Genomic DNA, 113,596 nt, shown 5'->3' with positions numbered 1-113,596 from the left:
ATCTTTGGCCAGAGGAAGAACGGCGACGCCATCGTGGGTGCGCTCGTCTTCGTGCTGGTGTGCATCGCCTCGTGGCTGGCCTGCCACTGGTTTGCTGGCCGCGCAGCCTTCTTGCTGGTGGGCGCGATGATCGCCACGGCCATGAGTGCCAACGTGTTCTTTTGGATCATCCCCGGCCAGCGCACCGTGATCGCACAGATCAAGGCGGGCGAACCGGTGGACCCGATCCACGGCAAGCGCGGCAAACAGCGCAGCGTGCACAACACCTACTTCACGCTGCCGGTGCTGTTTGCCATGCTGAGCAACCACTACAGCTTTACCTGGAGCCACCCGCAAAACTGGCTGGTGCTGATCCTGATGATGTTTGCGGGCGCCGCCATCCGCCAGTTCTTTGTGATGCGCCACGGCTACAAGCTGGGCCGCAACGGCAACCCGCTGCCCTATGCGCTGGTGGGCGTGGCCGTCATCGTCGGCGCCATCGTGTGGATGCGCCCCGCGCCCATGGCTGCTGTCAGTGGTGCTCCTGTTTCAGGAGCTGCTAGCGCAATTGCAGCAAGCGCTAGCGGCCAAAATGACTACAAGTCGGTGCAAGCCGTGCTGGAGCAACGCTGCTACCTGTGCCACGGCGAGGCGGTGCAGATGAAGAACCTGCGGCTCGATTCACCCGACAGCGTCAAGCAACACGCCCAGGCCATCTACCAGCAGGTGGTGGTGCAAAAACTCATGCCCATGAACAACGCCACGCAGATCACCGACGCGGAGCGGGCGCTGATTGGGCGCTGGTTCGAGGCGGGGGCGCCGACGGGGCCTTGAGGGTTGTGGAGGAGGCGTCACTCTGCACTCAAGCGAAGCCGTGCAGACTTCTACCCCTTGACGACGGTGGCGTCGATCTCCACCACCTGCCCCGGGTATCCCAGGCGGGCGACGCCCAGGAGCGTTGCCGGAGGCACTTGCCCGCCAAAGTGCTCGGTCACGGCACCCCAAGCCGCTGAAAGGTCGGCCTGTTCGCCAACGACGTAGACAACAAGGCGGCGAATGTCTGGCGCGGCAAACCCGTGAACTGCCAGAACCTTGCTCAGGTTTGCCAGGCACTGCGACGCCTGGGCGCACGGATCTCCGGGCGCCATGATCGAGCCATCGGGGGCTTGTGGCACCTGGCCTGCAAGGAAGAGCTGACTACCCACCTGCTGCGCGTACTGATAATGCGGTGTGCCTGGCAGGCCTGCGGCGATTTCGGCTTCGTTCATGGGTGGTGCAGAGGGAGATGTGACGAGAGTTCTTTTGTGACGCCTAGCGTTTGGCATGAGGTTTAGGCCTCGTCATTGCAGGTAATCAGTCATGGGCCTGATGCTCAAGTTGGTACCACTGCTCACTCTCTGGCACCCGGTTGGACACCAGACTGACAGAGAACTTTGCAGCTGACCGCAGTATCGGTTGGGGTCGCGGACTGGTCCGCGAGCTGAAGTCGCCATTCCACCGCCGATGATGCTCCACATGCACGACTTTGGAGTTTGATCGGAAGACCAGGACGAATTCGCCCTCATTCACTTCGGCAGGCAGCGTTATGCGGCACTTGAGCCAGCCAAGTTGCAACGCCTGGCAGTTGCTCTCGCGGGTTGAGTACGGGCCAAAGGTGAACAGCACTCCAGTCCAGTGGGAGTACGTTTGCCAGATCTACCTCGTGGACCTTCTCGGATCGAACCAACTTTCCGAGGGCTTTGCTGAACTCACCTGCTGGCTCTGCAGTGGAATAGGCGACAGGTATTGCGAGGACGCTCGCAATCGCGATGGCTCTTGCGAAATTGAGGATGGGTCGCATGGAGGTCTAACGTGATGCACCCTGCAAACCTAGCGAAATAAGCTGGGCAGTGCGGGGTCTTCTGGACACGGAATGCTTATGGAAATGGCTTGCAGCCTCGGACTGCCGAAGATACCCAGATAAAGAAATTCCGCGAAATACGGCATTCCTCAGCCGGGCAAACTATAGCCTGCGAGATCGAACGGCAGAGTGACTGAGACTCCGGTTTGAGCTACGCACGGAAACCATGAACCGATGGGGCGGTGCTCATAGGCACGCTTGGAACCGAAGCGGACTGGCTTGCGGCGTGAATCGCCCAGCCCCAATACGCGACGGAAACTACGCTGCTCCCTCCACCCCCTATGCCGCCAGCACATCCTGCAACGCACGCGTTGCCGCCAGCGCGCCCAGAGCGGATTCTGTAAACCCACCATGCAGCACCACCCCGGTCGCAGCCTGCTTGGCCTCATGTTTGGCCACCGCCGCCAGGTTGGCCACTTCCTCGGCATGCCGAAAACGCCCGGGGGTGATGCGCACCGCACCAATGGCCAGCGTGGTGCACGGAAAGAACCGTGGCACCCCATGCCGGTCTTCGGCCTGGATGCCACCGGCGCGCCGGGCCTCGTCGTCAAACAGCGTGAGCGCTTCGCGGGCAAAGGCGTCCACGATGTTCTTGCAGCGCTGCAGCCAGTTACTGCTCTGAAAGATCAGCATGAAATCGTCCCCACCCACATGGCCCACAAAGTCGCGCCGCGCGTCGCAGTGGGCTGTGGCCAGGCGGGCGACGAGGCGGATCATCTGGTCGCCGCGCCAGTAGCCGTAGTGGTCATTGAAGGGCTTGAAGTTGTTCAGGTCGGCATAACACGCCACGAACTCGGTGTGGTGGTCCAGCAGGCGCTGCATGTGCAGGCTGATGGGGATGTTGCCGGGCAGAAAGGTCAGCGGGTTGGCATGGCGCGCGGCTTCGATGCGGGTTTCTGTCACGGCGCGCACCAGTTGGTCGCCCGTGCCCAGGCCCAGGTAGCGGCCGTTGTCGGTGACGATGTAGCCGTCGTTCAGGTAGCGCTGGTCCTGCGAGGTGAGGATGCCCACGAGCTGGTCCACGTCACAGTCCAGCTCGACCACGCGCGGTGCCTGGTTGGCAAACGCCAGGCACGATTTGCGGCCATGCACCTCGCGAAAGTACAGCGTGGCGTAGTGGTTCATGAACTGCTGGCGGTTGATGAGCGCCACGGGGCGCGTACCGTCCACCACGGCCAGCGCGTGCAGGTCGGTGCGCTCATGGAACATGGCGGCCACTGCATCGTTGCTGGTGGCGGGCGCGGCGGTGGGCGCCTGCACCACCAGCAGGCTGCGCAGGATGCCCGGGCGTGCGGTCTGGCCCAGGTGCGGCAGCACAGCCACGCGGCGGTCCTGCATCACTTCCTGTGCCGGGCTCTCCACGGCCTCACGCGGGGCCTTGGCAGGGCGGCCCAGCAGCCAGCCCTGGCCGTAAGGAACGTCCAGGTCGCGCAGTGCGCGCAGGTCGTCGCGTGTCTCGATGCCTTCGGCAATCAGCTTGGTGCCAAACATATGGGCTATGCCCTTGATGGCCTGCAGCATCTGCAGGTTCTCGGGCTGGTTGCTGATGTCGCGGATGAAGTACTTGTCGATCTTCACGAAGTCGGGCTTCACCTCGGACCACAGCCGCAGGCTGGAGCGGCCGTCGCCAAAGTCGTCCAGCGCCAGCCGCGCGCCGCAGGCGTGCACCGCCTTGATGGCCTGGCGCAGCTGGGGCATGTCGGTCACGCGCTCGTGCTCGGTGATTTCCAGCACCAGAAGGCGGGCGCTCACGCCAAAGCTGCGCACGGCCTCGCCCAGCATCGGCGCGCCCACCAGGGCCACGCCGTGCACCAGCGCGTCGGCGCTGATGTTCACAAACAGGCGGCCCGGCGCCTTCTGAACGCCCCACTGCTGCAAGGCGGTGAACACGCACAGCAGCTCGAAGTCCTGAAGGATGTGCTCGCGCCGCGCCAGCTCCAGCAAGGCATCGGGCGTGTGCAAAGGGGTGCCCTCGGGGCCACGGATCAGGGCTTCGTGGGCATACACGCTGCCCTCGCGCAGGTCGGCCAGGGGCTGAAACACGCAGTGCAGGCCCCCTTCGCGCATGAGTTGTGCCAGAGGGCCCTTGCCATGGCGCGCAGCCGGGGACAGCAAGGCCATCATCGCCTCCAGTCGGCTCCAAAGGGGGTTGTGCGTCACGGTAGATGGGGGGCTCTGAGCAAGGTGCCCACGATATCGGCCGGGTGTGACAACCTTGTTACACACTGTTTCCGTGAGGTGACAGGCCATTCCCTGGGGTGGACGTTCGGGGGGCATGCAGGTTGTTCATGCGTTGGCTCAACCCTGGCGCAGCGGCAGGGCTGCCGCGAGGGTTCGGTTTGATCTTGCTCAATGCCCAGCGGTCCGGGGCGCGGCACAGTCCGTCCCATGCTGCCCTCTACCTATTTCTCACTGCCCGCCGAAACCGAGGTGATTGCCGCCGGTGAAGTGCTGCGCAGGCGCAACGAGGTGCTGACGTCGGTGCTGCACCTCGAAAGTGGCCGCGTGCTGCGCGGTGTGCTCGACGATGGCTACCTGCGCCACCAGCTGGGGGCCGTGGAAGGGCCGTTCTGGCTGGACGCCGCGTCGGCCCTGATGGGCATGCCGCTGCCGGTGGACATGGTGGCCGATACCCGTGTGCAGGTGCGCCGCCTTCCCATCGAGGAGTTTCGCCGCAGCCTTGCAGAAATGCCGGCGGGTGCACGGGGCCTGTTGCTCGACATGGCTCAGGGCTACCGCCAGCAGTCCGAGCTGGCCGTGAGCCGCCTCGCGCAGGATGCCGAATCGCGCTGCGCGCAGTGGTTGCTCAACCACGCCCAGCCCGACCACAGCGGCACCATGCAGGTCACGCTGCACCAGCGCAAGCGCCTGATTGCGGCGCAGTTGGGTATCGCCCCCGAAACCTTCTCGCGCGTGCTGCGCCATCTGCGGGAACTGGGACTGATCCATGGCACGGGCAATGTGCTGAACCTGCCTCAGCCCCGGGCGCTGCAGTCGATGGCGGGTTGCTGAACTGAACCCAGCGTGGGTGGTTTTGGCGCCGCGCGAAAAATAGCGCGCACCGCTTCTGCTACTGGCGCGCCGCCAGCGAGCGCACCCGTGGAACTGGCTTTGCCAGGCCCCTGGGTGCGTCCCCCTCCGGGGGAAGCCGCGCAGCGGCTCAGGGGGGCTTCCTCGTCAGGGTTTGTCCTTGGGTTTCACTGAGGGTTCTACCCAAGCCCTGGGCTGCAGGGGCTGCGTATATTTGTTGGGACCTGTCCGGTTTGACCTGTCCCCATGCCCAACGCCACCCCTTTGCGCCTATCGGGCGCCCCCTGCGCGGAGTGTCCATGACGCCCCCGACCCACCCTGCGCCGCCACAGGACGCGCCGGGCTGGTCAATGCCCGGTCCGCTGGTGTTGCGGCTGGTGCTGGTGGCGGTGCTGGCCGTGGGGCTGTCGGGGGCGGTGTCGGCGTGGCTGGTTACGCGGGCCTCCGGGCAAGAGGCCATGCGGCGGGTGGTGAGCCAGCAGACCGATGAGGTCGAGGTGGTGGCCCGCCTGCTGGCCAGCAAGATCGAGCAAAGCCAGAAGGTGTTGCGCACGGTGGCTGCTGGTATTACGCCCGCCATGCTCGAATCACCCTCGGCCCTCGAATGGCTGCTCCAGCAGGGCCTGCCCGCCGTTCAGTTCTTTGATGCGATGCAGGTCGCCCGTGACAACGGCGAACTGCGGCTGAACCTGCGCGGGGGGCGGCTGGACAAGGCCTCCAACCTGGACCCCGCCGAGCGCGATGCGCTGCGCCGCACGCTCATCGACGGCAAGCCGCTGGTGTCCGAGCTGATTGCCGGGCGCACCAGCGACGCGCGTGTGATGTTCACCATGCCGCTGCACCGCGAAGACGGCACTGTGCTGGGTGTGGTGGCGGGTGCGTTGCGCCTGCAATCGCAGGGCCTGCTGCCGCCGTCCATGACGCTGCCCGCGCGCGATGATTCTCGGCTGCTGGTGTTTACGCGCGACGGCACCATCCTCTCGCACTCGGACCCGACCCGCATCATGGGCAAGGTGAGCGACGAGACGGGCCTGGCGCCCGTCTACAGCCGCTGGCTGGAGCAGGCCCAGCCAGTGGTAGGGCGGGGCACGACCCATCTTGAAGACCAGCATATCGTCAGCATGGCGGGCATGCCGCTGCCGCAATGGATCGTGGCGCGGGTCAGCCCCTCGCAGGCGCTGCTGGCGCCCCTGCAGGGCGCGCAGCGCGAGGCCTGGTGGCTGGCCGCCGCCAGCATGGCGCTGTGCATGTTGCTCGTGGCCGGGCTGATGGCCTGGATGGCGCAGCCGCTGGCGCAGCTCACGCACAGTGCCCGCCAGCTGCTGCGGCGCAGCACGCGTGCTGGCCCGCCGCAAGGCACCGTCGCCTGGCCACGTGCGGGGGGGGAAGTGGGCGAACTGGTGCAAATGTTCCAGGGCATGGTGCAGCAGGGCAGCCTGCAGCAGCAGCACAAGGCCACGCTGGACGGGCAGTTCCAGGCCGTGCTCGACAGTGCCTCGGTGGGCATCGTCATCTCGCGCCACGGCATCCTGGAGGTGGTGAGCCGGCAGGCCTGCCTGATGCTGGGCTACACCGAGGGCGAACTGCAGGGCCATCCGGCGCGCACCCTGTATGCCAACGATGCCGAATACGGCCGCATTGGCGAGCGTGTGCAGGCCGAGTTCGCCGCACATGGCGCCTTCGATGGCGACGTCTGCTTCATGCGCAAGGATGGCACCCCCGTGTGGGCCCGCGTGCAGGGCCGTGGTGTGCGGCCCGACGAGATGGCGGGAGGCACCGTCTGGATTCTGGAGGACATCACCGCCGCACGCGAGGCACAGATGCAGCAGGCGTGGGAGCGCACGCACGATGCCCTGACCCAGCTTTACAACCGCAATGCGTTTGACGAGCGCCTGGGCCTGCTGCTGGCCGAACGCTCGATGCGCCCGCGCGCACCGGATGCAGACAGCAGCGAAGCAGCCGGGGACGGCGTGGTGCTGTTTCTGGATCTGGACCACTTCACCGTGGTCAATGACATTGCCGGGCATGACGCGGGCGACGACGTGCTGCGCCATGTGGCCCGCTTGCTCGAATCCCAGGTGCGCCAGATTGGCTGGGCCGCGCGGCTGGGCGGCGACGAGTTTGCGGTGGTGCTGCCCGGGTGCGCGCTGGCACGGGGCCAGGCGGTGGCGGAGCAGCTGCGCGCCTCGGTACAGGCGTGGGAGCCTTCGTACCAGGGGCGCAGCTTCACGCTGGGGGTGAGCATCGGGTTGGTGGTGCTGGATGCGAGTCTGCAGGATGTGCCGTCGGTGCTGTATGCGGCCGACATGGCGTGCTACGACGCCAAGCGCGCGGGGCGCAACCGGGTAGAGACGCGCCATGCGAGCCAGGCGACGGCGTCGGGGCGGATGGCGCTGGGAGCGGCGTGAGCAGATTCCAAAAGATTTTGGGGTGTAGCGCTGGCTGGTAATGCGCTGACAGCTATCTTTTTTGAAGTCTATGGTTTGGAGAATGCTGAGGAGTGCACGGTGGCGCTTGCTCGCATCCCAAGCACGCCCGAGACAAGCACTACAGGCTGTATGCTATAAAAATGGTAGCTATTTACGCTTGTCTGGTAAGCGGTAGAGCCAAAAAATCTCACAAAATCCGCCCGTGCCACCACACCGACAGCCCGGCTGCCAGCAGCGCCAACGTCGCCCCCAGCAACGCCAGCAATGACGAGATTTCGGTTTCCCGCTTCTCCACCGTCAGCCGTGAGCTGAGCGTCTCGTACACCTTCTTCAAATCCGCGGCGGTGGCCGCGTGGAAGTACTCGGCGTTGGTGCGCGTGGCCACGGCCTTCAGGGTTTCTTCGTCCAGCCGCACCCGCATGGACCAGCCTTCAAAGCCGATGGTCTCCCCCGCCACCGTACCCACGCCCACGGTGTAGACCCGCACCCCCCGGTCGGCCGCCCATTTGGCGGCCTCCAGCGGGTCCACGCCAGTGGTGCGCTGGCCGTCGGTCAGCATGATGATGGCGGCCGAGGTGTAGGAACCGGGCGCCACAGGTGTGAACGCCTTGGCCGGGTCTTGTTTGCCAATTTCGTCAATGGGCTTGGGGCGCATGGCCTGGCGGCCGCCCAGGGCGGAGATGTCGATGCCCGCGTCGGGGAAGATGGTGGCCAGCGACAGCATGATGCCGTTGCCCGTGGCCGTGCCGCGCTGGAGCTGAAAACTGTCGATGGCTTTGACGAGGTCTTCGCGGCTTTGCGTGGGCAGCTGGGCCAGCTGGGCGCTGCCGGCAAACGCCACGATGCCCACACGCACATGGCGGGGCAGCTCGGCGATGAAGGCCTTGGCGGCGTTCTGCGCAGCAGTGAGGCGGTCGGGCTCCACATCGGCGGCGCGCATGCTGCCCGAGACATCCATGGCCAGCATGATGGTCTGGTCCTGCGAGGGCAGGGTGATGACGGCCAGCGGGCGTGCGGTGGCCAGCAGCAGCGCCACCAGCGCCAGCAGAAAGAGTGCGGGCGGGATGTGGCGGCGCAGGTTCTGGCCGGGGCCCATGGCCTCGCGCACCAGCGACAGGCTCGAATAGCTCAGCGCCGTTTTCTTGCGCCGGTGCAGCAGCCACCAGTACATCAGTACCAGCAGGGGCACGACCAGCAACAGCCAGAGCAGGGTGGGCCAGAGAAAAACCATGGTGTGTTCCTTCGGGCGGGGCGCGTTTTGGTTCGTTCAGGCGGCGTGCTGCGCCGGGTCTGCAGCGCGGGAGGGCGCGGCTCGGGAGGTGCGTACCCGGCGCTGGCGCAGGTCCATGAAACGCAGCAGGGCATCGACCAGATCGTCGTCGGTGCACAGCTCCAGCGTGTCGGCGCCCGCGCGGGTCAGGCCTTCGCGCAGCACGGCCTCGCGTTCGGCCGCCAAGCGGGCGAAGCGGCGGCGAAAGCCCGCGTCGTGGGTGTCCACCTGCAGCTGCTCGCCGCTTTCGGCATCGCGCAGCGTGATGAGGCCCACATCGGGCAGTTCCAACTCCAGCGGGTCGAGCAGGCGCACGGCCACCACGTCGTGCCGCTGGGCGAGTTGGGCCAGGGGCTTTTCCCAGCCGGGTGCGCTGATGAAGTCGGACACCACAAACACCGTGGAGCGGCGGCGCAGGTTGGCCAGGCCCGTTTGCAGCAAACGGTGCAGTTCTGTGGCGCCTCCGCCGGGTTTGGATGTGCCGGTGGCAGGGGCGGGCGGTGTCAACAGCCTGTGCACCAGATGCAGCACATGGGCGCGGCTGTTGCGGGGCGGTAACACCGCATCCACAGCGCGGGCGGGTGCATTGCCTGCGCCGTAGAGCATGGCGCCCACGCGGTTGCCGTGGCGCGTCAGCAGGCGCGACAGCACGGCCACAAAGCCGGTCAGGATGTCGCGCTTGGCGTTGCCCTGCGGGCCGAAGTTGATGGACGGGCTCAGGTCCAGCAAAAACCAGGCGGACATCTCGCGGTCTTCGGTGAACACGCGCACGTGGGGGATGTTCAGCCGCGCGGTCACGTTCCAGTCGATGTGGCGCACGTCGTCATGCGGCTGGTACTCGCGCAGGTCGGCCAGGTCCAGGCCGCTGCCGCGCATCAGCGTGCGGTAGTCGCCCTGCAGCAGGCCGTCCAGGCGGCGGATCACCTTCCACTCCAGCTCGCGCAGCAACCGGTCCGCCTGCCCCGGCAGGGTGGGCAGCGTGTGGACCGTGGCTGAAGTGGTGTCAGGCAACTTTTTGCTCATGATGCAGAGGCCGAGCAGGCGCCGGTATCTTGGCCATGATGCGCTTGACGAGGGCATCGGCATCCAGCCCTTCGGACAGCGCTTCGTACGACAGCGCAATGCGGTGGCGCAGCACGTCGGCCGCCAGGTCGGTCATGTCTTCGGGCAGCACGTAGTTGCGCCCGCGCAGCATGGCCAGGGCCTGGGCGCCCTCTGCGAGGGCAATGGTGGCGCGGGGGCTGGCGCCGCAGCTGATGTAGCCGGTCAGGTCCTTGAGGCCATGCCGCGCGGGCTCGCGGGTGGCGGCCACCAGCTTCACGGCGTATTGCAGCATCGACGGGTCTACATACACCGTGCGGCATTCGGCCTGCAGCGCCGCCAGCTGCGCGGTGGTGGCCACGGGCAGCACCTGCACGGGCACATCGAGCGCGCGCTGGGCGATCACGAACTCTTCCTCCTCGGTGGGGTAGCCCAGCAGCACTTTCATCATGAAGCGGTCCACCTGGGCTTCGGGCAGCGCGTAAGTGCCTTCGGTCTCGATGGGGTTCTGGGTGGCCATCACCAGGAAGGGCTCGGGCACCTTGTGGGTCTCGCCTGCAATCGTCACCTGGCGTTCCTGCATCACCTCCAGCAGGGCGCTTTGCACCTTGGCGGGTGCGCGGTTGATTTCGTCGGCCAGCAGCAGGTGGGTGAAGACCGGGCCCAGCGTGGTGCTGAACTCGCCGGTCTTCTGGTTGTACATGCGCGTGCCCACCAGATCGGCGGGCACCAGATCGGGCGTGAACTGGATGCGCTTGAAGCTGCCCTGGATGGTGCTGGCCAGCGTCTTCACCGTCAGCGTCTTGGCCAGGCCCGGCACACCTTCGACCAGCAGATGGCCCTGGGCGAGCATGGCCACCATGACCCGCTCGAGAAAGCGGTCCTGGCCCACCACCACGCGCTTGACTTCGTAGAGCACCTGCTCCATCAGGGTGGCGGTGGCGGCGTTGTTCATGGCAGAGGGCGATGGGGTGGTTTCCATGGTGCTCCTTGTGAAGGGTCGGGATCAGAAGGGGGGCATGCCAACGGCAGAAGCCGCGTTCTCGATGGGCACCGCAAACCCGATGCCGATGAAGGTGCGTGCCGACGTGGGGTTCAGGATGGCGGTGACGATGCCCACCACCTCGCCATCGAGCGTGACCAGTGGGCCACCGGAGTTGCCGGGGTTGGCCGCAGCATCGAACTGGATCAGGTTGCTGAGCTGGCGCTTGCCTTCGGGCGAGGTAAATTCGCGCTGGAGGCCCGAGACCACGCCCGCTGAGGCCGAAGGCCCGATGCCGAACGGGAAGCCCACGGCCACCACGTGGTCGCCGGGGCGCAGGTCCTGGGTGGAGCGCAGCGGGGCTGCGAAGAGGTCATCGGGTACTTTGTGGGCTTGCAGCACGGCCAGGTCGTTTTCGGGCTGGGCGCCCGTGATGCTGGCGGTGGTTTCCAGGCCATCGTGGAAGGTGATTGCAATGCGGTCCGCGCCCGCCACCACGTGCAGGTTGGTCAGGATGATGCCTTTGTCCACAATCACCACGCCCGTGCCAATGCCGCGTTCCACCTCTTCCTTGCCGTTTTTGCTGCGGCCGTAGCCCACCACGCGCACGATCGAGGGAGAGATCGCTTCCACAGCGCGGGCGGCGGCGGAGGGCGGGGTGGTCGTCTCCAGCGTGCGCAGCACGGCGGCGTCAATGTCTTCCTGGGTGATCCGCTGGGCGGCGGGGCGCTGGTGCAGCCACAGGCTGTAGAGCAGCAGTGTGGCCAGCAACGCGACCAATGCCCACAGGGCGTACAGATGGCGCCGCGACAGAGCCGTGCCCGCCACTGGCTTGGTGGCAGGGTTTGGAGAGGGCTCCATCACACTGGCCGCAGGTTGTTCGGTGGGCGCAGGCGCTTTTTCAACCGGCTCGGGTGGGGCGCGGCGGGTGTGGCGGGAGCTGCTGTAGAGGGCGGGCCGGGGCATCCTGTCACCTTTTCTACGGAAGACGCCGCGAGACGGCGCACGGTTTTCACGTTAGCACGGATCGCTGCAGAGTGCACTTGCAAGGTTTCACGCCGAGGGAGCGGTCGGGGCTGATGGGGCATCATCACTCCATGACTGTCTGGATCGATACCCATTGCCACCTGGATGCGCCCGAATTTGACCCCGACCGCGATTCCGTGCGTGCCCAGGCGCGGGCCCAGGGCGTAGCCCATTGTGTGATTCCGGCGGTGGAGCGCAGCAACTGGGCCACGGTGCGCGCCCTGGCCCATCGGCATGGCGATAGCTATGCGCTGGGCATTCACCCCCTTTACACAGGGCGCGCGCACGACGCAGATCTGGAGTTGCTGGCGCAGGAACTGGAGCAACACCGGGCTGACCAGCGTCTGGTGGCCATCGGAGAGATTGGCCTGGATTATTTTGTGCCCGGCCTGGACCCTGAGCGGCAGGAGTGGTTCTATCGCGCGCAGCTGCAACTGGCACGGCGGTTTGACCTGCCCGTAATCCTGCATGTGCGCCGCTCGTCCGACCGGCTGCTCAAAGGCCTGCGGGAGCTGCCGGTACAAGGCGGTATCGCCCATGCCTTCAATGGCAGCGTGCAGCAGGCGCAGGCGTTCATCGCCCTGGGCTTCAAGCTGGGGTTTGGCGGCGCGATGACCTACGACCGGGCGCTGCAGCTGCGTCGTCTGGCGGCAGAACTGCCCTCAGAGACCCTGGTGGTGGAGACCGATGCGCCGGACATCCCGCCCCATTGGTTGTATGCCACCGCCGCCCAGCGGCTCGAAGGCCAGCCCCAAGGGCGCAATGCACCCGGCGAACTCCCGCGCATTGCAAATGCACTGGCTGAGCTGCGCAGTCAGCCGCTGGAGGATTTGGCGGGTATCACCTGTGCCAATGCGCTGGTGGCGCTGCCCCGGTTGCAGGCTTTGGTCTCCGTCTGATCCACCAATTGGTAGGTTTTTAGGAGGCCAGCGCTTTGTGGTAAAGGGTTTACAGCTATCGTTTTTTTTGAGGATGTCGCGGGGTTGCTGACGGGTTTCGGTTCAGAATCGGCGGATGCCCGACGCCGCTCTGACGCAGCCCCCTCCGCTCCCTGATGCTCCGGCGCCAGCTCCGCCGGTGCGCCTCCAGGGGCTGCCGCCGGTGGTGTCTGCAGGCACGGTGGTGCTGGTCCTCGGAAGTTTTCCGGGGGCTGCCTCCTTGCGGCTGCGCCAGTACTACGCACACCCGCAAAACCATTTCTGGAAGATCTTGCAAGCGCTGTGGCCGCAGCATCCCTTGCCGCCCGCAGGGGCCGAAGGGTATGCCGCACGTTGCGACTGGTTGCTGGCAAGGGGGCTTGGCCTGTGGGATGTGTATGAGAGCTGCGAGCGGGAGGGCAGCCTGGACACCAGCATCCGCAATGCGCAGGTCAACGACTTTGCGCGCCTGCAGGCGGTGTGTCCGCAGCTCGCCGCCGTCGCCCACAATGGGGGTGAGAGCTTCAAGCATGCCCCGGCGGTGCTCGGCAGCTTCCGGCCCCCCCGCGCTGCGGCGCATGATGATGTGCTTTCCGATCAGCGCGTGGGCACGGGTTCCGGGCCTGGTTCCGCCCGCTCTATCGCATCGCACCGTCTGCCCTCGACCAGCCCGGCCAATGCCTCCTGGAGTTTTGAACGTAAATTGGCTGCCTGGGCGGACCTGATGGCGGCCCACCGCCTGCTTTGATTGTTGTGAATGACCCGCAAAAAAGAAAAATCACAAGAACTGCCCGAAGTCAGCGTCTCTGATGACGGCGAAGTGCGCCACCTGCACCTGGGCACCCCGTGGATTCAGGGGTCCATGCGCGTTGCTGAGCCTTTTGAACTGGAACTGGAGTACGTGCAGCGCATGATGGCGTGGCTGTTGTTTGCCGACCTGCCCCAGGTGTCCAAGGGGCATGCCATGCAGCTCGGGCTGGGGGCCGGTGCCATCACCAAGTTCTGCCACAAGAAGCTGCGCATCTGCACCACGGCCATCGAGCTCAACCCACAGGTCTTGGCGGTGTGTCGGCAATGGTTCAAGCTGCCGCCCGATGGCCCCAAGCTGCGGGTGGTGCTGGCCGATGCGGCGCAAGAGATCAAGAACCCCATGTGGCAGGGCACGGTGGATGCGCTGGCGGTGGACCTGTACGACCATGAGGCCGCAGCGCCGGTGCTCGACAGCGCAGACTTCTACGCCGACTGCCGCGCCTTGCTGACCGACACGGGGTGCATGACGGTCAACCTGTTCGGGCGGGCGTCCAGCTTTGAGCGCAGCCTGCAGAGCATGGCGGCGGCCTTTGGTGACAAGGCACTCTGGGCCTTCAAGCCCACGCGAGAAGGCAACACCGTGGTGCTGGCCCAGAAGACGCCAACGCGCCCCAAGCGGGCGGAACTCGACGTGCAGGCGCAGGCCATCCAGGCGCGCTGGGACCTGCCGACCACCAAATGGCTGCGGGCATTCAAGCCCGTCGCGGCCTGAGCCCCCGGGCCGCCCACAGCCCCGTTTCGGAAAGGTATCTGATGAAAACAATCTCCGCTTCCCTGGCCAGCACTGCGGCGCGACCCTACGTCGGTCCCGTGGACTGGCGACGCATGGTGCAGTGGCTCAGCGATGACGAAGTCATCTCCCAGGAAGAAGCTCAACGCACCATCGCCCGCTGCTCGCAGGCGGAAAGCTCTCAGCATGCGCTGGTGCGCCTGGCCAACGTGGCCATGGAACGTGCCAGCGATGGCAAGCCGCTGGACATCGAGGCGTTGTCTGAGTACCTGGCCAAGCGGGCAGGCCTGCCATATTTGCGGATTGACCCGCTCAAGGTGGACGTGGGGCGCGTGGCCGAAACCATGAGCGCCACCTATGCAGAGCGCCACAGGGTGCTGCCCGTGCAGGTCACCCCCAAGGAAGTGGTGGTGGCTACGGCCGAGCCCTTCATCGAGGACTGGGTGGCGGAGGTGGAGCGCCAGTCCCGGCGCACGGTGCGCCGCGTGGTGGCCAGCCCGCTGGACATTCACCGGTTTACTGCAGAGTTTTTTGCCCTGGCCAAGTCCGTGCGCGCCGCGCAGAAGGCAGGGGGCAACTCCGGGGGCAGCAGCTTCGAGCAGCTGGTGGAACTGGGCAAGAGCAACAAGCAGCTCGACGCCAACGACCAGGGCGTGGTCAAGGTGGTGGACTGGCTCTGGCAATATGCCTTTGACCAGCGCGCGAGCGACATCCATCTGGAACCACGGCGCGACCAGGGCGTGATCCGTTTTCGCATCGACGGCGTGCTGCACCCGGTCTACCAGATGCCGATGGGCGTGCACAACGCCATGGTCTCGCGCATCAAGCTCCTGGGCCGCATCGACGTGGTGGAAAAGCGCCGTCCGCAGGACGGCCGCATCAAGACGCGCAATCAGCGCGGGGACGAGGTGGAAATGCGCCTGTCCACTCTGCCCACGGCGTTTGGCGAGAAGATGGTCATGCGGATCTTTGACCCGGACAATGCCGTCAAGGATCTGGACGCCCTGGGCTTTGCCCAGCACGATGCCGAGCGCTGGGAGGCGCTGGTCAAGCGCCCGCACGGCATCATTCTCGTGACGGGGCCGACGGGCTCGGGCAAGACCACCACGCTGTATTCCACCTTGAAGCGGGTGGCGACCGAAGAGGTGAACGTGAGCACGGTGGAAGACCCGATCGAAATGATCGAGCCCAGCTTCAACCAGACCCAGGTGCAGCCCCAGCTCGACTTCAACTTTGCCGAGGGCCTGCGTGCCCTCATGCGCCAGGACCCGGACATCATCATGGTGGGCGAAATCCGCGACCTGGAGACGGCCGAGATGGCTATCCAGGCCGCGCTGACCGGGCATCTGGTGTTCTCCACACTGCACACCAACGACGCCCCGTCGGCCATCACCCGCATGATGGAACTGGGGGTGCCCCCCTATTTGCTCAATGCCACGCTGCTGGGGGTGCTGGCCCAGCGGCTGGTGCGCACGCTGTGCAAGCAGTGCAAACAAAAGGATGAAACGGCGCAGCGCGAAACGCTGGTGGAGGTGGTCAAGCCCTGGAAGCTCAGTGGCGGCTACCACCCCTACAAGCCCGTGGGCTGCGTGGACTGCCGCATGGGTGGATTTCGGGGGCGCATGGGCCTGTATGAATTGCTCACCGTGACCGAGGCACTCAAGGAGAAGATCAACCAGGCGCCCTCGATCGACCAGCTGCGCCGCCAGGCCGTGCAGGATGGCATGCGGCCTTTGCGTCTGGCAGGCGCTCTGCGGGTGGCAGAGGGCCTGACCACGCTGGACGAGGTGATTGCTGCGACACCGCCGCTGGAGTAAGACCTTGAACCAGCTCCGCAGGAGCAAGGGATGTCCTGCATAACTCCCTGCGGTCTGTGATAGCGCGGCCTCGGGCAGTCCGCTGCGTTGCTTTTCTTGCCAATAGCCATGCTATTGGCCGCAAAAAGACGCCTTGCGGCCTTTCCCGATCCGCACTACCACCGACGCGCGAGGGTTATGCAGGACATCCCAAGCGTTACCGGATGTAGGTGGAATCCACATCCGCGCGGGCCTTGGTTGCACGCACAATCGCGCAGTCGAGATTTCCCGCCAAGGAGACAATTCGTGAAAATCAAAAGTCAAAAAGACTTCTTTGCCGGCCTCATGTTCATGGGGGTTGGTGTTGCGTTTGCGTGGGGAGCCACCACGTACAACGTCGGAAACGGGGCCCGCATGGGCCCGGGTTACTTCCCGCTGCTGCTGGGTATCTTGCTGGCCATCATCGGCGGCGCGATCACCTTCAAGGCCACTACGGTCGAAACCCAAGACGGTGACAAGATTGGAAAGTGGGCCTGGAAGCCGCTGTTCTTCATCTTGGCTGCCAACTTTGCGTTCGGTATCCTGCTGGGCGGCTTGCCCAGCATAGGTGTCCCGGCGATGGGCCTCATCGTGGGCATCTATGCACTGACCTTCATCGCAAGCCTGGCGGGCCAGGAGTTCCACGCGAAGTCCGTGTTCATCCTGGCCACCGTGTTGGCCATTGGCAGTTACGTGGCATTCGTCTGGGCGCTCAAGCTGCAGTTCCCTGTGTGGCCGAGTTTCATCACGGGTTGAGCAGGAGCACCGACCATGGAATTATTTGACAACCTCGCGATGGGTTTTGGCGTCGCGTTCACGTTCCAAAACCTCATTTACTGCTTTGTGGGCTGCTTGCTGGGCACGCTCATTGGTGTGTTGCCCGGCATCGGCCCGGTGGCAACCATCGCCATGCTGCTTCCAGCCACCTACGCGCTGCCACCCGTGGCTGCGCTGATCATGCTGGCCGGTATCTATTACGGTGCGCAGTACGGTGGCTCGACCACTGCCATTCTGGTGAACCTGCCGGGCGAGTCCTCGTCGGTGGTGACCGTGATCGACGGCTACCAGATGGCGCGCAAGGGCCGTGCGGGCCCTGCGTTGGCGGCGGCGGGCCTGGGCTCGTTCTTTGCCGGCTGCGTGGGTACGCTGATCCTGGCGGCCTTCGCACCTCCGTTGACCGAAGTGGCATTCAAGTTCGGCCCTGCCGAGTACTTCTCGCTGATGGTGCTGGGCCTCATTGGCGCCGTGGTGCTGGCTTCGGGCTCGCTGCTCAAGGCCGTGGCCATGATCGTGCTGGGCCTGCTGATGGGCCTGGTGGGTACCGACGTGAACTCGGGTGTGGCCCGTTTCAGCTTCGACATTCCTGAACTGACCGACGGCATCGGCTTTGTGACCATCGCCATGGGTGTTTTCGGCTACGGCGAGATCATTGCCAACCTCTCGCGCCCTGACGATGAGCGCGAAGTGTTCACTGCCAAGGTGGAAGGCCTGTTCCCCACCAAGGACGACTTCAAGCGCATGATTCCTGCCGTGCTGCGGGGCACGGCGCTGGGTGCCGCCCTCGGTATCCTGCCCGGTGGTGGGGCATTGCTGGCTGCGTTTGCGGCCTACACCGTGGAGAAGAAGACCAAGCTCCAGCCCGGTGAAGTGCCTTTTGGCCAAGGCAATATCCGTGGTGTGGCAGCGCCCGAGTCGGCCAACAATGCCGGTTCGCAGACTTCCTTCATCCCGCTGCTGACGCTGGGTATCCCCCCCAACGCCGTGATGGCGCTGATGGTGGGTGCCATGACGATCCACAACATCCAGCCTGGTCCTCAGGTAATGACGAGCAATCCCGAGCTGTTCTGGGGCCTGATCGCCTCGATGTGGCTGGGCAATGCCATGCTGATCATCTTGAACCTGCCGCTGATCGGCATTTGGATCAAGCTGCTCACGGTGCCCTACCGCTGGCTGTTCCCGTCCATCGTGCTGTTCTGCGCGGTGGGTGTGTATTCGACCAACAACAACACCTGGGACATCTGGATGGTGGGTGCGTTTGGGCTGGTGGGCTACATCTTCCACAAGCTGGGCACCGAACCCGCACCTCTGCTGCTGGGCTTCATCCTCGGCCCGATGATGGAAGAGAACCTGCGCCGCGCGTTGCTGCTGTCGCGTGGCGACTGGAGCGTGTTCGTCACGCGTCCGCTGTCGGCAGGCCTGCTGGCTGCTGCGGCACTGCTGCTCATCATCGTGCTGCTGCCTTCGGTGAAGAGCAAGCGCGAGGAAGCCTTCGTCGAAGACTGACGGCACGGCCTTTTCCATCCGACTCCAGAACAACGGCACCTTCGGGTGCCGTTGTTTTTTGGCGATCTGCAGCCGCAGCACGCCCTCAGCGCCAGTACACAATGGCGGGCAAGAGGCCCGCATGTCCACTCCATTCCATCTGCCACAGCATCCCCACCGGGCGATGCTGCACAACGAAATCCACGCCCGTCCGCCCGAGGCCATGACGGCCCCGCTGGCCATTGCACACATCGTGATGCTGGCCGATGCCGCAGGGCGTGAAGCGAGCCGGGCCCATGTGGCGGCTCTGTTGCGCGACCACCACCTGGCTTGCCCGATGCGGACACCACGCACCTGCGCATGGACCTGGGGGCTTACCGCATGCGCTGGGAGCTGCACACCGAATTTGTGTCCTGGACCTTCATGGTGCCCATGGCGGCCGACGCCTTTGGCGAGCGGGAGCCGGCCAGCGCCGCAGACGCGGTGCCCCGCGGGTGGCTGGCGGCTTTGCCCGGGCATTGTCTGTGCAGCCTGAACCTGTGGGTACTGCCCACCCACACCTTTGGTTCGGGGTCGCTGGTCAAGCATGTGCTGCATGAGGACACGCTGGTGGCCTCCACGGTGGCCGACGGGCATGGCGAGGTCTACACCGATTTTGCGATCCACGCCGATGGGTTCTCGCGCATGGTGCTGCTCGCGGGCGGCATGACGCAGCGCCGCCTGGGCCGCCTGGTGCAGCGCCTGCTCGAAATCGAGACCTACCGCATGGCTGCCTTGCTGGGCCTGCCCGCTGCGCGCGAGGCCGCCAGTGTGCTGGCTTTTGCCGAACGCGAACTGGCCGAACTGGCCGACGCCATCCGCACCGCCAACCGTGACGCAGAGCCTGCGCTGCTGGACCGCCTGACCCGTCTGGCCGGGCAGGTGGAGAGCCAGTATGCGGCCACCCACTCGCGTTTTTCGGCCAGCAGCGCGTACTTCGAACTGCTGGACAAGCGCATTCAGGACATTGCCGAATCGCGCCTGGCCGGGATGCAGACGATTCGGGAATTCATGGACCGGCGCCTCACGCCTGCACGCAGCACCTGCGAATGGGCGGCGCGGCGCCAGGATGCGCTGTCGCAACGTGTCTCGCGCATGAGCAACCTGCTGCGCACCCGCGTGGAGATCGAGCAGCAGCAAAGCAGCCAGGCGCTGCTGACCACCATGAACCACCGGCAGGATTTGCAGCTGCAGATGCAGTCCACGGTGGAGGGCCTGTCGGTGGCGGCCATCACGTACTACATCGTGGGCCTGGTGAGCTACCTGGCCAAGGGGGCGCAGAAGCTTGGTTGGCCCCTGTCGCCGGAAACCACGGCGGCCATCGCCATTCCGGTGGTGGCGGGCGGCGTGTGGTGGTCGCTGAGGCGGCTGCACCACCGGGTGTTCCGCAAGCACGGCTAGCAGGGATCCACAAGAAGACAGCTCAGCGCACCGCGGCGTGCTGAGTGCTGAGCAGGGATGCTGGGGGTGGGGCCAAGCCCGACGGGCAGGCAGGCCTTTGTCGCACGCCCGGTGTGCGGACATGGCACGCGACCCATAATGGCTCGATGCACTTCAGCTACACCCACCCCTATGCCAGCACTCGCCTGCCGGTGTTTGCGCGCAATGTGGTTTCCACCTCGCATCCGTTGGCCGCCCAGGCGGGCCTGCGCATGCTGCAGCAGGGCGGCAATGCCGTTGATGCTGCTGTGGCGGCGGCAGCGGCCATGACGATCTGCGAGCCCGTGAGCAATGGACTGGGCAGCGACGCGTTCTGCATCCTGTGGGACGGACAGGCCCTGCACGGGCTCAATGCCTCGGGCCGCGCCCCTGCGGCCTGGACACCCGGGTACTTTCACAGCCGCTACGGCAAGAGCCCGGCGAGCCCTCCCAAACGCGGGATCGATTCCGTCACTGTGCCGGGTGCCGTCAGCGCGTGGGTCACCCTGTCTGAGCGTTTCGGCAAGCTGCCCTTTGCCGCGCTGATGGAGCCCGCCGCCGAGATTGCCGAGCGTGGCTACCTGGTGCCGGTGGTGGTGTAGCAAAAATGGGCCGCTGCAGTGCCTGAGCTGCAGTCGCGGCCGGGGTTTGCGCAAAGCTTCATGCCCTGGGGCCGCGCGCCGCAGGTGGGGGAGCTGTTCCAGTTTGCCGCCGCAGCCCGTGCGCTGCGCGCCATCGGGGCCACACAGGGCCAGGCGTTCTACACGGGCGAAATTGCCCAGGCGCTGGTCGCCTTCTCGCAGGCCCAGGGCGGCAGCCTGACGCTGGCGGATCTGGCAGCACACCGCCCTGAATGGGTTACGCCCATTGCCCGCAACTACCGAGGCTATACCCTGCACGAGATCCCGCCCAACGGGCAGGGCATCGCAGCGCTGATTGCGCTGGGCATCCTGGACCGATTCGATCTGGCGAGCCATCCCGTGGATGGCGCAGCGTCCCAGCATCTGCAGATCGAGGCCATGAAGCTCGCATTTGCCGATGTGTACCGCCATGTGGCCGAGCCATCGTCCATGGAGGTGACCCCCGCGCAAATGCTCGATGACGCGTACCTGGCCTCCCGTGCCAAACTCATCGACATGAACAAGGCGCAGGATTTCGGGGCTGGCAATCCGGTCAAGGGTGGCACGATCTACCTCACTGCGGCCGACGAAAACGGCATGATGGTGAGCTTCATCCAGAGCAACTACATGGGCTTCGGCTCGGGTTGTGTGGAGCCCACCTTTGGCATCAGCCTGCAGAACCGGGGCCAGGCGTTCAGCACCGACCCGGCGGGCCCCAACCCAGCCAACCTGGTGGCGCCCGGCAAGCGACCGTTTCACACAATCATCCCCGCCTTCCTCACGCAAAACGGCCAGCCTGTGATGAGCTACGGAGTGATGGGCGCCAACATGCAGCCACAGGGCCACATGCAAACCCTGGTGCGCATGCTGGACTACGGCCAGAACCCGCAGGTGGCTTGCGACGCACCACGCTGGCGCTTCAATGAAGGGCTGTCGATCAACGTCGAGGCCGCCATGCCCGCCGCGACGGTGCAGGGCCTGCTGGGCCTGGGGCACCGCATGGAGGTGATCCAGGATTCCTACCAGGACTTTGGCGCCGGCCAGTTCATCTGGCGCATGGGCGACCCCAAGGTGCAGGGCTATGTGGCCGCCAGCGATCCGCGTCGCGACGGCCAGGTGGCGGGGTATTGATGGAACACCCCCTGAGTCGCTTCGCGCCTTCCCCCTCTCTCTACGCGCTGCGCGCTACGGGAGGGGGACGCGGCCAGCGGCCTGGCAAAGCCAGTTCCGCGGCCACCTCGCGTCAGGACGTGCCAGTTTCATGGGCTGTGCTGTCGCGCAGCGCAATGAATAACTGAATATAGAAAAAAGTGGCTCCATCGCAATCTGAACAAGCGCAAGCAGCTACAAAAAACGTAGCAACTGGTCTCGCCCTGGCCCTGCTGGGCTCCATCGCCTTCAGCGGCAAGGCCATCATCGTCAAGCTGGCGTACCGCCATGGTGTTGATGCGGTCACGCTCATCATGTACCGCATGCTGTTTGCGCTGCCCATCTTTGCCGTGATGGCTTGGTGGGCCAGCCGGGGCAAGCCCCCCCTGACCCGCAAGGACTGGCTGGGCGTGCTGGGCCTGGGGCTCACGGGCTACTACCTGGCGAGCTTTCTGGACTTTGCAGGGCTGGCCTACATCAGTGCCAGCCTGGAGCGCCTGATCCTGTATCTCAACCCCACGCTGGTGGTAATGCTGGGCTGGGTGCTGTATCGGCGCGGCATCCACTGGGGGCAGGCGGTGGGCATGCTGATCAGCTACTGCGGCGTGGTGCTGGTGTTCGGCCACGAGGCCAACCTGCAGGGCACCAATGCTGCATGGGGCACCCTGCTGGTGTTCCTGAGTGCGGTGAGCTATGCCATCTATCTTGTCTACAGCGGCGAGATGGTGCGGCGCCTGGGTTCGCTGCGGCTGGTGGGGCTGGCCACCACCGTGGCGTGCCTGCTATGCCTGCTGCAGTTTGTGGTGCTGCGGCCCTTCAGTGCTGCCGTGGTGGCACCCGAGGTGATCTGGCTGTCCGTGCTCAACGCCACGCTCTGCACGGCTGCGCCCGTGCTCATGGTGATGATGGCCATTGAGCGCGTGGGCGCTGGAATGACCGCGCAGACCGGCATGGTGGGGCCGCTGTCCACCATCCTCATGGGGGTGTGGATTCTGGGTGAGCCGTTCACGGTGTGGGTGGCTGCGGGCACGGCACTGGTGATCACGGGTATTTTTGTGTTCACGCAATTGGCGCGCCGCCAAGCGCCCTGACCTGGCAGCGGAGAGCGGGTGCGCGCTCTCCTTGGGGGTGACTTATCCCGCCTTCTTTGCCGCTGCAGGCCGGGCAGAGGGTGCTGGTGCATTGGCAGGCGCACTGCCGCCCAGGCGCTGTGCAATCGATGCGCGCGACCCGCCCAGCCCATCGAGCTGGCGGCCCATGGACTGCTCCAGGTAATCCAGACGGGCCTGTGCGGCGGGGTGGGTGGACATCGTCAGCGTGAACATGGGGTTGTCCGGCGTGACGGTGCGCAGCTGCTGCAGCACCGAGACCAGACCGTAGGGGTCAAAACCCGCCTTGGCCGCCAGCGACACCCCGGTGCGGTCCGCCTCGAATTCGTCGGACTGGCTCAGCCCCTTGGTGTAGACGGTGCGGAACAGCGACAGCAGCTGGTCCTTGACGAGCTGCCCGGCGATGTTGCTGGTGCGGATCTGCGAGGCCAGCAGTTGCGTGCCGACCCCCGCCATGGCGCTTTGCCGGATGGCCTGGAGGTGGTGTTTGGAGGTCACGTGCGTGATCTCGTGCGCCAGGATGCCCGCCAGCTCGGACTCGTCGGCGCAGCGGTCAATGAGCCCCTTGGTCACGAACACATAGCCGCCCGGCGCGGCAAAGGCGTTGTAGCCTGCGTCGTCCAGCACCACAAAGGTCCACGGCAGGCCAGGGCGCGACGACTGCAGGCTCACCCACCGGCCCAGGCGGTTCACATAGCGCTGCAGTGCCATGTCCGGGTGGGCGGGCTTGGCGCCCAGCAGCAGGGCGGCCAGCTGGCGGCCGATCTCGATTTCCTTGGCCTCGTCGATGTTCTCCATCGACTGCGTGAGCAGGCTGATCAGATCGTCACCCTGCGCCGCCGGAGCGGCTTTGCCCCCCGTGATGGCCGAGCCCAGCCCGCCCCCCAGGGAGTTGAGGATGTTCATCACGTTCTGGCTGTGGGCGGCCAGGGGCGCTGCGGCGAGCAGCGCGCACAAGGCTGCCGTCTGCGCGCGGCGTTTCCAGGTGGAATTCCGGTTCATGGCCATTTCCTCAGTTAGGGCTGTAGTTGGGGTCGGAGGGGTTGCTGGACCCGCTGCCGGAGCCCCGACTGGATGTGGGCAGTGCGGGCTGCGCCAGGGCGGGCACATCCCGGGATTGCAGGGACGCCGAGCTGGCGAACTGGCGCGCCTGGTCGGCATTCACCCGCAGGCTTTCTGCCCGGCCGACGGCGGCAGGATTGGGCTGCGCATTGGCGATGTCTTCAGCATCCAGGCCACGAATGCCCACCGTGGACGTGGCCGTGGTGGTGGAGCCGCTGTTGCCGCCAAACAGCCCGCCCAGGCCTCGCAGGCCGCTGGTGGCGGCGTTGTTGGTGGGCGTGGCCGACCCCGACTGCGGTCCCAGGTCGAACATGTGCACCCAGCCGGTGGCGCCTTGCTGTGTGCTCACCTTGGTCCAGGGGCCCTTGCGCTCGTTGCTGCGCGTGACCACAGTGTTGGCCTCCAGCGGGGCCACGCTCGCACCGCTGTCGGCGGGGGTGTCGCGCAACTGGGTGGCACGCTTGACCACGGCCGCCTCCTGCGCATGCGCGCTACCTGCCAGGGGTGCCAATGCGGCCCATGCCAGCCAGGTGGCGAGGGCTCCGCGGTGCAGCCAATTCATGTTGCAGCTCTCCACTTATGATGATCTGTGAATGCTGCGGCTTGCAGCAGAACCGGAGATTGTTATGGATTTGGGTATCGCAGGCAAATGGGCGCTGGTGTGTGGCGCGAGCAAGGGTTTGGGCTATGGCTGTGCGCTGGCCCTGGTGCGTGAGGGCGTCAAGGTGGTCATCAACGCCCGCAATGCCCAGGCGCTGGAGCAGGCTGCTACACAATTGGTAGCTGAAGGTGCAATGCAGGAAAGCGCTGGCGGCCAAAAAAGCTTCAAACCGACGGTGCTGGCGGTAGCTGCTGACATCACCACCGCCGAGGGCCGTGCTGCCGTGTTCTCCGTGACAGGTGGCCCGGGCCGTGACTTTGACATCGTGGTGACAAATGCCGGCGGCCCGCCCACGGGCGACTTCCGCGACTGGGACCGCGATGCATGGATCAAGGCCGTGGACGCCAACATGCTCACCCCCATCGAACTGATCAAGGCCACAGTGGACGGCATGGCTGCGCGAGGCTTTGGCCGCATCGTCAACATCACCTCCAGCGCGGTGAAGGCGCCCATTGACATCCTGGGTCTGTCCAACGGCGCGCGCAGCGGGCTCACGGGCTTTGTGGCGGGGGTCTCGCGCAGCAAGATCGCTGCACGGGGCGTCACCATCAACAACCTCTTGCCCGGCAAGTTCGACACCGACCGACTGGCCGCCACCGTGACCGCTGCTGCCGGTAAGGCTGGCAAGAGCGTGGACGATGTTCGCGCGCAACAGCAGGCCCAGATTCCGGCAGGGCGGTATGGCACGGCGCAGGAGTTCGGTGCCATCTGCGCTTTCCTGTGCAGCCAGCAGGCGGGTTATATGACCGGGCAGAACGTGCTGGCGGACGGCGGCGCTTATCCTGGGACCTTCTGACCCGGGCTGAGACGGAAGGTCACCGCGTCGTCTGTGGTCACTGGCGGGCGAAGGAGATTCCCTGGCGGCAGGGCGTGGCGTTTTGCAGACAGCTTTGCCCGCCGAGGGGGAAAACTTGGTGAAGAATGGTGCCCCAGCATTCCAACCCGAAAGTACCGGAACATGACACCGCGCATCCCTCCCCAGGGCGGCCTTCCAGACCTCTATGCGATCCATGGATGCCGCTGGGGCGCTGGCATGGCCCTGGGCATGAAGGGTGCGCGGCGGTGGCCGTCCACTGCCCCCCGGTTGACGAGCCAGAAGTTGCCATGCAGCCCAAACCCGCTGTGACTTCCCGCCTTCTGCACCGCATCGCTGCACTGTGCGTGGCATGGGCCGCGCTGGGTTGTTCGCCACAGGCTGTGGGCCAGCCTGCGGCCACCCCGGCAGCGGCCACTGCGCCCTACAAGCTGCGCATCGTGGGGGGGCTGGCAGGTATCAACCAGTACACCCGGCAGGAAGAGCCCTTCTGGAGCAAGGAACTGCTCCGCTTGAGCGGTGGCCGGTTTGACGCTGAAATCGTGCCCTTTGACCGAGCGGGCGTGCCTGGCGCCGAAATGCTGCGCCTGCTGCAGCTGGGTGTGGTGCCTTTTGGCACCACGCTCATGAGCTCGTTCACGGCCCAGTACCCCGAGTACACCGCACCCGATCTGGCGGGGCTGAACCCCGACATTGCCACGCTCAAGACCACGCTGGCGGCGTTTCGCCCTTACCTGGAGAAGAGTCTGCGTGACCAGCACGGCGTGGAGGCGCTGGCGATGTATGTGTATCCGGCCCAGGTGGTGTTTTGCAAGAAGCCCCTGCGCGGGCTGGCCGATCTGGCCGGGCGCCGCACGCGCGTGTCGTCATCCACCCAGGCGGATTTTGTCGGGGCGCTCGGCGGCATCCCCGTGCTGACTGGCTTCGCGCAGATCGTGCCCAGCCTCACGGCGGGCAATACCGAGTGCGCCATCACCGGCACCATGTCGGGCAACACGCTGGGGCTGCATACCATGACCTCCCATGTGCATGCGCTGCCCGTGACCTGGGGACTGGCGGTGTTCAGCGCCAACAAGGCCGCCTGGGAGGCGCTGCCACCCGATCTGCGGGCCCTGCTGCGGCGCGAGCTGCCCCGGCTGGAGGCCGCCATCTGGGAGGAGTCCGAGCGCGAAACCTCCGACGGCATGGCCTGCAACCGTGGCATCCCCGCCTGTGTGGGGGGACGCAAGGGCAGCATGGTGGTGGTGCCGGTGTCTGCGCAGGACGAACGCAGCCGCCAGGAGATCCTTGCCTCCACCGTGCTGCCGCGCTGGGTGCAGCGCTGCGGGCCGCGTTGCGCCCAGGTGTGGAACCAGACGATCGGTCCCGTCCGTGGCCTGGCTGCGGCCCCGGCGAAATGAGGGATACCACGACCCCACTGCGCATCAGGGCCTTTGTATGGGCCGGGGCGGCGGTGTTCATTGCGGCGGTGGTGATGGTGTCTGCCGCGCTGGTATGGAACGCCCGCAAGGTGGCGCTGGACGATTACGAAGCCCAGGCCACCCGTTTTGTGGCGGGTGCCGAAGCGGCGCTCAATCGTTCCCTGCTGGCGGTGGACGTGCTGCTGGCCAGCATGGACGAACTGCTGGGCCTGTCGGGTTCGATGAGCGAATGGGTGGACCCTGATCTTGCAAGCCAGCGCCTGCGCAGCTCCGCCCGGCAGAACCTGATGGTGCGCTATGTGGCGCTGCTGGACGCAAACGGCAAGACCATCGCCTCTTCCGATGCGGCTGGCAGCGCGCTGCCGCTGCAGCTGCCTCCTGGTTTTCTGGCGTCTGTGCTGGAACAGCCCGTTTCCACCCTGATGATCAGCCCGCCGGTGGTGAGCTTTGCCACCGCCGAGCGCGTGCTGTATTTTGCGCGCCACCTGCGCATGGCCGACAGTTCCCTTGTGGTGGCCATTGCCGAATTGCCGGTGGGGGCGCTCAGCTCGGTGCTGGTCCAGGGTGTGGACATCACAGGCCTGCAAGTGACGCTGGAGCGTGCCGGAGGGCTGCTGCTGCTGAGTGCGCCCAACCGCGAAGAGGCGATCACGCCCGTGCTGTCCCCGCCACTGCAGGAGGTGGCCGCCCTGGGGCAGGCGTGGAAGGCACCCGCCCGCTTGAGTGGCGAGCCAGCGCTGGTGGTCTACCGGCCCATCCTGTACCAGGACCTGCGCATCTCGGCGAGCATTCCGCTGCGCGATGCGCTGGCAGGCTGGCGCGACCAGCGCAACGCCATTGCACTGACGGGGCTGTTGTTTGTGGCCATGATCGTGGCAGCGGGCAACCTGGCGCTGCGCTACCTGGACCGCATGTCCCAGGCGCGGCTTGCCATTGCGCAGTCCAAGGCCACCCTCGACCAGGCACTGGAGTCGATGGTGAGTGGTTTTGTTCTGCTCGACGGCGAGCAGCGCGTGGTGCAATGGAACAGCCGGTTTGAGGAAATTTTCCCCTGGCTGCGCGCCGTGATGGCGCCCATGGTGCCGTTTCGGCGCGTGATGGAAGAGACCGCCCGGCACCATCTGCCGCGCGCCAGCGAGGAAGAACGCATGCGCTGGGTGGAGCTGCGGCTGCTCAAGCAGAACCAGCACCATGAGCCCCATGAGCAGGTGCTGCCCAATGGCCGCACGATCCAGATCACCGAACGGCCCACGCCCGAAGGCGGGCTGGTCATCACCTACCACGACGTGACGGCCCTGCGCCGCGCCAGCGCTGAGATTGAGAGCCTGGCCTTCTACGACCCTCTGACCAATCTGCCCAACCGCCGGCTGCTGATGGACCGCATGCAGCAGGTGATTGCGGCCAGTGTGCGCAGCGGGCAGTACGGGGCCTTGCTGTTCCTGGATCTGGACCACTTCAAGACGCTGAACGACACCATGGGCCATGAGGTGGGCGACATGCTGCTGCGCCAGGTGGCAGAGCGCCTGAAGACCTGCGTGCGCCGCGAGGACACCGTGGCGCGCCTGGGGGGAGACGAGTTCGTGGTCATGCTGCACGAGCTGTCGCTGCACAGCGAAGAGGCGGCTGCCTATGCGCGTCGCGTGGGCGAAAAGATCCTGCGCACGCTCAACATGCCGTACTCGCTGGCCGGGCTCAGCCACCACAGCACGCCCAGCATCGGGGCCACGCTCATGGGCGGGGCGCTGCAGCCCTCGGTCGATCTGCTCAAACAGGCCGACATCGCCATGTACCAGGTCAAGTCGCAGGGCCGCAATGCACTGTGTTTTTTCGATCCGCAGATGCAGATTGCCATCAGCGTGCGCGCGCAGCTGGAGGGGGATCTGCAGGCCGCGCTGGCCGCGCGGCAGTTCGCGCTGCACTACCAGCCCCAGTTCCATCTGGACGGGCGCATCGTGGGCGCCGAGGCGCTGATCCGCTGGATCCATCCCGAGCGCGGCCTTATTGCGCCGAGCGCCTTCATTGGCGTGGCAGAAGAAAGCGAACTCATCGTGCCCATGGGCCACTGGGTGCTGCGCACCGCGTGCGAGCAGCTGGCGGCGTGGGAGAACGATGCCCGCTACCGGCATGTGCCGCTGTCGGTCAACGTGAGCGCCCGGCAGTTCCGCCAGCGCGACTTCGTGGCCCGCGTGGTCGAGGTGCTGCGCGAGACCGGCGCGCGGCCCCACCTGCTCAAGCTGGAGCTGACCGAGTCGCTGGTGCTGGACAACGTGGACGACACCATTGCCAAGATGGGCCTGCTCAAGACCAAGGGTGTGCGCTTTTCGGTGGACGACTTCGGCACGGGCTACTCGTCGCTGGCCTACCTCACGCGGCTGCCGCTGGACCAGCTCAAGATCGACCAGTCCTTTGTGCGCAACCTGGGTGTGCGGCACACCGACGACGTGATCGTGCAGACCATCATCGGCATGGCGCGCAACCTGGAGCTGGATGTGATTGCCGAAGGTGTGGAAACCGCACAGCAGAAAGCCCTGCTGGCAGACTATGGCTGCCAGCTCTTTCAGGGCTATTTGCTGGGCATGCCCGGGCCGGTATCGGAGCTCGAAGTCTTGTTGCAGCAGGCCGCAACACAAGCCTCGGCCGAAGGCGCAGCAGGCTGATCCCGCCTGCCGCTATCGCCGCGATGACACCACGATCCCGCCCACGATCAGTGCGAATGCCACACCGTGGAAAAGCTGTGGGGTTTCCCCTAAAAAGGCGGCCGACAGGATACCCGCAAACAGCGGGGTGAGGTTCACGAAGAAGCCCGCCACCGCAGGCCCGGCGCGCTCCACCCCCACGCCCCAGCAGCGATAGGCCAGCACGGCGGGGCCCACGGCGATGAAAGCCAGCGCTGCGATCAGCGGCCAGCCCCATGCGATGTGGGTGTGGCCCATCGCCCATTCCACGCCCGCGAAGCTGCCCGACCATGCCAGGCCAAACACCATCTGCGCCATCAAAAAAGCGGCCCAGTCGCCCCGGATGCGGGCGGGCTCGCTGGTGCGCGACAGCAGCCAGCTGTAGAACGCCCACGAGATGGTGGCCAGCAGCATGAAGACATCGCCTGGCACGAGGCGAAAAGCCAGCAGCTGCGACCACTCGCCCCGGCTGAGCACCAGCAGCACGCCACACATCGACAGCAACGCGCCCAGCAGTTGCCGCCGCGTGACCGTCGCGCCAAAGAACAGCGCCCCCACGGCCAGCATCCACACCGGCATGCTGGAGCCCACCAGCGTCACGTTGATGGGCGTGGAAGTCTGCAGCGCCATGTACTGCAGCGCGTTGTACAGGCCAATGCCGAGCAGCCCCAGCAGTGCATAGCGGCGCCAGTGGGGCCACAGCGGGCTGTCCTTGCGCAGCACGTTGTACGCGAGCGGCAGCAGGATGAAGAAAGCCAGCACCCAGCGGATGAAATTGAGCGTGATGGGCGGGATCAGGTCGTGCACCAGCCGGCCTGTGACGGCGTTGCCAGCCCACAGCAGCGGCGGTATCACCAGCAGCGCCGCCGTACCGGGCGTGAGTCTTTGAGTCATGGGCTGCACTGTAACGGTGCAGGGCAGGACAAGGCTTTCAGATTCATGGCAGGATGGCCACCGTTTGTCTCGCCCGTTACAGGCCCCATCCATGCCCGTTGGGGACCCGTTCAACACCCGTTATCCAGGAGCGTTTTGCCATGAGCCTTGCCGTCCAGATCCGCCAGCACGGTGGTCCCGAAGAACTTCACATCGTTGACGTCACCGTGGGCGAGCCCGGCCCCGGCGAGATCCGCATCCGCCACCACGCCATCGGCCTGAACTTCATCGACGTGTACCACCGCACGGGGTTGTACCCCCTGAACATGCCCGCCACCATCGGCATGGAAGGCGCGGGCGTGGTCGAAGCCGTGGGCGAGGGCGTTGCGCACCTGAAGGTGGGCGACCGCGCTGCCTACGCCAGCCAGCCCCCCGGCGCTTATTGCGAAGTGCGGGTGATGCCCGCCAAGTGTGTGTGCAAGCTGCCCGATGCCATCAGCTTTGAGACGGGCGCGGCCATGATGCTCAAGGGCCTGACGGCGCAGTACCTGCTCAAGAAGACGCTGCCCGTGGAAGGCCTGCAGCCCGGCGACCATGTGCTGTTCCACGCCGCTGCGGGTGGGGTAGGCCTGATCGCCAGCCAGTGGGCCAAGGCGCTGGGACTGCAGCTCATCGGCACGGCAGGCACCGATGCCAAGTGCCAGCTGGCCCTGGCTAACGGCGCGGCGCACGCCATCAACTATCAAAAAGAAGATTTCGCAGCCCGGGTCAAAGAGATCACCGGCGGCAAGGGCGTGAAGGTGGTGTACGACTCGGTGGGCAAGGACACCTGGGACAAGTCACTCGACTGCCTGCGTCCCTTTGGCCTGATGGCCAGCTTCGGCAACGCCTCGGGCCCCGTGGCACCGTTTGCACCGGGTTCGCTGGGCGCCAAGGGCTCGCTCTACGTCACGCGCCAGACGCTGTTCACCCACATCGCCACGCGCGACAGCACGCAGGCCATGGCCGACGACCTGTTTGCCGTGGTGGCCAGTGGGCAGGTGAAGATCCACATCGACCAGCGCTACCCGCTGGCCGACGTGCAGCAGGCGCACCGCGACCTGGAAGCACGCAAGACCACGGGCTGCACCATCCTCACGCTGTGACAGCCTCCTACCCCGGCGCATCGTTCGACCAGTGGCTGGTGGGCGCGCGGCAACTGGCGCACCAGCCCGCCCGCCAGCCACGCCAACCCCTGCGGGTGGCGGGGCAGGTGGTAGGGTCGGTGGCGGAAGGATTTCTAAGCAAAATAAGCCTCCAGCGCTTATTGGATAAGCGCTACCAGCTATCAATGGGTGAGCATGGCGGCGCCCCTGCATGGAGTCTGCACCTGCCGCCCCAAGCGGCCTCTGATGCCAACGTCAACGCCACCACCGATGCCCTGAACACCCTGGCCGAAGCGCTGCGCGACGCCAACCTGTGTGGCCCGTGGCGCAACGAGCAACTGGCGGTGACCAACCCCAGCGGCGAAGTCGTGGGCACCGTGGAGCGGGGTGCCGTGCGTGTGCTGGGCATCACCACCTGCGCCGTGCACCTGGTGGGCCTGGCGCCCGATGGGCGCATGTGGGTGCAAAAGCGTTCGCTGAACAAACCCAACGACCCAGGCCTGTGGGACACGTTGATGGGCGGCATGATCTCGGCCGCCGACTCGTTGCCCCAAGCTCTGGTGCGCGAGACCTGGGAAGAAGCCGGGCTGCATGTGCACACCCTTGCCGGCGTGGCGCACGGTGGCCATGTGCTGTTCAGCCGCCCCAGCAGCGAGGGGGGCGGCGCGGGGTACATGGTCGAGCGCATCGACTGGTTCCGCGCCGTGGTGCCAGAGGGCATGGCGCCCGACAACCAGGACGGCGAGGTGGACGAGTTTGCACTGCTGCCCTTGGAAGAGGTGCGCGCGCAGGTTGCCCAGGGCCGGTTCACGCTGGAAGCCGGGCTGGTGATTGCGGGTTTCCTGGGGCTGTAAGCGGCGCTTTGGCCCCTGGCAGGCAGCCCAGACCCAACAGCGTGGCCTGCACCGCCGCGTCCAGCGGCGTGTGGGGCTCTTCGCCCAGCACGGCGCGCAGCGGGTCGTTGGCCATGCGCACCGGTTGCCTCCACAGGTAGCGCATCTCCCGCAGTTCGCGCAGCGTGGCCACAAACGGCGAGGCGAGTGTGACCAGCCACCACGGAAAGGCCCGCACGTGCGGGGCCGCACCACCATGTGCCACCACGGTGCGGCCAATCGCGGCGGCCATCTGCGTGCCGTCGGCGTCCCAGTGCCCGGACATGTGAAAGCGTGCAAACGCGGGCAGTGTGGCGCGGCGCTCCAGCAACTGCACCATGGTGCGCGCCACGTCGGGCAGGTATGACCATTGGTGGCCCACGCCGGGTGCGCCGGGCAGGTTCACCGCCTTCACGGGTTGGCCGGGCTTGACGAGGCCTTGCGAGAACCAGCTGTTGCCCACCTGGGGGCCAAAGTAGTCCCCCGCCCGCACGATGAGCACGCGGCAGGTGCCCGCGCGCAGCGGGTGGGGCTCGGTCGCCTGCTGCAGGCGCCGCTCCAGCTCCACGCGCACAGTGCCCTTGCGGGTGTGGGGGCGCTGCGGTGAGTCCTCGCGCAGCACCGGGAAGGCGTCGGGCCCGTAGTTGTAGATCGTGCCGGGCAGCACCACGGTGGCACCCACTGCGGTGGCCGCCGCAATGGTGTTGTCGATCATCGGCAGCACCAGCTCGCTCCAGCGCCGGTAGCCGGGCGGGTTGACCGCGTGCACGATCACGTCGCAGCCTGCGGCAGCGGCCACCACGTCCTCGCGCCGCATCGCGTCGCCGCGAATCCAGGCCATGCCGTCGCGTTGCTCCCCGGCCTGCGCCACGCCCCGGTGCAGTGCGCGCACCTGCCATCCCCGGTCGCGCAGCTGCCGCGCCACTTCGCCACCGATGCCCCCGGTCGCACCGAGAACCAGAACCGTGTTGCCTGTGTTTGCCATGTTTTGCTCCAAAAAAAGTGGTGATGGATGCAGTGTGGTCGTGGGTGTTGTGAAATGGAATTACCGAAAATCAGCGCATAGCTATACATTTATGTATGACACAACCTGCACACAAAGACATTGGCTGGGAGCTGTACCGCTCGTACCTGGGCGTGGTGCAAGAGGGATCGCTCTCGGGCGCAGCCCGCGCGCTGGGGGTGACACAACCCACGGTGGGGCGCCACATTGCGGCGCTGGAGCAGGCGCTGGGACTGGTGCTGTTCACCCGCTCGCAGCAGGGCCTGCTGCCGACCGAGGCGGCGCTGGCGCTGCGCCCCTACGCGCAAGCCATGGGCCACACCGCCGCTGCCCTGGTGCGCGCAGCCGACAGCCATGGCGGCGGCGTGCGGGGCACGGTGCGGGTGACGGCCAGCGAGGTGATCGGCGTGGAGGTGCTGCCGCCCATCCTGGCGCAACTGCAGGCCGAGCACCCGGCGCTGACGGTGGAACTGGTGCTCAGCAACCGCGTGCAGGACCTGCTGCAGCACGAGGCCGACATCGCCATCCGCATGACCGAGCCCCGCCAGGACGCGCTGATCGCCCGCCGCGTCGGCAGCATTCCCTTGGGACTGCACGCCCACCCCAGCTACCTGCAGGCGCACGGCGTGCCTGAGACGCTGGCCGACCTCGCGCACCACCGCCTGATTGGTTTTGACGCAGAAACGCCCTTTTTGCGCGCCGCGCAAAAGGCGGTGCCCGCGTGGCGGCGCGACCAGTTTGCAGTGCGCAGCGACAGCGATGTGGCGCAACTGGCTTTCATGCGCGCCGGGGGCGGCATTGGCGTTTGCCAGGTGGCACTGGCGCGCCGTAGCACCCCGGCGCTGGTGCATGTGTTGCCACAGCAGTTTGTGTACGGGCTGGAAACCTGGGTGGTGATGCACGAAGACCTGCGCGCCAGCCCGCGCTGCAAGGTCACGCTGGATGCGTTGTGGACGGGGCTGCAGCGCTACGTGGCGGACGTGGAGTGACGGCGAGACAACGCCGCACAGCGGCAGTGGTGAGGTGTTGCTATAAAAATAATAGCTTTTAGCGCTTATGGATAAAGCGCTAGAGACCAGAAAAGTCTTGAATTTCTGCTGAAGGCGCTGCTCAAGCCTGGTCCGCCATCGCCCGCAGCCGGCTGGGCGCCAGTGCTCCGGCCGATTCCAGAATCGGGTAGGCCACCGAGCACAGCAGCGAGTTGATGCGCTTGAGTTCGCTGATCAGGTCGATGTGCAGCGAACTGGTCTCGATGCTTTGCACCGTGTTGTCCGACAGGCGCGCCAGGTGGGTGGCGGAATACGCGTGTTCCAGGTCGCGAAAGCGGGCTTTTTCTTCGAGCAGCTTTTGCGCATCGCGCACGCTGCCGTTGAGGAACACGCTCATCGCCAGGCGCAGGTTGTCGATCAGGCGGGCGTGCAGTTCGTTGATTTCTTCCATGCCGGCCTCGGAGAACTGGCGACCCTTCTTGATCTTCTTGTCCTCGATGTCGATCAGCACGCGCTCGATGATGTCGCCGATCTGCTCCATGTTGATCGTGAAGCTGATGATGTCGGCCCAGCGGCGGCCCTCGCGTTCATCCAGGGCCTCGCGCGAGATCTTGGTCATGTAGTACTTGATGGCCGAGTACAGGCCGTCCACCTCGTCGTCCAGTTTGCGCAGGTCCTGCGCCAGCTGCAGGTCGTCGGTGCGGATCACCTTGTGCAGGCCCAGCAGCATGGATTCGACCACGTCGGCCTGGTGCAGGGCCTCGCGCGCGGCGCACGAAATGGCCAGCGAGGGCGTGGCCAGGGCAGAGGGGTCCAGATGCTGGGGTCGGGTGCCCGCAGCCTGCGCCTTTTCCTTCGGCAGCAGGCGTTGCACCACGCGCGCCACTGTGCCCGTCAGGCCGATGCAGATGATGCCCACCACCACGTTGAATGCCAGGTGGAACAGCACCACCAGTGCTGCGATTTCGGGCACGTAGGGGCGCACATGCTGCAGCCACAGCCCGGTGAGCGGGGTCATGATGATGACGCCAATGATCTTGAAGAACAGGTTGCCCAGTGGCACCTGGCGCGTTTGCACGTTGGCCTTCATCGTGGTCAGCACCGCCAGTACGCCGCTGCCGAGGTTGGCACCCAGCACCAGGCCCAGCGCCACGTCGGGCGGGATGCCGCCGGAGCCTGCCAGCGCGGCGGTGAGCAGCACGGTGGCGAGGCTCGAATACGCCACGATGGCCAGGATGGCGCCGGTGAAGATCTCCAGCAGCAGGTCGCTGGTCAGCGCCCCGAGCAGCGTACGCACCGTGGGTGACTGGGTGAGCACCGTGGTCGATTCGGTGATGAGGCGCAGCGCCAGCAGCATCAGCCCCAGGCCGATCAGCACCCTGCCCACTCGACCCACGGCCGTGTCCTTGCGCGAGATGAACAGCACCACACCCGCGAAGATGAACAGGGGCGACAGCCAGGACAAATCCATCGAGAACACCACCGCCATCACGCTCGTGCCCACGTCGGCGCCCAGCATCACGGCCAGCGCGGCGGGCAAGCCCACCAGGCCCTGGCCCACGAAGGAGGACACGATGAGCGCCGTGGCCGTGCTCGACTGCACCACGGCGGTCACCCCGATGCCCGACAGCACGGCCGTGAACCGGTTGCTGACGCTGTGCGCGATCAACTGGCGCAAATTGGCGCCAAAGACACGCAGGATGCCGGTGCGCACCAGGTGGGTGCCCCAGATCAGCAGCGACACCGCTGCCAACAGATTCAAGAGATGCTTCATGAAAAACCGTTGTTTCTTCTTCTTGTGTCCACCCAAACGAGCATGCGCCATGCACTGCGCAGACGCAAGCGTTAAAGCTGGCGCCCGTGCAGGGAAGCGGTTTCATTCATTTCTGTGCCCGTAGGCGGCGGCAGGCGGGGAGGCATGAGCCTGGCTGCTCGGCTTCCGGGATGAAGAGCGCGCGGAAAATACTGCGGCACCCGGACCATTTGTCACAAAATTGACATATAAGCATACTCCTGATTGAGGAGTTGTGCAGCGATGACCCTGTCACGGCTGGGTGCTCGGCGTTGGAGGTCTTGTCGCCAGGGCCCGTTTTTTCAGTCGATCAGCTGCCCGCCGTCATGAAACGGGTAGGGCCCCGCGTATTGGCCGCTGGCCACGGTGTGGCTGACCAGCCGCCCCCCCGCAGGCAGGGCGTGCAGCGCAAAGCCGGGCGGCTCCAGCATCCAGGCCGAGGCGGCGTTGGGCGCCAGGTCCAGCCGCACCTGGTGCGCGGGCGATGGCACGGTGGCCGCGATGGTGCCGCCAAACCGCACCTGGATGGCCCGGTGCAGGTGCCCGCAGATCACACGCTCCACCTGTGGGTGGCGGGCCACGATGGCTTCGAGCGCATCGGCGCCTTCGCGCAGGCCGATGTCGTCCATGTGGCCAATCAGCGTGCGAAACGGTGGGTGGTGCATGGCGATCACCACCGGGCGGCTGGTGTGGCGTGCCAGCTCTTCCTCCAGCCATTGCAGGCGCTCTGTGCACAGGCTGCCCTCGCTGGCGCCGGGCACCACGGTATCGAGCGCGATGAGCTGCATGCCGCCCACCGGCACGCTGTACTGGATGAAGCCCTCGGACCCCAGGTAGTGGTGCTGCGGAAAGCTCGCGCGCATCTGCTCGCGGCTGTCGTGGTTGCCGGGCAGCAGGTACACCGGCATGTTCAGCGGCGTGAGCAGGGCGCGCAGGTGCTCGTATTCGGCGGCGCGGCCAAAGTCTGTCAGGTCGCCAGTGATGACGGCGGCATGGGGCGCCTGCGGCAGCCGGTTCACGCTGGCCACGGCCTCGGCCAGATAGGGCGCGGTATTGATGCGGCCATAGGCCAGGCGGCCGGGCTCGCGGATGTGGGGGTCAGACAGTTGGAGCAGCAGTGTGGTGGTCATGGCTAAAAGGCGTGCAGGCGGGGTAGGGCTGGCTGGGTCAGTCGCTGGTTTCGTGGCAGGGCATGAGGCGCTCGGGGGCGATGCGCACGCCCACGGTGTCGCCCGTGCGGGCGGGGTGGTCGCGCGGCACATCGGCCATCAGCGGGGGCTGGTCGGCCAGGGTCAGAACCAGTTGCACGCGGTCGCCCAGAAAGCTGCGGCGCGTGACTTCGGCCTGACCCCAGCCAGTTTGAAGGGCCGACACCTCGATGTCTTCAGGCCGCACGAGCAAGGCCGTGTGGGCCTGCACGGCGGCAGGGCAGGGCAGAGGCAGCCCACCCAGCATCAACACGGCCTGGGCGCTTGCGGCGGCGTCCCGCTGGAGCCGGTTCACGCGGCCCAGAAACTGCGCCACAAAGGGGTGGGTGGGCGCGCGGTACAGCGTCTCGCCATCGCCCACCTGCACGATCTGGCCCGCGTGCATCACCGCCAGGCGGTCTGCAATGGCCAGGGCTTCCTGCTGGTCGTGGGTGACGTGGATGGCGGTGATGTGCAGGCGCCGCAGCAGGTCGGCCAGCTCGTCGCGCAGAGACTCCTTCAGTTTGGCATCCAGCGCGGTCAAGGGCTCGTCCAGCAGCAGCACGCGGGGGCGCACCGCCACGGCGCGGGCCAGGGCCACACGCTGGCGTTGCCCGCCGGAGAGTTCAGCGGGGCGCTTGTGCTCCAACCCTTGCAGGCGCACCAGGTCCACCAGCTCGCCCACGGTGCGGCGGCGCTCGGCCTCGGGCACGTTGCGGATCTTGAGGCCGTAGCCGATGTTGGCTGCCACCGTCATTTGCGGGAACAAGGCGTAGTGCTGGAACACCATGCCGATGCCACGCTGCTCGATGGGCAGGCGCGTCACGTCGGTGCCGCCAAAGGCAATGCGGCTGCCTTCATCGGGCGCCTCCAGCCCGGCAATCAGGCGCAGCAGTGTGGTCTTGCCGCAGCCCGATGGCCCCAGCAAGGCGACGACCTCGCCGGGCTCCACAGTGAGGTCGGTCGGCCGCAGGCCCCGCGTGCCATCAGGGTAGGTTTTGGCGCATTGGTTTATCTCCACGCGCGTGCGTTCAAGTTCCATGGTGTTTTTCGATCAGGGTGCCGACGGCCTGCAGGCCCCACAGCACGGGCAGGATGACGATAAGAAAGACCAGCGTGTAAGCGGAGCCGATTTCGATGCGCATGGACGCATAGCTGTCGGCCAGACCTACTGGCAGGGTGCGGGTCAGCGGGGTGTGCAGCATCCATGTGAGGTTGAATTCGCCCACCGACAGCGTGAACACCATCAGGCTGCCCGCCACGATGGCGGGCAACACGGTGGGCACCAGCACACCCAAAAAGCGCTGCCCGAAGCTGGCACCCAGCGAGCGTGCCGCTTCTTCAAGCGAGAGCAGTTCCTTGCGCTGGAATGCAGCGCCCACGGTGCGCACCATGAACGGCAGGGTGAACACCATGTGCCCCACCAGGATGAACGCAAAGCTGGTGCGAAAGCCTTGCAGCGTGCCGTAGGCCAGGATCAAGGCCAGCGCGCTGGCCAGGCCGGGCACGGCCACTGGCAAGGTCAGCAGTTCTTCAAACAGGCGTGCGGCGCGCGAGCGGCTGCGTGCCAGCGCATACGCGCAGGGAACGCCCAGCAGCAGGTTGCCCAGCACACACAGCAGCGCAAGGCCCAGCGACCAGCCCACGGTGCCACCGTACAGGTCCCACACCTCGTGCAGCCATCGTGTGGTGAGCCCGCTGGAAATGCCAGTGCTGTAGTTGTTGACGAGCCCCGCCATCACCGACAGCGCGATGGGGGCGAGCATGAACGCCGCCACCAGCGCCGTGAGCGCCAGCAGGGGGAAGGAGGCTTGTTGGGTCGTGCGCATGGTGGTGGTTACGCCCCGGCAGCCGGTGCCGGGCCCGCAACACGGCGGGACAGCCACAGCACCACCCAGGTGATGAGCCCCAGGGTGATCGACAGGCTGGCGGCCAGTGCGAAGTTGGCGTAGTTGGTGAACTCGTTGTAGATGGTGATGGGCAGCACCTCGAACTTGCTGGACAGCGTGAACGCGGTGCCAAACGCGCCCATGGCCGTGGCGAACACAATGGCCCCGCACGACAGCGTGGTGGGCGCGAGTTCGGGCACCCACACGTCGCGCACCACCCGCCAGCGCGGCGCGCCCAGCGAGCGGGCGGCTTCTTCCAGTGCCGCATCCATGGCCCCGGCCGCCGCTGTGTAGGTCGCAACGGCCCGTGGCAGCGAGAAGTACAGATAGGCCAGGAACAGCCCGGCCAGGCCGTAGGCAAACGTGATGCGGCCCAGGCCCAGCGCGTCCGTCAGGTCGGCCACCAAGCCTTGGCGGCCACCGAGCAAGATCATGAAAAACCCGATGATCACGCCTGGAAACGACAGCGGCAACGTCAGCAGCGACAGCAGCAGCTGCCGCCCTGTAAAACGGTGCCGCGCCAGCGTGATGCCCACGGCCGCGCCCAGCACGAGGGTGGCCAGCGTCACCGCCAGGGACAGCCCCAGTGTCTGCAGCAGGCTTTGAAGGTAGCGCGGGTGGGTGAGCACCACCAAGTAGGTCTCCCAGCCCTTGCTGACGGGCAGCGCAATCAGCTGCACGATGGGCAGCAGCCAGAACGCTGCAAAGAATGCCACGGCAGGTGCGGTACACGCCAGCAGCAGCGCGCGGGATGGAGCAAAGCTGTTGTGGCGCATGTGCATCTCTCCAGCTCGCCCCGGCTTACTGGGCTTCTTTCAGGTAGCGGTCCGAGAAGGCCTTTTGCACTGCGGCCATCTTGCTGTAGTCCACCGTTTTGGCGCGTGCGTATTCGCTGGCAGGCAGGAAGCGGGCCTGCACCTCCTTGGACATGGCGCTGGCGCGCACGGGGCGCAGGTAGGCATTGGCCCAAAGCGCCTGGCCTTCGTCCGACAACACAAAGTCCAGCACCTTCTTGCCGTTGTCGGCGTGCGGCGCGTTGGCCACCAGGCTCATCACGTAGGGCACCACCACCGTGCCTTCAGTGGGGATCACAAACTGCACATTGGCCTTGTCCTTGTACTTGGCGCGGTAGGCGTTGAAGTCGTAGTCCAGCAGGATCGCGATCTCGCCCGACAGTACACGGGCGTAAGACGTTTGCTTGGGAACGATGGGCTCGTTCTTCTGCAGCGCCTTGAAGTAGTCGATGCCAGGGCCGAAGTTGTCCAGCGTGCCGCCGCGCGCCTGGTTCACTGCCACAGCGCCCACATAGCCCACGAAGGCCGATGCCGGGTCCAGGTAGCCGATGAGGCCCTTGTAGTCGGGCTTGAGCAGGTCGGCCCAGGACTGCGGCACGGGCTTGCCCTTGAGTGCATCCACATTGACCATGAAGCCCAGGGTGCCCGAGTGGATGGTGAACCAGTGGCCTGCAGGGTCCTTCAGGCCATCGGGAATCTCGGCCCATGCAGCGGGCTTGTAGGCAGCCACCACGCCGTCCTTTTGCGCCTGGATGGCGAAGGTCACGCCCAGGTAGGTCACATCCGCCACGGGGCTGGCTTTTTCTGCCACCAGCTGGGCCAGCGATTGGCCGGAGTTCTTGTTGTCTGGTGGCACGGTGATGCCGGTCTTTGCCTTGATGGCCTTGATCTGGCTGCCCCAGTCGGCCCATTCGGGCGGGCAGTTGTAGCAGATGGCGTTTTGCGCCATGGCCGTGGCACCGGCTGCCAGGCCCCAAGCCAGCAACGTGGCGCGGGTGAAGTTTTTGAGGGTTGTTTTCATGGATCAGCTCCTTGGGTTCAGGTGAGGGGAGGAACAAGGGAAGAGGCGGGCGGTGCGCAGGACTCGCCAGCGCGGAACTGGTGCGCCAGCGTCAGACCCATGTCGGGCCCCAGCGGGCTGCCGCTGGCCACGGCCTGGGCCAGCAGCTCCACGCTGTGGCGGCCGATGTCGGCATTGGGTTGCACCACGGTGCTCAGTTGCGGAGTGAGGTCTTGCCCCAGCGCAATGCCGTCGAAGCCCACCACGCTCAGGTCGCGCGGCACCGCCAGGCCCGCCAGGTGCGCGGCGCGGATGCTGCGGATGGCCAGCAGGTCGTTGGAACACACCAGGGCCGTGGGGCGGACTTGGCTGTTCAGGGCTTCGCCCAACACCTCTGGCGCAGCGGCCACGAAGGGCACCTGCAACACAGGCTGGGCCCGCAGGCCTGCCTGCTCCATGCCGCGCGCGTAGCCCCGGCAGCGTTGTTGCGCGCGGTCAGAGGCGCTGAGCAGCCCGCTGACCATGGCGATGCGGCGGTGCCCCAGCGTGGCCAGATGGGTCACCACGTCGGCCACAGCCAGCTCGCTGTTCACCGATACGCAGGGGTGATCGGGGTGGTGGTTGTAGGCCAGCACATAGGGCAGACCCACCTCGGCCAGCCGCTGCAGTGCGGTGGAGGTGGCGGGGTTCGAAACCACCAGGATCATCCCGTCCACGTTGCCCGCCAGCAGCAGGTTCACGGCGCGGTCTTCCTGGTCCAGGCGGTAGTCGGTGGTGAACGGCGAGATGGCGTAGCCACCCGCTACGGCGGCCTGGGCAATGCCTTCCAGGCATTCGGCAAACACGGGGTTGGTGAGCGTGGGCAACACCACGCCCAGCACGCGGCTGCGCTGGGTGCGCAAGGTGCGCGCGCTGGCGTTGGGCAGATAGCCCAGGGTGCGGGCGATGTGCTCCACATGCTCGCGCGTGGCCGGGGCCACTTTGTCAGGCACGTTGAAAACACGCGACACGGTGGCAACCGACACACCGGCCTCGCGGGCGACTTCCAGAATGCTCATGGCAGTTTGGTGCAATACATTTGATGTAAACGTTTACATTGCAACCGCTGACCGTGACATGCGCATGACACGGCATGCGACAAGAGCAACTGGCGCTACAAAGCAAACAGCCCGCGCGAGGCGGGCTGTTGCAAGGCTTGCAGGGGGATGCCGGTGGCGTCAGCGCTCGCGCCGCACGCGAAGCAGCTCATCCAGAATGAGACACGCTGCCCCCAGCGTGATGGCCGAGTCCGCCACGTTGAACGCCGGAAAGTGCCAGCCGCTCACATGGAAGTCCAGAAAGTCCACGACATAGCCGTGCATCAGCCGGTCCACCACATTGCCCACCGCGCCGCCCAGAATGCTCGACAGCGCAAAGCCGAAGAGCTTTTGCCCCGGGTGGGCACGCAGCTGCCACACGATGAAGATCGTGGCTGCCACGCCGATGCCGGTGAACAGCCACCGTTGCCAGCCCCCCGCGTCCGACAGGAACGAAAACGCAGCACCCGTGTTGTGCGCCCGCACGATGTTGAAGAAGCTGGTGATGAACGTGGAATCGCCCAACTGGTAGTGGTTGAGGATCAGGGTCTTTGTGATCTGGTCGACCACCACAAGCACCACAGCCCAGGCCAGCCAGGGCCACATGCTCGCGCCGGAACGCCCGGCCTGCAATGTGCGGTCCATCAGGCGTGCTCCCGGCTCTCGCCGTCGCCGTAGAGGTTGCTGGTGCAGCGGCCGCAGATCGTCGGGTGGGCGGCGTCCTGCCCTACATCGCTGCGGTAGTGCCAGCAGCGCTCGCATTTGGCATCAGAACTGGGCTTGACGCTTATCTGTAATGCGCTACCAGCTACCAATTCGATAGCGGATGTGATGAACACGAACTTGAGGTCATCGCCCAGGCTGGCCAGCAGCGCATGGTCTTCGGGCGCCGCCGTGAGGGTAACGGTGGCCTGCAGGGACGAGCCCACCTTGCCATCGGCGCGCAGCGCTTCGATCTCCTTGTTCACCGCGTCGCGGATCTCGCGGATGCGCGCCCACTTGGCCAACAGGCCTTCGTCGGCACCGGCACCCACGCCTGCCACGTTGCCGTAAGTCTCCAGGAAGATGGAGTCGGAGTTGCCAAACACCTTCCACGCCTCTTCGGCCGTGAACGACAAAAACGGCGCCATCCAGCGCAGCATGGCGTGCGTGATGTTGTAGAGCGCGGTCTGCGCGCTGCGGCGGGCCAGGCTCTTGGGTGCTGTGGTGTACAAGCGGTCCTTGAGTACGTCCAGGTAGAACCCGCCCAGGTCTTCCGAGCAGTACAGCTGCAGCTTGGCGACCACGGGGTGGAACTCATACACCTTGTAGTGCGCCAGCACCTCGGCCTGGAACTCGGATGCGCGGGTGAGCGCGTAGCGGTCGATCTCCAGCATCTGGTCGAACGGCACGGCGTCCTTGGCCGGGTCGAAATCGCTCACGTTGGCCAGCAGGAAGCGCAGTGTGTTGCGGATGCGGCGGTAGGCGTCCACCACACGCGCCAGGATCTTCTCGTCGCCCGCGATGTCGCCCGAGTAGTCGCTGGCGGCCACCCACAGGCGGATGATCTCGGCGCCCAGTTTCTTGTTGATCTCCTGCGGGTCGATGCCGTTGCCCAGCGACTTGCTCATCTTGCGGCCCTGGCTGTCCACGGTGAAGCCATGGGTCAGCAGGCCGCGATAGGGCGCGCGGCCTTCCAGCGCCGATGCCAGCAGCAGCGAACTGTGGAACCAGCCGCGGTGCTGGTCATGGCCTTCCAGGTACAGGTCGGCCTCGGGGCCCGTGTCGTGGTGCACCTCGGGGTGCGTGCCGCGCAGCACATGGCTGAAGGTGGAGCCGGAGTCGAACCACACTTCGAGGATGTCGGTGCTCTTGGTGTAGTGGGGCGCGTCAGCCGCACCCAGGATTTCTTCGGTCGTCACGCGGCTCCAGGCCTCGATGCCGTCCTTTTCGACGATGTCAGCGGCCTGGTCCATGATTTCCATGGTGCGCGGGTGCAGCTCGCCCGAATCCTTGTGCAGGAAGAACGGGATGGGCACGCCCCAGCTGCGCTGGCGCGAGATGCACCAGTCGGGCCGCCCGGCGATCATGTCGTGCAGGCGGGCCTTGCCGTTCTCGGGGTAGAAACTGGTGTGCTCGATCGCGTCGAGCGCGATCTGGCGCAGCGTCTTGGCGGGCTTCATGCCGGGCTTCGTGAACACGCCTTCGCCCTCGTCCATGCGCACGAACCACTGGGCCGCCGCGCGGTAGATCACCGGCGTCTTGTGGCGCCAGCAGTGCGGGTAGCTGTGTGTGATGTCCTTGGTGGTCATCAGGCGGCCTGCGTTGCGCAAGGCTTCGATGATCACGGGCACGGCCTTCCAGATGTGCTGGCCGCCGAACAGCGGGAAGTCGGTCGCGTAGGTGCCGTTGCCCTGCACGGGGTTCAGGATGTCGTCGAGCGCCATGCCATGCGCGCGGCAGGAGTTGAAGTCTTCCAGACCATAGGCGGGCGAGGAGTGCACGATACCCGTGCCGTCGTCGGCCGTGGCGTAGTCGGCCAGGTACACGGGCGAAAGGCGGCGGTAGCCAAAGCTGCCGTCTTCGCTGGCCACGTCGTACAGCGGATGTTGGAATTCGAGGCCGCCCAGGTTCTTGCCCAGGGTGGTGGCCAGCACGCTGCCGGTGAGGCCGTAGCGCTCCAGGCACGAGGCCACCAGCGGCTCGGCCACGAGCAGGATGCGCTCGCCCGTGTCCACCAGCGCGTAGCTGATCTCGGGGTTGAGGTTCAGCGCCTGGTTGGCAGGGATGGTCCAGGCGGTGGTGGTCCAGATGACCACAAACGCGTCCTTGGCCAGTGCGGGCAGCCCGAAGGCGGCGGCGAGCTTGGCAGGCTCATGCGATTTGAAGGCCACGTCCAGCGTGGTGCTCTTCTTGTCCTGGTATTCGATTTCGAACTCGGCCAGCGACGAGCCGCAGTCAAAACACCAGTACACGGGCTTGAGGCCGCGATACACAAAGCCGCGCTCCATCACGCGCTTGAAGGCGCGGATTTCGCCCGCCTCGTTGGCGGGGTTCATGGTCTTGTAGGGGTTGTCCCATTCGCCCAGCACGCCCAGGCGCTTGAAGTCCACCATCTGCTGCGCGATCTGCTCGGTGGCAAACGCGCGGCTCTTGGCCTGCATGTCGTCGCGGCTCAGGTTGCGGCCGTGTTTCTTCTCGATGGCGTTCTCGATCGGCAGGCCGTGGCAGTCCCAGCCAGGCACGTACAGCGCGTCAAAGCCTTCGAGCTGGCGCGCTTTGGTGATCATGTCCTTCAGGATCTTGTTGACCGCATGACCCATGTGGATCTGGCCGTTGGCGTAGGGCGGGCCGTCGTGCAGGATGAACTTGGGCGCACCCCGACGGGCATCCCGCAGGCGCTTGTAGATGCCTTGGTCTTCCCAGTCCTTGACCCAGCCCGGCTCGCGCTTGGGCAGGTCGCCACGCATGGGGAAGGAGGTGTCGGGCAGGTTGAGGGTGCTGCGGTAATCCGTGGAAGGAGTGCTGGCGTTGTCGTCGGACATGAGGGAGCCTTAAAAACGGGGCATTCCGGGGCAAGGCCCGGAGCAAGAACGGGGTTGGAGCGCGAAGGATGGCGGGCCCGTCAGGCGGGCGCTGCGAGAAGCAGCTCCCTCAAATTCGGTCGCGGGTGGTCTGGCGCCGGGTTTCGGTGTGGTTGGGTGCCTGGGCCGAGGCAAAGTAGGCACGCGCGTCGGCGCAGTCTTTGGCGATGCCCTTCGTCAAGGCATCCAGACCGTCGTATTTCAGCTCGTCGTGCAGTTTGTGTAGCAGTTCCACGCGCACGATTTTACCGTACGCCCCCTCGGGCCCCAGATCGGCGGGCCAATGCAGGCAATGTGTTTCCAGCAGCACGCGCCCGCCGTTGACGTCGTTCGGGTCCAGCGAGGGGCGCACGCCCAGGTTGGCCACCCCTGGCAATGGCTCGGTGGCAAGGCCATGCACCAGCACGGCAAAGATGCCGCTGGCGGCAGGCTTCCAGTGGGCAAAGCGCAGGTTCAGGGTGCGAAAGCCGTCGCCTGCACCGGCGGCGGTGGCGCCCAGTTCGCGCCCGAGCTTGCGGCCATGCACCACATGGCCGCTGATGGTGTAGGGCCTCCCCAGCAGGCGTGCCGCCGCCTCCATGTCGCCCGCCGCCAGGGCTTGGCGCACGGCGGAACTGGACACGCGCAGGCCATGCACCTCGTAGCTGTTCATGCGCGCTACGTCGAAGCCCTTGGCTTGCCCGGCCGCGTCCAGCATGGCGTAGTCGCCCGCTCGCTGGCGGCCAAAGCGGAAATCGTCGCCCACCAGCACGTACCGGGCCCCCAGACCACGCACCAGCACCTCGTCGATGAAAGCGTCGGGCGACTGGGCGGCCAGCCGCGCGTCAAACGGCAGCACCACGGTCTGCTGCACACCGCAGCGGGCCAGTTCGGTGAGCTTGTCGCGCAAGGTGCCGATGCGTGCGGGTGCCAGCTCGGGCTTGTGGTGGGCGCCCGCGAAGTAGTCGCGGGGGTGGGGCTCGAACGTCAGCACGCAGCTTTCCACGCCCCTGTGTGCAGCCTCGCTGTTCAGCAAGGCCAGCATGGCCTGGTGGCCCCGGTGCACACCATCGAAATTGCCGATGGTCAGCGCACAGGCATTGGCAATGCCAGGGTGGTGGAATCCGCGAAAGATCTTCATCGGTTTGTTATCTTTTTGATAGCAGCATGCGCAAGTCCATCAAGCGCAGGACGCCAATTTGTCATGAAAACGGAGTATATTGTGACCCACGGCCGGCCCCGCGCAGGGCTGCCCGCGAGACATCTGCGTTCCGATCCTTGTGTACTTTGTGTTCCAGGAGGCGTGTTTTGAAGGTCTTGAAGCTGTCAGCCCAAGGGCTGCCCCAATCGTGGATTTCGCTGGAGCAGGCGGTGATTCATTACGCCGCCGGGGAAGTGCGCTGGGAGTCTGGTGCACAGATTGCCCGGTTCCGGGGCGGGCACAACGCCATCTCGGGTGAGCAATCGGTGATCGCCATCAACAGCATCATCGGCACCAAGGGCGTGCCCAGCATCAATCCGTTCGAGCTCAAGCCCAGCCTGACCAACAGCAAGCTCTTTGCCCGCGACCGCAATGTGTGCGCCTACTGCGGCGGGCATTTTCATGAGGAAGACCTGACGCGCGAACATATCGTGCCCTTCGCCCGCAACGGCCAGGACCACTGGATGAACGTGGTCACGGCCTGCCGCCCCTGCAACCACCGCAAGGGCCCCCGCACTCCAGAGCAGGCACACATGCCGCTGCTGTATGCGCCCTATGTGCCGAGTCTGTGGGAGGACTTCATCCTGCGCAACCGGCGCATCCTGGCCGATCAGATGGAGTTCCTGATGGCCCACGTCCCCAAGTCCTCGCGTCTTTTGGCGTAGAGCGGCCAATACGACCCCGCTGGCGTCGTTGCTCCGTCTTGCCGTGAGGGCCTGCCAACCCTCTTTTCGGGGATCGCGTTGCCCGACCTGGGGGTGGGATGCAAGGCGCCTGTGCGCAGCAAGGTAGGCACCTTGCAAGCGCGGGCAACGCCGCAGACGGCCCCCAGGCCGGGCAACCCGAAGGGAAGGCCCCTGCGGGCGCGCCACTCGTCGTTCCGCTCCTTACGTGTGCAAGAGCGCACGCTGCGTCGCGCGCCTAGATTGGCACGCCCGCAAGGGCCTTCGCGACCCCGAAAAAAGGGTTGACAGGCCCTTCGTACTGTCTGCGACGGGGCGCCTAGCCATCGGGGCCGTCTTGACCGCTCTTGGTGGTGTGCTGCACGGAGCTCAGGCACCGAGCAACGCCTATTCCATCAGTAAGTCAGTTCGAGAAACACCAGGTGGCCGCTGGCGGCCGGCCAGGTCTGTCCCACCACGCGTTCGCCATTGAACTCACCCGCAATGCTGCGCACGCCGCCCGCAGGCTTGACCTTGGCAGATGCCACGCCAGCGCCAGCGGGCACGCCCGCAGGCACTGCACCATCCAGCAGCATCTTGTCGCGCGCCGGGTCCAGGTAGCCGCGCGGACGGGTCAGTGTCACCACGCTCTCGGCGCTTTTGTCGGCATCGGCCATGCGTTCTGCGCGCAGGTGGATGAGGTTGCTGCTGCGTGGAAAGCCGCTGCGGTAGATGTGGGTGGTGGCATAGCCGGGTGCGCTGATCACGAACTCGACGGGCGAGCCGTTGGGCACCGTCAGCGGTCCCCATTGGCCATCCGCACCCAAGGTTTTGCGCAGCAAGGCATTGCCCGTGCGGGCGCCCGTGGCGAGGTCGGTGGCATACACCTCCAGCTGCGCGCCCGCCAGAGGCAGGTTGTTGCTGAAGTTGCCGGTTTTGGGGTCGGCCGGGTCCACGCCCAGGCCGGTGACCTTGCCGTTGAGCACCACCTGCTTTTCAGCCGCAATGGTGGTGACCTGTGGTGCCTTACCGGTGATGAAGCGGTAGGTGGCTTCAAACGCAGCGGGGGAGTACGACGTCTCGCGGTGGTCGATGCGCGGAATCACCACGTTGGTGGCGCCCTTGAGTTCGGGGCCTGCGGCGGTCACGTAGGTGGGCTTGCCTTTCTGGCCTATCCACAGGCCGTCGGGCTGGGCGAACTTGTCGTTGTTGTCCGAGCGGATCGTCATCCATTTCACGGGGCCGCTCACCTCGTCGCCCGCCGCGTTCTTGGGAGCATTCAGGGCTTTGAGGAAAGGGCCCGTGCCCGAGAACTCGTTGCCTTCTCGGAACCCCGGTATCGCCCACACGCCGTGGTTGGGCGTGCCGCCGAGGATCGCGTGGCTCACCGTCTTGTCGCCGCCGCCGTTGTAGATGTAGTTGCGGATGGCGTTGCCGCCGCGCGAGTTGCCCACCAATACCACTTGGCTTGCACCCGTGGCCTTGAGCACCTTGTCCACTTCGGCCTTGAGGTAGGCCATGTGCTCTGCGGCCGAGGTGCGGCCCGCCTGGGGTTTGGCGTCCTCATCACGCGACAGGGGGTAGGGCACGTCAATGGAGTGCAGGCGTTCGCGCGGCCAGCCGTTCGATTCAAACCGCCATACGGTGGTTTGCCACAGTGCGGCGGTGTCGCCGTTGCCGTGCACAAAGACGATGGGCGGCGCTTCGGCCAGGCTGGGACCCTTGGTGGCGCAACCGGCCAGGGCCAGGGTAGCTGCTGCAGCGGTTGCCAGCAGAAGAGATCGGCGTTGCAGCCAGAATTTGTTGTTCATGAAGGTGTCTCCGACAAGAAAAAATGCCCGTGGATCGGTGAATCCACGAGCATGGCATGCGAGCGTTACATGGCTGCGTCAGTTCACATCAGGCAAACACGCCTGCAGTGTCTTGCATGCGGGCGGACACTTCGCCCAGATGGTGCAGCGTGTCGCCAAAGGCCACTTCCAGCTGGGTGAGCTTCTTGAAATAGTGGCTCACGATGTACTCGTCCGTCACGCCGATGCCACCATGCAGTTGCACGGCCTGCTGGCCGACAAAGCGCATCGATTGACCCAGTTGCACCTTGGCGCGCGCCATGGCGGCGCGGCGCTCTGCGGCAGGGGCGCCCAGCTTGAGGCTGGCGTAATAGCTCATCGAGCGGGCCAGTTCCAGCTGCATCTTCATGTCGGCCACGCGGTGGCGCAGCGCCTGGAAGCTGGCAATGAACACGCCAAACTGCTTGCGCTGGTTCATGTATTCGACGGTGATGGCCACGGTCTTGTCCATCACGCCCACGGCTTCGGCGCAGGTGGCGGCAATGCCGGTGTCCACCGCCAGTTCCAGCGCGGCCAGGCCATCGGTGGTGATGAGCGTGGCGGGGGCGTTGGTGAACTTCACCTCGGCGGCGCGGCTGCCGTCTTGTGTGACGTAGCCTTGGGTGGTCACGCCAGTGGCGGTGCGCTCGACCAGGAAGAGGGCGATCTTGCCGTCCAGTTGGGCAGGCACGATGAACGCATCGGCCTTGTCGCCGGCAGCTACTACGCTTTTGATAGCTGTCAGCGCATATCCATCTTGCGCTGGGGCCGCTTTTGACTCGCAAACATCCAGGCGATAGCGCGCCTTGCGCTCCTGCTGGGCCAGCACCACCAAGGCTTCACCACTGGCCACGCGGGGCAGCCAGGCCGATTGCACGTTGGCCGGTGCGTAGTGCGACAGCACGCTGCTGGCCATGAAGGCCTGGGCGATGGGCTCCAGAACGATGCCACGGCCCAGTTCCTCGGCCACCACCATGGCATCGATGGCGCCCTGGCCCATGCCGTCGTGCGCTTCGGGCACGGTGAGGGCGGTCAGGCCCAGCTCGGCCAGTTCGTTCCAGGCGGCGCGGTCAAAACCACCGGCAGCCACGGCGGCGCGGCGGCGCTCGAACGTGTAGCCCTTGTCCACCCACTTGCGCACGGCGTCGCGCAGTTGCTCCTGGTCGTCAGAAAAATCGAAATCCATGTTCTTGTCTCCTTAGCCCAGAACCGTCTGCGCGACGATGTTGCGTTGAACTTCATTGCTGCCACCGTAGATGGTGGTTTTGCGCAGGTTGAAGTAGGTGGACGCCAGCGGCGCGTTGGCAGTGACGCCGCCGGGGAAGTTGCCCTGCCAGCCAGCTTCCATGGCCTCTTCGATGAAGGGCATGGCAAAGGGGCCTGCGGCCAGCATCATCAGCTCGGCGTAGCGCTGCTGGATCTCGCTGCCCTTGATCTTGAGCAGACCCGCGATGTCGAGCGAGTTCTTGCCCGACTTCTCGGCCGACAGCACGCGCAGCACCAGCATTTCCAGCGCGACGATGTCCACTTCGAGCAGTGCGATCTGGTCGCGGAAGCGCAGGTCATCCCACACGCCTTCGGTCTTGGCGATGCGCTTCAAGCGCTCCAGCTCGCGCTTGCTGCGGTTCACGTCGGCGATGTTGGTGCGCTCGTGGCTCAGCAGGTGTTTGGCGTAGGTCCAGCCCTTGTTCTCTTCGCCGATCAGGTTTTCGGCAGGCACTTCGACGTTGTCGAAGAACACTTCGTTCACCTCGCATTCGCCGTCCAGCAGCTTGATGGGGCGCACGGTGACGCCCTTGGACTTCATGTCGAGCAGCAGGAAGGAGATGCCGGTCTGGGGCTTGCCCTCGGTGCTGGTGCGTACCAGGTTGAACATCCAGTCGCCATGCTGGCCCAGGGTGGTCCAGGTCTTTTGGCCGTTGACGATGTATTTGTCGCCCACGCGCTCGGCGCGGGTCTTGACGCTGGCCAGGTCAGAACCCGATCCGGGTTCGCTGTAGCCCTGGCTCCACCAGACTTCGCCGCTGGCGATGCCAGGCAAAAAGCGCTTTTGCTGCTCGGCGTTGCCAAACGCCATGATCACCGGGGCCACCATCACCGGGCCAAACGGCACGATACGGGGCGCACCGGCCAGGGCGCATTCCTCTTCAAACAGGTGCTTTTGCACGGCCGTCCAGCCGGGGCCGCCAAACTCCTTGGGCCAGCCGAAGCCCAGCCAGCCTTTCTTGCCCAGGATCTTGGCCCAGCCCTGCAGATCGTCGCGGGTCAGGCGCAGGGCGTTGTGGACCTTGTGCGAAATTTCTTTCGGTAGATTAGCTTGAACCCAGGCGCGAATTTCTTCGCGGAACGCCTGTTCTTCGGGGGTGAATGCGAGATCCATCGGTTTGTCTCCAAGTGATCCGCATTTGTAGCACGGTCGTTCGTTTTAGTCCTGTCCGGGTGGCGACATCGGCGCGGAGTCTGGGGAAATGCCCAGTTCAGAACACAGCCGCTGCACCGTGGTGCGCAGGTTGGCCACCTCTGTCTCCAGTGCGTCCACCCGCGCTTGCAGTGCGGCAGACGTGCCGGTGCTGCCACCGCCGCCACTGCTGGGGGCTGACACACCGGCGCTGGTGTCTACAGGCCCACACATCAGATGCGTCCAACGCTGCTCGCGGGCACCCGGCGCGCGGGGCAACTGCACGACCAGCGGGCCGCCCTTTTCGGCGCTGCGCTCCTGCAGCTCGTCCAGAAAAGCTTCGACCGACGAAATGTCGGCAAAGCGGTACCAGCGCTCGGCGTTGATGCGCAGTTCACCCGCCGTCTGCGGGCCGCGCAGCATCAGCAGGCCCAGCAGCACGGCCGACTGCTCGGGCACGCCCACGCCGCGTTGAAAGTTGTGTTCCCAGCGTGTGGTGCGGTTGCCGCTGCTCTCAAACGCCAGCGTCAGCAGCTTGAGCGAATCCAGCGCCTCCTGCGCCTCGGCGTCACTCAGGTTCATCACCGGGTCGCGGCTGGTTTTCTGGTTGCAACCGGTGACCAGGCCGTTGAGCGACATGGGGTAGCTGTCGGGCACGGTGCGGGCCTTCTCCATCAGCGTGGCGAGCACGCGGGCTTCGTGGGGGGTGAGGGGGCGGGTGGCGGGATCGAAGGGCATGAGGAGGCTGTCGGGCTTGGGGTTGGCGCTGCGTTGTGCGACAGAGTATGCAGGCTAGGCGCCCAGCGCAAGCTGCACTGGCTGTGCAGCGAGCATGGGCAACGCCGCCTGCGTGCTATGTCGCACAACCCTTCGGGCCACCGCCTGGGGCTGCCATGCTGCGTTGCGGGTTCGTTGTGTGGCTGGGCCACACGGCCTCACCCGCGCCTTGCCTGGCACCCCCAGGCGGTGGCGCAGAGCCAACCCCATGCTCGACAGCCTCCTAGATAATCTGTGGCAATTTATGAAGAACATCGTCATTTTGATCTCTGGCGGCGGCTCGAACATGGCCACCATCGTCCGCACCGCTCAACAGGAGAACTGGGCACAACGCTACGGCGCCCGCGTCGCGGCCGTCATCAGCAACAAGCCCGATGCCGCCGGGCTGGTGTTTGCGCGGGAGCAGGGCATCGCCGCCGAGGCGCTGGACCACAAGGCCTTTGCCAGCCGCGACGCGTTTGACACTGAATTGGCCGCCACCATCGACCGCCACCAGCCCGCGTTAGTGGTGCTGGCCGGGTTCATGCGCATCCTCACCCCGGGGTTTGTGGCGCACTACGCGGGGCGGCTTATCAACATCCACCCCTCGCTGTTGCCTGCTTTTACCGGGCTGCACACGCACCAGCGCGCCATCGATGCAGGCTGCAAGTTTGCGGGCGTGACGGTGCACCAGGTGACGGCCGAGCTGGATGTGGGCCCCATCCTGGACCAGGCCGTGGTGCCGGTGCTGCCAGGTGACACGGCCGAGACGCTGGCGGCCCGGGTGCTGACCCAGGAGCATGTGATCTACCCCCGGGCCGTGCGGGCGCTGATTCAGGCCTTGTAGTCCACAGGCTGATCGGTTTGGGAGCGTCGAGCTTTCGTCCCCCACAGGCCTTGGTGAGCTCAGGGGGGTATATTGTTTGCTATAAAATTAGTAGCTAACTGCGCTTGTCCATGAAGCGATAGAGCCTGTTTTTGTTCATATTTTCTGCTGCCGGATGGCTTGGAGATCCCGGCGCACGCAGCTCGTCAACTGACGGGCGAATCGCACTGCGTGGCCAGAAAACCTGCGGCTGGTGGCAAGCCAGCCCCTTCCTTTTGATCAGGCCATTGCGCTCAGGCTGCCGGTGCTGGCGGGCGAATTCCAGTCATTGGCGGCCATTGCGTACTGCTGGCGCGCAAAGTCGGCCAGCCGCGCCAGGTCGTTGCGTTGGCTGGTGTCCGATGTTGATGCCTGGCTGGCGGGCTGCTGGAGCTGGCTGGTCAACTGGTCGACGAAAGTCCTGGATTCGCTGGCGCTGATGCTGGCGTCGCCATCGGTGTCGATGGCGTTGAACAGCGCGGTGATCGCGTCCTGCTCCACGCTGCTGGTGCTGCCAGCCAGCCGTTCTGTCAGCGAGACCTCACCATCCTTGTTGGTGTCCAGGGCGTCGTAGGTGGTGGTGCTGTCGGCGGAAGCACTTGCACCACCTGGGCCTCCGGGTGGTGGTGGCATGCCGCCCATGGCCTGCATGCCGCCGCCTGCTTCACCCGCCGCGCCGGAAGGGCGGCCCGCGTCGAATTCGGCTTGGGTCAGGCTGCCGTCGCCGTCTGCATCCAGTTGACTGAACGCGTCGTCCCTGCTGACGCCCGCTTGGCTCGCCGTGCCGCCCGACATCGCCTCCAGCAGGGCCTGCAGCTCGGTCTTGCTCACGGCGCCATCGCCGTCGCTGTCCACCTTGCCAAAGAGGTCGTCGCCCGCCTGGCCGGTGGCGGTGTCGCTGTCGCCCCGCGACTGGGCAAAAGCCATGGTGGACGGTGGCGGGGGCAACACGCTTTGCATCGTCTTGCCCAGCTCATCAGCGTTGAGGTTGCCGTCCCCATTGCTGTCGTACTGCTTGACCAGGTCTGCAGCGCTGGTCTGGCTGCTGACGCCGGATTTTTTGGCCACATCGTCCAGAAGGCCCTGCAGTTCTGTGTCACTCACGCCGCCGTTACCGTCGGCATCGATTTTGGACAGCAGCCGCTCCGGCGTGGGCGCCGGGCGTGATGCCCGCTGCACACTTGCACTGGACCAGGCACTGCTGACGCTACTGATGGTCGTCATCGTCGTTCCTTTCGCTCCAAGGGTGGGTCGGTGCCTGGTCCCCCAAAACGGAAGCCCTCAGCCATGGCCCGTAACCATTCTTGGTTGTGCGTGTCTCCGGGGTTTGTCTGCTTTGTACCAAGGTCGATACAAAGGGCGTCCACAAGGACCGAACAATGGCGGAAATGCCCGCCAGATCGTCGCCAGCGGTGGTTTGTAGCTGCCTAAACTTGGGTGTTCTTTTGCACGACAGATCCCATGCAACACATCCTGGTGGTGGACGACGATGTGGAGATCACCACACTGCTCACCGAATACCTCGCCCGCTTTGGCCACGCCGCCCACGCGGCGTGTGATGCGGCGTCGATGCGCGCGCAGATGCTCGCGCACCCCATCGGCCTGGTGGTGCTGGATGTGATGCTGCCCGGCACCGACGGCATCACCCTCGCGCGGGAGCTGCGTGAACGCTCCCGGGTGCCGATCATCATGCTCACCGCCCGCGCAAACCCCTACGACTGCGTGCTGGGGCTGGAGATGGGGGCCGACGACTACATGGGCAAACCCTTCGAGCCGCGCGAGCTGGTGGCACGCATCCAGACCGTGCTGCGCCGCACGCGCGGCGAGAGCGCCCCGGCCCCCCAGGAGCCCGACGGGCTGGTGCGCTTTGATGGCTGGACCCTGCACAGCATCGAGCGGCACCTGGTATCCCCACAGGGTGTGGTGGTGCCGCTGTCCAACGCCGAATTTCGCCTGCTCTGCACCTTCTTGCGCATGCCGCGCCGCGTTTTCAGCCGCGACCAGCTCATGGAGCAGGCGCGAGGCCGGGCCATGGACGCATTCGAGCGCAGCATCGATCTGCTGGTCTCGCGCCTGCGCAGCAAGCTCTCGGACGACCCGCGCTCGCCCTCGATGATCCGCACTGTGCGGGGCGCCGGTTACGTGTTCAACGTGCAGTCGCTGCAGGGGCAGGTGGGATGGCCGCATTGATGGTTGCGCGCTGGCCTGCGGCGCTGCAGCGCTGGCTGCCTGAGACCCTTTTTGGCCGGCTCGCTCTGCTGCTTATCGTGGCCGTCATCGTGAGCCATGTGCTGGCGCTGACTTTGATGTTTGAACTGCGCCCTGCGCACCCCGGGCACCCGCCTGGCCCGCAGCCCCCCGGGGTGGCAGCCGATGGGCACTCTTTGCGGTTGCCGCCGCCGGGGCCAGAGCAGGGCTTGTGGAATGCCCCGCCATCGCTGCAACTGGGGCTGCTGCTCGACATCAGCGTGCGGCTGGCGGCGCTGGTGGCCGTGGCCTGGTGGGCGGCACGCTGGCTGTCGCGCCCCATGCACCGGCTGGCCACGGCGGCGCAGGAGCTGGGCCGCGATATCGACCGCCCCCCGCTGCCCGAGGACGGCACGCTGGAATGCCGCGACGCCAGCCGTGTATTCAACCAGATGCAGGCGCGCATCCGCCAGCAGTTGGCCGAGCGCGACCGGTTTGTGGCGGCGGTGTCGCATGACCTGCGCACGCCGCTGACCCGGCTGCGCCTGCGCACCGAATGCCTGGACGATAGCCACGCCCAGCAGCTGTTTCGCCGCGACATTGCCGAGATGGACGCCATGATCGCCTCCACGCTGGACTACCTGCGTGGCGTGGCGGGTGCCGAGGCCTGGGTGCTGCTGGATGTGCGGGCCCTGGTGGACAGCTTGGCCGATGACCAGCTCGCCATGGGCTACCGGGTCACGGTGGCGGGGCAGGCGGCCCCGCTGCGGGTGCAGGCCGTGGCGCTGCGGCGCTGTCTGGACAACCTGGTGGGCAACGCGATTCGCTATGGCGGCAGTGCCGAGGTCACGCTGCACGATGCGGCCGACGCGCTGACCATCGAGGTGCGTGACCATGGCCCGGGTTTGCCCGCCGAAGAGTTGGAGCGGGTCATGGAGCCGTTCTACCGCGTCGAGGCCTCGCGCAACCGCCAGAGTGGCGGGGCCGGGCTGGGGCTCACCATTGCCAGCGATATCGTGCGGCGGCACGGAGGGAGGCTGGTCTTGCGCAATGCTGCGGGTGGTGGTTTGGTGGCAGCAGCCATTTTTCCGCGCACTGCGGCGTGAGCCCACCGGGCTCAGCCCGCTGGGGTTTCATCCCCGCATTTCTCAAACCGTGGCCGCATCACACCGTCAACGAGCACCTGCTCTTCAAACATGGCGGCGGGTCGCACCCACAGCCCACGCTGGCCATAGAGCGCGCGGTACAGCGTCATGGGCTCCAGCGTTTCGCTGTGGCGCACGGTATCAATCACCTCGTAGAGCATGCCCTTGTAGTGGCGGTACAGGCCGGGTGGTGTGCGAATGAGTGCTGGCAGGTCGTCGTCGGTCATGGTGGTGGGTGCGGGGTCGTGAGTGGTTAGGATGGCGGTTGAAAACAACCCAAGAGTGAGGGAAGCCCGTGGATCAGGCAGATTTTGTGCATCTGGTGCGCATGAGCGAGCATGCCAGTGCTGACAACAGCCGCGCATACCGCCGCAGTGTGGCCGTGTTTGCGGCGCTGGGCTATGCCTGGGTGCTGGGGTGCCTGGGACTTGCCGCAGGCATTGTGCTGTGGGTGGTGCCGCAGATGTTGCAGGGGAAGTTTCGCTTTGCCATGGTGTGGCTGCTGCTGGGGGCTGCGGGCCTGCTGTGGGTCAGCCTGCGGGCGCTGTGGGTGCGTTTTGACGCGCCTGAGGGCGTGGAGATCACGGCGCTGGAGGCACCGGAGCTTTTTGAGGCGCTGGAGCGCATCCGCCGCAAGATCAAGGGCCCGCCCATCCACAAGGTCACGCTGAACGACGAGTTCAATGCGAGCATCCAGCAGCTGCCCAAGTACGGCCTGCTGGGTGGCGCCGTTAACCACCTGAGCATCGGGCTGCCTTTGCTGATGGCGTTGGACCGGCCGCGTTTTCTCGCCGTGCTGGCACACGAGTACGGCCACTTGCGCGGCGACCATGGCCGGTTTGCGGCCTGGATCTATCGCACACGCCTGTCGTGGATGCGCCTGAACCACAGTCTGGCCGACGACGAAGGCCCGGTGGCCGCGGCCACGCAGGCGTTCATGCGCTGGTACTTTCCGCGCTTTTCGGCCAAGACGTTTGCGCTGGCCCGCCAGGACGAATACGAGGCCGACCGCATTGCGGGCAAGCTGCTGGGCCGTGATGTGACCGCCGCCGCCCTGGCCGAGATCGAGATCCGGGGCGCAGCGTTGCAGGCAGAGTTCTGGGGCAACCACTGGTGCGGTGCCGCTGGCAATCCGCTGCCGGTGGGGCCATATCGCAGCATGCGCCGTTTCCTGGCCGAGGCCCCGGATGCCGCTTTTGCCAACGACGCACTGCGCCAAGCGCTCAAGCGCCTGAGCAGTGTGGACGACACCCACCCCGGCTTGCGGGACCGCATCGAAGCGCTGGATGCCACGCCCACACTGCCCGACTGGTCGCGTGGCAATGCCTTGACCCTGCTGGGCGATGAGGCCAAACGGTGGGTCAAACACTTCGACAAACAATGGTGCCGCGACAACGCTACGGAGTGGAAGCAGCACCACGCGTGGCTGGAACGTGTGCGCGCACGCGCCCAGGCGCTGCAGGCTTCCATCGCTCAGAACAGTGCGGCTGAGCTGGTGGAGCTGGCCCGCCTCAAGCGCCATCTGGACCCCCGTGCCGATGTGCGCGCCTTGTATGAGCTGGCGCTGGAGCGCAGCCCCGAGTACGCGCCCGCCCTGTGTGGACTGGTGCCTTGCCTGCCCGAGGACGATCGCGAAGGCAAGCTTCTGCTGCTGCACCGGGTGTGGGAAGCGGGCAGCAACGACCGCTACTGGGCCGCGCGCACCGCGCTGGCCGAGCTGGAAACTCCCCGCATGGGCATGGAGCATGATGCGGCGGCCTTCAAACAGTGGCGCAAGCGGCTGGAGCGCGCGCAGGAATCCGAAGAGCGCGCCTGGGAAGAGCTGTCGGGCACCTCCTTCTTCAGCCAGATCACGCGTCACGACCTGAGCCCCTTCGAACTGGCCGAGCTGCAATCGGAACTGGCCCGCTGTGCGCCCCTTGCCCGCTGCTGGCTAGTGCGCAAGAACCTGCGCGAGCATCCGCAGCGCCGTGCGTACCTGATCTTTGTCGAGCTGCCGGGGATGGACGACGAAAGCCGTTACCACCTGTGCCGCGCCCTGGAGCGCAATCTGAGCCTTCCCGGCCCCGCGCTGGCGCTGTGGGCGGGTGAATCGCCCAGCCTGAAGGAGATTCAGCGCTATGCGTTTGATCCGGTCTACACGCGTTGACAAACCGAAAGGATCGATGCGGGTCGTTTGAAGGAGCCTTGTGGTTGGCTGTTGATCAGACCAGAGTGGGACAATCGGGGGATGCATCCCAAAGTTCTTCTCGACGCCTGTGCCGAATTGGTCAGGCTCACCCTCACGTTTGAACACCCCGCCGATGCGGTGGTGTCACGATTCTTCCGCGACAACCGGGGCCTGGGCCCCCGCGAGCGGGCCACCCTGGCCGAAACGGTCTACACCGTGCTGCGCAAGAAGCTCCTGTTCGACCACATGGCGCCCTCGGGCTCGGGACCCAAGGAGCGCCGTCTGGCCATCCTGGGGTTTTACGGCCCGCGCGACTTCCTCAAGAGCGCACTGACTGACCAGGAAAAGAACTGGCTGGACCAGTGCGATGCGGTCATGGTCGATGACCTGATGGAGCGCCACCGTCACAACCTGCCCGAATGGCTGGTGAAGCCCCTCAAGGACCAGCTGGGCGACGGCTTCTGGCCATTGGTGGAAAGCCTGGCGCAGAGCGCCCCGCTGGATTTGCGCGTCAATGCCCTCAAGGACAAGCGTGCCGACGTGCAAAAGGAGCTGGCCAAGGCCGGCATCAAGGCCAGCCCCACGCCGTATTCGCCCTGGGGCCTGCGCATTGACGACAAGCCTGCGCTGACCAAGCTGGATGCGTTCACGCGCGGTGCCATCGAGGTGCAGGATGAAGGCTCGCAGTTGCTGGCCCTGCTGCTTGACGCCAAGCGCGGCGAGATGGTGGTGGATTTTTGCGCAGGTGCAGGTGGAAAGACCCTGGCCATCGGCGCGGGCATGCGCAGCACCGGGCGCCTGTATGCGTTTGATGTCTCGGCGCACCGCCTGGATGCTCTGAAACCGCGCCTGGCCCGCAGCGGCCTGTCGAACGTGCACCCCGCCGCCATTGCCCACGAGCGCGATGACCGCGTCAAGCGGCTGGCGGGCAAGATAGACCGCGTGCTGGTCGATGCTCCGTGCTCGGGCCTGGGGACTCTGCGGCGGAACCCGGACCTCAAATGGCGCCAGTCGCCCAAAGCCATCGAAGAGCTGGTGGCCAAACAGACCGCCATTCTGGACAGCGCAGCGCGCCTGCTCAAGTCCGGCGGCCGTCTGGTGTATGCCACCTGCAGCATCCTGCCGCAGGAAAACGAGGCCATCGCAGAGGCATTCAGCGCATCGCACCCGGACTTTGAACTGCTCGACGCGGGCGAACTGCTGGAGCAGCTCAAGGTGGAGGGGCCCAAGGCGCTGTGCAGCGGTGGTGAGTCGGGCAGTGGTTATTTGCGCCTGTGGCCCCATGTGCACCAAACGGATGGGTTCTTTGCCGCAATCTGGTCCAAAAAGGCCTGACTTGGCCTTCTAAAGGCGCTAAATCAGCGTAAATACCATGGATACCCCCGAACCTATTTCGCGGGTACCACTCTAAAATCAGGTAACCGGTCCGTTGGCGAACGGTTTCTCTGTAGAAGTAAGGCTTTCTGAATATGCTGTTACCCGATTGGGCTGTACTGAACGCTGCCATTGACTGGCTGGGCCATGGGTTGTGGAACCTGGCCTGGTGGCAGATCATTCTGTACACCCTGGCGACGACCCACATCACCATTGCGGCGGTCACGATTTTCCTGCACCGCGCGCAGGCGCACCGCGCGCTGGACTTGCACGCCATCCCTTCGCACTTTTTCCGCTTCTGGCTGTGGATCGGTACGGGCATGGTCACCAAGGAATGGGTCGCCATCCACCGCAAACACCACGCCAAGTGCGAAACCGTGGACGACCCCCACAGCCCCCAGACCCGTGGGCTGGACACCGTGATGTGGCTTGGCGCCGAGCTGTACCGCGCCGAGTCCAAGAACCAGGAGACGATGAAGAAGTTCGGCCACGGCACGCCCGATGACTGGATGGAGCGCAACGTCTACACCCGTTACGGCTGGCAGGGTGTGGGCCTCATGCTGATCCTGAACCTTGCACTGTTCGGCGCTCTGGGCGCCGCAGTGTGGGCGGTGCAGATGCTCTGGATTCCGTTCTGGGCGGCGGGGGTGGTCAACGGTGTGGGCCACTACTGGGGCTACCGCAACTTTGAGGCGCAGGATGCCAGCACCAACCTCTCGCCCTGGGGCATCATCATTGGCGGCGAAGAGCTGCATAACAACCATCACACCTATCCCACGTCGGCCAAGTTCTCGGTCAAGCCGTATGAGTTCGACATCGGCTGGGTCTACATCACGCTGATGAAGAAGATTGGCTGGGCCACGGTCAAGAAGGTGCCGCCCAAGCTGCAGTTGGGTGACGTCAAGCCTGTAGCCGATGAAAAGACGCTGGAGGCCCTGATTGCCAACCGCTATGAGGTGATGGCTGGCTATGCGCGTGGCGTGCGCCAGGCCTGCAAGGACGAAATCGCAGCGCTCAAGGCACGCAATGCCGATGCCTCGGTGCTCCAGGCCGCCAAGCGCTGGCTGCACCGTGATGCCGAGAAGGTGCCGGCCATCGCATTGCCGCAACTGGCCCAGGCCCGTGCTGCGCACCCCGCGCTCGACAAGATGGTCACCATGCGCGAAGAGCTGCGCCAGCTGTGGCTCAACACCTCGCAATCGCGCGAGCAGCTTACCGCGGACCTGCAAGCCTGGTGCCGCCGCGCGGAAGAAAGCGGTATAGCCGCCCTGCGTGAGTTCTCGCTACGGCTGCGTGCGGCGCAGGGCTGAAGCGGGCCGCGCATTGTCCAAGGCCTTGCCATCTGGCAAGGCCTTTTTCTTTGGTGCAGCGGTTACCGCATTGCGGGCACCTTGCCAAAAGCGCGGTTCTTTGCGGTTTTGTCCCGGCCTGCAAAGGCTGAGCGCAGCAGGTGCCGTACTTGGTGCCAAAGTCCCGGCCTGGGAGTGCCTTCGATCACCTGGATCTCAGAGCGGCAGTGCAGGGCGTTGCCCACCTGCACCCAGGCGGCCTTGTTGTTCCAGCCCTCGGGCAGATGTTCGCCCGCCCCAAGCCGCATTTGCGGCAGAGTGTGCAACGCGTGCCCGAAGTCTCGTGGAGCAAAGCGAAGTGACACCTCTCCCTGAGTGGTGTGCAGTGCGCTGCCGGGCGGCAGGCACAGCCACAGGCTCTGGCCGGGTGTGAGGCCCAAGGTGACTGCGGCCGATGGGGTGGTGGGCGGGATGGTGGTTGGATTGCGCTGTGGCATGGTGCGGGGCTCCTGAAGGAAGGGCTGCTGTGAGGCTGTAGCGTAAAAAAAGCAGCGTTGCTCCGGCAGGTACACGGCGGTGCAGGAACGGGTAGAACAGCGCAGATTACTGGCGTGCTGTTATGGTCCGATCTGTGCGTTCCTGTATCTGTACCCGCAGAGAGGGCTCGGGCACGATGCGCCTCTAGGCTTCTGAGCCTGCGCCACGGCTCGGCAGCAGTACCCCATACCCGCCATGTCACATTCTTCCGATTCGCGGGATGCCCCGCTCTACCGCCAACTGGCAGCTTTGTACGAACAGGCCATAGCCGCTGGCAGCCTGACGCCTGGCATGCGCATGCCGTCGGTGCGGGAGCTGTGCCAGCGGCACCAAGTGAGCCTGACCACCGCGCTGCAGGTGTTGCGGCATCTCGAATCCCTGGGCTGCGTGGAGGCGCGCGAGCGGGTGGGCTACTTTGTGCGGGAGCCGGGCGATGTGGCGTTGCCCCGGGCGCGCGAGCCCGAGTTGCACGAGCCGCTGGCCCACGACCCGCGGGTGTTTGCGGGCATCAACGAGCGCATTTCCGGTTTTCTCGAAAAAGCCCGCCGTGCAGGCCCGCTGCCGCTGGACTTGGGCAGCGCCATGCCCGCGCCGAGCCTGTTTGATGCGGCAGCGCTCAACCGCCTGGCCCACGGCCTGTTGCGCGAGCAACCCGACGTCCTGGTGTACGGCCCGTCCGCGCCCACCACCCACCCCGAATTCCAGCAGGCCATGGCCCGGCATGCGCTCACCTTCGGCGTGTGTGTCGCGCCAGCCGACATTGGAGCAACGCTCGGCAACTCCGAAGCGGTGAACCTGGCGCTGGACGCCGTCGCCGAGCCGGGCGACGTGATCGCCGTCGAATCGCCCACCTTCTTTGGCATCCTGCAGGCCATCGAGGTGCGTGGGCTGCGCGCGCTGGAGATCCCCTGCAGCCCGCACACGGGCATGTCGCTTGAAGCCCTGGAACTGGCTGCGCGCAACGAGCCACGGCTCAAGGGTGTCGTGGTGGTGCCCCACCTGCAGATGCCGCAGGGAAGCGTGATGCCCGATGCGCACAAGGAGCGACTGGTGGCTCTGTGCGTGGAGCATGGCTTAGCCCTCATCGAGGACGACATCTACCGGGAGTTCGTGGAGTCGCCGCACGTGCTGCGGCCCGCCAAGGCCTGGGACCGGCAGGGCGATGCCGGGCAGGTGATCTATTGCGCATCGCTCAGCAAGAGCTTTGCTCCCGGCTTGCGCCAGGGCTGGATGAGCGCGGGGCGCTGGCAGGCCCGTGTGCAGATGATCAAGTTCGCTCGCACGCGCAACATGCAGACCTGGTCGCAGCTGCTGGCGGCGCGCAGTGTGGACTCTCCGGCCTACGAGCGCCACATGCGCCGCATGCGGGCGCAGCTGCGCATCCAGCGAGAACAGGCGGCGAGGGCCGTGGCGCGCTACTTTCCCATGGGCACACGCCTGAGCCTGCCGCCGGGTGGGCTGAGCCTGTGGCTGGAGCTGCCGGTCGGCATCTCTTCCACGCGCCTGTACGACGAGGCGCTGCAAAACGGTATCCGTGTGGCCCCGGGCCCCATGTTCTCCAACACCGGGCGGTATGAGCACTTCTTGCGGCTGAGCTGTGGGATGCCGTTCACGGCCGAAGTGGAGGCGGGCTACCGCACGCTGGGCGCCTTGCTGGCTGCGCAGATGGCCGAGTTGCCCGTGCCGCGCAAGGTTGCTTGAGCAAAGAGTCTGGGTGAAAGGTCTGCGCAGCAGGCATAAAAAAACCGCCCTGGACGGGCGGCTTTTTTGGGGAACGGGCCGAATTACTTCAGCTTCATTTCCTTGTATTCCACATGCTTGCGAGCTTTTGGATCAAATTTCATGATCAGCATTTTCTCGGGCATGGTCTTCTTGTTCTTGGTCGTGGTGTAGAAGTGGCCGGTACCCGCAGTGGATTCCAGCTTGATCTTGTCGCGTCCGCCTTTGCTTGCCATGGTGCTTCTCCTTAAGCCTGACCACGTGCGCGCAGGTCTGCGAGCACCGAGTCGATACCGTTCTTGTCGATCAAACGCAGGGCAGCGCTCGAAACGCGCAGGCGAACCCAGCGATTTTCGGTCTCGACCCAGAAACGGCGGTATTGCAGGTTCGGCAGGAACCGGCGCTTGGTTTTGTTGTTGGCGTGGGAAACGTTGTTCCCGACCATGGGCTTCTTGCCCGTTACGTCGCAGACGCGTGCCATGAGGACACTCCGATACTTTTTAACGGCCGTTCGCTGGGCCCTGGGCTTGTGTGCCCAGGTTGGCTTGCGGCCTCACCTCGCCAGAAAGGGTGGCGGTAACCCGATTGATTTGCCTGTTTCGGAGGACCGCAAAAACGGGCCGAATTCAGCAAAGCCGCAGATTATAGCCTGCTGCCCAGTTTTTAATCAAGACTCTTGTTCCAGGAAGCGCTGGGCGTCCAGTGCCGCCATGCAGCCCGTGCCCGCGCTGGTGATCGCTTGGCGGTACACATGGTCCTGCACATCGCCTGCGGCAAACACGCCGGGCACGCTGGTCTGGGTGGCAAAACCCTTGAGGCCGCCCTGGGTGATGATGTAGCCGTTCTCCATCTCCAGCTGGCCTTGGAATATTTCGGTGTTGGGCGCGTGGCCGATGGCGATGAAGCAGCCCTGCAGCTTGATGTCTTCCGTGCTTCCGTCCTTGGTGCTCTTGATGCGGATGCCCGTCACGCCCGTGTTGTCGCCCAGCACTTCGTCGAGCGTGTGAAACAGCTTGAGCTCGATCTTGCCGGCCGCGACCTTTTCGTTGAGCTTGTCCACCAGGATGGGCTCGGCCTTGAACTTGTCGCGTCGGTGCACCAGGGTGACCTTGCGGGCGATGTTCGACAGGTACAGCGCTTCTTCTACCGCCGTATTGCCGCCACCGACCACGCAGACGTCCTGCTCGCGGTAGAAGAAGCCGTCGCAGGTGGCGCAGCCCGACACACCCTTGCCCATGAAGGCCTCTTCCGAAGGCAGGCCCAGGTACTTGGCCGATGCGCCAGTGGCCAGAATCAGCGCATCGCAGGTGTAGGTGCCGCTGTCGCCGGTGAGGGTGAAGGGGCGCTGGCTGAAATCGACCTTGTTGATGTGGTCAAAGATGATCTGGGTCTTGAAGCGCTCGGCGTGCTCCAGAAAGCGCTGCATCAGCTCCGGCCCCTGCACGCCATGCACGTCGGCCGGCCAGTTGTCCACCTCGGTCGTGGTCATCAGCTGGCCACCCTGGGCCATGCCGGTGATGAGCACCGGGTTCAGGTTGGCGCGGGCGGCATAAACCGCTGCGGTGTAGCCCGCAGGGCCAGAGCCAAGGATCAGAACTTTCGCGTGTTGGGTGGTGGACATGGTAAAAGCCTGTGTTTTGCGCCTGCTACATGCGGCGCTGTTGGGGAAGCTGGGGGTTGAATTAGCAAGTATCAACCGTGCACCGCTCACGCGAGCGGTCCCTTTTTCAATCACGGCGATTGTAAGAACCCATTGATACCCCTTGCACAACCCGTGCGGCTCCGGTTGGGTCGCTCTAGAGAGGAGTTTTCATGTCGACGATGTTGTCCAACCTGGACCTGCTGCGCCGGGTGCCCTTGTTTTCGCTGCTTACGGTGGCCCAGGCCGAGGTGATCAGTGGTGCGGTGATCAAGCGCCGCTTCAAGCGTGGCGAGGCGCTGGTGGAGCAAGGGCAAAAATCCAACGCCCTGTTCATCCTGCTCACGGGGCGCGCCCGCGTGATGACATCGGACAGCCGGGGGCGTGAGGTGATTTTGGCCACCCTCGCGCAGGGCGACTACCTCGGCGAGATGAGCATCATCGACAACGAACCCCACTCGGCCACGGTGCGTGCCGAGGTGCAGACCGATGTGCTCATGCTCGGGCGCGCAGAGTTCGCGCGTTGCCTCACAGAGAACGCCTCCATGTCGCTGGTGGTGATGCGGGGGCTGGTCAAGCGTCTGCGCCATGCCGACCGCAAGATTGAGTCACTGGCGTTGCTGGATGTGTATGGGCGTGTGGCCCATGCCCTGCTGGACTTTGCGGTGCCCGACGCTCAGGGCCAGTTGGTGATCAAAGACAAAATCTCCCGGCAGGACCTGGCCAAGATGGTGGGCGCCTCCCGCGAGATGGTCAGCCGCGTGATGAAAGATTTGGAAGAGCGTGGCTTTATCGAGGCATTGCCCAGTGGCGCCACTGTGCTCAAGGACCGATTGAACGCGTTGAGTTAGCAACGCTTCAGCCCGGGTGTCATGCCCGGGGGCTTGCGGTAAGCTCGCCCGGCACGCATATGACCTATTCCCTCAATACCCTGAATGCATCGGCTGCGGCGAAGTCGCCGCCGCGTACGGGCGCTGCCCGTTTTGGCCACGAAATTGGCCTGATGGTGGGGCTGCTGGCCCTGGTTTTCTGGTTGCTGGCCCTGCTGAGCTATTCCGCGCAGGATGCCGCTTGGTCCACCTCGGGCGCCCGGGGTGGGCGTTTGGTCGCCAACTGGGCAGGCCGGTTTGGTGCGTGGCTGGCCGATGGCAGCTACTTTGCACTGGGTTTTTCGGTGTGGTGGTGTGTGGCGGCCGGTGTGCGGGCCTGGTTGTCGTCGCTGGCGCGGTGGATGCGCGGCGGCGAATCGGCCCCGGGCGCGGTAAGCCCGATGCGCAGGCGGGCCATGTTCTGGGTGGGGCTGGTGGTGCTGATGTGTGCCAGCACTGCGCTGGAGTGGTCGCGCCTGTACCGGTTTGAAGCGTTCCTGCCGGGGCATGCTGGTGGCGTGCTGGGCTACATCACGGGGCCTGCCAGTGTGAAGTGGCTGGGTTTTACGGGCTCGGGCCTGCTGGCGATCGTGCTGGCTGTGCTGGGGGCGGCGCTGGTGTTCCGTTTCTCCTGGGGCCATGTCGCGGAAATTGTGGGAGGGCGCATCGACGCATTGGTGCAGTCGCGCCTGGCCAAGCGCGAAGTGGCCAAGGATGTGGCCGTGGGCCGCAAGGCCGCGCGCGAGCGTGAAGTGGTGGTGCTGGAGGAGCGCACCGAAAGCGAGGTGCACCACCCCCAACCGATCCAGATCATCGAACCCGTGCTGGTAGACGTGCCGCAGAGCACCCGCGTGGTGAAGGAGCGCCAGAAGCCGCTGTTCACCGAGATGCCCGACAGCAAGCTGCCACTGGTGGACCTGCTCGATGGCCCGCTGCAGCGCCAGGAAACCGTGGCGCCCGAGACGCTGGAGATGACCAGCCGCCTTATCGAGAAAAAACTCAAGGACTTTGGCGTGGAAGTACGCGTGGTCGCGGCCATGCCCGGCCCGGTGATCACGCGCTACGAAATCGAGCCCGCCACCGGCGTGAAGGGCTCGCAGATCGTGGGCCTGGCCAAGGACCTGGCGCGTTCGCTGAGCCTGGTGTCGATCCGCGTGGTGGAGACCATCCCCGGCAAGAACTTCATGGCGCTGGAGCTGCCCAACGCCAAGCGGCAGTCCATCCGCCTGTCCGAAATCCTGGGCTCGCAGGTGTACCACGAGGCCAAGAGCATGCTCACCATGGGCCTGGGCAAGGACATCGTGGGCAACCCGGTGGTGGCGGACCTTGCCAAGATGCCGCACGTGCTGGTGGCTGGTACCACGGGCTCAGGCAAGTCGGTGGGGATCAACGCCATGATCCTCTCGCTGCTGTACAAGGCCGAGGCGCGCGATGTGCGCCTATTGATGATCGACCCCAAGATGCTGGAAATGTCGGTCTACGAAGGCATCCCGCACCTGCTGGCCCCGGTGGTCACCGACATGAAACAGGCGGCGCACGGCCTGAACTGGTGCGTGGCCGAGATGGAGCGGCGCTACAAGCTCATGTCCAAGCTGGGCGTGCGCAACCTCGCGGGCTACAACGTCAAGATTGATGAAGCCAAGGCGCGCGAAGAGTTCATCTACAACCCCTTCAGCCTGACGCCCGAAGAGCCCGAACCGCTGCAGCGCCTGCCGCACATCGTGGTCATCATCGACGAGCTGGCCGACCTGATGATGGTGGTGGGCAAGAAGATCGAAGAGCTGATCGCCCGCCTGGCGCAGAAGGCGCGTGCGGCCGGCATCCACCTGATCCTGGCCACGCAGCGCCCCAGTGTGGATGTGATCACGGGCCTGATCAAGGCCAACATTCCCACCCGCATCGCGTTCTCCGTGGGCTCCAAGATCGACAGCCGCACCATCCTCGACCAGATGGGCGCCGAAGCCCTGTTGGGCATGGGCGACATGCTCTACATGGCCAGCGGCACGGGACTGCCGATCCGGGTGCATGGTGCCTTTGTGTCGGACGAAGAAGTACACCGTGTCGTCAGTTACCTCAAGGAACAAGGGGAGCCGGACTACATCGAGGGCGTGCTCGAAGGCGGAACTGTGGATGGCGAGGGTGATCTGTCAGGAGACGGCGGCGGTGGCGAAGGGGGCGAGAAGGACCCCATGTACGACCAGGCCGTCGAAGTGGTGCTCAAGGACCGCAAGGCCAGCATCTCGTACGTGCAGCGCAAGCTGCGCATTGGCTACAACCGCTCGGCGCGGCTGCTGGAAGACATGGAAAAGGCGGGCCTGGTGAGTGGCCTGACCACCAGCGGCCAGCGCGAAGTGCTGGTTCCCGCGCGCAGCGAATGACAAGGGCAGGGCGATGAGCCCAGCCCGTGCCCCACAGGAGTTCCTTTTGAAAAAGACCGTTACTGCAATTTTGATAGCTGCCAGCGCAACGCTGGCAAGCGCTGATGGCTTGAAAAGCCTTGAATCGTTCATGAAGGGCACACAAACGGGCAAGGCGGATTTCACGCAGACCGTGACTTCGCCCCCCAAGGACGGCCAGACCGCGCGCACCAAGACATCGAGCGGCAGTTTTGAATTCCAGCGCCCCGGGCGTTTCAAGTTCGTCTACAAGAAACCCTTCGAGCAGACCATCGTGGCCGATGGCCAGACCCTGTGGCTGTACGACGTGGACCTGAACCAGGTCACCCAGCGTTCGCAGTCACAGGCGCTGGGCAGCACGCCCGCCGCGCTGCTCGCATCGGCCCCCGACCTGTCGGCGCTCAAGGCCGAGTTCACGCTCGAAGCAGCGCCTGAGCAGGATGGCCTGCAGTGGGTGCTGGCCAGCCCCAAGACCAAGGATGGTCAGCTCAAGAGCGTGCGCGTGGGTTTTGCGGGTGAGCAACTGGCGGCCCTCGACATTCTGGACAGCTTTGGCCAGCGCTCCCTGATTCGTTTCAATGGCATGCAGGCCAACGCAGCGCTGCCCGCCAGCACCTTCCAGTTCAAGCCGCCCGCTGGAGCGGATGTGGTGAAGCAGTAAGTTGCTGCGAAAAAGATAGCTGCAAGCGCTTATCAGATAAGCGCTAGAGGCCAATTTGGCTTAAAAATCAGCGTGATGTAGACAGGATACGAACATGGCAGCACGCAGTGCCTCCGCAGCACCTTCCCAGGCCCACTCCTCGGCCCACCAGCCCCTGGCCGAGCGCCTGCGGCCCCGCACGCTGGGCGAGGTGATCGGGCAGCAGCATGTGCTGGGCCCGGGCATGCCGCTGCGGCTCGCGTTCGAATCGGGCCGCCCGCACAGCTGCATCCTCTGGGGCCCGCCGGGTGTGGGCAAGACGACCATCGCACGCCTGATGGCCGATGCCTTTGACGCGCAGTTCATCAGCATCAGTGCCGTGCTGGGCGGGGTGAAGGACATCCGCGAAGCGGTCGAACGTGCCGAGGCCGCGCGTGATGGTCTGATGCAGCAGCGCACGATCGTCTTCGTGGATGAAGTGCACCGCTTCAACAAGAGCCAGCAAGATGCCTTCTTGCCGCATGTGGAGAGCGGGTTGTTTACCTTCATTGGTGCGACCACCGAAAACCCGTCGTTCGAGGTGAACTCGGCGCTGCTATCCCGCGCCGCCGTGTACGTGCTGCAGCCGCTGTCCGAACAGGATTTGAAGCAAATAGTGGCTCTGGCGCAGGCGGAGAAAGCGCTGCCAGCTATCGAAGATGTAGCAATTGACCGACTGGTGGCCTATGCCGATGGCGATGCCCGCAGATTGCTCAACACACTCGAAACCCTGGCCATGGCGGCCACGCAGGAGAAGCTGTCCGAGATCACCGACGCCTGGCTGCTCAAGGTGCTGGGCGAGCGCATGCGCCGCTATGACAAGGGCGGCGAGCAGTTCTACGACACCATCAGCGCGTTGCACAAGTCGGTGCGCGGCTCCGACCCCGACGCTGCGCTGTACTGGCTGGTGCGCATGCTCGACGGCGGTGCCGACCCGCGCTACATGGCGCGCCGCCTGGTGCGCATGGCCAGCGAGGACATCGGCCTGGCCGACCCGCGTGCGCTGCGCCTGGCGCTGGACGCGACCGAGGTGTACGAGCGCCTGGGCAGCCCCGAGGGGGAGCTGGCCCTGGCCGAATGTGTGGTGTACCTGGCCGTGGCGCCCAAGTCCAACGCGGTCTACAAGGCCTACAACGCAGCCCGCGCCTGGGTGAAGCAGGACGGCACCCGCCCCGTGCCCATGCACCTGCGCAACGCACCAACACAGCTCATGAAACAGCTCGACTACGGCAAGGGCTACCGCTACGCGCACGACGAAGAGGGCGGCTTCGCCGCAGGCGAAAACTACCTGCCCGAGGGCATGCCGGAGCCCGGTTTTTACGCGCCGGTGGAGCGCGGGCTCGAAATCAAGATTGCACAGAAATTGCGTGAGCTGCGTGCGCGCAATGTTTCGCCCGATCTGGAGGATGGGCCGGACGAAAAGTCCTGAACCTCTGCCCATGGGAGGCGCACCCCGCGTCATGCTGATTTGGCATGAAGCTGGTAATAAGTTTGCACATCAATTTTCCTGCTTGCATCATGTGAGCTTATGGATTGCGTTGCGCGCTGATGTGGCGCCAACCCGAGGGAAAACCCCGCCCGGCTTGGTGGGGGCCGCTTGTGACTACTCGCTACAATCCCGTCCACAAACCCGCACAGCTGCACTTCTGGCGGGTTTTTTGCTAGATGGCAGTCGGGCCCACAAGGCTGTACCGATTCCGGTGCCAAAGCGGTGGGTACGTTACAAACGAAGGACTTCTCTTATGGACATTTTGCTGCAACAGATCATCAACGGTCTGGTACTCGGCAGCATGTACGCCTTGATAGCCTTGGGCTACACGATGGTGTACGGCATTATTCAGCTGATCAATTTCGCCCACGGCGAAGTGCTCATGATCGGGGCTCTGACCAGTTGGAGCTGTATAGGAATGATGCAGGCTGCAATGCCTGGCGCCCCGGGCTGGCTCATCTTGCTGCTGGCCACCCTCATTGCCTGCGTGGTTGCCGCGACGCTCAATTTTGTGATCGAGAAGGTGGCCTACCGCCCTCTGCGCAACAGTCCTCGTCTCGCCCCTCTGATCACCGCCATCGGCATGTCGATCCTGCTGCAGACGCTGGCCATGATCATCTGGAAGCCCAACTACAAGCCCTATCCCACGATGTTGCCCAGCGCGCCGTTCGAGGTGGGTGGCGCTTACATCACCCCCACACAGATCCTGATCCTGGGCGTGACCGCTGTTGCCCTGGCCTCGCTGGTGTACCTGGTGAACCATACCAACCTGGGCCGCGCGATGCGCGCCACGGCTGAGAACCCCCGCGTTGCTTCCCTGATGGGCGTCAAGCCCGACATGGTGATTTCCGCTACCTTCATCATCGGCGCCATTCTGGCCGCCGTGGCCGGCATCATGTATGCCTCCAACTACGGCACGGCGCAGCACACCATGGGCTTCCTGCCGGGCCTCAAGGCCTTCACGGCGGCGGTGTTCGGCGGCATTGGCAACCTGGCCGGTGCCGTGGTGGGCGGCATTTTGCTGGGTCTCATCGAAGCCATCGGCTCGGGCTACATCGGCACGCTCACGGGCGGTCTGCTGGGCAGCCACTACACCGACATCTTTGCGTTCATCGTGCTCATCATCATCCTGACGCTGCGTCCTTCGGGCCTGCTGGGTGAGCGTGTGGCCGATCGCGCCTGAGGAGCCTCACACCATGAAGAACACCAAAACCAATTGGATCCTCGGCGCCGTCGCGCTGCTGGTGCTGCCGCTGATCCTGCAATCCTTCGGCAACGCCTGGGTGCGCATTGCCGACCTGGCCCTGTTGTATGTGCTGCTGGCCCTGGGCCTGAACATCGTGGTGGGCTACGCCGGCCTGCTGGACCTGGGCTACGTGGCGTTCTACGCCGTGGGTGCCTACCTGTTTGCCTTGATGGCCTCGCCGCACCTTGCGGACAACTTTGCGGCGTTTGCCGCCATGTTCCCCAACGGCTTGCACACGTCGCTGTGGCTGGTGATACCGGTGGCGGCGTTACTGGCGGCGTTCTTCGGAGCGCTTCTGGGGGCGCCCACGCTCAAGTTGCGCGGGGACTACCTGGCCATCGTGACCTTGGGCTTCGGCGAAATCATCCGTATCTTCCTGAACAACCTGGACCACCCCGTCAACCTGACCAACGGCCCCAAGGGCCTGGGCCAGATCGACTCGGTCAAGATTTTTGGCCTGGACCTGGGCAAGCGCCTGGAGGTGTTCGGCTTTGATATCAGCTCCGTCACGCTGTACTACTACCTGTTCCTGGTTCTGGTGGTGATCTCCATCGTTATTTGCTATCGCCTGCAGGACTCACGCATCGGCCGCGCCTGGATGGCCATCCGTGAAGATGAAATCGCCGCCAAGGCGATGGGCATCAACACCCGCAACATGAAGCTGCTGGCCTTTGGCATGGGCGCTTCGTTTGGCGGCGTGTCGGGTGCGATGTTCGGTGCGTTCCAGGGCTTTGTGTCGCCCGAGTCGTTCAGCCTGATGGAGTCGGTCATGATCGTCGCCATGGTGGTGCTGGGCGGTATCGGCCACATTCCCGGCGTGATCCTGGGGGCCGTGCTGCTGTCGGCCTTGCCCGAAGTGCTGCGCTACGTGGCAGGCCCGCTGCAGGCCATGACGGACGGCCGTCTGGACTCCGCCATCCTGCGCCAGCTGCTGATCGCACTGGCCATGATCATCATCATGCTGATGCGTCCCCGTGGTCTGTGGCCAGCGCCCGACCATGGCAAGAGCCTCACGCAGAAGACCTGAACACCGCAGAAAGTTAGAACATGGCAGAGAACATTCAGAAATCAGCCAGCGACGTGGTGCTGCGGGTTGCAGGTATTTCCAAGCGTTTTGGTGGCCTGCAAGCCCTCTCCGACGTGGGCATCACCATCGAGCGTGGCCAAGTCTATGGCCTGATCGGTCCCAACGGCGCGGGCAAGACCACGTTCTTCAACGTGATCACCGGCCTGTACACCCCCGACAGCGGCACCTTTGAGCTCGCCGGCAAGCCTTACGAGCCCACGGCCGTGCATGAAGTGGCCAAGGCGGGCATTGCCCGCACCTTCCAGAACATCCGCCTGTTTGCAGAAATGACGGCGCTGGAAAATGTAATGGTGGGCCGCCACATCCGCACCAAGTCCGGCCTGCTGGGCGCGGTGCTGCGCACCAAGGGTTTCAAGGAAGAAGAGCTGGCCATTGCCAAGCGCGCGCAGGAACTGCTCGACTACGTGGGCATTGGCAAGTTCGCCGACTATAAGGCGCGTACCCTCTCCTATGGTGACCAACGCCGCCTGGAGATCGCCCGGGCCCTGGCCACCGATCCGCAACTGATTGCGCTGGACGAGCCCGCAGCCGGCATGAACGCCACCGAGAAGGTGCTGCTGCGCGAGCTGATCGACCGCATCCGCAACGACAACCGCACCATCTTGCTCATCGAGCACGACGTGAAGCTGGTGATGGGCCTGTGCGACCGCGTGACGGTGCTCGACTACGGCAAGCAGATCGCCGAAGGTACGCCTGCCACCGTGCAGAAGAACGAAAAAGTGATTGAGGCCTATCTGGGCACCGGAGGACATTGAGAATGGCCGAAAAATCCAACAAGGTACTGCTGCAGGTCAAGGGCCTGAAAGTGGCCTACGGCGGTATCCAGGCCGTGAAGGGCGTGGACTTTGAAGTGCGCGAGGGGGAGTTGGTTTCGCTGATCGGCTCCAACGGCGCTGGCAAGACCACCACCATGAAGGCGATCACCGGCACCCTGGGCATGAACGATGGCGACATCCATTACCTGGGTGAAAGCATCAAGGGCAAGGGCGCTTGGGATCTGGTGAAGAAGGGCCTTGTGATGGTGCCGGAAGGCCGAGGCGTGTTCGCCCGCATGACCATTACCGAGAACCTGCAGATGGGCGCCTACACGCGCCGCGACAAGGCAGGCATCTTGGCCGACATCGAAAAGATGTTCACCATCTTCCCGCGCCTGCGCGAACGCAAGGACCAACTCGCTGGCACCATGTCGGGCGGTGAACAGCAGATGCTAGCCATGGGCCGTGCGCTGATGAGCCAGCCCAAGGTGCTGCTGCTGGACGAGCCCTCCATGGGGCTGTCGCCCATCATGGTGGACAAGATCTTTGAAGTGGTGCGCGATGTGTACGCCCTGGGCGTCACCATTTTGCTGGTGGAGCAGAACGCGAGCCGGGCGCTGGCAATTGCCGACCGTGGCTACGTGATGGAGTCCGGCCTGATCACCATGGCCGGCCCCGGCCAGGAACTCTTGAACGATCCCAAGGTGCGCGCCGCCTACCTGGGCGAATAAGGCAACACCCATGCCCGGCCCGCCCTGCGTGGGGCAGGCGCGTAGTGCGTCGCACAAGGCACTGCCACACGGCGGTGCCTTTTTTTTGGCGCAGGCGTTGGTGTTTGCATGAATTGATTGCTATGTTTTTTATAGCTTATGGCGGATGTGTATCCAGCGCCAGATGCCAATTTTGTTCATAATTTGCCCCCACCCCGCCACCACCTGTCGCCGCATGTCGATGTCCGCTCTGCAATCCTTGCCCGTATCACTCCAGACCGTGTTGCTGCTGATTGCCAGCAACGTTTTCATGACCTTTGCCTGGTACGGGCACCTCAAGAACCTGGCCACGTCACCCTGGTACACCGCAGCGCTGGTGAGTTGGGGCATTGCATTGTTCGAGTACCTGCTGCAGGTGCCTGCCAACCGGATCGGGTTTACCCAGTTCAACGTGGGGCAGCTCAAGATCATGCAGGAGGTGATCACGCTGGCGGTGTTTGTGCCGTTCGCGGTGTTCTACATGGGCCAGCCCCTGAAGTGGGACTACCTCTGGGCAGGCCTGTGCCTGGTGGGGGCTGTGTATTTCATTTTCCGTAGTGCCTGATGAATGGTGCGTGTTGCCCGGTATCCGCGCCGGGCGCCCGTGGCTGCGGGTGAGGGCGGCCGGTTAAACTCGCCTGTCACTTAAAAGTCATGGTTTTGTCATGGCTTTGTCTCATTTTCAAAAAATCGATACCGATCCAGGAGCCTCCATGCTGTTTGCCAAGCTGTTGCCACGCGAAGGCAATTTTTTCGAAATGTTCAACCAGCATGCAGACCGCATCGTCGAGGCGGCCCGGGCTTTCTCGCAACTGGTGGCCAACTACAGCGACCCGCACCTGCGCGACAAATACAACCAGGATGTGGACAACGCCGAGCGTGCTGCCGACCGCGTGACGCACGAGGTGAACAAGGCCATCCACAAGACCTTCATCACCCCTATCGACCGCGAGCAGATCCACACGCTGATCAACACGATGGACGATGTGGCCGACCTGATTCAGGACTCTGCCGAGACCATGGCGCTGTACGACGTGCGCCACATGACGGAAGAGATCACCCGCCTGACCGACCTGAGCCTCAAGTGCTGCGAACGCCTGCGTGATGCCGTCAAGTTGCTCGACAAGATCGCCGATCCGGCCGTGGCTGAAGCCGCGCTCAAGACCTGCGAAGAGATCGACAGGCTCGAGTCCGACGCGGACCGCGTGATGCGCAGCGCCATGAGCAAGCTCTTCCGTGAAGAGCCCGATGTGCGCGAGGTGATCAAGCTCAAGGCCATCTACGAGCTGCTGGAAACCATCACCGACAAGTGTGAGGACGTGGCCAATTGCATCGAGGGCATCGTCCTCGAAAACTCCTGATCCGGCAGGCTGACCAGTATGGAAACCGTACAAACGGCCCTCTGGGTTGTGGTCTTGCTCGTGGCACTGGCGATCCTGTTCGACTTCATGAACGGGTTCCATGACGCTGCCAATTCGATTGCCACGGTGGTGTCCACCGGCGTGCTCAAGCCCGCACAGGCGGTGCTGTTCGCCGCGTTCTTCAACTTTGTAGCGATCTTTGTCTTCCACCTGAGCGTGGCCGCCACGGTGGGCAAGGGCATCGTTCAGCCCGGCATCGTGGACACCCATGTGGTGTTTGGTGCCTTGGTGGGCGCCATCACCTGGAACGTCATCACCTGGTACTACGGCATCCCCAGCAGCTCATCGCATGCGCTCATCGGCGGCATCGTGGGGGCGGTGATCGCCAAGGCGGGTGCCAGCGCGCTGATCTCCACCGGCATCCTCAAGACCGTGGCGTTCATCTTCGTTTCGCCCTTGCTCGGCTTCCTGCTGGGCTCTCTCATGATGGTGGCTGTGGCGCACATCTTTCGGCGAACGCGGCCAAGCCGGGTGGACAAATGGTTCCGGCGCCTGCAGCTCGTGTCCGCAGGGGCCTACAGCCTGGGGCACGGGGGCAACGATGCGCAAAAGACCATCGGCATCATCTGGCTGCTGCTGATTGCCACAGGGTATTCGTCGGCAAGCGATGCTTCGCCACCCACCTGGACGATTGTCAGCTGCTACGTGGCTATCGGCCTGGGAACCATGTTCGGCGGCTGGCGCATCGTGAAAACCATGGGCCAGAAGATCACCAAGCTCAAGCCCGTGGGCGGCTTCTGTGCCGAGACGGGCGGGGCGCTGACCCTGTTCCTGGCAACAACGCTGGGTATTCCGGTGTCCACCACCCACACCATCACAGGCGCCATCGTGGGCGTGGGCTCCACGCAGCGCGCCAGCGCAGTGCGCTGGGGTGTGGCAGGCAATATCGTCTGGGCGTGGATCTTGACCATCCCCGCCAGTGCGTTTGTGGCTGCCGTGGCGTACTGGATCAGTCTGCAGATATTCTGAATGCCCTGATTCCTGATTTGCTATTGAATATATAGCTAATCAGGCAATATGGAAAAGCGCTAACGCCCCATTTGAATGTGAGTTCAATGGGGCGTTCGCTTGGTGGGTGTCGGTCACTGCGAGATCTTGCGAGCTTCCTCGATCTGGTACTCGAAGTACCGTTGGAAGCTGAACGCGAGGCTGGCCATCAGCACCGCCGTGCCCACCAACAGCGATACCACGATGGCGCCGATGGTGATCCATTGGGTTCTGCCCGCCGGGGCGTCGGGTGCGGCCGTGGGGTTGTAGCGCGCGTTCCACGCCTCGGGCGTCTTGAGTGCAAACAGGATGGCTTGCAAGGCGCAGCCCGCAATCGTGAAGCCCAGCAAAGGAATCAACATCCAGCTGGTGTGGTCGTCCTGGCCGAGCTGTTGCACGCGCTGGATGCCGTAGATACCGAGGGCCGTCGGTATCGGGAGCAGCCAGCCCAGCATGTCGGTGATCCCGTGCAGGTAAAAGCGGTGAAGGCCTAGCGGCCCGCCCACGAAGGCAAGCCATGCCGCCAAAGTTTTGTTTTTCATGGGGCATTATTCATCGTCGGGCCGCCCCAAGATGAACAAGTGGTCTCCAAGGGGGCCGCTTCGGAGGGCTGCGCTCTGCGCTGCGGGGAGAGCATGGGGGCCGTTTTCATTCGGGCGATGTGGTGTCGCCCGCGCCCAGGGTTTTCTCCATGAGCACGATGTCGCGCCAGGCGCCGAACTTCCATCCCACCGAACGCATGACACCCACGTCGGTGAAGCCCAGCGCCCGGTGCACACCGATCGAGCCCGCGTTGGCCGAGTCGCCAATCACGGCCAGCAGCTTGCGTACCCCAGCTGCTTCGGCCTGGGCCGCCAGCTCGGTCAGCAGCTTGCGGCCCAGGCCCATGCCACGGGCGCTGTCGGCCACGTAGATCGAGTCCTCGGCAGAGAACCGGTAGGCTGGACGGGGCTTGAACCAGTTGGCATAGGCATAGCCCAGCACCTGGCCGTCCTTTTCGGCCACCAGCCAGGGCAGGCCTCGGGCCAGCACGTCGGCACGGCGGCCTGCCATGTCGGCTTCAGATGGTGGATCGATCTCGAAGGTGCCTGTGCCGTGAAGCACATGGTGTTGGTAAATGGCCGTGATGGCGGGAATATCGCTGTCGGTGCTGGAACGAATTTTGGGCATGGAAGAGGGAAATGGATATAATCGCGGGCTTTGCAGCGTGTCGCTGGCCGGGTGGCCATGTCGCGTGTCTCAAGCGTTGCGAATATGGTTGCGAACACAGTGGCTCAAGGCAAATGTTGCCGGAGTTCACCACCCGAAGGATAAATCATGGTCGTCATTCGACTCTCCCGCGGCGGCTCCAAGGGCCGTCCTTTCTTCAACATCGTCGTTGCTGACAAGCGCGTGCGCCGTGATGGCCGCTTCATCGAGCGCATCGGCTTCTACAACCCCACCGCCAAGGAATCTGAAGAAGGCCTGCGCATCGTGCAAGACCGTCTGACGTACTGGAAGAGCGTGGGCGCCCAGTCCTCGCCTACCGTGGACCGCCTGATCAAGCAAGCCGCCAAGAAGGCTGCTTAAAGCTCCCTGAAAAGGGCGGGTTTCGTCGGCATGCCTGGCGAAACCCGCCCTTTTCCTATTCTGGAATCCCCCGCCATGGCCACCAACCTGACCCTCGAACCCGCAGAGCTGCCCACAGACGCCGTTGAAGTGGGGCGCATTGCCGATGCCTGGGGTGTCAAGGGCTGGTTCAAGGTGCTGTCGCACAGCAGCAGCCCTGAGGCGCTGTTTTCATCCAAACGCTGGTACCTGCAGCCTTCCGAACGCGGCGCCAAGACCTTTGCGGGCACCGTGTTGTTGTCCATCCGCCAGGCCAAGGACCATTCGGACACCGTGGTTGCCTGGGCGCAGGGCATTGATGACCGCGATGCCGCCGAAGCCTTGCGCGGCGCGCGCATCTTTGTGCCGCGCTCCAGCTTTCCGTCCACCACGGAGGGCGAGTACTACTGGATCGATCTGATCGGTCTTGCGGTCGTCAACCGCGAAGGTGTGGCGCTGGGGCAGGTGCAGGAATTGATGTCCACCGGTCCGCAGACGGTGCTGGTGTTGACTTATGAGCAGGACGGCAAGGCACAGGAGCGGATGATCCCTTTTGTCTCGGCCTTCATTGACAACGTGGACCTGGCCGAAAAGCGCATCACGGTGGACTGGCAGCCGGACTACTGATCGGAACTCCCGCCCTGGCGCCGCCCACCATGCGCTTTGACATCATCACCCTGTTCCCCGAGCTGTTTGCGCCGTTCCTGGCCAGCGGCGTGACCCGCCGCGCGTATGCCGGCGGCCAGGTCGATGTACGCCTGTGGAACCCGCGCGACTATGCCGATGGCAACTACCGCCGTGTCGATGACCGGCCCTTTGGCGGCGGGCCGGGCATGGTGATGATGGCTGAGCCCCTCGCCCGGTGTCTTGCAGCTATCCGGGTGGAGCGTGGTGAGGCCGAGAGTAGTGAGGCGCCGCTGGTCCTTTTTTCGCCCATTGGCGAAACGCTGAACCATGCTGCCGTAGAGCGCTGGTCTGCAAGTACGGGTGCAATCCTGCTGTGCGGGCGCTACGAAGGCATTGACCAGCGCTTCATCGATACCCATGTCGATCTGCAGATGAGTCTGGGCGACTTTGTGCTGTCGGGTGGCGAAATCGCCGCCATGGCCCTGCTGGACGCTGTGGCGCGCTTGCAGCCCGGTGTGCTCAATGATGAGGGCAGCCACCAGCTCGACAGCTTCAACCCGGCGCTCGACGGCCTGCTCGATTGCCCGCACTACACGCGCCCTGAAGAATGGGCAGGGCAGCAGGTGCCAGCCGCGCTGATGTCTGGCCACCATGCGCAGATCGAGCGCTGGCGGCGCGACCAGCGCCTGGCCACCACGGCCCGGCACAGGCCCGATCTCATCGAGGCGGCGCGCAAAGCAGGGCATCTGGCCGCTGCGGATGAAGCAGTATTGGCCAAGCTCAGCTGAATTGCTATAATCAAAGGCTTTTCGATCCTCTGGCCGGCCGTTTTGACAGGGAGTTCTCCCGCAAAACACTGAGACGTCAATCCCGACGCAGCCATTTTTGGCGCGGACAAGATCGTTGGATATCAAACATGAACCTGATTCAGACCCTGGAAGCGGAAGAAATCGCCCGCTTGAACAAGACCATCCCCGAATTCGCCCCTGGTGACACCGTCATCGTGAGCGTGAATGTGGTGGAAGGTACCCGTAAGCGCGTGCAGGCCTACGAAGGTGTGGTGATTGCCAAGCGCAATCGCGGCCTGAACAGCGGCTTCACCGTGCGCAAGATCTCCAGCGGCGAAGGCGTGGAGCGTACGTTCCAGACCTACAGCCCCCTGATCGCCAGCATTGAAGTCAAGCGCCGTGGTGATGTGCGCCGTGCCAAGCTGTACTACCTGCGTGACCGCAGCGGCAAGTCGGCACGTATCAAGGAAAAGCTGCCTTCGCGCGTCAACAAGGCTGCAGCCGCCACCGCCGCATAAGGCGCAGGCTCGACCTCACAAGCCGCTACAGCGTCTGCCTGTAGCGGCTTTTTGTTTTTTGGCTTGTTCACCTCCCCCTTCTTGTGGACCCTTCTTCCAGTCCTGCTGTCTCGTCGGTGATCGCTCCTTTGTCGAGCCTGCCCGACTTTGACCCCCGCCTTGTTCCGGTGGTGGGGGTGGATGCGCACCTGCCTGCGGTGCCGCTTCAGGCGCAGACCGCTGAAGCGCTGCGGGCGCGTTTTGCGCACCCGCCGCAGTGGGAGCCTGAGGTGCTGCTGGAAAAGAAGTTCATGAACCGCGAGCCCGCCCGTGCGTCGGTGCTGATTGCCATCGTGCTGCGCGAACAGCCCATGGTGCTGTTGACCGAACGCACGGCCCACCTGTCCACCCATTCGGGGCAAGTGGCCTTCCCCGGTGGGCGGGCAGACGCGGGAGATGCAACGCCTGCCGACACGGCCTTGCGCGAGGCGCAGGAAGAGGTGGGGCTTGCTCGGGATTTTGTCGAAGTGCTCGGCACGTTGCCAATCTATGTCACAGGCTCATCGTTCATCATCACGCCCGTGGTAGCGCTGGTGCAGCCGGACTGCGTGCTCCAACCCAATCCGTATGAAGTGGCGGACCTTTTCGAGGTGCCGCTCGATTTTCTGCTCAACCCCGCCAACCACCGGCGCCATGTGTTCGACCGTGATGGCGTACACCGGGAGTGGTTCTCGATGCCCTACCAGGACGGCGGCAAGAACCATTACATCTGGGGTGCGACAGCAGGCATGCTGCGCAACTTCTACCGTTTCATGCAGGCGTAAACCGGGCCCGCGTGCGATAGGGTGCATCAGGGCAAAGCACCAGTATCATTGCCCCCCATGAGTTTCTTCGCCATCCTGTTCGCTCTGCTGATCGAGCAGGCCCGCCCGCTGGCACGCAGCAATCCCATTCATGCGGGTCTGCGGGCGTGGGCGCTGTCCGTGAGCCGCAATTTTGATGCGGGCAAGCCGCACCACGGCTGGGTGGCCTGGAGCCTTGCGGTGCTGGTTCCGGCCCTGGTGACCCTGGCCATTCACTGGCTGTTGCTTTGGGGGTTGGGGTGGCCCTTCGCAGTGCTGTGGAGTGTGGCCGTGCTGTACATCACGCTCGGGTTTCGGCAGTTCAGCCACCACTTCACGGGCATCCGCGACGCGTTGGAGGAGGGCGATGAAGATGCTGCCCGCGAGCGCCTGGCTCACTGGCAGCAGGTGGATGTGGGGGCGCTACCGCGCAGCGAGATCGTGCGCCATGTAATCGAGTATTCAGTGTTGGCGGCCCACCGGCATGTGTTCGGCGTGTTGGCATGGTTCTCCGTGCTGGCTGCCCTGGGCTTGGGGCCGACCGGGGCTGTTCTGTACCGGTTGGCTGAGTTTGTATCGCGCTATTGGCATTACAAGCAGCGCACGGGCGCTCAGCCTGCCAGCGCCTCCCTGCAGCAGGCCTCTGCGCAGGCGTGGACTGCCATCGACTGGCTTCCGGCCCGGCTCACCGCACTGAGCTTTGCGGTGGTGGGCAGCTTTGAAGAGGCGATCGAGGGCTGGCGGTTTCACGCACAGCGTTTCCCCAATGACAACGACGGCGTGGTGCTGGCCGCCACGGCAGGTGCCATCAATGTACGCCTGGGGGGTGAGGCACTGAAGGCGCGCACTGAATTGCACGCGCCACAGGGCCTGGAGATTGACGCTGACATGGGTGACAGCGATTCCACCCCCGGCCGCGAGCCCGAGGTGGGCCACCTGCGCAGCGTTGTGGGGTTGGTGTGGCGCTCGGTGGTGGTGTGGATGCTGCTGCTGGCGTTGCTTACGCTGGCGCGTTTGCTGGGGTAGCTGGCAAGCCGCCCCCTGGACCGCAATGCGGCTGCCCTCGGAGGAGGGGGCGCACCCTCACCCATGCAAGCCAGTTCCACGGGTGCGCTGGTTTCCGCCGCGCCAGGAGTGAAGGCCGCGCCCGGCTCAGTACCGGGTGTGGCGCAGTTCTTCAAATAGATCGCTATAAATTTTATAGCGTGTTGCGCTTATACCGCCTGCGCTGGGGCCCAGTTTGACTGCATCCAGCACGCCACATCCCGGCTCGTGCAGGTGCGTGCAGTTGTAGAACTTGCAGGCTGTCGCATGTGCTGCAATGTCGGGCATGCAGGCTGCCAGTTGCATGGGGGCAATGTGGTGCAGCCCAAACTCCTGAAAGCCTGGTGAATCGATGAGCGCGGTGGTACGGGCCTTGTCCATCCAGTACCAGTGCGTGCTGGTGGTGGTGTGTTTGCCCGAGTTCAGCGCCTGCGAGATTTCACCGGTGAGCACGGAAGCGCCTGGCACCAGCAGATTGATGAGGGTGCTCTTGCCGGACCCTGAGGGCCCCAGCACCAGCGTGGTCTTGCCGTGAAGGTGCTCCATCAGCAGCGCGCGGTCCACTTCACTGGAGAGCGCCAGCGACAGCGGCAGCACGCCATAGTGCTTTCCGGCGCCCATGTGCCGGTAGGGCAGCAAGCGCTCCCAGGCGCGGGCGAAAGGTTCGACCAGATCGCTCTTGTTGAGTGCAATGATGGGCTTGATGCCCTCGGCCTCGGCGGCAATCAGGGCGCGGGCTAGCTGGCTTTCCGAAAACACCGGCTCTGCCGCGATCAGGATGAGCACCTGGTCGAGGTTGGCGGCAAACGACTTGGTGCGGATCTCGTCCTGTCGGTAAAAGAGGTTGCGCCGTTCCTTGACCTTTTCGATGGTGCCCTCTTCGCCCTGGCCGGGCGGGGGCGCCTGCCACAGCACATGGTCGCCCACCACTGCCTGGCTCTTTTTGCCGCGTGGGTGGCAGATGCGGCGTTCGCCGTCGGGCGTCTCCACCATGCAGTGGCGCCCATGGCTGGCGACCACGGTGCCGTCCATGAGCGCGCTGCGTTCAGCCATGGGAGCCTGTGGTGCGCAAGGTCATGGGGTTAGGCCACCAGGGCATCGAACTGCGTTGCGCACTCGAAATCCGTGGATGAAATGCCATGCACGTCGTGCGTGTTCAGGCGCACCACGCAGCGGCTGTAGTGCACCGACAGATCGGGGTGGTGATCCTGGGCATTGGCAATGAAGGCCAAGGCGTTCACGAACGAGATGGTCTCGTAGTAGTTGGCGAAATGGTAGGTCTTCTCAATGGCGACGTCAGCGCCATCGCCCGTCAGGCTCCAGCCTTCGAGTTTGGCCAGGTTTGCTACAACTTCGGTAGCTGTCAACGCACGACGGGTAAGCGTTGACCAGTCTTTTTTCTTCAACATGGTAGTCATGGATGGGAGGGGTTGTGCATGCGCGCCAGCCGCTCGGTGGCGGGTGGGTGCGAGTAGTAGAACTTCACGTACACCGGGTCGGGTGTGAGCGTGGAGGCATTATCTTCGTAGAGCTTGAGCAGGGCGGAGGACAGGTCGGCGCCGCTGGCCTGGGCAACGGCGTAGGCGTCTGCCTGGAATTCGTGGCGACGCGAAAGTTGCGAGAACAGCGGCGAGATGAAAAACGTGAAGACTGGCACCACAAGCATGAAAAGCAGCAGGGCCAATGCGTCATTGGGGGCTGCGGCCAGGGTGGGGTCCAACGAGATACTCGGCCGCACGCCCAGCCCGGTGTAGAACCACACCTGGTTGGAGAGCCAGCCCAGCAGTGCAAAGCCTGCCAGGCTCAATGCGAACATGGTCACGATACGCTGGATGATGTGGCGGTGCTTGAAATGCCCCAGCTCATGGGCCAGCACCGCCTCGACCTCGCCCGGGGCCAGCTGGCGCAAGAGGGTGTCGTAAAACACCACGCGCTTTGCTGCGCCAAAGCCCGTGAAGTAGGCGTTGGCATGCGCGCTGCGGCGGCTGCCGTCCATCACGAACAGCCCTTTGGCCGAGAAGCCGCAGCGCTGCATGAGGGCAGTGACACGGGCCTTGAGCGATTCATCTTCGAGGGGCTGGAACTTGTTGAACAGCGGGGCGATGAAGGTGGGATACACCACCATCAGCAGCAGATTGAAACCCATCCAGAAGCACCAGGCCCACAGCCACCACAGCGGACCGGTCGCCGCCATGATCCAAAGGATCAGCGCGGCGATGGGCAGGCCGATGAGTGCGCCGACCAGCAGGCCCTTGAGCGCATCGGCAACCCACAGGCGCCAGGTCATCTTGTTGAAACCAAAGCGCTCTTCCACGACGAAGGTCTGGTACAGCGACAGCGGCAGGTCGATCAGGCCGCTGATGGCGGCGAAGGCGGTCAGCAGCGCCAACTGCTGCCACATCCCGCCGCCCAGGGCGCTGAGCAGGGCCTGATTCAGCACATCCAGTCCACCCAGCAGTGTCCAGCCCAGCAGCACGGCCGCACCCAGTGCCATTTCCAGCAAGCCCAGGCGCGCCTTGGTGATCGCGTAATCCGCGGCCTTCTGGTGCGCCGCCAGCGCGATGCGTTCGGCAAATGGTGCGGGAACGTCGCTGCGGTGTCGCGCCACATGCCGGATCTGGCGCGTAGCCAGCCAGAACTTGAGCACAAGGCCCAGTGTGAGAGCTGCGGCAAACGCAAGCGTCAGCGCCAGGGCGGGAGAGAAGGCGTCGGAAGTGGGCATGAGCGGCGAGTTTAGGCCATCGGCGACAATGCGCGCCATGTCAGAAGCCAACAACCCCACCCCTCACGCACTTGCCAAATCCGACCAGAACCTAGTCTGGCTCGATTGCGAAATGACAGGCCTGGAGCCCGATACCGACCGCCTGCTGGAAATCGCCGTCATCGTGACGGGACCGAGCCTGGAGCCGCGCATCGAGGGGCCAGTTTTTGCGATCCACCAGTCCGATGAACTGCTGGGCAAGATGGATGCCTGGAACAAGGGCACCCACGGTCGCAGCGGCCTCATCGACAAGGTGAAGGCCTCGACCGTGACGGAGGAGGAGGCAGAGCAGCAGATCATTGCCTTCCTGAGCAAGTACGTTCCCAAAGGGACTGCGCCTATGTGCGGCAACAGCATCGGCCAGGACCGGCGCTTTCTGGTGCGCTATATGCCGAAGCTGGAGCGATTCTTCCATTACCGCAACGTGGACGTGAGCACCCTTAAGGAATTGGCCAAGCGCTGGAAGCCCGAGGCCTACACCAGCTTCAAGAAGGCGCAGAAGCACACGGCCCTGGCAGACGTGCATGAGTCCATTGACGAACTGGCGCACTACCGCAAGCACCTGCTTTCGGTGTGACGGATTCCGGGGAGGGCGGCTGAAGACCTTGTGGGTTTGTATCGCAAGAACTGAGAGGGGCTTGCGGGAAAATACCTATCCATGCCATAATCAGCGGCTGCGCAGGAATCCATTCCTCGCAGATTGTGCATCTCCCCTCACACACCGGGCTTGCCAGCCGACTGTTTTCAACGCAGTGCAGGACTAGCGAACAACGCCCACCAGCATCCGCCCAGAGCAATGCAGGTTTCGTTTGATGGTTGATGTTTTTTAACCATTGACGAAGCCACTCGCAGGCTACGCTTGCGATCGTCTTCGTGAGAGAAAAATCATGACCGACACCTCTTTGGTGCAGGGCGAATTCGCGCCTGCCGACACTTCCTTTGCTGCCGACATTTCCGTGCAGTCTTCCCCTCTGGACGCCGTGGTAGCAGCTGTCGCCGAGGCCGACGTTGCCGTGACTGCTGAACCCAACGGCTTTATCGAACTGGGCTTGGCCCCTGAACTGGTGCAAGCCGTGGCTGACCTGGGCTACACCCAGCCCACCAGCGTGCAGCTCAAGGCCATTCCCTTGGCAATGGGCGGTGGCAACGACTCCACCAAGTTCATCGACTTGATGGTTTCCAGCCAGACCGGCAGCGGCAAGACTGCCGCCTTCCTGCTGCCCGTGCTGCACACGCTGATCAACCAGCAGGCTGCTGCCGAAGCCGAAGAACGCGCTGCTTTCGAGCGCGCTGTGGCCGAAGCTGCCGCCCGTGGTGAAGCTGCCCCCAAACGCGCCAAGCGCAAGGACCCCACCAGCTCGCGCAATTTCAAGGCCGCCACCCCTGGTGCCCTGATTCTGTGCCCCACGCGTGAACTGGCGCAGCAAGTCGCGCACGATGCTATCGACCTGGTCAAGCACTGCCGTGGCCTGCGTGTCGCTAACGTGGTGGGTGGCATGCCTTACCAATTGCAGATCGCCAAGCTGCAAAACGCCGACCTGGTGGTGGCCACCCCCGGCCGCTTGCTGGACCTGCAGCGCTCGATGCAGATCAAGCTCGACAAGGTGCAGTTCCTGGTCGTTGACGAAGCCGACCGCATGCTCGACCTGGGTTTCTCGGACGACCTGGCCGAACTGAACCAGCTGACCGCCCAGCGCAAGCAGACCATGATGTTCAGCGCCACCTTCGCGCCCCGCATCCAGCAGCTGGCCATGCGCGTGATGCACGACGGAGGTTCGTCTGTGCAGAAGGTCACCATTGACTCTCCGCAAGAGAAGCATGCCAACATCAAGCAAATGCTGTACTGGGCCGACAACGCCCAGCACAAGCGCAAGATGCTGGACCACTGGCTGCGTGACACCACGATCAACCAAGCCATCGTTTTTGCCAGCACCCAGGTGGAGTGCGATGGCCTGGCCAACGACCTGCAGCAAGAAGGCTTTTCGGCCGTTGCATTGCACGGTGCCCTGAGCCAGGGTTTGCGCAATCGCCGTTTGATGGCATTGCGCGCTGGCCAGGTGCAGATTCTGGTGGCTACCGATGTGGCAGCACGTGGCATCGATGTGCCCACAATCACCCATGTGTTCAACTTCGGCCTGCCCATGAAGGCCGAGGACTACACCCACCGCATTGGCCGTACTGGCCGTGCGGGCCGCGATGGCCTGGCCATCACGTTTGCCGAGTTCCGCGATCGCCGCAAGATCTACGACATTGAGTCGTACAGCCGCCAGCAGTTCAAGGCCGAAGTGATTCCCGGCATGGAGCCCTCGCAGCGCGCGCCGCAGGCACCTCGCGGTGGCGATTTTGGTGGTGGCCGTGGCGCCCCGGGCCGTTCGTACGACAACCGTGACAACCAGTCGCGTGGCCGCTTCGGTGGTCCCGCACGTGGTGGCAATGACCGTGGTGGCAATGACCGTGGTGGTTTCGGTGGTGGCTTTGGCGGTGGTTTCGCTGGCCGCGACAACCGTGGTGCTCCTGCGCGTGGTGAAGGCGCTGGCGGTTTTGCGGGTCGTGATGACCGTGGTGGTGACCGTAGTTTTGCGCCGCGTCGTGATGGTGAAGGCTATGGCCGCAAACCTGGTTTTGGTGACGCAGGCCGTGGCAACTTTGCGCCCCGTGGTGATGCAGGTGCACCGCGTGGTGATTTCGCTCCCCGCAAGCCAGCGTTTGCCAAGCCAGCTGGTGGTGGCGGCAAGCCGTTCGTGGCACACGATGCCCGCAAGCGCCCTGCGCGCCCCGCGCGCTGATCGCTGGCAGGTCTGTGGCGCTAGCGCCACCCCTGTTGCAAAGGCCGGTACCGCAAGGTGCTGGCCTTTTTTGTTGTTGTGGGGACCCTGGACCAAGAATACGCAGAGTAGCTCGACAATAATTGCCCAGGGAGGAATCTGCAGTGTCGTCTTCGTTATCTTCCGAGGCAGACTTTGAACACATGTTCGAACTGGCGCCTGTGTCTCTCTGGCTGGAGGACTACAGCGCCCTGAAGCAACTTTTTGATCGCTGGCGCGCTGCGGGGGTTTCCGATCTTCGTGCCCACCTTGCTCAGGACTCCGCAAGGGTGCGGCAATGCAGCGCTGCCCTCAAGGTGTTGAAAGTCAATCGCCGCACGCTGGAGCTGTTTGCGGCCGAGAACCAACAGGTGCTTGAAGCGAATCTGGACCAGGTCTTCAGGGATGACATGCACGATGCGGTCTTCCATGAGCTGGCGGCGCTGTGGTCCGGGCAGCTGGAGTTTTCGAACCAGACTGTCAACTATGCGCTGGATGGCCGGCGTCTTGACGTTCAGATTCGCGCACGCATCCTTCCAGGGTATGAAGCGGACTGGAGCCGCGTTCTGCTTTCGCTGGAAGACATCACGGCCCAAGTGCGGAGTGCCAGCCAACTTCGGCGCAGCGAACAATATGCACGGGATTTGTTCGAGCACTCCCCGGTCTCGTTGTGGGTCGAGGATTTCAGTGCCGTGAAAAGCCTGCTCGACGGTGTTCGCTCGCAGGGCATTGACGATTTCAAGACCTTCATCACGGTGCACCCTGAATTCGTCACGCGCTGCATGCAGGAGATTCGCGTGATCGATGTCAACCAGCAGACGTTGCGCATGTTCGGTGCGTCCAGCAAGGAGATGCTTCTGAACAACATCGGGCGGGTGTTTAGGGGTGAGATGCATGAGTCCTTCGCGGACCAGTTGCTGGACCTGTGGGAGGGCAAGACCTTTCAGCAGCGCGAAGTGGTCAACTACGCGCTGTCCGGGGATGCGGTGCATATCCACATGCAGTTTTCTGTGTTGGCAGACCATCTTGCGGACTGGGGGCTGGTGCTGCTGTCGCTGGTGGACATCACGGCGCGCAAAAAGGCGGAAGCCTACCTGGAGTACCTTGGCAAGCATGACGTCCTGACGCAGCTGCGCAACCGGGCCTTCTATGCGGAAGAACTCAATCGTGTCACCCGCAAGGGGCCGTGGCCTCTGTCCATCATTGCGATTGATCTGAACGGGCTCAAGGTTGTGAACGATGAGCAGGGCCATGCTGCGGGCGATTCCATGCTGCGCAGGGTGGGCGAAGTACTGGCCAAGGCGGTGGACCCGCCAGCCTGCGCCGCGCGCATTGGCGGAGACGAATTCACGGTGTTGCTGCCCGGCATGGACGAGCGCAGCGCCTTTGCGTTGCAGGAGCGCATTCTCTCCATGTTGGACTTGAACAACCAGTTCTATCCGGGTCAGCCGATCAGCCTGGCCATGGGCGTCGCTTCGTGCCGTTCGGGCGACATGGTCGAAGCGGCCATCCATCGTGCCGACCAGGCCATGTATGCCGAAAAAATCCGGTATTACCAGGAAAAAGGGGTGGACCGGCGGCAACTGTCATAGGACCCCTTCCGGGTTGCACGGAAGCTTGGCGTCAGGTGCCGTGGGGTGTACTTCAGAACTCAGCCCGCGTGAACTGCGTAGCCGTAGAGCCGCTCGGTTGGCACCCTGGCTAGAAAGTTGCGCTCCGAGGCATCGATGGCCCCAGTGCCTGGCGGGCATAGCGGCTTTCCAGAGGCTTCGCCAGGGTGACTACTGTGCCTCTACCGCCTTGAACGCTTCGACATCGACAAACTTGCCAAGCTTCCAGTTAGGCTAGGCTTTGTACTCGGGCGCCTGGAATCCCACTCTCGCGGGTGCGCACTGACTTGACGGGGCGTAGAGTCAGGTCTCATTGTTGCGGCACGCAGGGCAATTCACAAACGCCAGGGGCTCAACCTGGCGTTGCAGTCCTGCCAATATCGGGCCAGCGATGGTGCAGATAGATCCAAGCCATCATGCCCACGCACATCATGAGCAGCGATGCGAAGGCCAGCAAGACCGTTGAGTGCATTACCAAAGGGACCAGGATGCCGGCCACAATGCCGTTCGCAGTAGAGCCGACAAACGCTTGCATGGACGAGGCCATGCCGCGGCGCTCGGGGTGAAGGTCCAGCACCAGCAGGGTCACTACCGGCACCATCAGTGCCCAGCCAAACGCAAAGACCGCAATCGGCAGCAGCGACCAGGCCGCGTGCACGGGAAAGAGCAGATTAGCTCCCAGGTTGAAGACGGCTACGGTGAACATGATCACAAAGCCGTGCCGTATCTGTCGTTTTGGAGCGATCTTGCCGGCCAGACGCCCGCTCAGCCACGCGCCGCCCATGATGCCCGAAATGGTCAGTAGAAAGAACCAGAAGAACTGCGTGGGGGCTAGTGCAAGGTGTTCGCCCAGAAAGGCAGGTGCTGCCAGTACGTACAGGAACATTCCATTGAAAGGAACGCCGCTTGCGAGCGCCAGCAGCACAAATCGAGGGCTTGACCCCAGCTGCCAGTACCCCCGCATCAGATGGGGCACATTGAACGGCTGGCGATGCTCGGCCTGCAATGTTTCGGGCAGGAGCCTGAAGTTTGCGACCCAGAGCACCACGCCCACGCAGGTCAGAAACCAGAAGATGCTGTGCCAGCCTGCATGTACAAAGAGCCAGCCGCCCACGATGGGAGCGATGGCTGGGGCTATGCCAAAGTAGATCGTCACTTGGCTCATCACCTGCTGCGCGCGCGCTGGGGGAAACATGTCGCGGATGACCGCACGCGACACCACAATGCCTGCGCCCGTAGACAAGCCCTGCAATGCCCTGAACGCTATGAGCTGGCCGATGCTTTGTGACAGCGCGCATCCAGCCGAGGCCAGCGTGAACATGGCGATCCCGCACAGGACCACCGGTCGCCGGCCAAAGCTGTCTGCGAGTGCTCCATGGAAGAGGTTCATGAACGCAAAACCAAAGAGATAGGCCGAAAGGGTCTGTTGCATCTCCACCGGGGTGGCGCCCAGGGCACTGGCAATGCCTGTGAAGGCAGGTATGTAGGTGTCAATCGAGAAAGGCCCCAGCATACCCAGTACGGCGAGGAGGGCCGCGAGGGTCCATTGGGGCGCGCGCCAAAGTGTGTGGGCGTTGGGATTCATCGGGTGGGCAACGGGTAGAACATCGGGCAGGGGCAGGGGCAGGGGGCGGACAGGACCGATGACGGCTGTTGCGGCAAGAGCCGCTGTCAGGACTTGGTTCTCTGCGGCAGGAGTTGACCCCCGGACGAAAACCGGTACATCCCCTCCATCCAGCCCAGTCCGAACAGGGCCAGAGTCTGTTCATAGTACGCCGTGGATCGCACGGGATTTGCGACGAGACGGCTGAGCTGCGCTTTCAATGCAGCACTATCGCCTTGCGCCTGCAAAAAGGGCAGCATCGCTGCCGTAAAGCCTGCCGGACCAGGGCCTGAGCCCTGTCCTGTCAGTACATCAATCGATTCAGGTGGGTGCCCCTGTTCGCGCACGTATCTCGCCATGGGGGCCAATGCAGAAAGTAAGGGCTTGCGGCCAGGTGCGGCAGGGTGCAGCATGCCTGCCCACAGGTAGACGCGAATCGCGTTGTAGGCGCCCTGGCCTTTTTCCTTGCCTTTTTCGTCAATGAGAAAGCCTTGCCGTGCGTCGTACAAGGTCCAATCAGGGGCGTAGCCTTTGGGGGAGGCTCCCACGATGATTTTTTCAGAACTTTGAGTGAGCTGCCTCCAAGCAGGGAGGGGGTAGAGCGTGGCCAGCCGTTGCATGACCTGCAACGGCATATAGCTTGGGTTGAGTTTCCATCGGCCTTCGGCCTCCACAAAGCCGCTTGGCGCAGGGAGCAGACTCGGCCCCAGGCCAGGGAGGTCTGCGGTCTCCTCTGCAATGATGCGGGCGGCCAGACGAGCCCCCAAGGCGCGATATTGCGGGGCGTTCCACAGGCGTGCAGCCTCGCCCAAGACATAGGCAATCCAGATGTCAGCGTCGGAGGCCGCATTGCTGTCAATAACGCCCCAGGTTCCGTCCGGCCGACGGCCCCACAGCCACGCGGGCAGGCGTGCGCCCAGGTCTCCACCGCTCAGGTTGTTCTCGGTCCAGCGCAGGAGGGTGCTGAAACCCTTGCGGTCATTGGCGACCAGGGCAAAGAAAAGTCCGTAAGCTTGGCCTTCCGAGTAGGTGCGCCCTCCCTCCCCGTCGTCCGAGATCACCCGGCCTTCCTCGCTGGTGAATTGGGCCTTGAAGGTATCCCAGGCAGGCCATTGACCGCCGCGCGCCAAACCCGCCACTGCTCGCTCCTGCCCTTGCGCGCGTGACAGCGTGGCGGGCGCGAGCAGGCTCAGTCCTGTGAGAAGTGCTGTCCGCCTCAGGAGCATTGGAGTCATAAAAATCCTCGTGTTGCATTACCAACAGGAACGGGTTCTTCTGGATAGCCTATGGTGCACAGCGCATATGTGCGAGCAAGATGAGGTTATTTTTGTAACCTGAAGATGCTGCTGAGAACGGAGCCAGCCGAGGAAGGGGCGTGTTGCGCCTCTTTCGTAGCCAGAAAAACAAAAAAGCCGACGCTACATTGAAGTAACACCGGCTTTTTGCGCCTTGCGGCTTTTGTTTGGTGGGTCCTGAGTGACTCGAACACTCGACCTACGGATTAAGAGTCCGCTGCTCTACCAACTGAGCTAAGAACCCAAACTTTTTATAAATCTGTCTGCATTGCTGCAGAGCCTCGAATTATGCACTAGTTTTTTGTGGCTTGGCAAGCAACCCAGAAAATTATTGCATGGCATTGCGGCTGGCGAGTTCGACAAACAGGCCACTGTGGTCCAGTTCACCCAGGCCATGATCTACGCCTTCGGCATAGAGGGTCTCGAACAGAGCTGTGATGGGCGCGTCGAAGCCGATCTCGCCGGCCGTCGCCAGGGCATTGCGCATGTCCTTGAGCTGCACGGCCATGCGGCCGCGTGGGGCAAAGTCACGCTCCACCATGCGCTGGCCATGCAGTTGCAGGATGCGGCTATCTGCAAAACCTCCCTGAATGGCTTCGCGCACCTTGGCCATGTCTGCGCCGCCCTTGGCTGCAAACAGCAATGCCTCGGCCACCGCGCCGATGGTGATGCCCACGATCATCTGGTTGGCCAACTTGGTGAGCTGGCCCGCGCCGTGCGGGCCCACATGGGTGGCGCGGCCGCAGGCGGCGAACACGGGCTGGGCCTGCGCAAAGTCTTCAGGGCGCCCGCCCACCAGGATGGCGAGCGTGCCGTTTTCTGCTCCCACCGTCCCACCTGATACAGGTGCATCCAGGTGGGCCAGGCCCATCTCGCCCAGGCGGGCGGCGTGGTCCCGTGCTTCGCGGGGCTGGATGGAGGCCATGTCGATGAAGAGGGCGCCTTTACGCATCGCCTTGGCCGTTCCGGATTCGAACAGGACCTGTCCTACGACAGGTCCGTTTTCCAGCAGGCTGATCACCATATCGGCGTTCTGGACCGCTTCGGCGGGCGAGGCATGGACGGTGATGCCAAACGCTGTCAGGGGCTCCGCCTTGGCTCGGGTACGGTTCCACACCTGGACCTGATGGCCGGCTTCCTTGAGGCGGCGTGCGATGGGGCGGCCCATCATGCCAATGCCCAGGACTGCAATGCGAAGCGGGGTGGTGGTCATGGCGTCATTCATCCGGGATCGTTGTCTCTGTGTGCATCATGTGCCTTTTTGGTGCATCACCCTGTCACGGAGCTTGCAGCATGGCTAGATTGGAATGATGATGCCGCACAGCCCCAGGAGACCCTACCCATGACCTTGCCCCTGCATGACCCCGCCTGGCTGGAGCGCATGTACAACAACCGTGCTCTGGTGCCCGACCACATGGACTACCTGCAGCGCTGGGCACGGGATTCTGCGCAGGTGCGGGCCAACGTCCCTTGTGTGCTGGATGTGGCCTATGGCAGCGGTGCAGGGGAAACCCTGGACGTGTTTCCGTCTGCACGTACCACGGGCGGGCCGGTGCCTGTGCTGGTGTTCATCCATGGCGGCTACTGGCGGTCGCTCGACAAATCCGATCACTCGTTCATTGCGCCGCCTTTTACCCAGGCCGGGTTTTGTGTGGTGGTGGTGAACTATGCGTTGTGCCCAGGCACCCCCGAGGCGCCGGTGACCATCCCGCACATCGTGCGGCAAATGGAGAAAGCACTGGGTTGGGTGTGGCACCACGTTGCCGCCCATGGGGGCGACCCGAAGCGGATTACCGTGGCAGGGCATTCGGCGGGAGGCCAACTGGCGGCCCTGCTGCTCACCAGTGTTTGGCCGCTGATCGGTGACGGTCTGCCGGATGGGCTGGTGCGCAATGCGCTGTCGATCTCCGGGGTCCACGATCTGGAGCCTATCATGCACACCCCCATGTACCAGACGGTGCTGAACCTCACGGAGCAGCAAGTGCTGCAGTACAGCCCGGCGCGCCTGCTGGAGCCCGCCCTCGGTACGCTCTATTGCGCCGTGGGGGCGGATGAAAGCCCCGAGTTCCTACGGCAGAACCAGTTGATGCAGAACGCCTGGGGCAGCCACTTCGTGCCCCGTAGCGTGGCATTACCCGGACTGCACCACTTCAGCATCGTCGATGCCCTGGCCCAGCCGGGGCACGACCTGCACCACATGGCGCAGAACCTGCTGCGGGCCTGACCTCGCGTTGATCTCGGCCCGGGTGCTGGTTTACATCAGCAGGTGCTCACCCGCGTTGTCGCCGCCCAGGATCACATAGTTGACCTTGCGCACGTCCATCAGCTTGGTGCCGCCAGCGTAGCTGATGGAGCTTTGCACATCCTGCTCCATCTCGATCAGCGTCTCGGCCAGCTTGCCCTTGATGGGCTCCAGGATGCGCTTGCCTTCCACGTGCTTGTACTCGCCCTTGTTGAAGTCGCTGGCTGAGCCGTAGTACTCCTTGAACAGAGCGCCGTCCACCTCCACCGTCTTGCCGGGGGACTCTTCATGGCCTGCGAACAGCGAGCCGATCATCACCATGCTGGCGCCAAAACGGATGCTCTTGGCGATGTCGCCATGGCTGCGGATGCCGCCGTCGGCAATGATGGGTTTGGTGGCCACGCGGGCACACCACTTGAGGGCAGATAGCTGCCAGCCGCCCGTGCCAAAGCCGGTCTTGAGTTTGGTGATGCACACCTTGCCCGGGCCCACGCCTACCTTGGTCGCGTCGGCACCCCAGTTTTCCAGGTCGATGATGGCTTCAGGCGTGGCCACATTGCCAGCAATCACAAACGCCTTGGGCAGGTGCTGCTTGAGGTAGCCAATCATGTTCTTCACGCTGTCGGCATGCCCATGGGCGATGTCGATGGTGATGTATTCGGGCGTGAGGCCCAGGGCCACCAACTGGTCCACGGTGTCGTAGTCGGGTCGTTTGACGCCCAGTGAGATCGAGGCGTAGCAGCCCTTGGCGTGCATGTCCTTGACGAACTGAATGTTGTCCAGGTCAAACCGGTGCATGACATAGAAGTAGCCGTTCTGGGCCATCCAGGTACAGATCTTTTCGTCCACCACCGTTTTCATGTTGGCGGGTACCACGGGGATGCGGAACGAGCGGCCGCCCAACTCCACACTGGCGTCGCATTCCGAGCGGCTTTCCACGCGGCATTTGCGGGGCAGCAGCAAAACGTTGTCGTAATCGAAGATTTCCATGAGATTCCAAGCTCCTTTGAAAAGGTCGCCTGCGAAGGATTTCGCGGGCGTGGGCGCTTGGCTTGGGACCGGCTTTGTGGGCACTGGCGTGGTGGCCAGCTCCGAACCCCGCAGATTGCGCGGGCACAAAAAACCGGGCGTCAAGAAACTTGGGCCCGGTGATTGATTCTACCCGCCTGCCTGGCAGACCCTATAACCGTGCGGGTATGACCGTTATCACCGATGTCATCGGCAGGTGGACTGCGCAGCCGCCAGGACGCTGCCCTGGGCGTCCTGCACCCAGCCCACCAAACGCAGCCGCTCGGCCTGTGCGCCTTCCGGGATGCGCATGGACCGGGTTTCCATCCATTTCATTTGCTCTTTTTTTGATAGCTTTTCGCGCTTTTCCCACGTGCCGTGGAGCATGTTTCGAACCATATTTCGTGCCACTTTCGTGCCTTCGGTGCCTGCAGGCACGGATTCGACAAGCAGCAGGTAAAAGTCCATGGCTCCGGGCGTTGCGACGTTGCGCTGCACGGGCGTGAACGCGATGGCCGCGCCCAGGTAGTCGTTAAACGGCATGCCGTGGGCCACGCGCAGGCGGGCGGGCGTGGCGGCCTCGATGGCCGCAGTGTGGACATCGGTGGTGACAGGGGGCTTGCGGCCCAGGGTCTGCAGGCGGGCCAGGGCGTCGTTGGTGGCGGCGGCCGACAAGGGCGCTTCGTCACCGGCCTTGCCCGGCACGATCCAGTCCAGCACCGCCACGCCCGCCGTGGCAGAGGGCGCGGGGGTGGCCGCATCGCTCCAGCAGGCTTCGCAGTCGGCACTGATGAAGCGCTCGAAAATGGCCACGGGATGTGGGATGCCGTCACTGCTGCAGCTGGCCTGGGCCAGCGCTGAGGCTGTGTAAGTGAGGACTAGGACGCTGGCCAGGGTGCGGGCAATGTTTTTCATGGTCGGGCGGGGGAGGGTGCCGGGGCGCTTTCTACAATGGCCGCATGTTCCCACAAGACCCGTTCCCGGGTGCACCCGAAGCCTTGGTGCCCCCACACGCTGCTGCGGCCTCGGCTGCATCGCCCCTCCTGGCCAATCTGAACGACGAGCAACTGGCGGCCGTCACGCTGCCCGCAGGCCACGCACTGATACTGGCGGGCGCAGGCTCGGGCAAGACGCGTGTGCTCACCACCCGCATTGCCTGGCTGCTGCAAAACGGCTATGCCACGCCCGGTGGCATTCTGGCTGTCACTTTCACGAACAAGGCCGCCAAGGAGATGGTGGCCCGGTTATCCGCCATGCTGCCGGTGAACGTGCGTGGCATGTGGATCGGCACCTTCCACGGCCTGTGCAACCGCCTTTTGCGCGCGCACCACAAGGCGGCGGGCCTGTCGCAATCCTTTCAAATTCTGGATACGCAAGACCAGCTCTCGGCCATCAAGCGCCTGTGCAAGCAGCACAACGTGGACGACGAGCGTTTTCCGCCCAAACAGCTGGCGTATTTCATTGCCAATTGCAAGGAAGAAGGCCTGCGCCCCGCCAACGTGGAGGCGCACGACAGCGACTCGCGCAAGAAGGTCGAGATTTACCAGCTGTACGAAGAACAATGCCAGCGCGAAGGCGTGGTGGACTTTGGCGAGCTGATGCTGCGCAGCTACGAGCTGCTGCGCGACAACGACCCGATCCGCGAGCACTACCAGCGCCGGTTTCAGCACATCCTGGTGGACGAGTTTCAGGACACCAACAAGCTGCAGTACGCCTGGCTCAAGCAGCTGGCGGGCAACGAGGTGGGCGGGCGCTTTGAGGCGCGCGGCAGCGTGATTGCCGTGGGCGACGACGACCAGAGCATCTACGCCTTTCGCGGTGCGCGCGTGGGCAACATGACCGACTTTGTGCGCGAGTTTGATGTGCAGCGCCAGATCAAGCTGGAGCAGAACTACCGCAGCTACAGCAACATTCTTGATTCGGCCAACGCCCTCATCAGCCACAACAGCCGCCGCCTGGGCAAGAACCTGCGCACCACACAGGGCGCGGGCGAGCCCGTGCGCGTGTACGAAGCCAGCTCTGACCTGGCGGAGGCGCAGTGGATGGTCGATGAGATCAAGCAACTCGTGCGCAACGACGGCTTTGAGCGCAAGGAAATCGCCGTGCTCTACCGCAGCAATGCGCAAAGCCGGGTGATCGAATCGGCGCTGTTCAATGCCAGTGTGCCCTACCGCGTGTACGGTGGACTGCGGTTTTTTGAGCGTGCCGAAATCAAGCACGCGCTGGCCTACCTGCGCCTCTTGGAGAACCCATACGACGACACCAGCTTCACGCGCGTCGTCAACTTTCCGCCGCGTGGCATTGGCGCGCGCAGCATCGAAGTGCTGCAGGACGCGGCCCGCGCCGCAGGTTGCTCGCTGCACGACGCGGTGAGCGCCGTGCCCGGCAAGGCGGGCGCCAACCTGGGCGCGTTCGTCGCCATGGTCGATGTGCTGCGCGAGCAGACCCAAGGCCTGAACCTGCGCGGCATCATCGAGCAGATGCTCGAATCCACGGGCTTGGTGGAGCACTTCCGCACGGAGAAGGAAGGTGCCGACCGCATCGAGAACTTGCAGGAACTGGTCAACGCTGCCGAGAGCTTTGTCACGCAGGAAGGATTTGGCCGCGACGCCGTGGCCCTGCCGCTAGACGAACATGGCACACCGCTCACGCAAAGCGCCCAAAGCCCGGTTAGCCAGGGGTTGGACCCCAATGCGCCGGTGCTGGACGAACCCCTGAAACCCGCCGTGCCGGGTATCGTGGACGCCGACACCGGCGAAACCCTCTCGCCCCTGGCCGCCTTCCTGACCCACGCCGCGCTCGAAGCGGGCGACAACCAGGCCCAGGCTGGCCAAGACGCCGTGCAACTGATGACCGTGCACGCCAGCAAGGGCCTGGAGTTTGACGGTGTGTTCATCGGCGGCATGGAAGAGGGCCTGTTCCCCCACGAAAACTCCGCCAGCGAGCGCGATGGCCTGGAGGAAGAGCGCCGACTGATGTATGTGGCCATCACCCGCGCCCGCAAGCGCCTGTACCTGAGCCACTCGCAAACGCGCATGCTGCATGGGCAGACGCGCTACAACATCAAGAGCCGCTTTTTTGACGAGCTGCCCGAAAGCGCGCTCAAGTGGATTACGCCCAAGCAGCAAGGGTTTGGATCGTATGCTCCTAATTCAGGAGCTGGTAGCGCTTATCCATCAAGCGCTAGAGGCCAATTTGGCTTTAAATCCGAGACATTCGCCAGCCCACCGGTGCCCGTGCAAAAGACCGCGCCGTCCCACGGCCTGCGCGCAGGCATCAACGTGTTCCACACCAAGTTCGGCGAAGGCAAGGTGCTGGCCATCGAGGGCACGGGCGACGACGCGCGTGCGCAGGTCAACTTCCCGCGCCATGGCACCAAGTGGCTGGCGCTCAGCGTGGCCAAGTTGACGGTGGTGGATTGACGCTAAGGTGATCGTTTTTGTCGGCAGGTTTATGCGCTTGCATTTTCGTCCGCGCGTGCTCGGCATCGCCTTGACCGTGGTGGCTTGCGCGTCGTTGGCACTCTGGGTGAGTGCATGGCTCTTTCTCATCTCCCAAGAGGACTTCACGCCTAAGCGGGGCACGCTCACCTATTACCTCGGGATTTCTTCGCTGGTGCGCGGCGCTCCTGCGGTGGGGGTTGCGACGGAGCCGGAGTACTTTGGAACAGTGGGTGACGGCAACAAGCAACCACGCTCGGAGGTGTCGTTTGAAGTTTCTCGCAACGATATGGGCCGGGCTGTGGTTGCCGTCAACGCCTACCTGCTGCAAAACGGCCTGCAAGAGCGTGCGTTGGAGCCATCGGAACTGGAGGCTGTGCAAGCGCACAACGGCTACTTTGTGCGTTATGCCGAATACGCGTCTGTAGCGGACGGGGTTGTTGCTGTGACGGTGCAGCCGGTACGCCCAGGGGTGTTGTATAGCGTCACGGTCAGCCATTACGAGTGACTGGACCAAGGTGCCGGGTGCCCGGTGCGTGGCAATGGTTTGCTGGGTGCTCTTAAGCCACAGCAAGCTCACCCACCGTCGCTTCCGCCAGCGCCACCGCATCTGCCCCCGCCGCATACCGCAGGCGGTCTGACGCATCGTTCACCGCCGCCCACACACCCTCGGCCACATCCTGTTCGGTCGTCACGGCGGCTGGCTGCCCCAGGGCTGCAAAGATTGACTGGGCGTAGGGAGCGTAGGCAGGCGGGATCAACCCCTGCATGCGCTCCGCGCCGTTGGCGGTGAACTGGGTGGTGGGCGCGTAGCCGGGCTCGACGAGTTTCACGCGGACGCCAAACGCCGCCAGTTCAAAGGCCAGCGACGCGGTGAACCCCTCGATGGCCGTCTTGCTGGCGGTGTACGCCGCCACCAGCGGCATGGGCGCCAGGGTGGCGCTGGAGGTGACGTTGACCACCAGGCCCGCACCGCGCTCGCGCATCTGCGGCAACACAGCCTGGGTCATCGCCATTGCGCCGAAGGTGTTGGTGTCGAAGATGTCACGCACCGTGGTCATGGGCGTGGCCTCAAAGGCGCCGAACAGCCCCAGGCCCGCGTTGTTCACCAGTACGTCGATGGGGCCTGCGGTCTGCAGTGCCTGGGCGATGCTGTCGGGCTGCGTGACGTTCAGCGGCAGGACCCGCAGGCGGTCTGATGCTGGCAACACGTCAGCGCGCGGGGTGCGCATGGTGGCGATCACGTTCCAGCCCTGGGCGTGAAAGTGGCGGGCGGTGGCCAGGCCGTAGCCAGACGAGCAGCCGGTGATGAGAATGGTCTTCATGGTGAAACTCCTTGGGGATGGTGGATGGGAACAGATGGAAGGTGGTGCAACGATATCGTGCCAAGGCTGGATTAACTACAATCAAACGTCCAATTTTTGTTTGTAGGAGTCCGGCGGTGGTGGATCCCCTTGCCCAAGTGATTGCGCTGCTGCGGCCGCGCGCCGTGTTCTCCAAGGTGATCAGCGGCGCGGGCGCCTGGGCCGTGCGTTATGGGGAGTTCGGCAGTCCGAGCTTTTGCACCATGCTGGAAGGCCAGTGTCTGCTGGCCGTGGCGGGGCAAGAGCCGGTGACGCTGGAGGCGGGCGACTTTGTGCTGATGCCCGCGACGCCGGGGTTCACCTTGTCGGGCATGGAGCAGCCACCGGCGCAGCCGGTGTTCATGGACCCCCACCGTTTGCCAGCGCCCGATGGCGAGCACGGGCTGCGCCATGGCACGCCCGACGGCCCGCCGGACATGCGCATGCTGGGCGGCACCTTTGAGTTTGATTCGCCCGACGCCGCGTTGCTGGTGTCGCTGCTGCCGGACCTGCTGCATGTGCGCGGGGTGGCGCGGCTGCCGACCCTGGTGCAACTGGTGCGGCAGGAATGCCTGGCCATGCTGCCCGGCCGAGACCTGGTGCTGGACCGCCTGGTGGAGTTGCTGCTGATCGAGGCCCTGCGGTCGAGCGGCGAGGCGGGTGCGCCCCCCGGGCTGCTGCGCGGCCTGGCAGACGCCCGCGTGGCGGTGGGCCTGCGCCTGATGCACAGCGCGCCAGAGCAGTCGTGGACAGTGGACGCGCTGGCGCGCGAGGCGGCGTTGTCGCGGTCCACATTCTTTGAGCGCTTCTTGCGCGCCGTGGGGGTGCCGCCCATGGAATACCTGCTGGCCTGGCGCATGGCGCTCGCCAAGAAGCTGCTGCGCGGCAGCGACGGCCGCATAGGCATCGACGAAGTGGCCGCGCGTGTGGGCTACAGCTCGGCCAGCACCTTCAGCACCGCGTTCAGCCGCCATGTGGGGCTGGCGCCCGGGCGCTATGCGCGCCAGCCGTAAGCGTGCGGGCGGTTTGCTCAGTTATTTATAGCTACTAGCGCTTTACCAACAAGCGCTAGAGGCATTTTTTGCTTCAATTTTCTACGCTGCCCACACCCAGTGGTTGTCCAGCCGCACCCCTCGCAGGCTGCGGCCATGCGCGTGGCTCACAGGCGCTGCGGCCTGCGCGTTCTGCAGGCTGGCGCCCAAACCGCCCGCCCACAGCGCGCCGCCGTGCACAGCCAGCGGGCAGACGTCGGGCAGCGGCACCAGCCCCCGCCATTCGCCCTGCGGCGTGTACGTGGCAATGCCATTGGCGCGCGGGCAGCTCACGGCCCAACCCGCAGGTGTGGCGGCCATGCTGCCGCCGTAGCCGTGGATGGCCTGCGCAATAGGCCCCGGCGCGGGCACCACCCGCAGAGCGGTGCCGTCGAACAGGGCCAGCACGGGGGCGGCGTCTTTGGCGGTGGTGTCGTCGTGCTCGGCCTGCAGGGCGATGCCCAGAGTCCGGGCATCGGGGCTCCAGGCCAGATGGCGCAGGCTCAATCGTTTGTCTTGCAGGCGCCATTGGCCCAGCAGGCGGCCGGTGTGGCCGTCCAGCCGCACGATGGATGAATCCATGCTTTGCAGGTCACGCTTGACCCGGCCGGTTTCGGGTGCGGTGGGCACGCCGCCGTTGGCAACGATGAGGGTGGGGGCGCCGTTGTGGGTGGTGCGCGTGTCCCAGGTCAGCTCGTGGGCGTCGATGCCGTGGGTGGGCCATTCGGCAGTTTTTTGCAGGGTGCGGGCGTCGCGCATGCCGACCCAGCTGGCGCCGGTTTCTGCATCCGTTTCGGTGGTGAACAAACGGGCCCCGTCTGCGCTGGCGATGACATGGCCGTTGAAGCTGCGCTCACCGTCCTGCCACAGCCATTGCGGCTCGGTGCGTTGGCCGGGCCACCACCGCACCAGCCAGTCGCCGGGGCGGCGGGCGGTGGCCAGCACGGAGCCATCGGGCAGCACAAGAAGGCCGTGGGCGCGGGTGGGGACTTCGAGCGATGCGTGGATCTGCAACGGCTGCCCGGCGCCCGGTTGCGTGGACAGCAGCCCGATGTGAAAGCTGCCCTCGCGCTCCCAGGCGGCAGCCAAGTGCATGGTGCCGTTGTTTCTGGCGAACGCGGAGGTCGGAGCGAACGCCCACGCTCCCAGGCCTGCCAGCGCGGCCAGCCCTGCCAGCGTTTGGCGGCGGTGGAGGTCAATCACCATCGGCGTCAGAAAAACCAATGCTCACCTGCAGCGCCGGTGCCACTTCGGATTCGGCCAGAAACTTCAGCGCCGTCAGGTCCTTGGCCGTCTGCTGGATGGCCGCCTTGTTCTGCAGGCCCGACTTTTGCACCTGGGCCATCGACGCGTCGACCTTGTCAGTGGCCTGGTGCAGTTTGTCGGCCAGCGGGTTCAGGCCCTTGCCGCGCAGGTACATCTCCAGGGGCACCAGGGCCGCGCCAGCGGCGGGGGTGTCGGCGCTGGCGGGCAGGGTGGTCAGGCTGCGCAGGCCGCCCCAGGTGGCCGCCCAGGCCGCCAGCGTGCTGCCGCTGGCGGTGCGGGGGTAGTCCGGTATGCGCGCGCCAGATCCCGATCCAGCCGCGCGCAGCGGTTTGTCCATCTGCGCCCAGCGCAGGCGTTCGATGCCGCCCACCCACTGGTTCACAAACTCACTGATGGCCTGGGTGGACTGCTCCTGCTCGTCCTCGGCGCCCCAGTCGGTGCCTGCGGCGGTGGTGAAGGCGGCTTGCAAGGCGGTGGATTCGCGGGCCACGTCCTGCGCCACTTCGTGTGCGTAGCTGCAGGCAGGGCTGCCGGGCTGCACGGGGCGGGTCCACAGCAGCCATTCCAGCGCGGGCAGGCCCTTGGCGGGGGTGCCGATGCGCTCGAAGGCCTTGGCGCCCTGGGGCTGGGTGACGATGGCTTTTTCGATCAGCGCGGGGCGGGTGGGCGTGAAGTCGATGGCGCGCTGACTGCGGCGGGCGATGACGGGGCCTATCGACACAGCGGTCAACTGCTCCCATGCGCGCGCTGTGGCGTGCCAAGCTGTGCGCGCTGCGGCCAGAGCCGTTTTGCTGTCACTGGCCGGGGCCTGGCACAGTGCAGCCACGGCGGGCGCCAGGGCGCGGGCGCTCTGGTCAAAGTCTTTGGCGCGGGGCAGGGCCCAATGCCCGTAGATGCCCTGCAGCGCGTGTACGGTGTCGTAGAACGGCACGGCATCGCGCTGCCAGGCGGGGGCGGCAGCCGCTGTCTGGGCCTGCGCAGCTACGGGGGGCATTGCGGTTAGCAGCAGGGCGGCAGCAAGGAGGGATGTTTTCATCGCCGGGCCGCCCCAAGGTGAAAACGCGGCACCCTCGGGGGGCAGCGACCCGCGCAGCGGCGGAGCGTGGGGGTCAATACTCATAGCGACTCCACAAATTTCACCAGCGCATCGCGGTCGGCCTTCTTCATTTTCAGTACCTGGTCCTTGGCTGCTTCGGCCTCGCCGCCGTGCCACAGCACCGCCTCCAGCACGCCGCGCGCGCGGCCGTCGTGCAGCAGGCGCGTGTGGCCGTTCACATCCTTGATCAGGCCGGTGCCCCACAGTGCGGGAGTCTTCCACTGGCGGCCGTTGGCGCCAAAGTCGGGCCGGTTGTCGGCCAGGCGTTCGCCCATGTCGTGCAGCAGCAGGTCGGTGTAGGGCCAGATGCGCTGGCCGTTCAGGGCTTTGCTGGTCAGCGTGGGGAAGGGGCCTTCCTTGGTCACGTAGCTGGGCCGGTGGCAGGTGGCGCACTGGGCCTGGGCAAACAAGGCCTGACCGCGTTGCACCTGCACGTCGTTGACGTTACGGCGCGCGGGCGGTGCCAGCGTGGCTTGGTAGAAGATCACGTCGGCGAGGGTCTTGTCGTCGATCTCCACAGCCGGCTGGCCTTGCACGCTGGCGCCCTCCTTGCCACTTTTGCCGCTGGGTGCAGCCAAGCAGTCCTTTTGTGCGGGGGTGCAGGTCTCGTGCGCGAAGTGGCGGGACGTGATGCCCATGTCGCCCAGAAAGGCGCCACCCGTCTGGTGCGCGATGCTGGCCACATTGGCCTTCCAGCCAAATCGCCCTGTCATCATGCTGCCCGAGGGCGCGTCCCACACTTTGTTGGCTTGGCCTTTGATGGGGCCGGGCGCGGCGGCCTGGTCGGCTGCGTTGGCCAGGATGTCGGCCTCGGCAATCGCTTCGAGGAGGCCCACGCCGATGATCTGCGGCGCAATGCGCGGGCTGCTCATCACGTCCGGGTGCATGGGGCCGTAGCCCAGGTCGGCGAAGCCATACACGGGCTTTTGCAGTGTGTAGGGCGTGCCGTCGGCAAACTGGCCTTTGATCGTTTCGTAGCGCAGCGTGACGCGCCCTTCAGGGCTGACGCCCTGGATGGCCGCGTTGTTGAACTGGTCTCCATACACTGGCTCGGGCTGGGGCCCGCCATGCGCGTCTTTGCCGGGGATGGACAGGCGGATCAGCAGGGCCACGGTCGGGTCCTTGGTCTCGCCCAGGCGGTTGAAGATCGCTGGCGGCTCGCCCCGGCCGTCCTGCACGTGGCAGCCACCGCACGAGCGCGCGATGAAGTGCGGGCCCAGGCCATCACGGGCCTTGGTGGATGCAGGGGCCTCGACCCAGTTGCGGCGAAAGAACGAGTTGCCGATGACAAAGCGCGTGCGTTCCTCATCGGTCAGGTTGGCGGCTGGGAACGAGAAGGCATTGCGCCCGGTGGCGAATACGGTGGTCTCGCCGCCGGTTTTTTCGCCCTGCGGGTCGGGTTGGGGGGCCGCCGTCAGCGATGGAATGCCCAGGCTGCCGAAGCCGGCGAGCGCGACGATGGCGGTGCTGGCAGCCGCCAGGCGCACAGCGCGCTGGCGGCGTTTGGCTCGCGAGATCTGCATGTTCAAGGCTGGACCAGCGTCAACTTGGTGATGCCAATGGCGTTGGCGGCAGCGACCAGGTCTTTGCTTTGTTGTGTGAGGCTGTCGATGGTCTTCTGGATGCGCTGGCGGCCTGGGGCGTCCTTGCCGCCGATGATTTCGCGATCGAACGGGGCCTGAATGCCTTCTGCGGCGACCACCGATGCGGCGATCTGCTGCGTGGTCTTGTCGGCCAGCGCGGCGTCCCTGGCGGCCACCAGGTCACGCAGCGAAGGGCCTTGCAGCACCGTGCCGTTGGCCTGCTTGTACTGGCCCAGCCACACGTTCTGGATGCCCAGTGCGTTGGTCACCGCATCGCGATGGGTGTTGTCCGAAAAGCACGAGTGCTCGTCTTCCTGGTCCTGGCTGTTCAGCGCCACTTCCAGCCGTTCGCCGGCCAATTCGCCGCGCGACAGCGAGCCCAGGCCCACCAGCATCTTGCGCACCGATTCCTGGCCACCTTTGACGAAGCGGGCGCGGTAGTTGTTCTTGGCATCTGGCGCCCAGGCCTTCACCAGCGTGGTGAGATCGTCAATGAGCAGATCTGTCACCACGTTCAGGTATTGGCGGCGGCGGTCGGCATTGGGGGCCTTGCCATCCACAAAGTCTTCAAAGCTGCGGTTGCCCGGGCCGGTGTCTGACAGGTCCTGGCCCCACAGGAAGAACTCGATGGCGTGCCATCCCGTGGCAATGTTTTCTTCGCCGCCACGCTCGTTCTGCGCGGACAGGTTCTTCTTGTTGATGGTGAACTTGCGGTTGTTCACCAGCCCGGCGTTGGCCTTGCCTTGCACGCTGTCCACAAACGATTCGTCCATGGGCCAGGCGTTGATGCGGCCTTCCGGGCCGTTGTCGTTGTCAATGGGGCCGCCGTAGAAGCGGAAGGCTTCGGTCTGCCCGTAGAACTCGCGTGCGGCCAACCAGGTCTTGCGGGCTTCGGCCAGCGTTTCTGCAGAGGGCTTGGCGGTGAATGCCAGCACTGCGGCCTGCAGGGCCTTGGCAGCATCCAGCGTGTCTGTGTAGTTGGCATGCACCAGGTGGCCGTAGTGCGCGGCCACCATGTTGGTGTTCACCGCCTGTGCGTTGGCCGACGGGGCCGGCGCACCACCTGCCTGCGCTGCTGCGTTAGTGCCATAGGTGCACAGGGCCAGAGCGGCTACCAGGACCGAGGTCTTCAGAAAGGAATGGGGCATGCAGAGGTCTCCGGGGCAAAGGGGCGCGCAGGCCATGGCATGGAAGGCGGTTGGGCCTGCAAGGGCGCTGCGGTGGTCAACGAAGGGGCCGCACTGGCTGAGGGAGCCTGTGCACCACAAGGTGCGACGGCGTGGCTGGGTGGGCGAAGGCAGGTTTTGATTATACAAATAGTAGTGATTCGTATTTGTGTGTGTCCATCTCTGGTGCGACCACCAGCTTGCAGGGACCGGCTGTCATCAAACCGCCGCAAAAGCTTCACGGCGATGTCACCCACGGTTTCTACGCTCCATGGGTTTTGTAACCAACAACCCGAGGAACCCCATGAACCACCGTGTGGCTGCGCCAGAGCAGGCGATTGACTTCAACAACGAGAACTCCAACACCTCTGCCAACCCCAGCTTTGATGCGGTGCTGGGCGCTCGCCTGTCGCGCCGTGGCCTTCTGCGGGGCAGCGTGGGCACGGTGGGCACCACGGTGCTGGCGGGCTTTGGCGTGTCGGCCTGCGGCGGCAGCGACGACCCTGCAGTGACTCCACCCCCTGCCGGCCCCAAGCTGCTGGGCTTTGGCGCGGTGCCCAAGAGCCTGGCCGACGTGGTGGCCGTGCCTGCAGGCTACACCGCCAGTGTGCTGTTTGCGCTGGGCGACCCCATTGCAGCAGGCGTGGCTGCCTACAAGAACGATGGCACCGATGGTGACTTCGACAAGCGCGGTGGTGACCACCACGACGGCATGGAATGGTTTGGCCTGGGTGCTGACGGCAAGCGCAACGACAACGCCATCGAGCGCGGGCTGCTGGCCATCAACCACGAAGCCACCACCGACGAAAAGCTGTCATCCCACTTCCTGCATGCCAACGGCGGCACGACCACCTTGCCACGCCCTGCGGCCGAAATCGACAAGGAAACGGCGATCCACGGCATTGCCGTGATCGAAGTCGCCAAGTCGGGTGGCAAGTGGGCCTACGTGCAGAACTCTGCGCTCAACTTCCGCCTCACGGCACTGAGCCCCATCGAGATCTCGGGCCCTGCGCGTGGCAATGCGCAGATGATCACCAAGTTCTCCCCCACGGGCACCACCACACGCGGCACGCTGAACAACTGCGGCACGGGCAAGACGCCTTGGGGCACGTTCCTCACCGGTGAGGAAAACTGGTTTGGCTACTTCACGCGTGGCGCTGCCGACGATGCCGCACGCGGCAACGACAAGAGCGTCACGGCCCTCAAGCGCTATGGCCGCAACCAGGGTGCTGCATCGCGCCACGGCTGGGAGAGTGGCGGCGCCGCCGACCAGTACCAGCGCTGGAACAACAGCAAGACCGGCACCTCGGTGGACGGCAGCGACGACTACCGCAACGAGATGAATGGCATGGGCTACATCGTCGAGATCGATGCCTACGACAAGACCCGCATGGCCAAGAAGCGCACGGGCCTGGGCCGCTTTGCGCACGAAAGCGCGGCGTTTGGCAAGGTTGAGGCAGGCAAGCCGCTGTCGGTGTACATGGGTGACGATTCGCGCGGCGAATACATCTACAAGTTTGTGTCCACCGCGCTGTGGAATGCCGCCGATGCCAATGCCGCCGACCGCATGGCCGTGGGCGACAAGTACCTGGACAGCGGCAAGCTGTATGTGGCCAAGTTCAATGCCGATGGCACGGGCACCTGGGTCGAGCTGGCGCTGGCCAACACCGCCATCAGCGGCTATGCAGCCTACAAGTTTGCCGATGCAGCCGACATCGCCATCAACACCCGTCTGGCGGCGGATGCCGTGGGCGCCACCAAGATGGACCGCCCCGAATGGAACGCCGTGAACCCCGCCAACGGCGAGATCTATTTCACGCTGACCAACAACAGCAACCGCAGTGTGAACCCCACGGGTAGCCAGTACCTGCCAGACGCCGCCAACCCGCGTGCCTACACCGACATGAAGGGCACCTCGGCACAGACCGGCAACCCCAATGGCCACCTGGTGCGCATGAAGGAAGGCGCCTCGGTCTCGGCCTTTACCTGGGACGTGTACCTGTTCGGCGCCGAAGCCGGGGCCGACAAGGCGCTGGTCAACATCTCGTCGCTGACTGCTGACCAGGACTTCTCCAGCCCCGATGGCCTGGCCTTCAGCAAGGCCACCGGCATCTGCTGGATCCAGACGGACGACGGCGCCTACACCGACGTGACCAACTGCATGATGCTGGCCGCTGTGCCCGGCCAGGTGGGTGACGGCGGCAAGAAGACGCTGAGCTACACCAAGACCGACGGCACCAAGCTGGACATCGTGACCCCCGTGGGCAAGGCTGCCACTGAAAGCACGCTCAAGCGTTTCCTGGTCGGCCCCAAGGGCAGCGAAATCACCGGGGTGGCCGAAACGCCCGACGGCAAGGCCATTTTCGTGAACATTCAGCACCCCGGTGAAGGCACCGCCTTGGCCAATGTGGGCGACGCCACCAAGTACCAGAGCCAGTGGCCCGCCAACGCAGGTTACGGCGCAGGCAAGCGCCCCCGCTCTGCCACCATCGTGATCACCAAGAACGACGGCGGCGTGATCGGGACCTGATCCCCCGTTAGTTCGTTTTTTGACCGACCCGGCCCGCTGGCCAGAGGGTTGCCACCAACAGGGCAAACCACTGGCCGGCGGGCCTTGTCCGTTGCGGTGGGCGCGTTGCCAGGGGTGTGGTCGGCGGGTCAGTAGGTGCTGGTGTCGCCGGGGGGCGGTGGCACGGCGCGGGTGGGGGCGGGGGGGGCTGGCGGCGTGGTTCCTGGTGTTGTGCCGCCGGGCGCTGGGTAGTTCATCTGCCCGCTGCCGTCTTTGGTGCCCTTGCGCCCGGCAATCTGCCAGGCCGTGCGCTGGCCGATGAGGCCGGCCAGAAACTCCAGCTCTTCGTCGGTGTGGTTGATGGCACCAGCAGGGGTCAGAAGGCGGCCGTCGCGCGGCGCAGGCTCGGCCCAGAACGACTGGTGGTAGACCGACTGGCTGACCACGCTTTCGTTGCCAGCGGCCAGGTCCACCGTTCCATAACAATTGCAGAAATAGCCCCGGTGGTCCAGCTCGGGGAACACCTCGGCATACACACCCGTGCCCCGGATACCCGCCGTGGCGGTGGGCAGGATCACCTGCCGGTCGGTGCCTTGCCCCCACACGCTCGCCACCGCGCCGGTCAGCACCCGCAGCACCTTGACGGCGGTCGGCGTGTCTCCCTCCAGCGCCAGGCGTGTGTTCTGCCGCACCATGAAAGCGCTGTTGCCCACGGCAAAGACGGCAGTGGAGCCCGGCCCCGTTTCGATGCGGTCACCGGCGGCGATGCTGCCCTGTGCCGTCAGCGCCTGCCCATTGCGCAGCACATCCCCGCGCACTTCGACGATGTTGCTGCCCGATTGCGCCTGCGCGGCCATCCACCCGCCAGCGGCCACCCACGCGGCGGCTGCCTGCAACAGGCTGCGCCGCCGGTGCCAGAGAAGCTCGTTGTCAGTCCGGCCCAGGAGCAGGGGAGTCGGGTGGTGGTGTGTCATGGGGCGGCTCGGGTTCTGGGGTGGAAGGGGGCTCGTAGCTGTCACGGAAGGTGAACACCACCGACGTGAAGAACATCGCCGCCATCATCAACGCGGCACCCACCATGATGCCGCCAGCCGCCGATGCCGCAAGTCCCGCCGTAGCCAGCAGTGCCGACACCAGCGCCACCACCAGCCCCCCCAGCAGAAACACGCCCAGCCAGCCCAGCCCATAGACCAGGAATGCGCTGAAGTTGCGCACACAGGCCACGATGCTGAAGAACAGCGCCTTGACCGGCGGCACGCCATGCCAGTGCACCAGCCCCGGGGCGTGCCAGAACAGCAGCGACAGCGGCAGGTACAGCACCATGGAGAGCCACATCGCGCTCTGGAACGCCGGGTCTTCGGCCACTTCCTTGCTGAGCTGGGCACCGCCCAGGTACACCTTGGCGAACTGCCCGCCGTCGATCAGGGCCGACAGGCCCATCACCGCCAGAAAGCAAGCCGCATACAGGGCGCCCAGCACCAGCATGTCACGCAGCCGCTGCTGCCCGGTACGAAACGCCACCAGCAGCACGGCCGGTGTGGGAAACCGCCCCTGCGAGGCTTGCGCTGCCGCCACCATCATGGCCAGGGTGGCCGATGGCAGCAGCATCAGCGCCACCGCAGGGCCGACCAGTGGAATCATGGAGGCCAGCGACATGGACGCCATGGTCATGAAAAACAGCGCTGCCAATGCCATGGGCTGCTTCCAGAACGTCCGTATACCAAGCTTGACCCAGGTCATGCCAGTGCGGGCGGGGACGATGTGGAGTTTCATGAAGGTGCTGCTGAAGAAAGGTGGGGCCTGCGCCCGGGCATTGCCGGCAGCCAGAAGGCCGCCCATGGCAGTGCAATAGCTTGGAATTTACCCCAGCGGCCCATTCCGGCCACTGCACAAGGGCTCAGGCGTGCACTGGGTGTGCAAGGCGAGCACGCAAGACGCGCTCGAAATGGGTGGGGTCGTGCGGCGTGAGCATCGAGGCCTCGCGCGGCAGGTAAAAGTCCCACAGGCGCGAGATCCAGAACCGCAAGGCACCGGCGCGCAGCATGGCAGGCAGCAGTTCGCGTTCGGCCGCGTTGAGCGGGCGCACTGCTTGGTAGGCGTCCAGCATGCGGGTGGCGCGCTCGGCGTCGTGCGCGCCGGTGGCCAGGTCGATGCACCAGTCGTTCAGGCACACCGCCAGGTCAAACAGCCAGGTGTCCACGCCCGCAAAGTAGAAGTCGAAGAAACCCGTGAGCTCCTCGCCATCGAACATCACGTTGTCGCGGAACAGGTCGGCGTGCACGGGGCCCCTGGGCAGTGCGGCATACGCGGCGCTGGCCGCCACATGGTTCTGGTAGGCCAGCTCGGACCGCAGCAGGGCGGCCTGGGCCGAATCGATGTGGGGCAGCACCACGGGTACGGTTTCGTTCCACCAGGGCAGGCCGCGCAAGTTGGGCTGGTGCCGGTCAAACCCACGCCCCGCCAGGTGCATGCGGGCCAGCATGGTGCCCACGGCCGCGCAGTGCACGCCCTGGGGTGCGAGCTGGCTTTTGCCGCGCAGCTTGTTCACCACCGCAGCGGGTTTGCCACACACGGTGTGCAGGATGTCGCCGTTCTTGTCAGCACGCGGGTCGGGTACGGGCACGCCGCCGTGCGCCAGGTGTTTCATCAAGTACAGATAGAACGGCAGCTGTGCCGCCGTGAGGCGCTCGAACAGCGTGAGCACGAACTCGCCCTGGTCGCTGGTCAGAAAGTAGTTGGTGTTCTCGATGCCACCCTCAATGCCGCGCAGCTCTACCAGCTCACCCAGTTGCAAACGGCGCAGCAGCTCGCGCGCCTCGGTGTTGGAGACTTCGGTAAAAACGGCCATCGCTCAGGGGGTTACAAAGAAATGAAAAACTGGCAGAAGAAGGGCAGGGCGTGCAGCGGCTTCATGGGGGCCGCGCGGTGGCGCTGCCAAATACCGCAGTCGCCGCAGGGGCCTCAGAACTTCAGCACGTTCCAGACACGCGGGGCGGTGGTGGTCTCGGCGCCGCTGTTGCTGCCTGCGCGGCTGCGTGCGCCATCGGGCGACTGCACTTCATAGCCGGGCATGTTGCCGGTCTTGGGCTGCACCGAAATCGTCTGTGTTTGCCCGCCCACACGCAGCTCATCAACGCGGCTGCCCGCGTCTTCCACCTGGATGCGCTCGGTACGCTGGTTGGTGCGGCCTGCAGGTTGCTCTTGATTTGAGAGCGCTTCGCGCTTGTCCGTCGTGCCCTGAGGGGCATTTTGGCTTGGGTTTTGGGCCAGGGCGGTGCCGGAGGCAATGCCCAGCAGCAAAAGGAGGTAGAGAGCGCGCATCGGGCGATTGTAGAGCGCTGCCTGGGTGGAGTCCGGCCGTGCACAATCCGTGCATGACTGACAAAAAGACCCTGGTGCTGGTGGACGGCTCCAGCTACCTCTACCGCGCCTTCCATGCCATGCCCGACCTGCGGGCGGTGCCGGGCGACCCCACAAGCCCTGCCACCGGTGCCATTCGCGGCATGATCAACATGATGCAGGCCCTGCGCAAAGAGGTGACTGCCGACTACGCCGTCTGCGTGTTCGACGCCAGCGGCCCCACCTTCCGCGACGCCCTGTACACCGAATACAAGGCCACGCGCTCGCCCATGCCCGACGACCTGCGCAGCCAGATCGAGCCCATCCACCAGGTGGTGGACCTGCTGGGCTGGAAGGTAGTGGCCGTGCCCGGCGTGGAGGCCGACGATGTGATCGCCACCTTGGCCCACGTGGCGGCCGCACAGGGCATTGAGGTCATTGTGTCCAGCGGCGACAAAGACTTGAGCCAGCTGGTCAACGAGCACATCACCATCATCGACACCATGAGCGGAAAGCGCCGCGACGTGGCAGGCGTGACGGCCGAGTTTGGCGTGCCGCCTGCGCTGATGGTGGACTACCAGGCCCTGGTGGGCGACACCGTGGACAACGTGCCCGGCGTTACCAAGGTGGGGCCCAAGACGGCAGCCAAGTGGCTGGAGGAATATGGCTCGCTCGACAACCTGATTGCCAACGCCGACGCCATCAAGGGCGTGGCGGGCAACAACCTGCGCGAGGCCATTGCCAGCGGCCAGCTGGCCTTGAGCCGCCAGCTCGTCACCATGAAGACCGACTGCGCGCTGGCCGATTACATCCCCGGCCTGCCTGGGTTTGATGACATCACGCTCGACGCGCCAGACAACGCCGGCCTGCTGCCGTTTTACGAACAATACGGCTTCAAGGGCCTGGCCGCTGCCATCAAGGGTGCAGCCGCCCCAGCGGCTACAGCCCCCACCGTCGCCATGCCCGGCCAGAGCGGCGATCTGTTTGCCGACCACTCCGCCAGCACCGTGGCCGAAGAAGCCCAGCACCGCACCGTGGTGTACGACACCATCCTGAACTGGGCGGACTTTGACCAGTGGCTGGAGCGCCTGCACAAAGCCCCACTCGCGGCCATCGACACCGAGACCGACTCCCTCGACGAAATGCGTGCGCAAATCGTCGGCATCTCTTTCAGCGTACAGCCCGGCGAGGCTGCCTACATCCCCCTGCGCCACGAAGGCCCCGACGCGCCCGCGCAACTGCCGCTGGATGATGTGCTCGCCCGCCTCAAGCCCTGGTTGGAAAACCCCAAGCACCATAAGCTGGGTCAGCACATCAAGTACGA

The 113,596-nt window shown here is 64.8% G+C and carries 100 protein-coding genes, 1 tRNA gene and 2 pseudogenes (2 of these 103 cut by a window edge); 52 read left to right on the top strand and 51 right to left on the bottom strand.

All coding sequences use genetic code 11. The annotated features are described in order from the left end of the window. Nucleotides 1–813, top strand: partial view of a urate hydroxylase PuuD gene (locus ACODS0_RS01785; RefSeq protein ID WP_487260861.1) — the 3' portion only. Its footprint begins 429 nt before the window's first position; only the last 813 of its 1,242 coding nucleotides appear in the window; its start codon lies beyond the left edge, outside the window; the stop codon is at nt 811–813. Nucleotides 814–863: 50 nt separating this feature from the next. Here the strand turns inward: ACODS0_RS01785 and ACODS0_RS01780 are convergent, their stop codons facing one another. Both ACODS0_RS01780 and ACODS0_RS01775 read right to left on the bottom strand, forming a co-directional pair. Next, a complete protein-coding gene (locus ACODS0_RS01780; RefSeq protein ID WP_488832315.1) occupies nt 864–1,247 on the bottom strand; it encodes a RidA family protein in 384 nt (127 codons plus the stop codon). 911 nt (nt 1,248–2,158) lie between these two features. Beyond that, on the bottom strand, nt 2,159–4,003 hold the full coding sequence (locus ACODS0_RS01775; protein WP_487256364.1) for an EAL domain-containing protein: 1,845 nt from the start codon (nt 4,001–4,003) through the stop codon (nt 2,159–2,161). Between the two features lie 264 nt (nt 4,004–4,267). Between ACODS0_RS01775 and ACODS0_RS01770 the strand changes: the two genes are divergently transcribed. Both ACODS0_RS01770 and ACODS0_RS01765 read left to right on the top strand, forming a co-directional pair. After that, complete coding sequence (locus ACODS0_RS01770; RefSeq protein ID WP_055401449.1) at nt 4,268–4,891, top strand: Crp/Fnr family transcriptional regulator; 624 nt, start codon at nt 4,268–4,270, stop codon at nt 4,889–4,891. A gap of 317 nt (nt 4,892–5,208) precedes the next feature. After that, nucleotides 5,209–7,317, top strand: a complete 2,109-nt coding sequence (locus ACODS0_RS01765) for a sensor domain-containing diguanylate cyclase (protein ID WP_218300448.1) — start codon at nt 5,209–5,211, stop codon at nt 7,315–7,317. A 208-nt stretch (nt 7,318–7,525) separates the two neighbouring features. Here ACODS0_RS01765 and ACODS0_RS01760 read toward each other — a convergent pair whose 3' ends face one another. The 4 genes from ACODS0_RS01760 to ACODS0_RS01745 are packed head-to-tail and all read right to left on the bottom strand — an operon-like array spanning nt 7,526 to nt 11,597. After that, nucleotides 7,526–8,569: a VWA domain-containing protein gene (locus tag ACODS0_RS01760; protein WP_121420892.1), complete on the bottom strand. Its 1,044-nt coding sequence runs from the start codon at nt 8,567–8,569 to the stop codon at nt 7,526–7,528. Nucleotides 8,570–8,605: 36 nt separating this feature from the next. Continuing rightward, a complete protein-coding gene (locus tag ACODS0_RS01755; protein ID WP_228896527.1) occupies nt 8,606–9,631 on the bottom strand; it encodes a DUF58 domain-containing protein in 1,026 nt (341 codons plus the stop codon). Then, entirely contained in the window at nt 9,612–10,631 is a 1,020-nt protein-coding gene (locus ACODS0_RS01750) for an AAA family ATPase (protein WP_488832310.1), read from the bottom strand. Before ACODS0_RS01750 ends, ACODS0_RS01755 begins: the two co-directional genes overlap by 20 nt. Before the next feature lie 24 nt (nt 10,632–10,655). Beyond that, entirely contained in the window at nt 10,656–11,597 is a 942-nt protein-coding gene (locus ACODS0_RS01745; RefSeq protein ID WP_488832308.1) for a S1C family serine protease, read from the bottom strand. Between the two features lie 131 nt (nt 11,598–11,728). Between ACODS0_RS01745 and ACODS0_RS01740 the strand changes: the two genes are divergently transcribed. The 6 genes from ACODS0_RS01740 (at nt 11,729) to ACODS0_RS01715 (ending at nt 18,232) form a co-directional block, all read left to right on the top strand. Beyond that, a complete protein-coding gene (locus tag ACODS0_RS01740) occupies nt 11,729–12,556 on the top strand; it encodes a TatD family hydrolase (RefSeq protein WP_488832306.1) in 828 nt (275 codons plus the stop codon). Nucleotides 12,557–12,671: 115 nt separating this feature from the next. Then, nucleotides 12,672–13,322, top strand: a complete 651-nt coding sequence (locus ACODS0_RS01735) for a DNA-deoxyinosine glycosylase (protein WP_488832304.1) — start codon at nt 12,672–12,674, stop codon at nt 13,320–13,322. 9 nt (nt 13,323–13,331) lie between these two features. Then, nucleotides 13,332–14,096 (top strand): class I SAM-dependent methyltransferase, encoded by a 765-nt coding sequence (locus tag ACODS0_RS01730; protein ID WP_055401461.1) that lies wholly within the window; start codon nt 13,332–13,334, stop codon nt 14,094–14,096. 41 nt (nt 14,097–14,137) lie between these two features. After that, nucleotides 14,138–15,931 carry a type IV pilus assembly ATPase TfpB gene (gene tfpB, locus ACODS0_RS01725; RefSeq protein WP_218300450.1) on the top strand — a complete coding sequence of 598 codons (1,794 nt, stop codon included), beginning with the start codon at nt 14,138–14,140 and terminating at the stop codon, nt 15,929–15,931. A gap of 285 nt (nt 15,932–16,216) precedes the next feature. Continuing rightward, complete coding sequence (locus ACODS0_RS01720; RefSeq protein ID WP_055401465.1) at nt 16,217–16,705, top strand: tripartite tricarboxylate transporter TctB family protein; 489 nt, start codon at nt 16,217–16,219, stop codon at nt 16,703–16,705. Between the two features lie 15 nt (nt 16,706–16,720). Continuing rightward, on the top strand, nt 16,721–18,232 hold the full coding sequence (locus ACODS0_RS01715) for a tripartite tricarboxylate transporter permease (protein ID WP_055401467.1): 1,512 nt from the start codon (nt 16,721–16,723) through the stop codon (nt 18,230–18,232). A gap of 85 nt (nt 18,233–18,317) precedes the next feature. On the opposite strand, the gene ACODS0_RS01710 is transcribed toward ACODS0_RS01715, so the two are convergent. Beyond that, on the bottom strand, nt 18,318–18,509 hold the full coding sequence (locus ACODS0_RS01710; protein ID WP_488832661.1) for a hypothetical protein: 192 nt from the start codon (nt 18,507–18,509) through the stop codon (nt 18,318–18,320). Here ACODS0_RS01710 and ACODS0_RS01705 point away from each other — a divergent pair. The 3 genes and pseudogenes from ACODS0_RS01705 (at nt 18,435) to ACODS0_RS01695 (ending at nt 22,529) form a co-directional block, all read left to right on the top strand. Further along, nucleotides 18,435–19,651: pseudogene (locus tag ACODS0_RS01705) on the top strand (DUF3422 family protein). The gene ACODS0_RS01710 and the pseudogene ACODS0_RS01705 overlap by 75 nt on opposite strands. 146 nt (nt 19,652–19,797) lie before the next feature. Further along, a pseudogene (locus tag ACODS0_RS01700) lies at nt 19,798–21,420 on the top strand (gamma-glutamyltransferase family protein). A gap of 179 nt (nt 21,421–21,599) precedes the next feature. Further along, entirely contained in the window at nt 21,600–22,529 is a 930-nt protein-coding gene (locus tag ACODS0_RS01695) for a DMT family transporter (protein ID WP_488832301.1), read from the top strand. Nucleotides 22,530–22,571: 42 nt separating this feature from the next. Here the strand turns inward: ACODS0_RS01695 and ACODS0_RS01690 are convergent, their stop codons facing one another. After that, a complete protein-coding gene (locus ACODS0_RS01690) occupies nt 22,572–23,549 on the bottom strand; it encodes a M48 family metalloprotease (protein WP_228896545.1) in 978 nt (325 codons plus the stop codon). A gap of 10 nt (nt 23,550–23,559) precedes the next feature. After that, nucleotides 23,560–24,171, bottom strand: a complete 612-nt coding sequence (locus ACODS0_RS01685) for an SH3 domain-containing protein (RefSeq protein ID WP_121505639.1) — start codon at nt 24,169–24,171, stop codon at nt 23,560–23,562. A gap of 64 nt (nt 24,172–24,235) precedes the next feature. On the opposite strand from ACODS0_RS01685, the gene ACODS0_RS01680 reads away from it, so the two are divergent. From ACODS0_RS01680 to ACODS0_RS01670, 3 genes are all read left to right on the top strand, one after another. Beyond that, nucleotides 24,236–25,066, top strand: coding sequence for an SDR family oxidoreductase (locus ACODS0_RS01680; RefSeq protein ID WP_121505640.1), 831 nt, complete (start codon nt 24,236–24,238; stop codon nt 25,064–25,066). Between the two features lie 308 nt (nt 25,067–25,374). Beyond that, nucleotides 25,375–26,484: a TRAP transporter substrate-binding protein gene (locus ACODS0_RS01675; protein ID WP_228896551.1), complete on the top strand. Its 1,110-nt coding sequence runs from the start codon at nt 25,375–25,377 to the stop codon at nt 26,482–26,484. Next, nucleotides 26,481–29,162, top strand: a complete 2,682-nt coding sequence (locus ACODS0_RS01670) for a bifunctional diguanylate cyclase/phosphodiesterase (protein WP_207401971.1) — start codon at nt 26,481–26,483, stop codon at nt 29,160–29,162. Before ACODS0_RS01675 ends, ACODS0_RS01670 begins: the two co-directional genes overlap by 4 nt. Nucleotides 29,163–29,174: 12 nt before the next feature. Here ACODS0_RS01670 and ACODS0_RS01665 read toward each other — a convergent pair whose 3' ends face one another. Then, a complete protein-coding gene (locus ACODS0_RS01665; RefSeq protein ID WP_121505642.1) occupies nt 29,175–30,074 on the bottom strand; it encodes a DMT family transporter in 900 nt (299 codons plus the stop codon). Between the two features lie 140 nt (nt 30,075–30,214). On the opposite strand from ACODS0_RS01665, the gene ACODS0_RS01660 reads away from it, so the two are divergent. After that, nucleotides 30,215–31,198, top strand: a complete 984-nt coding sequence (locus ACODS0_RS01660; RefSeq protein WP_488832296.1) for a quinone oxidoreductase family protein — start codon at nt 30,215–30,217, stop codon at nt 31,196–31,198. After that, a complete protein-coding gene (locus ACODS0_RS01655; protein WP_488832294.1) occupies nt 31,195–32,052 on the top strand; it encodes an NUDIX hydrolase in 858 nt (285 codons plus the stop codon). The genes ACODS0_RS01660 and ACODS0_RS01655 overlap by 4 nt, the downstream gene beginning before the upstream one ends. Here the strand turns inward: ACODS0_RS01655 and ACODS0_RS01650 are convergent. Further along, the gene (locus ACODS0_RS01650; protein ID WP_488832292.1) at nt 32,006–33,055 is read right to left on the bottom strand and encodes an NAD(P)H-binding protein; all 1,050 of its coding nucleotides are present in this window, start codon (nt 33,053–33,055) and stop codon (nt 32,006–32,008) included. The genes ACODS0_RS01655 and ACODS0_RS01650 overlap by 47 nt on opposite strands. Nucleotides 33,056–33,150: 95 nt before the next feature. On the opposite strand from ACODS0_RS01650, the gene ACODS0_RS01645 reads away from it, so the two are divergent. Next, nucleotides 33,151–34,062 carry a LysR family transcriptional regulator gene (locus ACODS0_RS01645; RefSeq protein ID WP_218300458.1) on the top strand — a complete coding sequence of 304 codons (912 nt, stop codon included), beginning with the start codon at nt 33,151–33,153 and terminating at the stop codon, nt 34,060–34,062. A 121-nt stretch (nt 34,063–34,183) separates the two neighbouring features. Here the strand turns inward: ACODS0_RS01645 and ACODS0_RS01640 are convergent, their stop codons facing one another. From ACODS0_RS01640 to ACODS0_RS01595, 10 genes are all read right to left on the bottom strand, one after another. Further along, nucleotides 34,184–35,836 carry a Na/Pi cotransporter family protein gene (locus ACODS0_RS01640; RefSeq protein WP_121422825.1) on the bottom strand — a complete coding sequence of 551 codons (1,653 nt, stop codon included), beginning with the start codon at nt 35,834–35,836 and terminating at the stop codon, nt 34,184–34,186. Between the two features lie 320 nt (nt 35,837–36,156). After that, nucleotides 36,157–36,984: a phosphodiesterase gene (locus ACODS0_RS01635; protein ID WP_218300459.1), complete on the bottom strand. Its 828-nt coding sequence runs from the start codon at nt 36,982–36,984 to the stop codon at nt 36,157–36,159. A gap of 37 nt (nt 36,985–37,021) precedes the next feature. Beyond that, complete coding sequence (locus ACODS0_RS01630) at nt 37,022–38,083, bottom strand: ABC transporter ATP-binding protein (protein ID WP_487256302.1); 1,062 nt, start codon at nt 38,081–38,083, stop codon at nt 37,022–37,024. Beyond that, a complete protein-coding gene (locus ACODS0_RS01625; protein WP_488832288.1) occupies nt 38,073–38,870 on the bottom strand; it encodes an ABC transporter permease in 798 nt (265 codons plus the stop codon). The genes ACODS0_RS01630 and ACODS0_RS01625 overlap by 11 nt, the downstream gene beginning before the upstream one ends. Nucleotides 38,871–38,878: 8 nt before the next feature. Beyond that, nucleotides 38,879–39,712, bottom strand: a complete 834-nt coding sequence (locus ACODS0_RS01620; protein ID WP_488832286.1) for an ABC transporter permease — start codon at nt 39,710–39,712, stop codon at nt 38,879–38,881. A 19-nt stretch (nt 39,713–39,731) separates the two neighbouring features. After that, on the bottom strand, nt 39,732–40,745 hold the full coding sequence (locus ACODS0_RS01615; protein WP_306554223.1) for an ABC transporter substrate-binding protein: 1,014 nt from the start codon (nt 40,743–40,745) through the stop codon (nt 39,732–39,734). A gap of 17 nt (nt 40,746–40,762) precedes the next feature. Then, entirely contained in the window at nt 40,763–41,782 is a 1,020-nt protein-coding gene (locus ACODS0_RS01610; RefSeq protein WP_488832284.1) for a LacI family DNA-binding transcriptional regulator, read from the bottom strand. A gap of 159 nt (nt 41,783–41,941) precedes the next feature. Beyond that, complete coding sequence (lspA, locus tag ACODS0_RS01605; protein ID WP_121420870.1) at nt 41,942–42,445, bottom strand: signal peptidase II; 504 nt, start codon at nt 42,443–42,445, stop codon at nt 41,942–41,944. Then, complete coding sequence (ileS, locus tag ACODS0_RS01600; RefSeq protein ID WP_488832281.1) at nt 42,445–45,324, bottom strand: isoleucine--tRNA ligase; 2,880 nt, start codon at nt 45,322–45,324, stop codon at nt 42,445–42,447. The genes lspA and ileS overlap by 1 nt, the downstream gene beginning before the upstream one ends. Before the next feature lie 109 nt (nt 45,325–45,433). Continuing rightward, a complete protein-coding gene (locus ACODS0_RS01595) occupies nt 45,434–46,483 on the bottom strand; it encodes a bifunctional riboflavin kinase/FAD synthetase (protein WP_121420868.1) in 1,050 nt (349 codons plus the stop codon). Nucleotides 46,484–46,650: 167 nt separating this feature from the next. Here ACODS0_RS01595 and ACODS0_RS01590 point away from each other — a divergent pair, with 167 nt between their 5' ends. Continuing rightward, nucleotides 46,651–47,208, top strand: coding sequence for an HNH endonuclease (locus tag ACODS0_RS01590; protein ID WP_055401504.1), 558 nt, complete (start codon nt 46,651–46,653; stop codon nt 47,206–47,208). A 413-nt stretch (nt 47,209–47,621) separates the two neighbouring features. On the opposite strand, the gene ACODS0_RS01585 is transcribed toward ACODS0_RS01590, so the two are convergent. The 4 genes from ACODS0_RS01585 to ACODS0_RS01570 all read right to left on the bottom strand — a co-directional run bounded on the left by ACODS0_RS01585 (nt 47,622) and on the right by ACODS0_RS01570 (nt 52,170). Next, on the bottom strand, nt 47,622–49,016 hold the full coding sequence (locus ACODS0_RS01585; RefSeq protein WP_488832277.1) for an alpha/beta fold hydrolase: 1,395 nt from the start codon (nt 49,014–49,016) through the stop codon (nt 47,622–47,624). Nucleotides 49,017–49,104: 88 nt separating this feature from the next. Further along, complete coding sequence (locus tag ACODS0_RS01580) at nt 49,105–50,220, bottom strand: acyl-CoA dehydrogenase family protein (RefSeq protein WP_488832274.1); 1,116 nt, start codon at nt 50,218–50,220, stop codon at nt 49,105–49,107. Nucleotides 50,221–50,232: 12 nt separating this feature from the next. Beyond that, nucleotides 50,233–51,414 carry an acyl-CoA dehydrogenase family protein gene (locus ACODS0_RS01575; protein ID WP_008905006.1) on the bottom strand — a complete coding sequence of 394 codons (1,182 nt, stop codon included), beginning with the start codon at nt 51,412–51,414 and terminating at the stop codon, nt 50,233–50,235. A 45-nt stretch (nt 51,415–51,459) separates the two neighbouring features. Beyond that, nucleotides 51,460–52,170 (bottom strand): YceH family protein, encoded by a 711-nt coding sequence (locus tag ACODS0_RS01570; protein WP_488832272.1) that lies wholly within the window; start codon nt 52,168–52,170, stop codon nt 51,460–51,462. 283 nt (nt 52,171–52,453) lie between these two features. On the opposite strand from ACODS0_RS01570, the gene purN reads away from it, so the two are divergent. Then, entirely contained in the window at nt 52,454–53,035 is a 582-nt protein-coding gene (gene purN / locus ACODS0_RS01565) for a phosphoribosylglycinamide formyltransferase (protein WP_488832270.1), read from the top strand. 258 nt (nt 53,036–53,293) lie between these two features. Here the strand turns inward: purN and xopAW are convergent, their stop codons facing one another. Next, nucleotides 53,294–54,277, bottom strand: coding sequence for a XopAW family type III secretion system calcium-binding effector (xopAW, locus tag ACODS0_RS01560; protein ID WP_488832268.1), 984 nt, complete (start codon nt 54,275–54,277; stop codon nt 53,294–53,296). 237 nt (nt 54,278–54,514) lie between these two features. On the opposite strand from xopAW, the gene ACODS0_RS01555 reads away from it, so the two are divergent. Together ACODS0_RS01555 and ACODS0_RS01550 are read left to right on the top strand one after the other, a co-directional pair. Next, a complete protein-coding gene (locus ACODS0_RS01555) occupies nt 54,515–55,243 on the top strand; it encodes a response regulator (RefSeq protein ID WP_121420862.1) in 729 nt (242 codons plus the stop codon). Continuing rightward, nucleotides 55,231–56,346: an ATP-binding protein gene (locus ACODS0_RS01550; RefSeq protein WP_488832265.1), complete on the top strand. Its 1,116-nt coding sequence runs from the start codon at nt 55,231–55,233 to the stop codon at nt 56,344–56,346. Before ACODS0_RS01555 ends, ACODS0_RS01550 begins: the two co-directional genes overlap by 13 nt. A gap of 11 nt (nt 56,347–56,357) precedes the next feature. On the opposite strand, the gene ACODS0_RS01545 is transcribed toward ACODS0_RS01550, so the two are convergent. Next, a complete protein-coding gene (locus tag ACODS0_RS01545) occupies nt 56,358–56,612 on the bottom strand; it encodes a DUF1653 domain-containing protein (protein ID WP_121420860.1) in 255 nt (84 codons plus the stop codon). A gap of 68 nt (nt 56,613–56,680) precedes the next feature. Here ACODS0_RS01545 and ACODS0_RS01540 point away from each other — a divergent pair, with 68 nt between their 5' ends. The 3 genes from ACODS0_RS01540 (at nt 56,681) to ACODS0_RS01530 (ending at nt 61,239) form a co-directional block, all read left to right on the top strand. Next, nucleotides 56,681–58,534, top strand: coding sequence for a M48 family metallopeptidase (locus tag ACODS0_RS01540; protein WP_488832262.1), 1,854 nt, complete (start codon nt 56,681–56,683; stop codon nt 58,532–58,534). An 81-nt stretch (nt 58,535–58,615) separates the two neighbouring features. Further along, nucleotides 58,616–59,890, top strand: coding sequence for an RsmB/NOP family class I SAM-dependent RNA methyltransferase (locus ACODS0_RS01535; RefSeq protein ID WP_488832260.1), 1,275 nt, complete (start codon nt 58,616–58,618; stop codon nt 59,888–59,890). A gap of 134 nt (nt 59,891–60,024) precedes the next feature. After that, on the top strand, nt 60,025–61,239 hold the full coding sequence (locus tag ACODS0_RS01530) for a DesA family fatty acid desaturase (protein WP_488832258.1): 1,215 nt from the start codon (nt 60,025–60,027) through the stop codon (nt 61,237–61,239). Between the two features lie 62 nt (nt 61,240–61,301). Here the strand turns inward: ACODS0_RS01530 and ACODS0_RS01525 are convergent, their stop codons facing one another. Continuing rightward, nucleotides 61,302–61,715 (bottom strand): hypothetical protein, encoded by a 414-nt coding sequence (locus ACODS0_RS01525; protein WP_488832256.1) that lies wholly within the window; start codon nt 61,713–61,715, stop codon nt 61,302–61,304. Between the two features lie 235 nt (nt 61,716–61,950). Between ACODS0_RS01525 and ACODS0_RS01520 the strand changes: the two genes are divergently transcribed. Next, entirely contained in the window at nt 61,951–63,456 is a 1,506-nt protein-coding gene (locus tag ACODS0_RS01520; RefSeq protein ID WP_121505665.1) for an aminotransferase-like domain-containing protein, read from the top strand. Nucleotides 63,457–63,539: 83 nt separating this feature from the next. On the opposite strand, the gene rpmG is transcribed toward ACODS0_RS01520, so the two are convergent. The 3 genes from rpmG to trxB form a co-directional block, all read right to left on the bottom strand. Further along, complete coding sequence (rpmG, locus tag ACODS0_RS01515) at nt 63,540–63,710, bottom strand: 50S ribosomal protein L33 (protein ID WP_008904999.1); 171 nt, start codon at nt 63,708–63,710, stop codon at nt 63,540–63,542. An 11-nt stretch (nt 63,711–63,721) separates the two neighbouring features. Next, a complete protein-coding gene (gene rpmB, locus ACODS0_RS01510; protein ID WP_007859763.1) occupies nt 63,722–63,955 on the bottom strand; it encodes a 50S ribosomal protein L28 in 234 nt (77 codons plus the stop codon). Nucleotides 63,956–64,141: 186 nt separating this feature from the next. Further along, nucleotides 64,142–65,095, bottom strand: coding sequence for a thioredoxin-disulfide reductase (gene trxB / locus ACODS0_RS01505; protein ID WP_055403077.1), 954 nt, complete (start codon nt 65,093–65,095; stop codon nt 64,142–64,144). Between the two features lie 191 nt (nt 65,096–65,286). Between trxB and ACODS0_RS01500 the strand changes: the two genes are divergently transcribed. The 11 genes from ACODS0_RS01500 (at nt 65,287) to ACODS0_RS01450 (ending at nt 76,773) form a co-directional block, all read left to right on the top strand. Next, a complete protein-coding gene (locus tag ACODS0_RS01500) occupies nt 65,287–65,964 on the top strand; it encodes a Crp/Fnr family transcriptional regulator (RefSeq protein ID WP_121505666.1) in 678 nt (225 codons plus the stop codon). 59 nt (nt 65,965–66,023) lie between these two features. Further along, nucleotides 66,024–68,360, top strand: coding sequence for a DNA translocase FtsK (locus ACODS0_RS01495; protein WP_488832247.1), 2,337 nt, complete (start codon nt 66,024–66,026; stop codon nt 68,358–68,360). 46 nt (nt 68,361–68,406) lie between these two features. Beyond that, nucleotides 68,407–69,039 carry an outer membrane lipoprotein periplasmic chaperone LolA gene (gene lolA / locus ACODS0_RS01490; protein ID WP_218300475.1) on the top strand — a complete coding sequence of 211 codons (633 nt, stop codon included), beginning with the start codon at nt 68,407–68,409 and terminating at the stop codon, nt 69,037–69,039. Nucleotides 69,040–69,133: 94 nt separating this feature from the next. After that, on the top strand, nt 69,134–70,486 hold the full coding sequence (locus ACODS0_RS01485; protein WP_488832243.1) for a replication-associated recombination protein A: 1,353 nt from the start codon (nt 69,134–69,136) through the stop codon (nt 70,484–70,486). 313 nt (nt 70,487–70,799) lie between these two features. Next, the gene (locus ACODS0_RS01480) at nt 70,800–71,729 is read left to right on the top strand and encodes a branched-chain amino acid ABC transporter permease (protein ID WP_055403068.1); all 930 of its coding nucleotides are present in this window, start codon (nt 70,800–70,802) and stop codon (nt 71,727–71,729) included. A 13-nt stretch (nt 71,730–71,742) separates the two neighbouring features. After that, nucleotides 71,743–72,819 carry an ABC transporter permease subunit gene (locus ACODS0_RS01475; RefSeq protein ID WP_055403066.1) on the top strand — a complete coding sequence of 359 codons (1,077 nt, stop codon included), beginning with the start codon at nt 71,743–71,745 and terminating at the stop codon, nt 72,817–72,819. 20 nt (nt 72,820–72,839) lie between these two features. Beyond that, nucleotides 72,840–73,634: an ABC transporter ATP-binding protein gene (locus tag ACODS0_RS01470; RefSeq protein ID WP_055403064.1), complete on the top strand. Its 795-nt coding sequence runs from the start codon at nt 72,840–72,842 to the stop codon at nt 73,632–73,634. Between the two features lie 2 nt (nt 73,635–73,636). Then, a complete protein-coding gene (locus ACODS0_RS01465) occupies nt 73,637–74,365 on the top strand; it encodes an ABC transporter ATP-binding protein (RefSeq protein WP_055403062.1) in 729 nt (242 codons plus the stop codon). A gap of 220 nt (nt 74,366–74,585) precedes the next feature. Then, nucleotides 74,586–74,948 (top strand): DMT family protein, encoded by a 363-nt coding sequence (locus ACODS0_RS01460; protein ID WP_055403097.1) that lies wholly within the window; start codon nt 74,586–74,588, stop codon nt 74,946–74,948. Between the two features lie 148 nt (nt 74,949–75,096). Continuing rightward, the gene (locus ACODS0_RS01455) at nt 75,097–75,744 is read left to right on the top strand and encodes a DUF47 domain-containing protein (protein WP_063461305.1); all 648 of its coding nucleotides are present in this window, start codon (nt 75,097–75,099) and stop codon (nt 75,742–75,744) included. Between the two features lie 18 nt (nt 75,745–75,762). Further along, the gene (locus tag ACODS0_RS01450) at nt 75,763–76,773 is read left to right on the top strand and encodes an inorganic phosphate transporter (protein WP_055403058.1); all 1,011 of its coding nucleotides are present in this window, start codon (nt 75,763–75,765) and stop codon (nt 76,771–76,773) included. Between the two features lie 113 nt (nt 76,774–76,886). Here the strand turns inward: ACODS0_RS01450 and ACODS0_RS01445 are convergent, their stop codons facing one another. Then, nucleotides 76,887–77,333 (bottom strand): TM2 domain-containing protein, encoded by a 447-nt coding sequence (locus tag ACODS0_RS01445; protein ID WP_055403056.1) that lies wholly within the window; start codon nt 77,331–77,333, stop codon nt 76,887–76,889. A gap of 106 nt (nt 77,334–77,439) precedes the next feature. Then, complete coding sequence (locus ACODS0_RS01440; protein ID WP_055403054.1) at nt 77,440–77,961, bottom strand: GNAT family N-acetyltransferase; 522 nt, start codon at nt 77,959–77,961, stop codon at nt 77,440–77,442. 147 nt (nt 77,962–78,108) lie between these two features. Between ACODS0_RS01440 and rpsP the strand changes: the two genes are divergently transcribed. The 6 genes from rpsP (at nt 78,109) to ACODS0_RS01410 (ending at nt 82,158) form a co-directional block, all read left to right on the top strand. Continuing rightward, complete coding sequence (gene rpsP / locus ACODS0_RS01435; protein ID WP_008904984.1) at nt 78,109–78,360, top strand: 30S ribosomal protein S16; 252 nt, start codon at nt 78,109–78,111, stop codon at nt 78,358–78,360. A 75-nt stretch (nt 78,361–78,435) separates the two neighbouring features. After that, nucleotides 78,436–79,005 (top strand): ribosome maturation factor RimM, encoded by a 570-nt coding sequence (rimM, locus tag ACODS0_RS01430; RefSeq protein ID WP_055403096.1) that lies wholly within the window; start codon nt 78,436–78,438, stop codon nt 79,003–79,005. Between the two features lie 29 nt (nt 79,006–79,034). Continuing rightward, nucleotides 79,035–79,793, top strand: a complete 759-nt coding sequence (trmD, locus tag ACODS0_RS01425; RefSeq protein ID WP_055403052.1) for a tRNA (guanosine(37)-N1)-methyltransferase TrmD — start codon at nt 79,035–79,037, stop codon at nt 79,791–79,793. Between the two features lie 128 nt (nt 79,794–79,921). Further along, on the top strand, nt 79,922–80,311 hold the full coding sequence (gene rplS / locus ACODS0_RS01420) for a 50S ribosomal protein L19 (protein WP_055403050.1): 390 nt from the start codon (nt 79,922–79,924) through the stop codon (nt 80,309–80,311). 83 nt (nt 80,312–80,394) lie between these two features. Then, the gene (locus ACODS0_RS01415; protein ID WP_488832231.1) at nt 80,395–81,114 is read left to right on the top strand and encodes a CoA pyrophosphatase; all 720 of its coding nucleotides are present in this window, start codon (nt 80,395–80,397) and stop codon (nt 81,112–81,114) included. A gap of 57 nt (nt 81,115–81,171) precedes the next feature. Further along, on the top strand, nt 81,172–82,158 hold the full coding sequence (locus ACODS0_RS01410) for a CobD/CbiB family protein (protein ID WP_055403047.1): 987 nt from the start codon (nt 81,172–81,174) through the stop codon (nt 82,156–82,158). 126 nt (nt 82,159–82,284) lie between these two features. Here ACODS0_RS01410 and rsgA read toward each other — a convergent pair whose 3' ends face one another. Genes rsgA through ACODS0_RS01395 form a run of 3 tightly spaced genes read right to left on the bottom strand, consistent with a single transcriptional unit; the run spans nt 82,285 to nt 84,898 of the window. Further along, complete coding sequence (rsgA, locus tag ACODS0_RS01405; protein WP_488832227.1) at nt 82,285–83,229, bottom strand: ribosome small subunit-dependent GTPase A; 945 nt, start codon at nt 83,227–83,229, stop codon at nt 82,285–82,287. Between the two features lie 29 nt (nt 83,230–83,258). Beyond that, nucleotides 83,259–83,594 carry a 4a-hydroxytetrahydrobiopterin dehydratase gene (locus tag ACODS0_RS01400; protein WP_121505674.1) on the bottom strand — a complete coding sequence of 112 codons (336 nt, stop codon included), beginning with the start codon at nt 83,592–83,594 and terminating at the stop codon, nt 83,259–83,261. After that, nucleotides 83,591–84,898: a M48 family metallopeptidase gene (locus ACODS0_RS01395; RefSeq protein WP_488832655.1), complete on the bottom strand. Its 1,308-nt coding sequence runs from the start codon at nt 84,896–84,898 to the stop codon at nt 83,591–83,593. The genes ACODS0_RS01400 and ACODS0_RS01395 overlap by 4 nt, the downstream gene beginning before the upstream one ends. A gap of 37 nt (nt 84,899–84,935) precedes the next feature. Here ACODS0_RS01395 and orn point away from each other — a divergent pair, with 37 nt between their 5' ends. The 3 genes from orn (at nt 84,936) to ACODS0_RS01380 (ending at nt 89,333) form a co-directional block, all read left to right on the top strand. Further along, nucleotides 84,936–85,514, top strand: coding sequence for an oligoribonuclease (orn, locus tag ACODS0_RS01390; protein ID WP_008904975.1), 579 nt, complete (start codon nt 84,936–84,938; stop codon nt 85,512–85,514). A gap of 310 nt (nt 85,515–85,824) precedes the next feature. Next, complete coding sequence (locus ACODS0_RS01385) at nt 85,825–87,723, top strand: DEAD/DEAH box helicase (RefSeq protein WP_488832221.1); 1,899 nt, start codon at nt 85,825–85,827, stop codon at nt 87,721–87,723. A gap of 143 nt (nt 87,724–87,866) precedes the next feature. Beyond that, on the top strand, nt 87,867–89,333 hold the full coding sequence (locus ACODS0_RS01380; RefSeq protein ID WP_373692584.1) for a sensor domain-containing diguanylate cyclase: 1,467 nt from the start codon (nt 87,867–87,869) through the stop codon (nt 89,331–89,333). 370 nt (nt 89,334–89,703) lie between these two features. Here the strand turns inward: ACODS0_RS01380 and ACODS0_RS01375 are convergent, their stop codons facing one another. From ACODS0_RS01375 to ACODS0_RS01360, 4 genes are all read right to left on the bottom strand, one after another. Beyond that, entirely contained in the window at nt 89,704–90,936 is a 1,233-nt protein-coding gene (locus ACODS0_RS01375) for a multidrug effflux MFS transporter (RefSeq protein ID WP_121420846.1), read from the bottom strand. Nucleotides 90,937–91,022: 86 nt separating this feature from the next. Next, on the bottom strand, nt 91,023–92,189 hold the full coding sequence (bcsZ, locus tag ACODS0_RS01370) for a cellulose synthase complex periplasmic endoglucanase BcsZ (RefSeq protein WP_488832218.1): 1,167 nt from the start codon (nt 92,187–92,189) through the stop codon (nt 91,023–91,025). Between the two features lie 228 nt (nt 92,190–92,417). After that, nucleotides 92,418–92,493 (bottom strand) — tRNA-Lys (locus ACODS0_RS01365). A gap of 84 nt (nt 92,494–92,577) precedes the next feature. Continuing rightward, nucleotides 92,578–93,462, bottom strand: a complete 885-nt coding sequence (locus tag ACODS0_RS01360; protein WP_488832216.1) for an NAD(P)-dependent oxidoreductase — start codon at nt 93,460–93,462, stop codon at nt 92,578–92,580. A gap of 129 nt (nt 93,463–93,591) precedes the next feature. Between ACODS0_RS01360 and ACODS0_RS01355 the strand changes: the two genes are divergently transcribed. After that, nucleotides 93,592–94,473 (top strand): alpha/beta hydrolase, encoded by an 882-nt coding sequence (locus tag ACODS0_RS01355; RefSeq protein ID WP_488832214.1) that lies wholly within the window; start codon nt 93,592–93,594, stop codon nt 94,471–94,473. Nucleotides 94,474–94,503: 30 nt separating this feature from the next. Here ACODS0_RS01355 and ACODS0_RS01350 read toward each other — a convergent pair whose 3' ends face one another. Further along, nucleotides 94,504–95,481: a GMP reductase gene (locus ACODS0_RS01350; protein ID WP_121505680.1), complete on the bottom strand. Its 978-nt coding sequence runs from the start codon at nt 95,479–95,481 to the stop codon at nt 94,504–94,506. Between the two features lie 225 nt (nt 95,482–95,706). Next, nucleotides 95,707–96,414, bottom strand: coding sequence for a hypothetical protein (locus tag ACODS0_RS01345; protein WP_488832210.1), 708 nt, complete (start codon nt 96,412–96,414; stop codon nt 95,707–95,709). 44 nt (nt 96,415–96,458) lie between these two features. On the opposite strand from ACODS0_RS01345, the gene ACODS0_RS01340 reads away from it, so the two are divergent. Beyond that, on the top strand, nt 96,459–98,921 hold the full coding sequence (locus ACODS0_RS01340; protein ID WP_488832208.1) for a UvrD-helicase domain-containing protein: 2,463 nt from the start codon (nt 96,459–96,461) through the stop codon (nt 98,919–98,921). Between the two features lie 7 nt (nt 98,922–98,928). After that, the gene (locus ACODS0_RS01335; RefSeq protein ID WP_487256284.1) at nt 98,929–99,447 is read left to right on the top strand and encodes a hypothetical protein; all 519 of its coding nucleotides are present in this window, start codon (nt 98,929–98,931) and stop codon (nt 99,445–99,447) included. Between the two features lie 52 nt (nt 99,448–99,499). Here ACODS0_RS01335 and ACODS0_RS01330 read toward each other — a convergent pair whose 3' ends face one another. Further along, nucleotides 99,500–100,264, bottom strand: a complete 765-nt coding sequence (locus ACODS0_RS01330; RefSeq protein ID WP_488832206.1) for an SDR family oxidoreductase — start codon at nt 100,262–100,264, stop codon at nt 99,500–99,502. A gap of 116 nt (nt 100,265–100,380) precedes the next feature. On the opposite strand from ACODS0_RS01330, the gene ACODS0_RS01325 reads away from it, so the two are divergent. Then, nucleotides 100,381–101,295, top strand: a complete 915-nt coding sequence (locus ACODS0_RS01325; protein WP_488832204.1) for an AraC family transcriptional regulator — start codon at nt 100,381–100,383, stop codon at nt 101,293–101,295. A gap of 81 nt (nt 101,296–101,376) precedes the next feature. Here the strand turns inward: ACODS0_RS01325 and ACODS0_RS01320 are convergent, their stop codons facing one another. From ACODS0_RS01320 to ACODS0_RS01305, 4 genes are all read right to left on the bottom strand, one after another. After that, the gene (locus tag ACODS0_RS01320; protein WP_488832202.1) at nt 101,377–102,519 is read right to left on the bottom strand and encodes a DUF1513 domain-containing protein; all 1,143 of its coding nucleotides are present in this window, start codon (nt 102,517–102,519) and stop codon (nt 101,377–101,379) included. Then, a complete protein-coding gene (locus ACODS0_RS01315) occupies nt 102,509–103,615 on the bottom strand; it encodes an imelysin family protein (protein WP_488832200.1) in 1,107 nt (368 codons plus the stop codon). The genes ACODS0_RS01320 and ACODS0_RS01315 overlap by 11 nt, the downstream gene beginning before the upstream one ends. Before the next feature lie 80 nt (nt 103,616–103,695). After that, nucleotides 103,696–105,198, bottom strand: coding sequence for a di-heme oxidoreductase family protein (locus ACODS0_RS01310; protein WP_488832197.1), 1,503 nt, complete (start codon nt 105,196–105,198; stop codon nt 103,696–103,698). A gap of 2 nt (nt 105,199–105,200) precedes the next feature. Then, on the bottom strand, nt 105,201–106,406 hold the full coding sequence (locus tag ACODS0_RS01305; RefSeq protein WP_488832196.1) for an imelysin family protein: 1,206 nt from the start codon (nt 106,404–106,406) through the stop codon (nt 105,201–105,203). Between the two features lie 322 nt (nt 106,407–106,728). Here ACODS0_RS01305 and ACODS0_RS01300 point away from each other — a divergent pair, with 322 nt between their 5' ends. After that, the gene (locus ACODS0_RS01300) at nt 106,729–108,954 is read left to right on the top strand and encodes a PhoX family protein (RefSeq protein WP_487256279.1); all 2,226 of its coding nucleotides are present in this window, start codon (nt 106,729–106,731) and stop codon (nt 108,952–108,954) included. 128 nt (nt 108,955–109,082) lie between these two features. Here ACODS0_RS01300 and ACODS0_RS01295 read toward each other — a convergent pair whose 3' ends face one another. The 4 genes from ACODS0_RS01295 to ACODS0_RS01280 all read right to left on the bottom strand — a co-directional run bounded on the left by ACODS0_RS01295 (nt 109,083) and on the right by ACODS0_RS01280 (nt 112,254). After that, nucleotides 109,083–109,907, bottom strand: a complete 825-nt coding sequence (locus tag ACODS0_RS01295; protein WP_488832194.1) for a FecR family protein — start codon at nt 109,905–109,907, stop codon at nt 109,083–109,085. Continuing rightward, a complete protein-coding gene (locus tag ACODS0_RS01290) occupies nt 109,864–110,706 on the bottom strand; it encodes a BPSS1780 family membrane protein (protein ID WP_121422818.1) in 843 nt (280 codons plus the stop codon). Before ACODS0_RS01290 ends, ACODS0_RS01295 begins: the two co-directional genes overlap by 44 nt. Nucleotides 110,707–110,830: 124 nt before the next feature. Further along, nucleotides 110,831–111,781: a homoserine kinase gene (locus ACODS0_RS01285; protein ID WP_121420833.1), complete on the bottom strand. Its 951-nt coding sequence runs from the start codon at nt 111,779–111,781 to the stop codon at nt 110,831–110,833. Nucleotides 111,782–111,894: 113 nt separating this feature from the next. Then, the gene (locus ACODS0_RS01280; protein WP_121420832.1) at nt 111,895–112,254 is read right to left on the bottom strand and encodes a hypothetical protein; all 360 of its coding nucleotides are present in this window, start codon (nt 112,252–112,254) and stop codon (nt 111,895–111,897) included. 53 nt (nt 112,255–112,307) lie between these two features. Here ACODS0_RS01280 and polA point away from each other — a divergent pair, with 53 nt between their 5' ends. Then, nucleotides 112,308–113,596, top strand: the beginning of a protein-coding gene (gene polA / locus ACODS0_RS01275; protein ID WP_488832189.1) for a DNA polymerase I. The gene runs 1,510 nt beyond the window's last position; only the first 1,289 of its 2,799 coding nucleotides appear in the window; it begins with the start codon at nt 112,308–112,310; the stop codon falls past the right edge of the window.

Source organism: Acidovorax sp. FG60, assembly GCF_057808995.1.
This window is presented reverse-complemented; position numbering and strand designations above follow the sequence as displayed.

Excerpts from the sequence above, each read along its gene's own strand:
- ACODS0_RS01580 (WP_488832274.1), bottom strand. The coding sequence starts at position 50,220 with ATGGATTTCGATTTTTCTGACGACCAGGAGCAACTGCGCGACGCCGTG.
- lspA (WP_121420870.1), bottom strand. The coding sequence starts at position 42,445 with ATGGACCGCACATTGCAGGCCGGGCGTTCCGGCGCGAGCATGTGGCCC.
- ACODS0_RS01465 (WP_055403062.1), top strand. The coding sequence starts at position 73,637 with ATGGCCGAAAAATCCAACAAGGTACTGCTGCAGGTCAAGGGCCTGAAA.
- ACODS0_RS01350 (WP_121505680.1), bottom strand. The coding sequence starts at position 95,481 with ATGGAAATCTTCGATTACGACAACGTTTTGCTGCTGCCCCGCAAATGC.
- ACODS0_RS01760 (WP_121420892.1), bottom strand. The coding sequence starts at position 8,569 with ATGGTTTTTCTCTGGCCCACCCTGCTCTGGCTGTTGCTGGTCGTGCCC.
- ACODS0_RS01525 (WP_488832256.1), bottom strand. The coding sequence starts at position 61,715 with ATGCCACAGCGCAATCCAACCACCATCCCGCCCACCACCCCATCGGCC.
- ACODS0_RS01665 (WP_121505642.1), bottom strand. The coding sequence starts at position 30,074 with ATGACTCAAAGACTCACGCCCGGTACGGCGGCGCTGCTGGTGATACCG.
- ACODS0_RS01400 (WP_121505674.1), bottom strand. The coding sequence starts at position 83,594 with ATGACTACCATGTTGAAGAAAAAAGACTGGTCAACGCTTACCCGTCGT.
- ACODS0_RS01615 (WP_306554223.1), bottom strand. The coding sequence starts at position 40,745 with ATGAAAACAACCCTCAAAAACTTCACCCGCGCCACGTTGCTGGCTTGG.
- ACODS0_RS01455 (WP_063461305.1), top strand. The coding sequence starts at position 75,097 with ATGCTGTTTGCCAAGCTGTTGCCACGCGAAGGCAATTTTTTCGAAATG.
- bcsZ (WP_488832218.1), bottom strand. The coding sequence starts at position 92,189 with ATGACTCCAATGCTCCTGAGGCGGACAGCACTTCTCACAGGACTGAGC.
- ACODS0_RS01395 (WP_488832655.1), bottom strand. The coding sequence starts at position 84,898 with ATGCCCACTTCCGACGCCTTCTCTCCCGCCCTGGCGCTGACGCTTGCG.
- ACODS0_RS01345 (WP_488832210.1), bottom strand. The coding sequence starts at position 96,414 with ATGAAAAACATTGCCCGCACCCTGGCCAGCGTCCTAGTCCTCACTTAC.
- trmD (WP_055403052.1), top strand. The coding sequence starts at position 79,035 with ATGCGCTTTGACATCATCACCCTGTTCCCCGAGCTGTTTGCGCCGTTC.
- ACODS0_RS01340 (WP_488832208.1), top strand. The coding sequence starts at position 96,459 with ATGTTCCCACAAGACCCGTTCCCGGGTGCACCCGAAGCCTTGGTGCCC.
- rplS (WP_055403050.1), top strand. The coding sequence starts at position 79,922 with ATGAACCTGATTCAGACCCTGGAAGCGGAAGAAATCGCCCGCTTGAAC.
- ACODS0_RS01690 (WP_228896545.1), bottom strand. The coding sequence starts at position 23,549 with ATGAACCGGAATTCCACCTGGAAACGCCGCGCGCAGACGGCAGCCTTG.
- tfpB (WP_218300450.1), top strand. The coding sequence starts at position 14,138 with ATGAAAACAATCTCCGCTTCCCTGGCCAGCACTGCGGCGCGACCCTAC.
- ACODS0_RS01385 (WP_488832221.1), top strand. The coding sequence starts at position 85,825 with ATGACCGACACCTCTTTGGTGCAGGGCGAATTCGCGCCTGCCGACACT.
- ACODS0_RS01290 (WP_121422818.1), bottom strand. The coding sequence starts at position 110,706 with ATGAAACTCCACATCGTCCCCGCCCGCACTGGCATGACCTGGGTCAAG.
- ACODS0_RS01295 (WP_488832194.1), bottom strand. The coding sequence starts at position 109,907 with ATGACACACCACCACCCGACTCCCCTGCTCCTGGGCCGGACTGACAAC.
- ACODS0_RS01315 (WP_488832200.1), bottom strand. The coding sequence starts at position 103,615 with ATGAAAACATCCCTCCTTGCTGCCGCCCTGCTGCTAACCGCAATGCCC.
- ACODS0_RS01780 (WP_488832315.1), bottom strand. The coding sequence starts at position 1,247 with ATGAACGAAGCCGAAATCGCCGCAGGCCTGCCAGGCACACCGCATTAT.
- ACODS0_RS01755 (WP_228896527.1), bottom strand. The coding sequence starts at position 9,631 with ATGAGCAAAAAGTTGCCTGACACCACTTCAGCCACGGTCCACACGCTG.
- ACODS0_RS01500 (WP_121505666.1), top strand. The coding sequence starts at position 65,287 with ATGTCGACGATGTTGTCCAACCTGGACCTGCTGCGCCGGGTGCCCTTG.
- ACODS0_RS01460 (WP_055403097.1), top strand. The coding sequence starts at position 74,586 with ATGTCCGCTCTGCAATCCTTGCCCGTATCACTCCAGACCGTGTTGCTG.
- ACODS0_RS01610 (WP_488832284.1), bottom strand. The coding sequence starts at position 41,782 with ATGAGCATTCTGGAAGTCGCCCGCGAGGCCGGTGTGTCGGTTGCCACC.
- ACODS0_RS01485 (WP_488832243.1), top strand. The coding sequence starts at position 69,134 with ATGGCAGCACGCAGTGCCTCCGCAGCACCTTCCCAGGCCCACTCCTCG.
- ACODS0_RS01635 (WP_218300459.1), bottom strand. The coding sequence starts at position 36,984 with ATGACCACCACACTGCTGCTCCAACTGTCTGACCCCCACATCCGCGAG.
- ACODS0_RS01530 (WP_488832258.1), top strand. The coding sequence starts at position 60,025 with ATGCTGTTACCCGATTGGGCTGTACTGAACGCTGCCATTGACTGGCTG.
- ACODS0_RS01285 (WP_121420833.1), bottom strand. The coding sequence starts at position 111,781 with ATGGCCGTTTTTACCGAAGTCTCCAACACCGAGGCGCGCGAGCTGCTG.
- ACODS0_RS01715 (WP_055401467.1), top strand. The coding sequence starts at position 16,721 with ATGGAATTATTTGACAACCTCGCGATGGGTTTTGGCGTCGCGTTCACG.
- ACODS0_RS01300 (WP_487256279.1), top strand. The coding sequence starts at position 106,729 with ATGAACCACCGTGTGGCTGCGCCAGAGCAGGCGATTGACTTCAACAAC.
- ACODS0_RS01495 (WP_488832247.1), top strand. The coding sequence starts at position 66,024 with ATGACCTATTCCCTCAATACCCTGAATGCATCGGCTGCGGCGAAGTCG.
- ACODS0_RS01310 (WP_488832197.1), bottom strand. The coding sequence starts at position 105,198 with ATGCAGATCTCGCGAGCCAAACGCCGCCAGCGCGCTGTGCGCCTGGCG.
- ACODS0_RS01545 (WP_121420860.1), bottom strand. The coding sequence starts at position 56,612 with ATGACCGACGACGACCTGCCAGCACTCATTCGCACACCACCCGGCCTG.
- ACODS0_RS01280 (WP_121420832.1), bottom strand. The coding sequence starts at position 112,254 with ATGCGCGCTCTCTACCTCCTTTTGCTGCTGGGCATTGCCTCCGGCACC.
- ACODS0_RS01625 (WP_488832288.1), bottom strand. The coding sequence starts at position 38,870 with ATGCGCACGACCCAACAAGCCTCCTTCCCCCTGCTGGCGCTCACGGCG.
- rimM (WP_055403096.1), top strand. The coding sequence starts at position 78,436 with ATGGCCACCAACCTGACCCTCGAACCCGCAGAGCTGCCCACAGACGCC.
- ACODS0_RS01645 (WP_218300458.1), top strand. The coding sequence starts at position 33,151 with ATGACACAACCTGCACACAAAGACATTGGCTGGGAGCTGTACCGCTCG.
- ACODS0_RS01675 (WP_228896551.1), top strand. The coding sequence starts at position 25,375 with ATGCAGCCCAAACCCGCTGTGACTTCCCGCCTTCTGCACCGCATCGCT.
- rpmG (WP_008904999.1), bottom strand. The coding sequence starts at position 63,710 with ATGGCAAGCAAAGGCGGACGCGACAAGATCAAGCTGGAATCCACTGCG.
- ACODS0_RS01320 (WP_488832202.1), bottom strand. The coding sequence starts at position 102,519 with ATGGTGATTGACCTCCACCGCCGCCAAACGCTGGCAGGGCTGGCCGCG.
- rpmB (WP_007859763.1), bottom strand. The coding sequence starts at position 63,955 with ATGGCACGCGTCTGCGACGTAACGGGCAAGAAGCCCATGGTCGGGAAC.
- ACODS0_RS01685 (WP_121505639.1), bottom strand. The coding sequence starts at position 24,171 with ATGAATTGGCTGCACCGCGGAGCCCTCGCCACCTGGCTGGCATGGGCC.
- ACODS0_RS01750 (WP_488832310.1), bottom strand. The coding sequence starts at position 10,631 with ATGGAAACCACCCCATCGCCCTCTGCCATGAACAACGCCGCCACCGCC.
- ACODS0_RS01640 (WP_121422825.1), bottom strand. The coding sequence starts at position 35,836 with ATGAAGCATCTCTTGAATCTGTTGGCAGCGGTGTCGCTGCTGATCTGG.
- ACODS0_RS01570 (WP_488832272.1), bottom strand. The coding sequence starts at position 52,170 with ATGCCCTTCGATCCCGCCACCCGCCCCCTCACCCCCCACGAAGCCCGC.
- orn (WP_008904975.1), top strand. The coding sequence starts at position 84,936 with ATGTCAGAAGCCAACAACCCCACCCCTCACGCACTTGCCAAATCCGAC.
- ACODS0_RS01535 (WP_488832260.1), top strand. The coding sequence starts at position 58,616 with ATGCATCCCAAAGTTCTTCTCGACGCCTGTGCCGAATTGGTCAGGCTC.
- ACODS0_RS01650 (WP_488832292.1), bottom strand. The coding sequence starts at position 33,055 with ATGGCAAACACAGGCAACACGGTTCTGGTTCTCGGTGCGACCGGGGGC.
- ACODS0_RS01375 (WP_121420846.1), bottom strand. The coding sequence starts at position 90,936 with ATGAATCCCAACGCCCACACACTTTGGCGCGCGCCCCAATGGACCCTC.
- ACODS0_RS01360 (WP_488832216.1), bottom strand. The coding sequence starts at position 93,462 with ATGACCACCACCCCGCTTCGCATTGCAGTCCTGGGCATTGGCATGATG.
- ACODS0_RS01355 (WP_488832214.1), top strand. The coding sequence starts at position 93,592 with ATGACCTTGCCCCTGCATGACCCCGCCTGGCTGGAGCGCATGTACAAC.
- ACODS0_RS01775 (WP_487256364.1), bottom strand. The coding sequence starts at position 4,003 with ATGATGGCCTTGCTGTCCCCGGCTGCGCGCCATGGCAAGGGCCCTCTG.
- ACODS0_RS01480 (WP_055403068.1), top strand. The coding sequence starts at position 70,800 with ATGGACATTTTGCTGCAACAGATCATCAACGGTCTGGTACTCGGCAGC.
- ACODS0_RS01305 (WP_488832196.1), bottom strand. The coding sequence starts at position 106,406 with ATGCCCCATTCCTTTCTGAAGACCTCGGTCCTGGTAGCCGCTCTGGCC.
- ACODS0_RS01445 (WP_055403056.1), bottom strand. The coding sequence starts at position 77,333 with ATGAAAAACAAAACTTTGGCGGCATGGCTTGCCTTCGTGGGCGGGCCG.
- ACODS0_RS01765 (WP_218300448.1), top strand. The coding sequence starts at position 5,209 with ATGACGCCCCCGACCCACCCTGCGCCGCCACAGGACGCGCCGGGCTGG.
- ACODS0_RS01735 (WP_488832304.1), top strand. The coding sequence starts at position 12,672 with ATGCCCGACGCCGCTCTGACGCAGCCCCCTCCGCTCCCTGATGCTCCG.
- ileS (WP_488832281.1), bottom strand. The coding sequence starts at position 45,324 with ATGTCCGACGACAACGCCAGCACTCCTTCCACGGATTACCGCAGCACC.
- ACODS0_RS01660 (WP_488832296.1), top strand. The coding sequence starts at position 30,215 with ATGAGCCTTGCCGTCCAGATCCGCCAGCACGGTGGTCCCGAAGAACTT.
- rpsP (WP_008904984.1), top strand. The coding sequence starts at position 78,109 with ATGGTCGTCATTCGACTCTCCCGCGGCGGCTCCAAGGGCCGTCCTTTC.
- ACODS0_RS01450 (WP_055403058.1), top strand. The coding sequence starts at position 75,763 with ATGGAAACCGTACAAACGGCCCTCTGGGTTGTGGTCTTGCTCGTGGCA.
- ACODS0_RS01330 (WP_488832206.1), bottom strand. The coding sequence starts at position 100,264 with ATGAAGACCATTCTCATCACCGGCTGCTCGTCTGGCTACGGCCTGGCC.
- ACODS0_RS01630 (WP_487256302.1), bottom strand. The coding sequence starts at position 38,083 with ATGGAACTTGAACGCACGCGCGTGGAGATAAACCAATGCGCCAAAACC.
- ACODS0_RS01670 (WP_207401971.1), top strand. The coding sequence starts at position 26,481 with ATGAGGGATACCACGACCCCACTGCGCATCAGGGCCTTTGTATGGGCC.
- ACODS0_RS01710 (WP_488832661.1), bottom strand. The coding sequence starts at position 18,509 with ATGGGCCCGGCTCGCTTCACGCCCTGCGGCATCGGCCAGCATCACGAT.
- ACODS0_RS01550 (WP_488832265.1), top strand. The coding sequence starts at position 55,231 with ATGGCCGCATTGATGGTTGCGCGCTGGCCTGCGGCGCTGCAGCGCTGG.
- ACODS0_RS01740 (WP_488832306.1), top strand. The coding sequence starts at position 11,729 with ATGACTGTCTGGATCGATACCCATTGCCACCTGGATGCGCCCGAATTT.
- ACODS0_RS01475 (WP_055403066.1), top strand. The coding sequence starts at position 71,743 with ATGAAGAACACCAAAACCAATTGGATCCTCGGCGCCGTCGCGCTGCTG.
- trxB (WP_055403077.1), bottom strand. The coding sequence starts at position 65,095 with ATGTCCACCACCCAACACGCGAAAGTTCTGATCCTTGGCTCTGGCCCT.
- xopAW (WP_488832268.1), bottom strand. The coding sequence starts at position 54,277 with ATGACGACCATCAGTAGCGTCAGCAGTGCCTGGTCCAGTGCAAGTGTG.
- ACODS0_RS01585 (WP_488832277.1), bottom strand. The coding sequence starts at position 49,016 with ATGAACAACAAATTCTGGCTGCAACGCCGATCTCTTCTGCTGGCAACC.
- ACODS0_RS01730 (WP_055401461.1), top strand. The coding sequence starts at position 13,332 with ATGACCCGCAAAAAAGAAAAATCACAAGAACTGCCCGAAGTCAGCGTC.
- ACODS0_RS01555 (WP_121420862.1), top strand. The coding sequence starts at position 54,515 with ATGCAACACATCCTGGTGGTGGACGACGATGTGGAGATCACCACACTG.
- ACODS0_RS01595 (WP_121420868.1), bottom strand. The coding sequence starts at position 46,483 with ATGAAGATCTTTCGCGGATTCCACCACCCTGGCATTGCCAATGCCTGT.
- ACODS0_RS01680 (WP_121505640.1), top strand. The coding sequence starts at position 24,236 with ATGGATTTGGGTATCGCAGGCAAATGGGCGCTGGTGTGTGGCGCGAGC.
- ACODS0_RS01620 (WP_488832286.1), bottom strand. The coding sequence starts at position 39,712 with ATGCACATGCGCCACAACAGCTTTGCTCCATCCCGCGCGCTGCTGCTG.
- ACODS0_RS01410 (WP_055403047.1), top strand. The coding sequence starts at position 81,172 with ATGAGTTTCTTCGCCATCCTGTTCGCTCTGCTGATCGAGCAGGCCCGC.
- ACODS0_RS01470 (WP_055403064.1), top strand. The coding sequence starts at position 72,840 with ATGGCAGAGAACATTCAGAAATCAGCCAGCGACGTGGTGCTGCGGGTT.
- ACODS0_RS01575 (WP_008905006.1), bottom strand. The coding sequence starts at position 51,414 with ATGGATCTCGCATTCACCCCCGAAGAACAGGCGTTCCGCGAAGAAATT.
- ACODS0_RS01520 (WP_121505665.1), top strand. The coding sequence starts at position 61,951 with ATGTCACATTCTTCCGATTCGCGGGATGCCCCGCTCTACCGCCAACTG.
- ACODS0_RS01745 (WP_488832308.1), bottom strand. The coding sequence starts at position 11,597 with ATGCCCCGGCCCGCCCTCTACAGCAGCTCCCGCCACACCCGCCGCGCC.
- ACODS0_RS01770 (WP_055401449.1), top strand. The coding sequence starts at position 4,268 with ATGCTGCCCTCTACCTATTTCTCACTGCCCGCCGAAACCGAGGTGATT.
- ACODS0_RS01440 (WP_055403054.1), bottom strand. The coding sequence starts at position 77,961 with ATGCCCAAAATTCGTTCCAGCACCGACAGCGATATTCCCGCCATCACG.
- rsgA (WP_488832227.1), bottom strand. The coding sequence starts at position 83,229 with ATGGCTGAACGCAGCGCGCTCATGGACGGCACCGTGGTCGCCAGCCAT.
- purN (WP_488832270.1), top strand. The coding sequence starts at position 52,454 with ATGAAGAACATCGTCATTTTGATCTCTGGCGGCGGCTCGAACATGGCC.